Genomic DNA, 109,435 nt, shown 5'->3' with positions numbered 1-109,435 from the left:
GGAAGTTTTTTAGCGCTATATGCCCAAATCATCCTTTTCATCTAAACATCAATGATTGTTTTATAAAAAGAAAGCATGTGTACAGAAAAAAGATGCTCGCGTCATGTCGAAAAAGATGTACAAGACATGAATAATAGAATAAATTCTAGATTTCATGCCAAACGATTCTATTCAAGGCATGAAATTATGAGGAAAATCTGACACAGCATGTCGAATTACTAAGCAAAGACATGGTATCTGAGTCAAAATCACTAACAACATGTCTGAACCACTATACAAAGCATGTGATACTTGCAAAAAATCTCCAACTCATGTCAGAAGCCTTTGCACAAGGCATGAAAATCGAGAAAAATCTCTCGCATCATGCTATAGCCAGGTAAATCTTTATGCTTTCATTATCCCAAGTCTCCAGCTGATTCAATTTCAGCCACCCCTACTGTTCTCGGAGTCAGAACCCGAGGCATTAAAACCCAGCCACACCGAAGGTGCCTGCCATTGACGGGTTCTGAGGAAAACGCTACAATGCTGAATCCGACGGTGAGATAAAACTTACTGTTCCCATCATCCTCACCGTCGGCGAGGTATAGACGACGTTTTTCTCAGACTCAGTCAATGGTGGCGTACTCAGCCGCAATCTAAAACTTTTCTCATGATGAAAGTATTGTTTCCAATACATATGTTTATCATCATGTGATCTGGTCTATAAAGGATGATCTGATAACTGAAGAATGCTTGCTCCATTGGAGAAAGCATTCGTGACATAGATCAATTTATTTGAACCGTCACTATGTATCCCAACTTACTTACGCATATACAAAGAAAAAGATTCTCGCGCAAGCATTTAGCTTGCGCAAGAATCCTCTTTATAATCTATATCTCTATAAATTGTTGTGCTTAAATATACAGAGTTAATTAAGCCTCTTCTTCTGTCTTTTTCTTTCTTGTTGTCTTCTTAGGCTTCTCTTCTGCGTCGTCATCCTTCTTAGCAGCTTTCTTTGTAGCTGTCTTCTTAGGCTTTTCCTCAGCATCGTCTGCTTTCTTTGTTGTCTTCTTTGCAGCTGTCTTCTTTGCTGGCTTTTCTTCAGCATCGTCAGCCTTCTTTGTAGCTTTCTTCTTAGCTACTTCTTTAACGTTCTCTACAAGGAAATCAGCAGCTTTCTGAACAGCAAGGTCACTTCTCATTGTCTTCTGCTCAGACTCTGACATAAGCTCTTTGAGCTTATCGAGTTCCATCTTATACTGCTCAGCCATCTTCTTGAGTTCTTCCTCGAAGTCCTCATCGCTAACTGTGATGTTCTCAGCCTTAGCAACTTCCTCAAGAACAAGTCTAGCCTGGATTCTTTCGATAGCCTGTGGCTTAACCTGCTCGATCATCTTGTCTACAGTGTTGCCTGTATACTGAAGGTACTGATCCATGCTCATGCCCTGCATCTGAAGTCTCTGAGCAAAATCATTAACGATCTGTCTAGCCTGAGTCTCAACCATAGCTTCTGGAAGTTCCATCTCAGAATCTTCGATAACAGCCTTAACTACAGCGTCCTCTCTCTTAGCCTTCTCTTCGTTTGTCTTTCTCTCTACGAGTTTCTTCTTAACATCTTCCTTGTACTCAGCAAGTGTATCGAAATCAGATACATCGCTAGCGAACTCATCATTGAGCTCAGGAAGCTCTTTAGCCTTGATAGCCTTAACTGTGCACTTGAATGTTGCAGCCTTACCAGCAAGGTTGTCAGCCTGGTAATCCTCAGGGAATGTTACGTTAACATCGCCTTCCTTACCAATTTCAAATCCAACAAGCTGCTCTTCAAATCCAGGAATGAAAGCACCTGAACCGATTGTAAGAGGATAATCTGTTCCCTTACCACCTTCGAATGCAACTCCATCAACAAATCCTTCAAAATCAAGAGTAACGATATCGCCATCTTTAACAGCTCTGTCTGTTACTTCTACTGTTCTTGCGTTTGTATTTCTCTGCTTGTCGATCTCAGCATCAACATCGCTGTCAGATACTTCGAGATCCATCTTCTCAGCCTCTACGCCCTTATATTTACCAAGCTTAACTGGAGGCTTAAGAGCTACTTCTGCTGTAAAGATGAAATCCTTACCAGCCTCAAGCTGCTCAACATCAATCTTAGGTGAAGAAACAACTTCTTCTCCACACTCCTCTACAGCCTTAGGATACTCTTCCTCGATAAGCTCGTTAGCAGCATCCTCATAGAATACTCCCTTGCCATACATCTGCTCGATCATCTTACGAGGAGCCTTGCCCTTACGGAATCCTGGGATCTGAATCTTGTTTTTGTTCTTGTCATAGGCCTTCTGGATAGCCTTTTCAAGCTGCTCTGCAGATACTTCGATCTTAAGCTTAGCCATGCTCTTCTCAAGCTTCTCTACTGTTACGCTCATTTTTGCTAAATTCTCCTTCTAAAAATTGTTTATATAAAGGGTTTTTAAACCCTTCTGGCCTTTTAGGCACAATCGCTTGTAGATTATAACATAGCTGAATATTTTTTTCCACAACAATTTATCTTAAAAAAGTCAATTCTCATCAAATCACAATTTTACTGAGCTCATGTGAGAGTTGCTGTATTTCACATCACCGGTAACATCCTCAAAGAACCACTTTGCCGGCTTATACGCTCTTGCTGCCTCTTCACTCGGAAATTCAACTTCCGCAAGAATAGTCCCTTCAAAAGGCGCATCAAAAATATCCAGTTCTATCTTAATCTTTCCCTCTTCTACAGCCTTTTTTATACCCGGCTCACCGGCAAAAAAAGTTTCATCAAATCCATCGCTGTTTAATGGAATAAGGTATCTCTTTTTCCTTATCATATTGCCATCAGCCTTGAGAACAAGGTGATCATAAGATTCTTTATCAAGGGGCATGTTATATTCTACTTTACCTATTGGCCTGCTCTGGCCATCCTGCGATGGATCTTCATTTTCCATGGAAGATCCCTTATATGTCATGTAATAGGTGTCATCTTCCCTGCGCACCCTGACTGCCGGGTGAACATTAAGATACCCCTGCTCAATAACATGGTAGGGGTATCGGTCTAAGTCCTTGGGAAGCTCTTTTACTGTGAATTTGCGTTCAATTTCTATTCCCATATGTTTTTCCTCAATAGACAGGAATGCCTTCTTAAACATTCCCTGGAGCTTACTGTTTATATACTATTTTTGCAGCCATATCCTCTGCAGCCTTTGGGCCCTGGAATTTCTCGATAATGGCAAGACCAAATGGAATTGCGGTTCCCATTCCGCGGCTGGTTATAAAGTTATCATCAAAGGTAACTTCTGATGTCTGCACATTGGCACCATTAAGATCCACTTCACATCCCGGGTAACAGCAGGCTTTTTTGCCATCAAGAAGACCCATCCTGCCATAGACTGTAGGTGCCGCACATATTGCAGAAAGAAGCTTTCCTGCGTTATTAAACTCTGTAATCTTTGCTTTTAATGGCTCACAGTTAAACAGATTGTTTGTTCCAGGCATTCCACCCGGAAGAATTATCATGTCGATTTCATCAAAGTTCACATCACCAAATAACTTATCAGCTTTTACTGTAATGTTATGTGATCCTGTAACCTCGAGAGAATCGCTGATTGAAACTGTACTGATCTCTATCTGAGCTCTTCTTAAAAGATCAACAACTGTAAGTGCCTCAATTTCTTCAAACCCATTTGCTAAAAAAATCGCTGTTCTGTTCATGATCTCCTCCTTGTTGATTCACCCTCGATCAGTTCCCCGGGGAATGTAATGTGGCGATGGCCACTTTCTCCGTCGATGATGTCAAATAATAACTTCATTGTTGCCTTTGATATTTCCTCAAGTGGCTGCCTGACAGTTGTGAGTCTTGGCACGCAGAACCTTGAAATATCCTGCCCGTCAAAACCTGCCACGCTCACATCCTCAGGAACTCTTATACCTGCATCAGCAAAAGCTCTTAAAGCGCCAACAGCAAGTACGTCTGAAATACAGTAAAGAGCTGAGAACTCTTCACCTGACTCAATAAGTGCTTTAGTAGTCTGGTAGCCGTTTTCCATGGAATAAATTCTCTTATCAACCAAACGGATAAGATTCTCATTTATCTCTAGGCCATTTTCCTTAAGTGCCTCCAGATAACCTTCAAGACGAAGCTTTACTATGGAAGGCTTATCACTTCCTTCAGATAAAATTGCGATTTTTTTATGTCCAAGTCCGATCAGATACTCAGTCATCTTGCGGCTTTCAAGCAAGTCATCCACAGATACTGTCGAGTACTCTTTTTTACTTAATTTCTCTGATACTTCCGAACCAATAGTAGCAAAAACAACAGGGACATTAAGCTGCTTTATCTTGGAAGAAGAATGTCTTGAGCTTCCTCCCATAAATATAATGCCGCGAAGTCTCTTTTCTTTTTCAAGCTCAAGAGCCACATCCAGCTCATCCTCATAAGCCTCAACATGTCTGAGGACCAGCGCATACTTGCGATTTTCTGCCTCCTGCTCTGCTATCTGTATCATCGGGGTAAAAAATGGATTGGTAATTCCCTTTACCAGAACAGCAATGCATTTGGCATCTGTTCGCTTCAAATTCCTTGCGCTGTTATTGGGAACATAGCCAGTTTCCTTTATTACCTCAAGAATCCTTTTTTTGGTTTCAGGATTGATATCAGAGTGGTCATTAATTGCTCTTGATACGGTACTGACCCCTACACCGCATCTTTTCGCAATCTCAACTATTGTAATATCCGCCATAACATCCACCTATCTCTATGAAACTACAAGTCCGATGCCGCATGGATTTCTGTCCACACGCCATCGGATCCGTTTTTTCTTTTTATCTCAATCTTCCATAGATTCTAGCATAGTCATACATTCCCTTGCAAAGAGAATCTGAAAGAGCATCTTTTCTCATACGCCATACCCAGTTGCCACCGAGTGTTGAAGGAGTATTGATCCTTGCCTCTGCACCAAGTTCCAGATAATCCTGCATTGGAATGATCGCTGTGTCAGATACGCTGGCAAAAGCCGCTCTGATCATAGCTTTGACTGCATCTTTTGAGTATGTGATACCCAGATATTCCTTGGCAAATCTCTTGTCGCTTCTTGGAAGTGCATCGAACCAGCCTCTGCAGGTTTCATTGTCGTGAGTTCCTGTATAAACAATGCAGTTCTTTGTATAGTTGTGAGGAAGATAGTCGCTCTCCTCCCTTGAATCAAAAGCAAATTCAAGGATCTTCATTCCCGGGAAGCCTGTCTTTTTAACAAGTTTTATTACAGAAGGAGTCAAAAAGCCAAGATCCTCTGCAATAACTCTCTGCTCGCCAAGTTCCTTTTTCATGACATCAAAAAGCTCGATACCCGGACCTTTTCTCCACTCTCCAATCTCAGCAGTAGGGTTGCCATATGGAATTGCATAGTACTCATCAAAGCCTCTGAAGTGGTCGATTCTTACGACATCATATAGCTTAAAGCAATGGGCAAGTCTCTTCATCCACCACTTGTAGCCTGTCTTCTTGTGATAATCCCATCTATACAAAGGATTGCCCCAAAGCTGACCTGTTGCACTGAATGCATCCGGCGGGCATCCTGCAACATCCGTAGGAACATTGTCCTTATCGAGCTGGAAGAGTTCAGGATTAGCCCATGTATCAGCACTGTCAAATGCCACATAGATCGGGATATCTCCCACAATATCAACGCCCTTCCCATTAGCATATGCCTTGAGCGCTTTCCACTGTTTTGAGAAAAGATACTGTAAAAAGCTGTAAAACTCTATTTCAACCTTATATTTTTCTACAGCAGCTTTAAGCGCATCCTTTTTTCTAAGTCTCACTCCCTCTTCCCATGTGTCCCAGGCCTTGCCGCCATTGACATTTTTAAGAGCCATGAAAAGGGAATAATCTGAAAGCCAGTCATTGTCAGGATCATTTTTGAAAGCTTCAAATTCTTTCTTTATCTCTGCTGACTTTGAAACCTTGTCCAGATTGTCAAAAGCCTTTTTGAGGAGCTTAAACCTTGATCTGTAAAGCTTCTCATAATCTATGTACTCATCGCTGACACCAAAATCGCACTTGTCTGCATCAGCTTTATCCAAAAATCCCTCTTCAATAAGTGCCTCGATATCTATAAAATATGGATTCCCTGCAAACGTTGAAAAAGACTGATATGGCGAATCACCATAGCTTGTAGGGCCAAGTGGAAGAATCTGCCAGTAGCTCTGTCCTGCCTTTTCCAAAAAATCAACAAATTCATACGCCTGTTTTGAAAATGTTCCGATTCCATATTCTGACGGAAGTGAAAAAATCGGAAGTAAAACCCCACATGCTCTTGTCTTCTTTTTACTTTTTTTAGCCATAACAAATCCTCTCAACACTAATAAAATCTATCACTGTAACAGTTCTTTCATCAAAAGAGCTACGGAAAAAATCACCGTTCCCGGTAACGTTTCCATAGCTCTACTTTATCAGTTTATAAAAACTATTTCAAGTAAAAAAAATCAAACACCATGCTCTTCAAAAGGAGTCTTTTTAATTCCCCAAATAAGGTTTCTCCACTGCTCAAGCTGGTCTACAGTCATAAATCCATTGGAAGTACCCATATACCCGATCTTGTAGGATGCAAATAAAAGAGCATTCTTTATTGCGTTTACACTGTCTCCCGTCTCCATGTAGAAATGAAGGAAACATGCAAACAGGGCATTACCGGCACCGATTGTATTGACAACTTCGTTGGTCTTAACTGTCTTGTAATGAGCCTTTATATCCTTGGTCTTGTCAAACAGGATAAGGCCTTCACTACCCTGTCCAAGAATAATTACCTCTGTTCCATAAGTTGATGCCATTCTGTCTATGAAATCATATGGATCCTCAGAGAGAGTATCATCGCTGAAATACAGTACCTTTGCAGGTTCAAGGAAATCCGTATTGTATTTTTCCTTTTCAGGATTATAGCTTCTTATATTGACTGCTATCGGCTTTCCAAGTTCTGCAGCAGTCTTGGCAAAAGGCCTGCAGAAATTAGCATTGGCAAGGACCATCATGTCACATGCACCGGCTATTGGTGTTACCACATTCATGTCGTATACATTTTCTCTAAGGTCCTTAATATCCTCAAATATCTGCTGCTTTCTCTGTTTGTCATACAGCACCACTTCAGTGGGAGTTTCCTGCATCTGAGGAATGATATAGTCAGTAGAAAGAGTTATCCTTCTGTCAGGCGGATTGATAAGACCAAAATCCTGATTTCTTCCAACAATGGACATGAATGTAACTTCATCTCCCAACCACTTTAGAGCCAGTGACTCATTGTAAGCATCGCCGCCCATGGCAGTGTAGATAGAATCCTGAACCCTGGTCAAAGGAGCATAATTTACGGGAATCTTATCCACTCTGACAATTGTTTCAATCTGCGTTACTCCAGCTACTAAAAACTTGCTCATGTTTGCCTCCTTTTATGAGAGAACCATTTTGCTTACCATATCAACATATTCAATAGCTTCTTCTAAAAACAGATCTGACCTGAAGGTGTCCTGCTTCAGCTCTTTTTCCATAACTCCATCAACAGTATGATCGAGCATATTCCAAACTTTGTTATAGTTAATTCCAGGAGAAAAAACTGTTATATCAGCTCTTTCTCTTAAAGCTTCCATTATTCTTTGATATTTTTCACGCCTTTCCATTATTTCGGAAAGAGCCTCTGCATAAGTCTCATCCTCAGCTCTTTTCAGGAAAAGATATATATATGGATACTGGCCCATAGAAGCCGCCTTGGCTGAAACGATCTGCTTGTACAGTTCAAAGTACTCTGTCTCGCCTTTATCCACATTCTGTGCAAGTTCAAGGGTTACAAAACGGGTAGCATAATCATACAGAAAGGAATAGAGCCCGATCTTGCTCCCGAAATAGTGAAAAAGAAGTCCCTTACTTATTCCGGCAACTTTAACAATTTCATCAGTGCTTGCATGATAATAGCCGTAACGGGAAAACACTAAAAGCGCAGCATTTATCATGCGGTCCTGTTTCTCTTTTTTTAGTTCAAAAAATTTTTCGTTCATCCTGCATCACCCACGAAGTCCATATTGACTACAACAGTCTAGTTTAAATATAGCATTTTACCAAGTCCAGTTCAAACGTTTTATCGTACTTTATCAATTTTTAATCATTAATATGGTATACTAGTAGTATCTATAAATATGGTCTTTCGGCGGGTATTTGTATGTACGATTTTTTGAGAACTTACCAACTTGATATCATGCTGTTTCTAAGTGGTGGTTGTGGAGTATTGACAATCCTTGCTTTGTCCACCAAAACTCTTACCAGGTCTCGAAAACACGCTCTTGTTTCCATGGAACTTTCTTCCATGTTTCTTCTTATTTTTGACAGGATTGCATATATTTACAGAGGTGATATATCAGAAAAAGGATACTGGATGGTAAGAATAAGTAATTTCCTCGTTTATTTGCTGTCCTTATATGTATCCCACGCTTTTAACGTATATCTGCTAGACATAATAAAAACGACAGTAAAGCCTAAAAAGCCACCGATACTTCTGGTTATCAGTGAATTTCTTTTCACTATCGGTGCACTTATGATAGTCGCCAACCTCTTTACCAAATTCTATTATTACTTTGACGAAACCAATCACTATGTGAGAAACCCGGGATTTCTTGTGTCATATTTATTCCCGCTTTCTATAACTTTGCTCCAGATCGTCACTATCATCAGGATCAGAAAATATTTGTACCGCAGTTCCACTATCTTTCTGCTTTTGTTTAGCATCCTTCCGTACGTGGCAACAGTAATACAGATCTTTTCCTATGGTCTTTCGCTTACAAACATGACCATAGTTGGAATGGTAGTGCTTGCCTATGTATTTGAGATCATTAATATGAATAAGCTTGAAGAGGCCAAAATGGCTGCCGAAAAGGCCAATAATGCAAAATCAAGATTCCTGGCAAATATGTCTCATGAGATCAGAACCCCTATCAACACCATCATGGGAATGGATGAAATGATCTTAAGAGAAGACGCCACCGGTGTTCCTAAGCCATATTTCATGTCCATAACAAACTACGCACTCGATATCAGATATGCCTCTGAATCTCTGCTTGGACTTATCAATGACATTCTTGATATCTCCAAGATCGAGTCAGGTAAGATGCACATTGTCGAGCAGGAATACGACGTTACTACGCTTCTTAGGGGAGTCATTACCATGATCCGCATAAGAAGTAATCAGAAAGACCTGTACTTTGAACTCGATATAGATAAAGAGCTGCCTGCAAAACTTTATGGCGATATGGGAAAAATAAAGCAGATAGTACTTAATCTCTTAACAAACGCCGTAAAATACACAGAAGTAGGCGGCTTTACTCTTACTGCAAAAGTTCTCTCAGTAGAAGGTGATAATTGTAATCTTCTTTTCTCTGTTAAGGATACCGGAATCGGCGTTAAAGAAGAAGATATCCCTAAGCTCTTTTCAGCTTTTGAAAGACTTGACGAAGAGAGAAACAACAGTATTCAGGGAACAGGACTTGGACTTGATATCTCCAGACAGTTCTCGGAGCTTTTAGGCGGAAGCCTCACCTGCGAAAGTGTCTACGGTGAAGGTTCCACTTTTATTTTCACTGTAAACCAGAAGATCATTGACGCCACTCCTATTGGGGAATTCAAAGAAACAGATGAAACAAAATCTGTCGGACTCCACGTTGCCGGATTTACAGCAGAAGATGCTAAAATTCTGGTTGTTGATGATAACTCCATGAACCTTGCAGTTGTAAAAGGGTTCCTTAAGCCCATCAAAGTTCAAATCGATACAGCTGAATCAGGCTTTGCCTGCCTGGATATGCTAAAAGAAAATAATTATGACCTTCTTCTTTTGGATCACATGATGCCAGGAATGGATGGAATTGAAACCCTTGAGAAGGTAAGAGAATTTAACAAAGAAATACCTGCCATTGCCCTGACCGCAAACTATATGGCAAACGGCGATGGATTCTATGGTTCAAAGGGCTTTATCGGATATATCAGTAAACCTATTGATTCAAATGTTTTAGAGAAAGCACTTCTCGACAATATTCCAAAGGAAAAGATCAAAGAGGCTGTTTCTCCAATAATTCCAGAAGAAAGTCCTGAACTTCCTCCTGATAAAAAGTGGCTTGAAAAGGTAGAAGGTATTAAAGCTGAAGATGGAATCAAAAACTCCGGTGGTGCCATAGGCTTTGTTTTCTCTGCACAGCTCTTTTACGACACCATAGATGAGAATGCAAAAGTAATTGAAAACGCCTACAAAGAAAACGACATAAAGCTCTACACAATTAAGGTTCATGCCTTAAAGAGCTCTGCCCGCATTATTGGAGCTAATGAGCTTTCAGAACTTGCAAAGTCTCTTGAGGACGCCGGAAACAAATCCGATTTGGGCTTTATTACCACCCACAACGATGAGCTTCTCGAAATGTACAGGAGCTTTAAAAATAAGCTTTCAAAACTTGACAGCAAAGAAACCTCTGACGACACAGGAAAAGAGCCCATTTCTTCTGATGACCTAAGCAGTGCATATGCCTCATTAAAAGAAATAGCTGAGCAGATGGACTATGATAGTGCTGAATTAGTCCTTGCCCAGCTAAATGATTACGTTCTTCCAAAAGAGGATAAAGCTGTATTTGACAATATTGCAACAGCCCTTAAGGCCTTTGATTGGGATAAGATCGATGAACTTTTATCATCTCACTGATCTATTTTAATAAATTTTCCATTTCATCCCAGTCGGCCTTTTTAAGAAGGTCCTGAAGTTTATTTATCTTCTCCTTTTCTTCAGACGGAAGATCATATTTATCAAGTTCATTAAGTACCATTTCTACCGCATCATAATCCATTGCAGGGACAAGCTCTTTAAGAGCGCCGTAGGCATCTTTCAGCATGTCCTCTGTAATGGTTTCTTTTTCGCCTTCGCTTTGATGCCTTTTAGCAAAGTAGTTGTGCAGTTTTCCCTTGTAACTTCTGTAGAGGGACAAAAGAGTTTTTGTCTTTTCTTTTATAAGGTCAATATTTCCACTCTTTCCCGCTTCTTCAAGGCTAAGTGCCAGCTCCGAAAGCTCTTTTGCACCTATTATCCTTGCAGTGCTCTTCAATGCGTGTACCTTAATGGTATAAAAGCTATAATCCTCTGAAGTAAAAGCATCCTCGATCTCTTTTGCCTTTTCATCGATGGTCCCGTAGAAAGTATCAAGGAATTTCTCAAGTGAATCAGTACTTCCGCAGAAGTTGATACCGTCATCAAGATTTATTCCCTCAATACCAATCAATTTTTTAAGGCTTTCAGAAAGATGCGGCTTTTCTTTTTCAACTTCATTTGGATCAACGTCATGAATAAGATTGTCAGGCAGGTACTTTCTGATAGTTTCTTCAAGCAGATCTCCATCAACCGGTTTAGCAAGGTAATCAATAAATCCCTTGCTTCTATAGTAATCCCTTCCATCGTGAGCTGCATTGGCTGTGAGCGCGATTACCGGAATCTCAACCGTGATCTGATGTATCTCCTGAAGAGTCTCAATACCATCCATACCAGGCATCATGTGGTCCAGCAAAATAAGGTTATAGCTGTCATCCAATTTATCAAGACATTCTCTACCACTCATGGCTGTAACGATATTTATCTTAGACCTCTTTAAGAGACCAAGTACAACCTGAAGGTTCATCTCATTGTCGTCAACAACCATAATCTTGGCGTCAGGTGCAACAAATTTAGGAATATATTTTCCGACATGCTGCTCATCATGTTTCTCAACAAATTCGCCTATAGGGTCATTGTTTATCACCTTTTGACTTATTGTGAAGAAAAACGTCGAACCTTCGCCGTACTCACTTTCACACTTAAGTTCTCCGCCCATGAGCTTAACGAATTGTCTTGAGATATTAAGACCAAGACCAGTTCCCTGAACAGCTTCGTTTTTCACTTCATCCACTCTCTCAAATGGGGCAAAAATTTTATCTATATCCCCGGATTTAATACCTATTCCGGTGTCATTAACGCCCAAATACAGATCACACCTGTCGCCGTCTGAGCGAAGCATTGCCAGTTTTAAAGTAAAACCGCCCTCATTTGTATATTTTATAGCATTTGTGAGAAGATTTAAGACAACCTGCTTAAGTTTTCCTACATCACCATAAAGGACTTTCGGTATATCTTTATCTATTTCAACTTTGAAATCCAATCCCTTTTCATTGCTCTTAACACGTATCATAGATACTATACTTCTAAGAGCTTCCGCTGTATCATAGTTCTGCTCTACCAAATTCATCTTCCCTGATTCTATCTTGGACAGATCAAGGATATCATTTATCAATCCCAGAAGAATCTCGGATGCTTTCTTTATAGATGCGGCATACCCCTGAATATTCTCCACATAGTCTCTTGAAACACCTTCTGTGTCCTGACGAAGTATCATCTCATCCATGCCCATGATGGTATTAATAGGCGTTCTGATCTCATGAGACATATTTGCAAGAAATCTTGTCTTTGCCCTGTTGGCACTGTCGGCTTCCTCTTTTGCCTCACGAAGCATGTCATACTGTCTGTCCAAAATTGTATGATATTTAGCTGCCAGCCATACTCCCAGAGAAATGCTAAGTACAAGGAAGCTCACGGCAACCAGTAAAACTCTTATAGTAAAATCATGTCTATAACTTAGTATATTCTTCATGGACATATCCGCGCCAACATAAGCCACGCACTCTCCCGCACTGTTATACACAGGCTGAAGTCCTGTTATATACCAGCCGCTGTCGTCATTAATCTCCACCGGGTCAATCTTTTCACCTGCCACAAGCTGCGGCACATAAGGTAAAAAGCCCTCTATATGCGGATGATACTCACCAATAGAACCACCCACCTTAAATCCCGGATCAGAATCAAATATTATGTAATATCCATTTTCTTTTATCTGATAAACATATGCTCTGTCTACCCCGGGAGAATTAACACAGGTCGCAACCAGAAGTCCCTCCAGGTCTAGGTATCTTTGGTTGGAAAATCCTTCCTCCAAAAAAACAGGCATCATATCGCCATCAAAGGCTCCTGAAATAAGTCTTGTCACGCCCTTAACCTGCTCAATTCTATCGCGTACAGCATTTTCATTGTAGAGCGAAATACTCACATACGAAATAACTGCTGAAAGGAATGTAGCTTCCAAAGCAATTATGGAAAGAAGTCTTATTCTTATCTTTCGACGATTCATGTCATTATATTCGCCGTTATAGAACTGCTCCTTTGCTACTTCAGCATAGTTTAGCTCCCTGTTCCATATTCCATCCCTTACTCCACCGGGGATCAGCCAGACCAGAATAAGTGCTATGACCACAGCTACTGTTTTATCAATGAAATTGACTGCCACATCGCCAATAACATAGGAAAGCATGTATGGAAGATCTGCCTTATCCAATACAAGCGCAGTAAATCCGGCAACCAGTTCATTTTCAGGTACTCCAATAATAGACCACTCGATAAATGCTGAGAGGGTACCTGATATTATAGATATCACAGAAATAAAAGAAATAAGTCCAGACTTTCTCTTAAGATAATTCTTATAAAAGAATCTTGCAGAACAAAGCGCAACAACCATATTTACAATGGCAAAATACAAGGATACGCCATCAAAATAATTGCCTGCCACATTTGTCATAAGCGCAACAAAAAGGCCTGCAAACAAGCCACATTCAGCAGAGGCGAATATTGTTCCTACAGTATCAAGAAAAAGCGGCAGCCCAAAAAAGCCGGCGATCCATTTCCCGGCAAGGTTCAAAAGGATTCCCGCCAGGATCAACGTCACCTTGTATATATATATTTCTTTTGATGAATAATCTTTAAAAGTTCTTTTTCTCATCAGATATCATTCACCTTGACATAAAAAACTTACGAATTGTGTTTACAAGTTCCTCTTTGCCGCTGGTCTTTAATATATAGCCTTCGGGCTTTAGTGAAAGAACTGCCATAACGCTTTCTTTGTCGTCCTTTCCGGTAAGGAACATAACCGGAATATCCTTGGTTTCCTGATCGCTCCGCAGCATCTCGAGAACCTGCGGCCCGTCAGTAACCGGCATCTCATAATCAAGCAGTATAAGGTCTGCACTATTTGAGCTAAGCCACTTTATTGCTCTCATTCCTGAATTGGCCATAGAAACTTTATAGGTATCTTTTAGCCACTCTCTAACAAGTCCCATATAGTTAGGATCATCATCCACGATCAGGACACTTCGTTTAGTTTCGCCATCAGCCACCATATTGAAATAAGCAAGCGTTGCGCTGACAAAGTTCTCATAATTAAGTGGCCTCTCAAAAACTTTTCCAATAAGATGCGGTGGCATTGAATCTATCACGCTTTTGGTATCAACAGCATCACCAATGACAAAGAGCTGTTTATTGCACTCCAACAGCTTATCCTTCAAAAAGGTGGATATTTCAGGCGAAATCCTGTTTCCTGCTTCCAGATAGTACACAATAAGACCATCCTCCGGCCATGCCTCATTTATTGCATTTAAATTTTCTGAAGCAAAAGATGTCTGCAATCTTGCATCATTTAGTTTTCCAAGTAAGACCTTTATTATAAAAGTCTCTTTTTCACCTATTACCAGCACCTTACCTGAGCCAAAAAACATAAATTATCCTCCGTAAGTATCATGTTTTCAGTTCATCTTCAACTTTGTCCCAGTCAAATTGTTTTAAAGCATGTTCTATATTATCAAATTTCTTTTTGTCTTTTTCCGGCAGTTTGTACTTCTTAACCTGCTCCACTACCATTATAGCGCCATCATACTCCATTTGGGTAACGAATTCACTCAAAGCATCATAAGCTTCCTTAAGTTCAGCCTCCGGAATGGGTTCTTTGGCTGAATTATCCTCTTCTTTTTCAACAAGCCCTTTGAGCTTATCCTTGAAATTTCTGTATTTTTCCAGAAGTAGTTTTGTTTTTTCATTAATAAATTCAATGTCATTGTTATTGCCTGCTGCCTCAAGTTTTTTTGCAAGTTCCGAAAGTTCCATTGCTCCGACGAGCCTTGCAGCGCTCTTTAGGGCATGAACCTTAATTGTGAAAGCCTTGATATCCTTCTCGGTAAAAGCTTTTTCAATAACATCCGAATTATCTGATACCGTGTTTGCAAAAAGAGTAAGTGCACTTACATAAGAGTCTTTGCCTCCACAGTTTAGTATTCCTTCATCCACAGAGATATCATCGATGTCTTTTACCCAGGATAGTTCGCCCATGTCTGTCTCCGCATTATCCTGCTTTCCTATGAGTTCCTCCGGTATTTCTTCCTTCAAAAGATCTTTTGGAATATACTTTTTGATTGCCTTTTCAAGATCAGCACCATTTAAAGGTTTTGGGAGATATCCATTAAAACCATGGCTTAAATAAAACTCATTCCCGCTGTTAGCTGCATTTGCAGTCAGCATGAGTACAGGCAGATCCGGGTAGTCCTTTCTTATCTCTTTTATTGTCTCCATTCCGTCCATAACAGGCATCATATGATCCAAAAGGACTAAGTGGAAAGAGTTCTCTTTTAGCTTTTCCAGACACTCTTTTCCATTGGTAGCAGTTGTGAGTTTAAGGCCTGTTTTGCTCAAAAGTCCTGAAATAACCTGCCTGTTCATGGCATCATCGTCCACCACAAGAACCTTTGCTTCAGGTGCGTAAACTTCAGGTACATATGGACCAATATGTATGTCACCGCTGCTTTCAGTGAACTTACCAATGGCACTTCCATCAACTATTTTTTGCTCGACCTCAAAGGTGAAGGTTGAACCTTTTCCATACTCACTTTCGCACCTTAAATCGCCTTTCATAAGCTCCGCAAACTGTTTTGAAATGTGAAGTCCAAGTCCTGTCCCCTGAATAGAGCGGTTTCTGTTTTCTTCAAATCTCTCAAAGGCGGAAAAGAGCTTTTCAATATTCTCTTCTTTAACTCCAATTCCTGTGTCTTTTACCACAAACTTAAGTCCGCAGTCTTTGGCATCAGCCCAAACCTTTTCGACCTTTAAGGTAAATTCGCCTTCTTCGGTATACTTCACTGCGTTTGTAAGAAGGTTTAGTACCACCTGTTTTATCTTGCCGTCATCACCATATAATTTCTGGGGGAGATTTTCATCTACTTCCACCTTGAAATCAAGATTCTTTAAATTGCTTCTTACCCTGATCATAGGTATGATTGCTCTTAAAAGTTCAACAAGATCATACTCTTCTTCCACAAGATGAACTTTTCCTGACTCAATCTTGGACAGGTCGAGAACGTCATTTATAAGTCCCAAAAGAGACTCCGATGCTCTTTTTATGTCACTGGCATAACTCATTATGCTCTGATAATACTCCTTTGGAACCCCTTCAGAGTCCTGCCTCATTATCATCTCATCCATACCCATGATGGTGTTGATAGGTGTTCTGATCTCATGGGACATATTGGCAAGGAATCTCGACTTTGCGCTGTTTGCTCTCTCAGCGTCATCTTTAGCTATGCGGATCTGCTCATATTGCCTTCTTATAATGGTTCCGCTTAGGATCTGCCACACAACCACCGCAATAAGAATAGCTCCCAGGATGCCAATGGCTACCTTTACGGCAACTATCTCTGTGGGCCTTGCCTCCTTTTTTATGTTAAATACTTCATCCTGATATACTTTTCCATTGGCCTGACTCTGAAGCTGGACATGAAGCTTGTAATTTCCGTAAGGAAGACTCGTATATGTCAAGGCTGACATACTATTCTGAAACATAGTCACGCCTTCATCTTTTGATTCCTCAAGGTAAATCCTTACCAGTGGATTTATAAGTGTGTAGTTCAGTATAGATGCATTTATCTGAATTCTGCCTTTGGAAGCAGGAATAACATATGTCCCATCATCTCTCTGTTTTACCTCCCTGTCATCACAGGTTATGGATTTGATATAGATCTTTACATGCGCTTCGCGATCCTGATAGTCATCTATATTTACACTGCTGACTCCGCTTCGCCCGCATATGAAAAGATTTCCCTCATTGTCTATATCGCTGTATGAATTGCCTGTCGGAACACTTGGAAGACCACTTGAAGCGTCAAAGAACTGATATTTAAACTCTTTTCCACTCATTATGTCTTCTATGTTTGCCACATATATACCATTTGAGGCCAGAACCCAGGCATCTCCTGATTTAGAAAAGAAAATGTCATAGTTATTGGAATATGGGAATTTGGTGAGATTGTAGATCTTCTCATCTTTCATATAACACAGTGCATTAGATGTTATTACCCAGTAGATCTGTCTTTCTTCGTCATATTTAATGCGCATGATAACATCACTGGTAAGGCCCTCATCTCTTCCCAGTCTTTTGACATTATGATCCTTATCAACAATATAGATACCATCTCCATCAGAGCCTATATAAATATCGCCGTTTGGTCCTTCACAGGAAGTAAGTAGCAATGTATTGCTGATGGTCTCTTTGCCGATCGTATCAACGACTACTTTATCTTTTATTACTGCCAGTCCTCTGTTAGTTGCAACTAAAATAGATCCGTCTTCTCTTAGGCTGATACTTCTTATCTCATTGCATATAAAGCCGGATTTCTCATCAAACTTAAGGATGTCACCTCTTTTGGAATAGCATATAAGCCCTTTATCTTTCGTAAAAGTCCCAATCCACAGATTACTGTCGTAATCCTCAATAATGCACCGTATCCTTACGTCTTTTAGTTCTTCTGTCAGTTCATTCTCAATTCTGTGATTTCCTGACGTGACAATCTCAAGGCCTTTTTCCGTTCCAATGTATAATAATCCTCCAAAAGTGCAGGTAGCATTGACAACTTCATTGCTTGCATTGGCCTGGTCGGAGACATTCACAAAGCTGTTGGCAACAAGTTTCATAACTCCCTGTCTTGTTGATGTAAACCACAAATTCCCCTCATAATCCTCTATCATGGAACCAATAAGGCTTGTAAGAGGAAGGTTGTCCAATGTGATATATCTGTTATTCTTATCAAGGTATCCTACCACACTGCCTGACAAGACCCATATTCTGTCTGCAGCTTTGCCTATCCAGGAAATATCTGATGCAGGACTTACAGATACCCTCTTAAGTCCCATACCCTTGCTGCCATATCTGCCGTAATATACAAGGTCATTGGTGGTCCCATAATAAAGATATCCCTTTGAATCAGGGTCCACAAAGATTGTTGTAACTGTATCTATTCCAAGATCCTCGCTGGAATAGCAGGATATGATCTCTCCGTTTTCTATGCAGAACACTTCTCCCAGCCTGTTACATCCGTACACTCTACCATCAGAATCTGCTATTAACCTGATGATATATGTATCAGACAAAAGAGAATCATCAACCAGGTGAAGTCTCATATATTCGTCAACATATGAGATACCGTTAGTAGATCCGGCATAAACATTTCCATCTATACTCTCTGCAAGAGACCTCATTGTGGAAGATTTAAGACCATCAAGGTAGCTGTATCTGATAGTATTGCCATTATCAAGGACCACTATTCCATTGTCATTAGTTCCCACCCACAGCCTGTGCTTATGGTCTTCTAAAAGTGTATTGGCATTGGTGAGACCATTAGTCGAATCCTGGCGCTCGAAGGTAATGCCGTCATACTTCATAAGTCCGGCATATCCGCCAACCCATATATACCCATCGCTGCCTGATAAAATACAATTTGCATCAGAAGTGGGAAGTCCGTTTGATGAATTATAGAGCTTTGTAGCATATCCAAGACCTTTTACCTGACCCGTAGCCGCCATGGCACCGCCGACATTTTCTTCAGTGTTTTCTTCCTCGGCATTTACAGATAAAGGCATCAGAAAGAAGACTAATAAAAACAGATATATAATTCCTATCTTTCTAAGATTTATTGAAAGCATCAACCAATCTCCCAAAAGGCGCAGTTATCGCAATTATGTTTTACTTTATTGCATTATATCATCAATGCTATCTCTTAATTATTTCTTAATTCTTATAAAAGCATTAGATTTCCTTAAACTTTTTTTGTTCATCAATGAATTAACGCTTTTATTTGTAATTAAATTGTATTAAAATTAAACTATCGTTCGATAGGAGGATTATTAAAATGTCCAAAAACAGTGGATTTGGTAAGTTTATATTATTCTGTACAGCAGTAGGCGCTGCAGCTGCAGGTGCTTATTACTATCTTTCCAAGAGAGAAGCTGAGATAGCTGACAGCTTCGACGATGATTTTGATGAATATGATGATTTCGAGGATGATCTCGATGAGGAAAAAGATATAAAGACAACTTCCAGAAAGTATGTTGATATCAAGACTTCTGAATCTGATACAAAAGATGAGGAAGAAAACGAAGCTGATAAGGAGCCATCCTCATCAGAAGAATTCTTTGACGACGAAGACGAGAAATAATGAGTATTAAAAAAGAGGTGCTTAGCACCTCTTTTTTTATTGTTCTCCAGTTTTTTCTGTGAGCATATCCTTTAAAACTCTGGCCTTATCCTTGATCCTGCTGTTTGCAACTCTTGATGTAAGAATCTCAGAGATCATCTTGCTTGCAACATCAAACTGATCTGTCTCCATAGCAAGAGCTGCTATCAGATAGTCAAGAGTTGTTGAATCCATTCCTGCAATAGGGAATTCCTCAGACTGTCTTGCCATTACAAATCCGTTAAGGGCATTTGTAAGGAGCTCTTTCTCCTGCTCATCATTTTCTTTTTTCTTGGTCTCGTAATCAGGATCAGACTCATCAAGACGCTGTGTCTCACCTCTTACGACCCAGGCGGTTTTCATACAGATGTATGCCTTTTCACTGTTTTTTGCTTTCTTTACAACTGCATTGGCAAGTGCAAGCTGATAAAGACTCTTGGCATGTTCATAGCTGTATGTAGGTTCTTTATAGACTATTTTCCTATAGTTCATGCAGATCTTTATTCTGATATCTTCGATCTGATACTTATTAAGTGTTGTAAAGTATCTTCCAAGAGCTGCATATCCACACTCTGGACAGCCTATAACATCATATTTATTCTGATCGACTTCGCTGTAATCAGGTCTGAGGTCGATATCTACAGCCTTCATTCTGACCTTACCTGTTCTTACAGTTTTAGCTTCAAATTCTGATTCGCAAACCGGACATTTATATTTCTTGTCAAAAAGGTAATCTTCCTCATTAACAAGCGCAAGCTTTTTCTTGGGTTCTTCCTTTTTAACTACAGTTTCTTTTTTCTTTGGATCCTCAAAAAGGTCTCCGCCACCGATGTTTCCCAGTCCAAGTTTCTCAAGTCCAGAAAAAATACCAGCCATGCCTATACCTCTTTTCTTAAATTAGTTTTTAGGTAATACAAATGAGCTCTTTAATGACACTATTCTGTTAAATACAGGTGCTCCTTCCTTGGAATCCTTTGAATCAACACAGAAAAATCCATTTCTTACAAACTGGAATTTGTCATAAGCTACTGCATTTTTAAGCTCAGGTTCAAGTTTTGCATTCTTGATCACAGTGATGGAGTTAGGGTTAAGGTTAAGTGATCCATCCTCATTATAAACACCCTTTTCTTCATCAATGATATTCTCATACAAACGTACTTCTGCATTAAGTGCTTCCTTAGCAGAAACCCAATGAATTGTACCTTTAACTTTTCTCTCGTTAAATCCGCTTCCTGACTTTGTTGCAGGATCATATGTGCAATGAACAGCAATAACATTGCCATTCTCATCCTTATCACATCCTGTACATGTTACAAAGTAAGCATTCATAAGTCTTACTTCATTTCCAGGGAAAAGACGGAAATACTTCTTAGGAGGATTCTCATAGAAGTCCTCTCTCTCAATATAGAGCTCTTTTCCGAAAGGAATCTTTCTTGTTCCCATTTCAGGAACTTCCTTGTTATTCTCAATCTCAAGATACTCTGTTTCACCTTCAGGATAATTGTCGATAATAAGCTTTACAGGATCAAGGATAGCAAGCATTCTCTTAGCCTTGAGCTTAAGATCTTCTCTTATGCAATACTCAAGCATAGCATACTCAGCTGTAGAGTTTGCCTTACTGATACCACACATATCAACAAACATCTTTATAGATTCAGGAGTAAATCCTCTTCTTCTAAGTGAAGCAATAGTAACAAGTCTTGGATCATCCCATCCGTCAACTATGCCATCTTCTACAAGACGCTTGATATATCTTTTACCTGTAACAACATTGTTGAGATAGAGCTTTGCAAACTCGATCTGTCTTGGTGGGTTCTTATATTCACATTCTGTCTTAACCCAGTCATACAAAGGTCTGTGATCCTCAAACTCAAGAGTGCAGAGAGAATGTGTGATGCCCTCAATAGCATCCTCAATAGGATGAGCAAAGTCGTACATAGGATAGATGCACCACTTGTCACCTGTTCTTGCATGTGTCATATGAGCAACCCTGTAGATAATAGGATCTCTCATGTTAATATTAGGTGAAGCCATATCGATCTTGGCACGAAGTGTCATAGCGCCATCTTCAACCTTGCCGCTCTTCATCTCTTCAAAGAGTCTTAAGTTCTCTTCTACACTTCTGTCCCTGTTAGGATCATTCTTACCGGGTTCTGTAAGAGTTCCTCTGTACTCACGCATTTCATCAGCAGTAAGCTCTGAAACATAAGCCTTACCTTTTTTGATGAGCTTTACAGCGTCTTCATACATCTCGTCAAAATAATCAGATGCATGGAATAAACGATCCTCATAATCTGCACCAAGCCACTTAACATCCTCGATGATAGAGTCCATGAACTCTGCCTTTTCCTTTGTAGGGTTGGTGTCGTCAAATCTCATATTAAACTTGCCGCCGTACTCTTTTGCCATTCCATAGTTTAAAAGAATACTCTTAGCATGTCCTATATGTAAAAAGCCGTTTGGTTCAGGCGGAAAACGAGTATGTACGTGGTCGTACACTCCATCCTGAAGATCCTTATCAATTGCTGCTTCAATAAAATGCCTTGAAGGAGTATTGCCTTCTTCAGCATTGTCATTTGTTTTTGTTACTACTTCTTCTGCCATTTTGTTCTTATAACCAACTTTCTAAAAATTATAATCGTACAACATAGTATATCATAGTACGCAACATTTAACTATAGACGTATTTTTCCTCAAATGCAGCCCTTCGTAAAGGCTTGTCATAATAGTAGCCCTGAACGTATTTTACTCCCAGTCCCTTTAAGGCACTTAGCTGCTGCTTAGTCTCTATACCTTCCACGCATACCTCTGCACCTATAGTCTTGCCAAGCTGACTTATGGTCTTTATGAAAGCTTTGGAATAATCATCTGTTTCTATTCCCTTGGAGAAATTCTGATCAACCTTGATAATATCAAAGGGCAGCGCTCTCAAACTGCTAAGTGCTGAATATCCCGTTCCGAAATCATCAAGGGCAAGCCTTACTCCAAGTGCTTTTATATCAAGAAGTGTCTGCTTGGTCCTTGCAAGATCATTTATAGCAAGTCTCTCAGTGAGCTCAAGGATGAGATTCTGAGGTTTTAAGTGGTTTTCTTCAATACATTCTTTAATTACATCCACAATATCAGTCTGCATGATCTGAACTACAGAAAGATTTACGCTGATCGCAAACTCGCCTGTTCCCGATTCATTCCATTGTCTGCAACATTCACAGGCCTTTTTCAGGACATAATTGCCAATAGGATTTATAAGTCCCAAATACTCCGCCAGAGGAACGAATTCATCAGGACTAAGGAATCCCAGTTTTTCACTGTTCCATCTGACAAGTGCCTCCGCTCCTACATGCTTGAACTGACCGTTGCCGCTCTTAAGGTCAGAAGGCTGCATGATAATGGGCTGGAAGAATACTTCAAACTCATCACAGCTCTTTCCAATGGCATCATACATGCTCTTTTCAAGGTCAAGTCTGTGGATTGAAGAAGAATCTATATTATCTGAATACTCTGCCACACGGTTTTTGCCGGATTTCTTGGCTTCATACATGGCAACATCAGATTTTCTGATAAGCTCAGAAACACTGTCCCCGTGATCAGGAAACTTTACAATACCCATACTCATAGTGCAGTAATAATCACTGTCTTTAAGGTACCATGGCGTAGCAAAGGCGTCCTTGATCTCTTCCATTATCTTATCAAGTCTTCCAAAGCTATCAGGTGGAACGATGATAACAAATTCATCTCCGCCCATTCTGTAGCAGGAATTGCCGATACCCTCAATCCTGCTGATCGACTTGGAAATATCCTGCAAAAGAATATCGCCGTACTGATGACCCAAACTGTCATTTATATGTTTGAAGTCATCAAGATCAAGGTACATTAGTGCACCGTGAGTATTATTCTGTCTTGCCTCATCCACATATCTGGCAAGGTCTTTTTCACAGCACATTCTGTTGTAAAGGCCTGTCAGGAAATCTGTATAAGCCTGAAGCTCAATCCTGCGCTGATAAAGCTTCTTCTCAGTTATGTCATACAAGGCGCAAAGAGATACAGGTCTTCCGTCAACCCACTTTATTCTTGTGTAGTAAACGTCATACCATTTACCTCTAGCCCTGTGATTTACTTCATAGTTACCACTTCGGCTCCTTGATGGAATATTGGATTCAAAAAGGTCCACAAGAGAGTTCTCACTTATTTCCCTGCTGAAGTTCTTTTTAAAGCTTCTGTTTGCAAACAAAAGAACTCCGGTCTCAATATCTCTTACATAAATGGAACTTCCCACATTATCAAGAACTGACTCAAGTGAAGCAAAAGAGCTTGCAAGAGAGTTCTTTTGCAGTCTCTTGGTAATAATACTCTGGAGCACTCTTATAGCATCATTTATGTATTTGATGTCATCAATGGACCATATCCTTATTTCTCTGGTCTCTGTAAAGCACGCATAGAACAGGATAGCGCCGTTGACAATTATAGGCATGGCTACAAGCGCCTTAATTGACAGATTATCAAGCTGTTCCCTTTCGCCTGCATTCATCTGACTGTCGCTTGATACAACAACCGCTTTTTCAGAGCCAAGGAACCAGCATTTCTCCTGGTCTGTTGTATCAGGAAACATCTTGGATACGCCCGCTGCCGTCCACTGCACTACAACATCCATCAGATGACCATGATGTATCCTGCAGGTGTATGCATTACTTACCTGTAGGTAATCGCAGAGTTTAGATAGCATATCCACCATTATTTCCTCAATTGAATCATCACTATCCAAAAGAGATACTATCTCTGTCATAGTCTCAGCTCTTCTAAAAGAACTGGTCATTTCAAGCTCCTGCTTTTTGCTGACCTTGCTACTGGCCTCAGCCATTGTTCTGGATGTTTCAATACCCAAGACCACACTAAGTGACTCTCTGAGAAGATCTAAAGTCTTATATAGTTTTCTTTCTGATATCTGGTAAGTAAAAGATTCTAATGGCTGAACATGATAAAACTCTTTTTCATATTCTGCATCAGTAAGTACACCGCATACGATCCACACAGCGGCAGTAGAATTATCGTTTTTGACAGCAACAGCAGCGAGCTTTAAATTTGGAACTTCTGTGATCTCCACAGCCTGATCCTCAAGCTCGCTCTCGGATACACGCTTAAATATGTTGTGTATCCTTACATCTGTCACGTATTTTTGAATTAGTTTTATTTCTCTGGGATTACCTGAAAATTGACTTACAGGTACTTCATTAGTATCAAGGCAAAAAGCATATATACCAGCCATCTCACAGAATCTGTCCTGCCATGACTGGATCGAAGCGGCATTTTTTTGCGCAAAATCACCAAGGGCTCCGCTAAAATCCTTTAGAGAACCCATTTCACCAGTGTTTTTTGCTTCTGCTTCGTTAATAAACTCTTGCAAGTTTTCACTCCCGGAGAATATTTTTATCTATCAGATGCGCTGTAGTTAGGCGCCTCTTTTGTAATCTGAATATCATGAGGATGTGACTCACGAAGTGCTGCTGAAGTAATCTTGATAAATCTGCCGTTTTCCTTAAGCTCCTCAATTGTCTGGCATCCACAATATCCCATTCCTGAACGAAGTCCACCAATAAGCTGGAATACAGTATCTTCAACTGTTCCCTTGTAAGCTACACGACCTTCAACGCCTTCAGGAACAAGTTTCTTGGCATCTTCCTGGAAATAACGATCCTTTGAACCGTTCTCCATAGCTGAAATAGAGCCCATTCCACGGTAAACTTTGTACTTTCTTCCCTGGAAAAGCTCAAACTCACCAGGTGCTTCGTCACAACCAGCAAACATTGAACCCATCATAACGATGTTTCCACCGGCTGCGATAGCCTTTGTAATATCTCCTGAGTACTTGATACCACCATCAGCGATGATCGGGATACCATACTCCTTAGCAACTGCATAGCAGTCCATGATAGCTGAGATCTGAGGAACACCAATACCTGCAACCACACGTGTTGTGCAGATAGAACCAGGTCCGATACCAACCTTGACAGCATCAGCACCAGCCTCGATGAGGTCCTTTGTTGCAGCGCCTGTTGCACAGTTTCCTGCGATAACCTGAAGATCAGGGAACTTCTCTTTGATCATTCTAAGGCACTTAAGAACGTTCTCTGAATGTCCATGTGCTGAATCAAGAACAACAACGTCAACCTTAGCATCCACAAGAGCTGCTACACGATCAAGACAGTTTGCAGAGATACCAACACCGGCTCCGCATAAGAGTCTTCCCTGGTCATCCTTTGCAGCAAGAGGATACTTGATTGTCTTTTCAATATCTTTAATAGTGATAAGTCCTACAAGATTGTAGTCATCATCAACGATTGGGAGCTTTTCTTTTTTGGACTTGGCGAGGATACTCTTTGCTTCTTCAAGAGTGATACCCTCTTTTGCAGTAATGAGGTTTTCGCTTGTCATTACTTCCTTGATCTTCTTGGAGTAGTCTTTTTCAAACTTAAGATCTCTGTTAGTAATGATACCAACAAGCTTTCTGCCCTCTGTGATAGGTACACCTGAAATACGGAATTTAGCCATGAGTGAATCTGCATCTGCAAGTGTATGGTCTGGTGAAAGAGAAAATGGATCTGTGATTACGCCATTCTCTGATCTTTTAACCTTATCAACCTCTTCAGCCTGAGCTTCAATTGACATATTTTTGTGGATGATTCCGATACCACCCTGTCTGGCCATCGCAATAGCCATTCTGTGCTCTGTAACTGTGTCCATTCCTGCACTCATCATAGGAATGTTAAGTCTGATCTTTTTTGTAAGCCATGTTCCAACATCTACCTGATTAGGTATAACCTGTGAATAAGCAGGTACTAAAAGCACATCGTCAAAAGTAATTCCTTCACCAATTATCTGTCCCATTATAATCTCCCATTATCTATAAAATCTCATTACATTAAAATGCAATTATCAACTTAATCTGTAAAAACTTTTCTAGGTGCTACAGCCTTAACTGCCGCAACGAACTCTTCTGTTGGTTCAAATATTATCTTGTCTTTTCCATCGTAATAGATTGTGTATGTAGGATCCGGCTGAGCGTCCTTATTTTTTGATGAAAAATCTGATGTCTTGTATGTCTTATTCTTGAATTCGTCTAAATGATATGATCTGGATGGAGCCATTGCCTCAATGTGCTCAACTGAATAAGTACCCACATGCTTACGGGAACTTTTATTAAGAACTTTGTCTACTGAAATCTCTTTGTCACAATACTGATACTCGTACTCAATGTTTGCATTAAGTGCTGCAAAATGATAACCAAAACCTGCTGCCACGCAAAGTATAAGACCAATTATTCCAAAACCAAGCATGAAAGCTGCAATGAAGAAAACAACTGCAAAGAAAATGCTCAAATACTTGAGAAAAGTAATAACCGGCGATGCCTTACTTTCAACGAGGCATTCTACATAACTATTGTCGTTAACCATCTGTAAAACTACTCCTCCTGTTAGTCGCCATTTTTATCAAGTATCTTATATTCAAATTAATGCCATGTCAAGGGCAACCACGATTATTCTTATTGACATTGAAGGACATAAATTTGTATCATATGTGACAAGTGCTCTAAAACAATTCATTTTGTTCCTGCACACAGTCATCAATTCTATTATATACATTTTTACGAACAAAAAATATTATATTTCTGTTAATATTTTTTGATGCTCCGGAGGTTTTAAAATGTCAGTACATGAAGAGATCAGAGAACAGCAAAAGAAATTAAAAGGTCAGGGTGTAAAGGCTCATCTGCAGTATTTTTGGGACTACTACAAAATACATACGATCGTCGCCTTAGCCGCCATCATATTTATAGTAGTTTTGGTAAAAGATGTTACAAACAATAAGCCTTACGCTTTTTACGCACTAATGCTCAACAGTTATTCATCAAATGCAGAAGAAGTCCTTGAGAGTGAATTCACAGAATATGCCGGCATTGACACTACTACAAGCAGTTGCTTTATAGACACTTCAGTTACATATAATACAGAAATAATTGATGAAGTAACAATTGCAACCAGCCAGAAGATCATGGCAAACCTCTCAGCTGCAGAGCTTGATTCCATGGCAGCTGACCAGAACACCTTTGCCTATTACGCACATCAGGATATATTCACGGACCTCAGAACTATATATGATGAAAGCTTTCTTAACAAATATGCCGATAAGCTTTTCTATGTAGACAGAGGTCTTGTGGATTACATCGCATCCGATGCCTACCAGGATTTTCTTATGAACGGTTCCTACGATAAAGACAACAAGTACGCAGTCATGGCTGCTGATATCTATGCAACAGGCCAGTATCCTGATACTCCTGTAAATGAAATGGATAACCCTGTTCCTGTCGGAATCATTATTGATGATTCAAAAGTAATAACAGACAACAATCTCTATCAGGGATCAACACCTGTAGTCGGTATAATCGCCAACACAACCCGCCTTGATAACGCAAAACTCTTCATTGAATATCTTCTGAATAAATAAGTGTACTTTGTCGCTGACCATTAATCGGGCCAGCGACTTTTTATTTCCCTTTTATCGTCATATGGTATATTTTGTAATATAATTATATTAACAGTCTTCAAATACCGCGGTCCGAAGGCAGGATAACGCATGTCAAAAGAAAAAACAAAAAACAAAAAATCATTGAAAAGACAGGCTTTACAACTGATTTTTGTCAGTGTTCTTTTGCTGCAATTTATAACCGTACTGGTATGTTCTCGTTTTTTCCTGAAATCCACAGTAAGAAATCATAAAATATTTTATGAAAAGCTTGCCGCATACGTACAGTCTGAACTGGATATGGAGTATGTGGAAAAAATATTCCGTGAAACAAAAGAGATATATGAAAAAATCCCTGAAGAAAATCGTAAGGATCCATTTGCCGATGATTATAAGGAATATTTTATTCCTCTTTTGGATGACGACTTTTTTACAGCAAGGAAAGTTCTGACTAACTGCAGGGAAGCTACTGAAATTATTAATATAAGTCTCACATTCTATGACAAAGAAAATGTAAGGCTTGTTCTTGTTGTAGACGGCGACAAATCCGGATATGCCTACCTCCCCGGGCAATATATCTCTAATGATAACGGTGTAGTAGAAAGCTGGGATGAGATTCAAAAAACTATAAATTCAGATTCTTATATGCCTCTAAGCCATACTTCACTGCTTGGCTACTCAGCAACTGACTATGAGCCGCTGTATGGTCCGGACGGAACTATGATCGGATTCACAACCCTTGATATAAGTCTCAACGTTCTTTCCGATAATCTATTTCTTTTCCTTACAATGTTTGTACCTACTATCCTTGCGCTATTCCTTATTCTTTCAATTATCCTATCAAGAAGTATAGATATAAGGATAATCTCACCTATTCACTTGCTTGTAAAAGCTGCCAGGAGTTATACCGAAAGAGATAAGGTCTCCGAAGAAGAAGAAAGCTCTGTCTTTTTTGAAAATGTGGATATTCACACCTCTGATGAATTGGCCGAGCTTCGCGATACCATGGCTGATATGGAACAGAATATTAACAGATCCATGAAAGAGATCAGACTTGTAAGTGCGGAAAAAGAGCGAATCGCAGCTGAGCTTGATATCGCTGCCCAGATTCAGCAGTCAGCTCTTCCAACTGATTTCTCCGTAAGTGAAAAGGTGGATCTGTGCGCCTCTATGACTCCGGCAAAAGAAGTCGCAGGAGATTTCTATGACTTCTTTATGATCGATGAGGATCATCTTGCTATGATCATAGCTGATGTATCCGGAAAAGGCGTACCTGCTGCCCTCTTTATGATGAAAGGAAAAGAGCTTCTTAGAATCAGAGCCGAGAAAGGTGGAAAACCATCAGAAATACTTGGATATGTCAACAATGCTCTCGCAAAAGGCAACGACAATGCAATGTTCATAACTGTCTGGCTTGGAATACTTGAAATAAGTACAGGTATAATAACTGCTTCTAACGCCGGGCACGAATACCCATTTATTGCCGATGAAAATCAGGTCTTTAGCATATATAAAGACCCTCACGGCGCTTTTTGCGGTGCCTTTGAGGGCCTTGAATACGAAGACTATGAGATTAAAATCACGAAAGGCGGAGGCATATTCCTCTACACCGATGGTGTCGCTGAAGCAAAAAGAGCTGATGATAAGATGTTTGAGACTGATCGCATTGAAAGCTGCCTAAACGCTCATAAAGGCTCATCTTCTCAGGAGCTACTGACCGCTATCACCGAAGCTATCAACGACTTCACCTCAGGCGAAGAGCAATACGATGACATTACTATGCTGTGCCTTTTATTAAGATAATGATGTTTATGATAAGCCAACACCAGCATTAAGCCAATCCATTGTCACAATTATCCCCAGGATGCTCCTTCCCTGCTGCAAAATAGTCGTCATTCTTACCGGGGTTACTCTTCGGCCCCATTGGTTTTGGAGCATTTTTACTACGATCCATCATTTTTTTATATTCCTCAGGATCGAAACCGCCTGACACAAATTCAAGGTCATTATCACATATCAAATTTTTATTCATATCGATATTAGCCATAACCACATTCTCCATTATTATTATCCACTTACGCCAGTCCTGTGCCTTCATTCTCACCCTCTTTATTCTTAAGGGCACCAAAACAGTCATTGCCGCCAGGACTATTCTTTGGTGCCAGTTTATCCGGTATTCTCTTCATCTGTGCATTGTTATTAAGGATAGTCCCCATACCGACTCCGCCGGTAACATATTCAAGATTACTATCAGAAATAACTTTCTTATCTATATTATTCATGATCTTTACCTCCATCATATCTTTGTTTCTGTTACCATTATATACGAGCCATTTTCCCACATGGCAAAAAAGAATCATAAAAAAGTATTACCATTTTATAAACAAAAACTTCCCTTGCAGCCGGGGGGGCTGCAAGGGAAGGCTATTTTAGCAAAATGTCTCAGACCTGCGTTGTTACGAAGATGTCGTAGATGGCACTGATGGCTTTTTCAAAGTCGCGGGTTTCTACGCCGATGATGATGTTAAGCTCTGATGAGCCCTGGTCGATCATACGGACGTTTACGCTGGCATGTGCAAGTGCTGAGAAGATTCTTCCGGCTGTGCCTCGTGTTGATTTCATGCCGCGGCCTACTACTGCGATGAGTGCAAGGTCTGATTCGATCTCAAGCATGTCAGGTCTGGCGAGTCTGTGAATCTCTGATACTACTGCCTGCTCTTTTTCAATGAACTCATCCTGCTGAACAAATACTGTCATAGTATCAATTCCTGATGGAACATGCTCAATTGAAATATTCTGATCTTCAAATGCCTGAAGTACTTTCCTTACAAAGCCAACCTCAGAGTTCATCTGATCCTTTAAGATATTTACGCAGCAAAAACCTTTTTTGCCGGCAATACCGGTGATAACATATTTGGACTTTTTAGCTGTTGACTCTACAATCCATGTTCCTGGATCCTCAGGCTTATTGGTATTTCTGATATTGATCGGGATTCCTTCTTTTCTGACAGGGAAGATTGCATCTTCGTGAAGAACTGAAGCACCCATGTATGCAAGCTCTCGAAGCTCTGTGTAAGTTATTGTCTCGATGTGTGGTGGCTTCTCAATGATCCTTGGATCAGCAACCAAAAACCCTGATACATCTGTCCAGTTCTCATAGACGTCAGCCTTGATGGCTCTTGCTACGATAGAACCTGTAATATCTGAGCCTCCTCTTGAGAAGGTCTTGATGCTTCCATCAGGGAAAGCACCGTAAAATCCAGGGATTACAGCCTTTGGAGTCTTCTCAAGTTTTTTTGCCATCTGTTTGTTGGTCTTTTCTCCATCAAACTCTCCGTTCTTATCAAAAGATACTACTGTTGCAGCATCTATAAATTCATAACCAAGGTATGCAGCCATAATAATGCCGTTTAAGTACTCGCCGCGGCTTGCAGCGTAATCCTTTCCTGCTGCTGCCTTAAAGTTCTTTTCTATGGTCTTAAACTCATTTGAAAGGTTGAGCTTGAGTCCAAGTCCTTTTATGATCTCATCATATCTTGCTTTGATGTCTGATAGCTGTTTTGAAAAGTCTTTTCCTGCCTCTGCAAGAGCATATGTCTTGTAAAGCATGTCAGTAACCTTAGTATCCTTGGAATTTCTTTTTCCAGGTGCTGAAGGAACTACATAAACTCTGTCAGGATCTGACTTTATGATATTTCCTACTTTTTCAAACTGTTCGCTGCTGGCAAGTGAACTTCCGCCAAATTTAACTACTTTTTTCATAATATTCTCCTAAAAAATAATAGCTATTTTTAATACATTCTTATATAACCTTTAACACTATCAAGCTTCCAAAGCTTCTCTTCAAAATCCTTTTCAGAAATAAGATCTGTAATAAAAGCAAATTCACCGGAAACGCTGTTTCTTTTTACAATGTCGATATCTGATCCAAAGAGCTCAATTGCCTGATCCTTAAGGGATTCAGAAACTCTCACAAAGAACCTTCTGACAGCGTTGTCCTTTGAAGTAAGCTTAGCTTTCTCAGAATTCATATTAACTTCGATATGTTTGCCTTTATGCTTGACCATATCGATAACATCAGCAACTACAGCGCTTGCTGTGGCATTTTTACCTGCGCCCTTTCCATAGAACATTACGTCGCCAAGCATGTTTCCATGAATATTTATCGCATTAAATACGCCGTTTACATTGGCAAGCGGGTGCTCATAAGGAATAAGGAATGGTGCAACAATAGTAAAGAAACCATTCTCATTTCTTTTACACATAGCAAGGAGCTTGATGGCCATATTAAGTGCACGCGCATACTCAAAATCTTCAATTGAGATGTGTGTGATGCCCTCAGTGTAGATATCTTCATAATCCACATGTTTGCCACTCATAAGGCTTGAGAGAATGGCAATCTTACGGCATGCATCATATCCTTCTACATCAGCTTCAGGATTTCTTTCTGCATATCCCTTTTCCTGAGCCTTTTTAAGGACTGTTGCAAAGCCAACTCCCTCTTTATCCATCTTGGTAAGAATATAGTTTGTAGTGCCGTTTAAGATACCTGTAATTGAGTCAATCTTCTCATGCTTAAGGGAATCATTTATTGAACGAAGAACCGGTATTCCACCGCCTACACTTGCTTCAAAGAGATAGCTTACTCCATTTTCCTTTGCAAGTTCCACAAGTTCCGGTCCGTGAGCTGCAACAAGTTCCTTATTGGAGGTACATACACATTTGCCTTTTGAAAGAGCCTGCTTCTCAAAAGTAAATGCCGGTTCGATACCACCCATGGTCTCGCAGATAACGTCTACTTCAGGATCATCCAAAATAATATTGATGTCGTGAACTACCTGTGACTCATGCTTATCTCCAGGGAAATCGCGCAAATCAAGAATATACTTAAGTTCTATCTTTTCACCGGCGCTTTTTGCAACTTCATTTGCATTAGTATCCAATACTTCAACTACGCCGCTACCAACTGTGCCATATCCTAATACTGCTACTTTTGCCATGTCTTCCTCCAAAATTGTATCTATTATGTAAAAGTTGCACTTCGTCCCGTAATGTGTACCTTGTGGACTCCGTCAGCTTTTTCCATCTTATTTATCATATCCATGATGTCTCTTGTGGTAGGAAGAACCTGAATAGTTATAGAAATGGATGCCACACCATTAAGTGGGATTGATTGATGAATCGTAAGTATATTGGCTCCAAACTCAGCGATGAGTCCAAGCACATAAGATAACAGCCCCACCTCATCATTCATCTGGAAAGTGAGTGTCAGGGTAGTTCCCTGCAGGCTATCGTGGAATTCATAGATATCTTCTTTATATTTGTAAAAAGAACTTCTGCTGATCCCGACTCTGTCAGCAGCTTCATTTACAGTTTTTACTTTACCGGATTCCAGAAGCTTTTTGGCATCTACAACCTTTAAAAGCACCTCTGGCACCGCTTGCTTTTTAATTACATAAAAACCGGTATCCTGCTCCATTTTCCTTCTCGCTTACATTTTTTAATATTTGTTTTTCTACCACGGACATTTGTATGTACTGGAAAGAATTTTAGCACATTAAAGTTTTAAAGACAAGTATAAAAATTAAAAAAATCTAAAAATAATCTCACTTCAAAGCATCAAGCTTTTCTTTATTTATCTTTCCTTCAGCTATTGTGCCATTAACCCAGAGCTTGAGTGCCTCAACTGTAGCATCAATATGTTCAAGCTGCTTCTGGATATTTGCAAAATCTTCAAGCTCGTCATCAGATATCTGTCCATCGGCTGTTATCTCTATGAGTCTGTCTTTCTGACGTTCAAGCGAATTGAGAGATGAAAGCATTCCAAGTACTATTTCTGAAAGTGATGATATTTTTACCTCAGGCACAGATGTCTTTCCAATAGCACATTCATGAGTGCAGTAATAATTACAAAGATCAGGTCTCTTATAGGCTTTGGCCATAAGAACAACGTCCTCAGGATATATATTTGTTTTGCCTGTTTCCATCTTCTCAAGACTGCTCTCTGAAATGCCTTCCATAAGTTCACTGGCCTGAGCTCTTGACAATCCAAGATTATCCCTGCATTCAAAGTAAATGTTTTTATTTTCCTTAATAGATCTTTTTCCCATATAAACCTCCAACTAACACACTGCTTGAATCCATTTCTACTAATTCTACAATACATCTTAGCCCATGTCACCACTTACAGACGCAATCCCACTTATTTCATATCTTTTTTCACATATTAATGCAGAAAGCCATGACACGGGGAATGTCATGGCTTCCTAAACGCTTATAAAAGGAAAGAGTAAAATATGAAGATAAACTTATAAAAATAAGTCACCTCATCAAATTAAAACAACGAATTGTTGTACAAAAAATCAACCTTTTACTGCTCCAGCTGAAACTCCTCCTACAATATACTTAGAAAGGATAAGGTATATTACGATAACAGGGAAAATAGATGCTGCAATCATAATGTATATCTGACCCATATCAAATCTAAGCCAGTCAGCTCCTCGAAGCTGAGCGATCATAACAGGCAAAGTCTTCTTTGTGTCTGTATGTAAGATAAGAGCTGGTGTGAAGTAGTTATTCCAGCTACCTACAAAGCTGAATATCATCTGAACGCTGATAGCAGGCTTTATAAGTGGAATAATAATTGTGTTAAATGTTCTGAACTCACCTGAGCCGTCAATTCTTGCTGCCTCAACCAGTGATAATGGAAGATTACTTTCCATGTACTGTTTCAGATAGAAATAAGTAATAGGTGAAGCAATTGCCGGTAAGATAAGTGGAATAATTGAGTCATCCAGTTTCATTCTGTTAATGAGCTGTAAGAAACCAAGTGCTGTAACCTGTCCCGGAATCATCATGATTGCCAGGATGAATGCAGCAATCGCATCTCTTCCTTTAAATCTGTATGTATTGATCGCATATGCTGTCATAGCTGAGAAGTATACGCAAAGAATACTGGTGCAGACTGAAACTGTAATACTGTTTGCAAAACCTCTTGCAATAGGAATAGTTCCTGTTATAAGGCTATTCCAGTTATCCAAAAGATGTGTACTTGGAAGAATTGTAAATCCAAGTGTCATCTCTGAATGTGATCTTGTTGAATTAATAAGCAATATATAAAACCAAATGAGACATAAGAATGAGAAGAAAACAAGCACGATATATGCGATAGTTCTTCTTGCTCCTATAGGAAGTCCATGGGTTTTAGCTGCTGCCTGATTTTCCATAATCCCTTTTCCTCCTTAATCTTTGTCCTTTGAGCTGTTAATTCTAAATACAACCAAACTCAAAATACCAGTTACGACAAATAAGAATACTGACAAAGCACCACCACGGCCAACGTCCTTACTTGTAAGGTATCTGTTGAGCAACATGATAACTGTAGTAAGAGAATCTGTAGGATTACCTCTACCATTTGTCAGGATCTGAGGAACATCAAACATCTGCAGACCACCGATAAGAGATGTTATAAGTACATATGTGAAAATAGGCTTAAGGATAGGCATTGTGATTTTAAAGAATACCTGTGAAGCTGTTGCCCCATCCACCTGTGCTGCCTCATAAAGTGAAGAATCAATACCAAGCATTCCAGCCATCAAAAGAATTGTTGTATTACCGAACCACATAAGGAAGTTCATAAGCATTACAAGAGCTCTTGATGCAATAACATACTGGAAGAACTTAAATGGCTCTTTTATAAAGCCAAGGCTCAAAAGAATCTGGTTTACTGGGCCTGAATCTGAAAACAAAGCAAAGAACAACATAGAGAATGCTGATGCCATGATAAGGTTAGGCATGTAAATTACTGTCTTGAAGAATCTCTGTCCCTTAAGACGAAGAGATGGATCAGAGAACCAGTAAGCAAGTAAAAGAGCTATAGTGATCTGTGGAATAAAACCACCAACCCACATGATCAGTGTATTTATCAAATATTTCCAAATTTCCGGTGAGCTAAGAAGATTAATATAGTTGTTGATTCCAACAAAGTTAGGTCCTATCTGCTTAAGACCGGAACGATAATTTTCAAAGAAACTGTTATAAATTGTTGAACATAGTGGAATTAAACTAAAAATTACATATGTTACAAAGAATGGTATAAGAAAGATGTATCCCCATCTGTTAAACTTAACCACGTTAGAATTGGACTTCTTTTTGTCCATACTCCCGTACCTCCACGATATTTTACTCTTTAAACCCAAAGCGTTTTAAAGAATTGCCTGCCGGCGAACCGGCAGGCAGTTTATTAGGCAATAATCTTAAGAATGATTATCTTGTAAGTTCAGGATATCTCTGAAGTGCTAATGTGTAGAACTGCTCAAGAGCTTCATCATATGTAGCGAAGTTGCCGTTGATGTAGTCGCCCATAGCTGTCTGGAAGTCACCAAGAAGACCCTGATCATAAGCTGTAAGGTTAGCCATATCGATGTTATCAGCACCAGCGCAGAACATCTTAAGAGGGTTCTGTCCGCCAAGAACTGCATTTGAGTATGATGTATCAGCTGCAAGACCTTCCATAACTGGTCTGTTGTTTACGAAATCATTGTCCTTAAGAACGATGTCCTTCATAACTTCTGGATCGCATGTCATCTTTCTCATGATATCTGCTACAAGGTTAGCATTATCTGTTCCAGCTGCTGCGCAGATCCATGTACCGCCCCAATAGAAGCCCTGAGGTCCTTCTGTAGCAGCCCAGCCGCCATCATGTGCAACAGAACCTTCTACATCAGCTGCCATACAGAAATCGATAAGCCAAGCTGGTCCAAAGTAAGCAAATACCTTTCCTTCAGGATAGAAGCCCTTGTTCCAGTCTTCGCCCCACTGTCCCCAAGTGTTGCAGTAGCCAGCATCAGCAAGTTTCTTAGAATCTTCAACCCATTTCTTAAGGTTGTCATCAACCTGGATCTTTGTTCCATCTACCCAAGGAAGCTTAGCGTTGTTCTGATATACACGGAATGTATCAGCTGTTGAAGAAATTACATCGTAGCCAGCCTTATCAAGTTCGCCTGCTGCTTCAAAGAACTTATCCCAATCTGAGAATTTAGCCTGGATATCTGCAGGTTCGTCTGTTCCGAATACTTCTTTTGCAATTGCTCGGTTGTAGATCATAACGCCAGGGCAGCCCTGCCATGATGTTCCCTTAAGAACTCCGTTAGAATCTGTAACAACTGCCTGTGTGTATGCATACTGATCTTTGAGATCTTCATCTGTGATTCCAAGATCCTTTACAGGAAGTGTGTAATCTGTATCTGTGTACTTAACAGCGTAGTCAGCTTCTACAAGGAAAAGGTCAACCTTATCATCTGCTGCTGCACTATCCTGTGCAAGAAGAAGCTCATCAAGTCTGTTCTGGTAAGCGTTCTCTTCGTTAGGAGTAATGAGCCAGTTAACTGTTACATCACCGATCTTACCTGTTGTTCCATCAACTACCTCATATCCTGGATAGTGATCTGTAAGACGAGACTTAAACTCTTCGTTCCATGCTGAAATGTTAAGAACTTTTCCCTCATCTGCTGGTAACTCAGCAGCTGCTTCTGTTGTTGCCTCAGCTGCAGGTGTCTCTGCTGCTGGAGCTTCTGTCTGTGTCTCAGCTGCAGGTGTCTCTGCTGCTGGAGTCTCTGTTGTAGTAGCTGTGCTACCGCATGCTGAAAGCATACCTGCTACCATAGTTGTTGAAAGTAACAATCCAAGTACTTTCTTCTTCATAACTAATGTACCTCCCTTTTATATGAGTGTTTTGTTAGTATTATCTAAAACGGCTTTGCCGTCTTAAACCTTATTTAACTGTTTCAATACGCCCTACGGACTCACCCTTCTCAAGAGTCCCTTCTATAACTATCTGCTCGATCAGTGTTCCTTTCGGATTATTTATCAGATCAATCAGCTTGGCTGCTGCTGTCCTTCCAATTTTATCTGTATTCTGAACTATTGTTGTCATCAAAGGGCTTATTCGCCTTGCGAGCTCAATTCCATCGTAACCGGCAATGGAAATATCTTCCGGGATGCGCAAGTTCCTCTCTCTGACTGCATTGAATCCGCCAAACGCCGCAAAGTCATCGGGATAAAGAATACATGTAGGTGGATCAGGAAGATCAAGAAGCTTTTTGGTAGCTTCATAAGCCTTCTCAGTATCTCTGTAAGGACTTCCCACGATATATTCATCCGGAACGTTTATCCCAAGTTCCTGCAAAGTATTGTAGAAACTTGCCAATCTGCTCTGTGTAACGGCGGTATTTTCATAACCGTGTACATAAGCTATCTTCCTATGTCCCATTTCATATATATAAGTAACTAAATCCTTAATGCCTTTTATGTTGTCAGACATGATCGATATTCTATTGAAGAAAGAGTGGTCGATAGTGACAACAGGAATGTTGCTCTTAATAAGCTCATCCACTTGCGGATCTGAAAAATCAACACAGGCAATTACCACACCGTCAAATCCTCTGTAGATTGCGTGAGATAAATAGCTCATATTGTTGCGGGTCTTATCACCATTAATAAAGGTGATATCGAAACCTTCCTGCTCCGCTTTCTTTTTGAAACTGTCAAGAACATGTGAAAAGTAATCATGAGTAAGGCCGCTGTTTGCCTCATCAACAAACAGGACTCCTATGTTATTGGTTCTGTTTGTCTTGAGCGCCTGGGCTGCAGCATTGGGATGATAGCCAAGCTGCTCAGCAATCTCTCTGACACGTTCTTTCGTTTCTTTACTTATATCACTATGATCATTAAGGGCCTTGGAAACGGTCGCAACCGACACTCCACAAGCCTTAGATATGTCTTTGAGTGAAACCATTCTCTTTGTCATTTGTACCTTTTCACATACACTTAATCGTTTTCGTGATTTCAATATACATCATTTTGACTTTCAAATCAAGTATCATTATTATTTTTTTGTGCACATTATATAATTTTGTTTGTTTTTTACAAATTCGTTATCGCTTTTTCATACATTATTCTGAACTTGTACATAGTTTGTTCATTTTTGATTTAAACGTTTTCGATATGATGCAGATTCTGCGCCTATTCCACGGAAACGATTTGTTCATTTTCATTACCCTTAGGTTTTGTGCGGCATTCAGGTGAATCTTTTTTCGATTTTTTCTATTGCATTCCATCAACTTGACATATATAATGTCACTAGGAAATTATCTTAAACGTTTAAGTATTAGGAGGTCGATATGAAATACGGTTACTTTGACGACGCAGCTCGTGAATACGTCATCACTACCCCAAAGACTCCCCTTCCCTGGATCAACTACCTCGGGAATAAAGAGTTCTTTTCACTGATATCAAACACTTGTGGCGGTTATACATTCTATAAGGATGCCAAGCTTTTAAGACTCACAAGATATCGCTATAACAACGTGCCTTATGACAACAATGGTAAATACTTCTATATTAAAGATGTAACAGATGCCGCTAACACTGTTGTATGGAATCCGGGTTGGCAGCCTGTCAAGACAAAGCTTGACAGCTACGAATGTCGTCACGGCCTTGGATATAGCAAGTTCACATCATCCAAAAATGATGTTGAAGCAAAACTTTTAACATTCGTTCCTATGAATGACAACTGTGAGATTTCAAAGGTCACTATCACAAATAACAAGAGCACAGCAGCTAAATTGTCACTCTTTTCTTATGTAGAATGGTGCCTTTGGAATGCTGACGATGATATGAAGAACTTCCAGAGAAACCTTAGCACAGGTGAAGTTGAAGTTGTTGACGGCGGATCTGTTATCTTCCACAAGACAGAGTACAGAGAGCGTCGTAACCACTATGCTATCTACGGTGTAAATGCCAAGGTTGATGGGTTTGATACAAGCAGAGATGCTTTCCTTGGTGCATACAACGGCCCTGACAGCCCTGATGTAGTTGCAGAAGGAAAGGCAACAAACTCAGTTGCAAGCGGATGGTCTCCTATTGCATCTCAGCAGATCAACCTTGAGCTTGCTCCTGGCGAGTCCAAGACTTTCATCTTTACACTCGGTTATATCGAGAATCCTGAAGATGATAAATGGGAAGCTCCTTCTGTTGTTAATAAAAAACCTGCATTCAAGATGCTTGACAGCTACAAGACAGAGGAAGCCGTAGACAAGGCTCTTAAAGAGCTATGTGATTACTGGGATAACCTCCTTGGAATCTACCATATTTCTTCTAAGAATGAGAAAGTTGACAGAATGGTCAACATTTGGAACCAGTATCAGTGCATGGTTACATTCAACATGTCACGTTCTGCTTCCTATTATGAGTCAGGAATTGGCCGTGGAATGGGCTTTAGGGATTCATGTCAGGATCTTCTGGGCTTTGTTCACCTCATTCCGGACAGAGCAAGACAGCGTATAATTGATATTGCTTCTACTCAATTCCAGGATGGTAGCGCATATCATCAGTATCAGCCACTTACCAAAAAGGGTAACTCCGATATCGGATCTGGCTTCAATGATGATCCACTCTGGCTCATTGCAGGAACAAGCGCATATGTAAGAGAGACAGGTGATCTTTCTATATTAAAAGAGATCGTACCTTTTGATAACGATATGAGTGTTGCAAAGACACTTATGGAACACTTAAAGTGCTCACTTAACTTCACTATCACTCACAAAGGACCTCACGGCCTTCCTCTTATAGGAAGAGCTGACTGGAACGACTGCCTGAACCTCAACTGCTTCTCAGAGCACCCCGGTGAATCTTTCCAGACATTTGGACCTTCTGAAGGACCTGTTGCAGAATCTGTTTTCATTGCCGGAATGTTCGTTAAGTACGGTGAGGAGTACGCTCAGCTTGCTGAACTCTTAGGCGATGATGCTGAAGCAAAGAGAGCAAGAGACGAAGTTAAAAAAGTTTATGACGCTGTACTCGATGCAGGTTGGGACGGCGAATGGTTTGTTAGAGCATATGATGCTTACAGCAACAAAGTTGGTTCTAAGGAATGTGAAGAAGGTCAGATCTATATCGAGCCTCAGGGCTTCTGCGTTCTCGCAGGAATCGGTGTTAAGGAAGGCCTTGCAGCTAAGGCTCTTAAGAGCGTTGAAGAAAGACTTGATACCAAATACGGCGTAATGATCCTTCAGCCTGCTTACACAAAATATCACCTTGAACTTGGTGAAGTAAGCTCATATCCACCGGGATACAAGGAAAACGCAGGTATCTTCTGTCACAACAATCCTTGGGTTTCTATTGCTGAGACAGTTCTTGGCCACGGAAACAGAGCTTTTGAGATTTACAAAAAGACATGTCCTGCTTATATTGAAGACATCAGCGATGTTCACTGCACTGAGCCTTATGTATACTCTCAGATGGTTGCAGGAAAAGATGCTAAGTTCTTCGGACAGGGCAAGAACAGCTGGCTTACAGGTACTGCTGCCTGGACATTTGTTAATATCTCACAGTACATCCTTGGTGTATATCCTACTCACAATGGTCTTTCAATAAACCCTTGTGTACCTGAGGACTTTGGTGACTTTACACTCACAAGAAAGTACAGAGATGCCGTTTATACAATCGATGTTAAGACAAATGGTTCACAGAGCGGAGTTAAGAAGCTCACTGTAAATGGCAAAGTGATCGAAGGAACTGTAATACCTTACGAAGCAGGCGTTAAAGAATACAAAGTTGAAGTTATCATGTAATCTTATTTCATAAAATCTATCGACCACAAAGCTTATTTTTCATAAAAAAATTATACTTTTTTATACCTCTTTTAAGAAGTACCTAAAAGTCGCATAAATTCTGCATTCAAGCAGATTTATGCGACTTTTTGCATATCGACTTTATCTACTGATTTTTGATAAAATTACTTCGCCGAATAGTAATCAGGAGGGGTAAAATGGTTACACATGACGATTCTTCCGTAAGCGGATTTAAGATCTATAATGGCTTAACTTCTTTTGATGATGACTCTTTTGAAAAAGAGCTTACTAAGTGTGAATCTTTAGGACTGAAATCGGAGGTCCTTCGCAAATACAATTTCAACGCCCTTCAGCTTGCAGAGATCAGAAAAGGTCTGGAAGCTGATATTGATGTAAAAAAATATCTGAACCCCAAATTATCCTGGCTCGAAATGGAGGAAATGCGTCTTGAAGCTATTCAGGGAATAGACATGACCTCCTATCGTGAGCAGAACTTTAGCAGTAGTCAGATATACCAGATAAGGCGCGGCATTTATGAAAATGTCGATGTATCTCTTTATGCAAAAAAAGAATTTCTTGCTGAACAGATGAAGCAAATAAGAAAAGGTCTTGTATTCTCTAAAGATTTTCCGGTGATCTTCTATCTCGATCCTGAATTTGATTTTCTTCAGATGAGAGAAATAAGAAAAGGCCTTGAGGCGCAGATCGACGTTGCAGATTACGCACACGTTGATATTCCTTACCTCAAAATGCGTGTTGTCCGTGAAAGCGCTGAAGATGGTTTTTTCCTAACTGAAGAACAGATCAAGAATTATTCATATGGAATCCTGGACCAGCTCCATAAGGCTTTCCTCGATGGCGTTGATCTTTCGGATTATATTGCCCAGAAATATGACGCAGACCAGCTTGAGGAGATCCGTTCTGCACTTGTGGAAAACCTTCCAATTGATGATTATATTTCACCGGATATCAGAAGCGATGCCATTCATGAGATCCGCCTTGGAATAGAAAATGGCGTCATCGTTGATCAGTATGCCGACGTTGCATATAACTGGCAGCAAATGCGCGAAATGCGCCTTGGTCTTGAACACGGTATTGATATTACGCCTTTATGCCAGCCACTTTACTGGGCAGACCAGATGCACGAGCTAAGGCTCGGCCTTGAGGAAGGCATTGATATATCCAAGTATTCATCAATGATGTACACAGCAAAAGACATGCGCCGTGTCCGTCAGCAGCTGATACTTGGCACTTTTATCGACAAATCTGCTCCCGAAGCGGATGAAACCGCGAAAAAGAGCAGCAAAGAAGAAATCCTTCTTTATATGCTTGAGCACAAGAATGACTATATTTCTTTTACCCATGAGCGAATGCTGTGCTGGTTCAAGCCCGTAGACATTCCACAGATAAAAGAATATTCAGAAGATATCGTCATGAGTTTTCTTACAAAATGCGGCATCAACTATGGGATAGACAGAAAAGAAATTAAAAAACTCGTCAAGGACGGCAAATCTGACAAGGAATACCTGATCGCGTCAGGAACAGATGCTGTCAACGGAAACGACGGATTCTACGAGTACTTTTTTGACCTTCCAAAAGAATGTGTGCTATCTGAAAACGAAGATGGAACTGCAGATTTTTCAAATCTTGACTCGCTGATAAAGATAAATGTCGGCGATGTAATTGCCAAGTACCACCGCTCCACCTTAGGTACTGACGGCTGCGATGTATTCGGCAAAAAAATAGTCGCAAAAAAAGGCCGTGAGATCCCTATGCTAAAAGGAACAGGCTTCATGGTACTAAACGACAAGATCACTTACGTTTCCAGATATACCGGCGCCCTCTCCATGCATGATGGCCATATATTTATAGAAAGAATCCTTGTAATGAGTGAGGTTAAGATCACCGACAAGGTAATCAGATATGACGGAACTGTCTTCATTACAGGTGACGTAAACTCAGGTTCAGAGATAAGGGCTTCAGGTGATATCGTTATCAGTGGCCACATGGAAAGCTCTCTATTGGTTAGCGGTGGCAATGTATCCATAAAAGGCGGCGCCACATGTCCTCTCCGCGGCGGAATTGACGCAAAAGGCAATGTATCTGCCAAGTTCCTTGAGGGCGTAAAAATAAATGCCATGAATGTCTATGCCAATTCTTTTGTAAACTGCACTATCCTGGCAAAAGGTGTGGTAAAAACCTTTGGAAAAGATGGCTCCATATACGGCGGAACCACCCAGAGCTTTTTAGGCATTGAAACAGCGAATCTCGGAAGTAAAGGAGGCGCTAAGACGATCATAAGTCTTGGCGTTGTCGATAACATTTATTCTGACTATCTGCAGAGACAAAAAGAGCTTGAAAGAGATAATGAAGAATTACAAACTTTGGAAACTGAAAAGATACGTCTAAATGAACTCGGAGTCAAGAGCAGGGAAATGCTCCAATGGAAGATCAGGATAAATGCTGCTGTTGATGTAAAGAAAAAAATGATAAATGAACGTATTAATGAAATAAAGGCCATTGAAGAAACAATCAGTAAGAGTAATAAAGCTACTGCTTCTATCTCCAATCACATACATGCAGGTGTAATTTTTGTCATTGGCGGAGTTGTCCACAAAATTGATCAGGACAAACCCCTCTACTCCACAACCACTGTAAGAGTCGATGGGAAACATGAGAATATAATAATTGTTTGATTTTTCTTTTTTCATTTTAAGTTAATTTTAGGTTTAAGTTTCATAATTCACATATAAACTAAAAAAACAAGTTTATTAGGAGATAACTTAAATGAAAAAGAACTATGTAAAAAAACTGATCTCTACTGCTGCAATAACAGTGATGTGCGCATCTCTGGCAGCTTGTGGTCAGGAAAGTACAACTTCAACTCAGGATGCACAGGCTGAAAGCAGTATCATAGCGCCGGAAGCCCCTGATGAAAAAGACATGGCACAGGGTGAAGCTCCTGTAGATAATAAGGAAGGTGAAAAGCCTGAAGGCGAAACACCTGATGGAGAAAAACCTCAGGGCGAAGCTCCAGATGGAGCACCTGGCGGCGGTCCCGGAGGAGAAGGCGGTGGCGGCTTTGGTGGCGGAAGCAGCAGCGCTGATATCGATTATTCAGGTGCAGTTGAAATCACATCAGCCGACTCTCAGGATTCAAAGACATATTCAACAAGTACAGTTGATCAGAGTGCTCTTTTGATCGCAACTTCTGAAGACGTAACAATAACTAATCCAACTGTAGAAAAGGCAGGAGATTCAGACGGTGGCGACAACTGTAACTTCTATGGACTTAACGCTGCTGTACTTGTAAAAGACGGATCAACAACTACTATTACAGGTGGAACTATCACTTCTGACGCAGACGGCGCAAACGGCGTATTCTCTTACGGCGGTAACGGCGGACAGAACGGTGCTTCAGGAGATGGCACAACAGTTATCATTTCAGATACATCCATTACAACAACTGGTGACGGTTCAGGCGGCATCATGACAACAGGTGGCGGTATAACAAAAGCTTCCAACCTCACTGTTGAAACCTCAGGCCAGTCTTCTGCTGCTATCAGAACTGACAGAGGTGGCGGAACAGTTACTGTAGATGGCGGAACTTATACAACAAACGGACTTGGATCACCTGCAATCTACTCAACTGCAGATATCACCGTTTCAAACGCAACACTCACTTCAAATCTTTCAGAGGGTGTATGCATAGAGGGTATAAACTCCATTACACTTAACGATTGTGACATGACTGCAAATAACACTGACACTAATGGTAATGCTACATTCTACGACACAATCATGATCTACCAGTCAATGTCAGGTGATGCAGATAGCGGAACATCTACATTTACAATGAACGGTGGTTCACTTACAAGTAAAAACGGTCACGTATTTCACGTTACAAATACAAACGCAGTTATCAATCTTTCAAGCGTAAGCATCAACAACAAAGATTCAGATAACATCCTTCTTTCTGTATGTGCAGACGGATGGACCGGCGACAATAATATAGCTACACTTAATGCAGATGACCAGATTCTCTCCGGAACAATTCTCGTTGGCGATGATTCCGAGTTCACGCTAAACCTCACAAACGGATCAACCTTTGAAGGAGCTATCGACGGCAACATAACAAACGCAGACGGCGAAACAGTATCAACAAAAGTCGGCACTGTATCAGTAAGCATCGACTCAAGCAGCACCTGGACACTTACTGCCGATACCTACATCACTTCCTTCGACGGCGACGCTTCAAGCATCATCAGTAATGGCTACACTCTTTATGTAAATGGCACCGCATTAACAGGTACAAAATAAATCTAATACTCCCTACGCCTTAGAGCTCTAAGGTGCAGGGAGTATTTTTGTGAGACAGAGTACCGTGTTAAGCGAAGGCACTGGGCAGAATTTGCCATTTTACCGGCATATATGATAAAATATTTAGTCAGTCGGAGGTGAATATGAGCGCAGATAAAAAGCCCAGAAAGCACAGGCATAAGAGACATTATACTTTTATGATCATTTCAGGAGATTCTGATGGAAGTACCAAACGTCTCCATCTCAATCATTTTAAGACTCAGGTGCTTGCCTACTGTTCTTTTGCAATAGTTCTTGCACTGGTCTGCTACATTATCTACTCAGCAATGACCATAAATACTCTCAGGTCCATACAGGCTGAGCAGAAAAAACAGATTGAAGATCTCAAAGTAGAAAACAGTACTTTGGAAGCATCGAATGAGACTCTTGTAACTGAGGAACAACAGCTTAGAGCAGCTCTTAATCTGAGATTGGAAAACGAGCAGCAGTCAGCTGAAGAAGCTGAGACTCTCGCTGTTCCAACAGGTTTTCCACTTACAGCAGGAGCTTCAGCACCTATTGCAGCTGTTGACGATACGAACTCTACTACTGTTACCAAGCTTACAGATGAAAATAAAGATACCGCTACCGGCAATCCTATTGTTTTATTTGAAGCTGCAGCGGGCAGCAATGTAATTGCAACAGGTACAGGCACAGTTTTATCAGTAACTACTGATGCCAAGTTTGGCAATATGGTCACCATTGACCATGGCAATGGATATATCACTTTCTATAGAAACTCAGGTGATCCGCTTGTTTCAGAAGGTGATGCCATAGACAGAGGTGACATAATCTTTGTGGTAAGCGATAATACCACCCTTGGATATCAGATTCAGCAGGATGATAAATTTATCGATCCTGAAGAACTAATAGAGATTAATGGTTAAATCGGAGGATAATCATGTTCGGAAACAAAAAAGACTCAGCCGAAGACAACGCATTACTGGAACAGGTTGGAACAATCATTGGCCCCGGCGCTGTAATTGAAGGCCCACTGACAACTAAAGATTCAACCAGAATTGACGGTATCATTAAAGGAAACGTAACCATCTCTGGTGCACTTATCGTTGGACAGGAAGGCAAGATTACCGGTACTGTATCAGCACTTAACGTATATGTTGCCGGTGAGGTTACAGGTAATATCACTGCTCCACAGGGCAAAATTGAAATAAGTGATACCGGTAAAGTTTACGGCGACATTTCCTGCAAGGGAATAATCATTGATGAAAACGCTGTTTTCCAGGGCAAATGTGAGATGACCGGTCTGGATAAGTCTTCTGCTTCTATAGCAAAAGAAAGAGCTGTTGCCGATAAGGAATCAAAAGAAGAAACGGCTGAAGAAAATAAGACAGAAGCCAACTGAAAATAGAATAAAAAAACGCTTGCCTATGGATATCATCCAAGGCAAGCGAATTTTTTTGTTTTATTTCATTCTCTCGAAAACTAACTCGTAACCATCATCACCATAGTTAAGTGAGCGGTTAACTCTGCTTATGGTTGCGGTAGACGCACCGGTCTTCTCCGCTATCTCCAGATAAGTCTTATGTTCTCTCAGCATAGAAGCAACTTCAAATCTCTGTGAAAGAGAAAGAAGCTCATTAACAGTACACAGATCCTCAAAGAAGCTATAACACTCCTCTTTATTCTGAAGGCAAAGAATTGCATCAAACAGGTGATCTACTGCATCTGTTCTTATTTTTTTGTTCATATGCCATGTCCTCCAATTCAATATTTTTTCTGTCGCCACAACTTATCAATATTTCGTATAAAATACTTTCGTGCTTAAACATTTTATCACTCTAAATTTGTAAAGTAAAGAGGTAATTTTAATATCGGAAAAGCACTAAAAATTGTAATGATTATACGCAAAATACAAAATATGCGCTTTACTTTTGTTTTTTACTGTGCTATTGTAAATATGTTGTCATAGACTAGACAACAGAACGAATATTTTTTTATTTTTAGTGGAGGTATTACAATGAACAAAGGTACTGTTAAGTGGTTCAACAACCAGAAGGGTTACGGCTTCATCTCAGACGAGGCTGGAAATGATGTATTCGTACATTATTCAGGACTCAACATGGAAGGTTTCAAGTCTCTCGAAGAGGGCGCTTCTGTAGAGTATGATGTAATCCAGGGCGAAAAGGGACCTCAGGCCGTAAACGTAAACAAGCTTTAATTCTGAATTAGAGCAATTAATCAGACTACAAAGTGCCTTATTCTAATATATATATATTGAATTTGCAAGATTGTAACAATGATTAATAGAAAAAGCCATCTGACACTAGTCAGATGGCCTTTTTTAGCCTTGAATCACTCACATGCTGTGATCACATCTTCCATCTTCAGCTTCCCACCAAATATATCAAGCGCAGATCCAACAGTAACATCTATCTTTTCTTTTCCAAGCTTTTTCAAAGTTTTAATATCAGATATACTGCCAACACCGCCGGCATATGTGATAGGTCTTTTCCACCAATCAGCCAGGAGCTTAACTACATTCTCTTCTATTCCGTTTTGTTTACCCTCAACGTCTGCTGCATGGACCAGAAACTCATCGCAGTACTCTGAAAGCTCATCAAGTGTTTCGCTGCAAAGCTTCACATCAGTCATTTTCTGCCATCTGTCAGTGACAATATAGTAAGATTCAGGCTCATCCTTGCATTCATCGCCTGCTTTACAGGAAAGATCAAGAACTATCCTCTCTTTCCCTACAGCCTTAACCAGCTTCTTCAGGTTCGTAAAGCTAACTTTCCCATTTTTAAACACATAAGAGGTTACTATAACATGAGAAGCACCTGCATCAATAAATTCCTGTGCATTGTCAGCAGTTATCCCGCCGCCAACCTGCAAAAGTCCAGGATTAGCCAAAAGAGCTCCAAAAGCCTGTTTTTTGGTCATTTCATAGTAAGGACTGTCAACAGAATTAAGAAGGATCACATGGCCGCCCGTAAGTCCCAGTTCTCTATACATATTGGAATAAAATGCCGCTTCCCTTGTGGACACATAGTTCTCACTGGCCACATCTCCGGCATCTCTAAGACTGCTACCCACAATCTGTTTAACTTTTCCGTTATGAATATCAATACATGGTCTAAGCTTCATGATCATTCCTTTCATAAATAATGGCTGAAGTTCTGCTGCACATACATCCCAAAAGAGTGTGTAGTATAACTTCAGCCATATCATCAGGCAAGTACGTCACTCATGTCATACATTCCGGCAGGCTTTCCAGCAAGGTACTTGGCTGCCTCTATAGCTCCTTTTCCAAATATAGCTCTGGAATAAGCCCTGTGAGAAAGAGTTACAACTTCGTCGTGTCCCGCAAAGATAACATCGTGATCTCCCACGATCGTACCACCACGAACCGCTGAAATTCCTATCTCTTTTTCAGGTCTCTTTTCTCTTCTTGTGCTTCTGTCATATACATACTCGTATTCATTGCCAAGAGAATCGTTGATGCTGTCAGCAAGGGCAATTGCTGTTCCACTTGGTGCATCAAGTTTCTGATTGTGGTGCTTTTCTACTATCTCAATGTCAAATCCTGCTGCCGCAAAAAGTGGAGAAACCTCTTTTAAAACCTTCATAAGAGCGTTAACACCAACAGACATATTGGCAGACTTTAAAACTGCAACTTTCTTAGATGTCTCTTTTACCTTAAGAAGCTGATCTTCTGAAAGGCCTGTTGAGCAAAGAACAACAGGAGTTGATGTCTTTTCACAGTAAGCTAAAAGACCTTCTGCCGCAGAAGCATTTGAAAAATCAACAATGACATCTGCTGCCATATTGCACTCCTCAAGGCTTTTAAAAACAGGAAAATCGTAGGAGCTCTCTCCATATGCATCTACTCCTGCGACAACTTCTATATCCTTATCTTCCTTAACAAGGTCGATAATCACATGTCCCATGCGGCCATTGCAGCCGTGCATTATCATTTTTGTCATATTTACTCCTCTGAAATCGTATGTTTAAACTGATTTATACACCGATAAATTGTGGATATCTTATTTTTTTAGCACATTTTTGTTGATAAACGCGATCAGATAAGTCCGAACTTCTTCATCTCTGCGCGGAGCTTTTCCTGATTCTCAGGTTCCATCTCTGTAAGAGGAAGGCGAAGAGGGCCTGCCGCAAAGCCTACCATTTTAAGGGCACTCTTAACAGGGATAGGATTAACCTCAGAGAAAAGAGCTTTCACGAGAGGAAAAGCTTTGAACTGAAGCTCTCTTGCAGCTGCATAATCCCCCTCAAGACACTTCTGACAAATCTCATGTGTCTGTCGTGGAGCGATATTTGAAAGAACTGAGATGACACCAAGACCACCAATTGACATGATAGGTACAATCTGATCATCATCACCTGAGTAAAGATCGATGCATCCTTCTGCAAGCTGCATCATCTTGGTTGTCTGTGAAATATTACCTGTAGCATCCTTGATACCAACAATATTTTTGTATTCACGCGCAAGCTTAACAGCTGTCTCAGGAAGGATATTGCAGCCTGTTCTGCTTGGTACATTGTAGAGAATGATCGGTATATTTACCTCTTTTGCTACTGCTGAGAAATGTGCGATGAGACCGCCCTGTGTAGCCTTGTTGTAATAAGGAGTAACAAGCAGTAATCCGTCAGCGCCATACTCCTCGGCAAGCTTTGAAAGCTTGACAGCTGTCTCTGTGCAATTAGAACCTGTTCCTGCGATAACAGGAATTCTTTTTGCTACCTTGTCTATACAAAACTTTACAACGTCCATGTGCTCTTCTTCACTCATGGTCGCTGCCTCTCCGGTGGTTCCGCATACGATGATGGCATCTGTTCCGTTCTCGATCTGGAACTCGATAAGACGCTCGAATTCTTCGTAATTAACCTCTCCGTTTTCCTTAAATGGTGTTGCAATTGCAACTCCTGCTCCCTTAAAAATAGCCATTTTGCCCTCCTTTTGGCTTTTGGTGCGCTAATGCTGTTTTTTCAAAGAAAAAGGCTCAACAGAAAATCTGATGAGCCTATAACAATCCTGGTTAAAGCATTTGTATTGTTGATAGCGCCCCATCTTTCGATGACAGTCATACAGCTGTTTACTGCATGCCCAAGTATCCAATCTTCAGGTAATTGAACCTTTCGGCGTATTTACCTTTTTTTCTGATTCATCTGTGCCTGACACATCCACAGAAATACTCATTAAATACGCAACCTCTATCTAAACCGTCTTTAGTTGTTTTAAATACTACAACACGAAAAAAAGCGTGTCAAGAGCGTCGCACGTTTTCCAATAAAGTAGCCACTATAAACATTTTATTATTACTTTATTAAGGAAATGAAAATGGGGTTGAACTAGAAAAAAACGCGTGCTATACTACTAAAGTTTTGAGAAATAATTGTTAATTGTATTAATTATAAGAAAGGTTTATTTATGAAGCAGACTAGAAATGATGTAAGAAACGTTGCTATTATCGCTCACGTTGACCATGGTAAAACAACTCTGGTTGACGGACTTTTAAGACAGAGTGGTGTATTCCGTGCCGGTCAGGAAGTTGTAGAACGTGTTATGGACTCCGGGGATATCGAAAAAGAGCGTGGTATTACCATCATGTCTAAAAACACAGCTATCACATATAAAGATATCAAGATCAACATCATTGATACTCCAGGTCACGCAGACTTTGGTGGTGAGGTTGAGCGAGTTCTTAAGATGGTTAACGGCGTAATCCTTGTCGTTGACGCTTTTGAAGGTCCTATGCCACAGACCAAGTTCGTTCTTGGTAAGGCAATGGATCTTGGTCTTCCTGTTATTGTATGTATCAACAAGATTGACCGTCCTGAAGCAAGACCAAACGATGTTATCGATGAAGTACTTGAGCTCCTTATGGATCTTGGTGCCGATGATAATCAGCTTGACTGCCCATTCGTATTTGCATCAGCTAAGGCTGGAACATCATCACTTTCACTTGATGAACCTGGCACAGATATGAAGCCACTTCTTGATACAATCGTTAATTATATTCCAGCTCCTGTTGGTGATCCTGACGCCAGCACACAGGTGCTTATCAGCACAATCGATTACAACGAGTACGTTGGACGTATCGGTGTAGGTAAGGTTGATAACGGTGTCGTTAAGGTTAACCAGGAAGTTGTAGTTGTTAACCACCACGAGCCAGACAGACGTATCAAGACCAAGATCAGCAAGCTCTATGAGTATGATGGACTTGGAAGAGTTGAAGTTCAGGAAGCAAAGATTGGTTCAATCGTTGCCATTTCAGGTATCGAAGATCTTAAGATCGGTGATACACTTTGCTCAGTTGATAATCAGGTTGCTATTCCATTCCAGAAGATTTCAGAGCCTACTATTTCAATGAACTTCATTGTTAATGACTCTCCACTTGCTGGTCAGGAAGGTAAATATGTAACCAGCCGTCACCTTCGTGACAGACTTTATAAAGAGCTTAACACTGACGTTTCTCTTCGTGTAGAAGATACAGATACAACAGAGACATTCAAGGTTTCAGGACGTGGTGAGCTTCACCTTTCAGTTCTTATTGAGACAATGCGTCGTGAAGGCTTTGAGTTCGCTGTAAGTAAGGCAGAGGTTATCTACCACACAGATGAACAGGGTCACAAACTTGAGCCTATGGAGAAATGTTACATCGATGTTCCTGATGAATTCTCAGGAAGCGTTATCCAGAAGCTCGGTGAGAGAAAAGGTGAGCTTGTAAACATGGGTGCCGGAAACGGTGGTTACACTCGTCTTGAGTTCAACATTCCTTCACGTGGACTTATCGGATACAGAGGTGAGTTCATGACTGATACAAAGGGTAATGGTATCATCAACACAATCTTCGATGGATATGCTCCTTACAAGGGCGATATGAACTACCGTAAGACAGGTTCAGTCATCGCTTTCGAGACAGGTGAAGCTACAGCATACGGTCTTTTCAATGCTCAGGATCGTGGACAGCTCTTCATCAAGACAGGTGATAAGGTTTACTCAGGAATGGTTATCGGAACAAGTGGTAAATCCGAAGACGTTGAGGTTAACGTCTGCAAGACAAAGCACCTTACAAATACAAGAACATCATCTTCTGATGAAGCTCTTCGTCTTGTTCCACCTAGGATCATGTCTCTTGAGCAGTGCATCGAATTCATTGATAACGATGAGCTTTTGGAGGTAACACCTACAAGCCTTCGTATCAGAAAGAGAATCCTTGATCCTACTCTTCGTAAGAGAGCCGGATTCAAGAAATAATACTTTCTGCGAATTGAATAAAATCCAGAAGTGTCCATAACTATGGATAGATCTCGGAGTATTCGCAAAGACACAGTAAATATAAAATAATACGCCTTGTTTTCTTTCATGATTATTCAGAACAGAAAACAAGGCTTTTATTTTATCTTAACTGTCTCTATTGCTCATACTAAATCGCTCTATCCATAGTTATGGGCACTTCTTGATTTATGATTTACTGCCGAAAATAGTCCTTATCCCCTTCTATAATGCTTATCTGGCCTTCACATTTTTGGGTAAGGCCGTCAGTTATGCGTTTTACATCTGCTTCTTTTACGCAGATATCGAACTGAACGTTAGCTTCATAGCGGGAGTCAGCAATGGCGATATTGTTCTGCCCAAGGTAATACTGAACATTATTTACCATGTTATAGGCAACTTCCAAGGTGAGTTTCTGTGAATATACCATTTCACCGATCCGGGCATCTGCGATTCCTGCCTGCGCAGCCTGGGTATAAGCCCTTACAAGACCGCCTGTTCCAAGTAAAACTCCGCCAAAATATCTGGTTACTATAACAAGGGTATTGGTAAGGCCTGCCCCTTTTATCACCTCAAGGATCGGCTTTCCCGCTGTTCCTGAAGGCTCACCATTATCACTACATCTTGTATTCTCGCTATTTTTCCCAATAACAAAAGCATAGCAGTTATGTCTGGCATCCCAATACTTTTTGGATATCTCTGCTATTTTTTCTTCCGCCTGCTGCTGGTTTTCCACAGGAAAAACATTTGCGATAAAGCGGGATTTTTTCTCGACAATCTCTCCGCATCCATTTGAAATTACTACTTTATAAGAATCTCTTTCACTCATGTGCTAAATTATATCAGAAATGTGGCATAATTGTTACAATTCTTAATTTTCACCCCATTTCTTTATTATCCCTTGGATTCATGTTATACTTTATTGGTTAAAATGGACTAAGTATAGGAAGGTTAATGTATGAATTACGGAAAAAGAGGTATCGTAAATCAAGCAAAAGAGCTTAACTCCGGTACCGATAAATGGGGAAAGAAATTTAGTCTCTTCGGATTCTATATTTTGCTTTCTCTTATAATAGGCTTCTTTATTATTGGAGCAAGCGCCGGAATAGGTGTTTTCAACGGCATTATTGCAACAGCGCCTGATATCACCAACATTGATGTCACTCCATCCGGTTTCTCAACTTTTGTATATGACACAGAAGGAAACCAGACTGCCAAGCTTGTCTCTACAGATTCTAACCGTATTCCTGTAACTATGGATATGGTTCCTGAGAATTTGGCACACGCTTTTGTAGCCATTGAGGACGAAAGATTTTATGACCACAATGGTATTGATATCCAGGGTATCATCCGTGCTGCAGTAAGAGGTATCACAACCGGTAATTTCTCTGAAGGTGCCAGTACCATAACGCAGCAGCTTCTTAAGAACAACGTTTTCTCAGGTTGGACAAATGAAACAAAGCTTCAGAGTGTCAAGCGTAAGATTCAGGAACAGTATCTTGCAATACAGCTTGAAAAGAAAATGAGCAAGGATGATATTTTGATCAACTACATGAACACTATCAACCTCGGTTCTAACACTCTTGGTGTTCAGGCTGCATCACTTCGCTACTTTAATAAATCTGTCAGTGAGCTTACTCTTTCAGAGTGTGCAGTTATTGCAGGAATCACACAGAACCCCAGCAGATTTAACCCCATTACTCACCCTGAAAACAACTCAGAGCGCCGTAACAAGGTTCTCAGAAAAATGCTTGAGCAGGGTTATATTTCACAGGTTGAATATGATTCAGCCATGACAGATGATGTATATGCAAGGATCCAGAATGTAAATCAGGAGACTGGCGGCGATTCTACTGTTAACTCCTACTTTGTAGATGCACTTACAAATGAAGTCTTAGAAGACCTTATTGAGGCCGGATACAATGAGACTCAGGCTTATACACTTCTTTACAGCGGCGGTCTTAAGATCTATTCAACACAGGATCCAAAGATCCAGGCAATCTGTGATGAAGTTTACACAGACGAAAGTAACTACCCTGAAGGAACTAAGTATCTTCTTGCTTATGAGCTCTCTGTCAAGTCTGCTGATGGCACAGTTACAAACTACAGCAGTGAGATGTTTACAAGCTACTTCAAGGAGCAAAAGAGCAGTTTCAATATGCTCTTTAATTCCTCAGAAGAAGCAGACGCTGCTATAGAAGAATACAAGGCAGCTGTCATGTCAGATGGCGATACAGTTCTTGGTGAAAAGATTAATCTCACACCTCAGCCTCAGGTATCACTTACTATTGAGGAACAGAGCACAGGTTATATAGTTGCAATGGTTGGAGGCCGTGGTACCAAGACAGCCAGCAGAACCCTTAACAGAGCTACTGATTCCTACAGACAGCCCGGTTCAACATTTAAGGTTATATCAACTTATGCTCCTGGTATCGACAGTGCAGGTCTCACACTTGCCACAGTATTTAATGATGCTCCGTTTGCTTACTCAAATGGAACTCTTGTAAGAAACTGGTGGGGTTCTGAATACAGAGGACTCAACAACGTAAGAGCTGCGATCAGAGATTCAATGAACGTTATCGCAGTTGAAGCAATTACACTTATCACTCCTCAGCTTGCATTTGATTATCTTAAGAACTTTGGATTCACAACTATCGTTGAAAAAGAAGTGATCAACGGCAAAACATATTCAGATATTCAGCAGTCAACTGCTCTTGGTGGTCTTACAAAGGGTGTTAAGAACTTTGAACTTAATGCAGCATACGCTGCTATCGCAAATGGCGGTGTCTATATTGAGCCTAAGTTATACACTAAGGTTGTTGATCACGATGGAAATGTTATCCTCGATAATACACAGGCTAACTCAAAGAGAATTTTAAAAGAAACAACAGCATTCCTTCTCACAAGCGCAATGCAGGACGTTGTTACAAGTGGTACCGGTGGTTCAGTTAACTTTGGTACAACAGCAATAGCAGGTAAGACCGGTACAACTTCAGACTATGTAGATGTATGGTTTGCTGGATTTACTAACTACTACACTGCAACAACCTGGACCGGTTATGACAACAACGAAAAGATGACCAATTCAGCTGAAAAGAACCTCTCCAAGACCATGTGGAGAAAGGTAATGGAAAAGATCCACGCTGATCTTCCATACTCCTCCTTCAGCATACCTGATGGAATTGTTTCAGCAACGGTTTGCTCAAGATCAGGCAAACAGCCGATTGCAGGCCTATGTGACGGAACTCTTTATACTGAGTATTTTGAAGAAGGCACAGTACCTACAGAAAGCTGTGATGTACACTATGCAGGAACAATGTGTGCAATAGATGGTTGTCCATCCACTGAAAGCTGTCCATTTAAGACTGCCGGAGTATTTGAGCTTACTCCTGAAGTACCTGCAGCTCTTCAGTCAGGATTTGTGGATTATACACCTACCAATTCTGCATATACGACCATTACAGACGAAAATGGTAATACTACTACTGTTCTCAACACATGTCACCATACAGCCGAGTTTATGGCTCAGGAAGGCATAGACGAGATAATTGCTGCAGAACAGGCTGCAGCACAGGCCGCTGCCGCAGCAGCAAACCCAGAAGCCGCTGCAGAAACTGCACCGGAAACTGTAGTCGACACAGTACCGGAAAACGTAGCTGCCGGCAACTAACTACATAAAACTTTTCAAAAATTAAGACCACCGGTTAATCCGGTGGTCTTCTTAGTTTTTTAAAGTCTGTGTTTTTTGGTGTAATAAATATAATAAATTGTGAATAAGATTGTGGTTGTTATCCAGGTTAGTGGATAACTAAATTCTATCGTTTCGATTGTTTTATTTAGAGGGAATGCGATAAGTATCCAGGCAACTCGAAGGACACATATTCCGCTCAAAGTAATGAGCATTGGAACCACAGCTGTTCCCATCCCTCGCAGCACTCCGGAAAATACTTCCACACCTATGTAGGTGAAGTAAAACGGAGCAAGATATTTTATCATTTGAATTCCTACCTCAATTACTTCTCTATCAGCTACGAATATTTCAAGGAAGATATCACCATAATAATACAATAGCGTACTTAAAGGAATTGTAATTATAAATGCGATGACAAAAGCATACCTTGTGCTTTTATGGACTCTGTCAATTTTGCCGGCACCAAAATTCTGCCCTGCAAAAGTTGTTACCGCTGTTCCTAAAGAGCTTATAGTCATCCAGAAAAGTACATCAATCTTTCCATATGCCGCCCATGCTGCTGTAGCATTTTTTCCGACCTCATTTATAGCAGTCTGTATAAGCATATTTGAGATAGTATACATGGTAGTCTGAATACCCGCAGGAAGCCCGATACTGATAATTCGGCTAAGCATATCAGGGTCAATCCTTACATCTTTAAGATATAGTTTGTAAGAACCAACACTTCGCATCAGCATGAAAAGAACTATCGCAGCACTTAATACCTGACACATGACTGTTGCTATACCAACGCCGATAACGCCCATCGTTACGCTCATGCTGCCCATTTTAAAGCCTATAACAAACAAAAGATCAAGAAATATATTTACAAAGCAGCTGATAATAAGAACATAAAGAGGTCTTTTGGAGTCTCCCACTGCTCTTAGTATTCCGGCGCCCATATTGTAAACAAGATTGGCAACCATACCAAGGAAATATATCCTTAAATAAGCCGTAGAGGCATCTATAATCTCCTCTGGAGTCTTCATAATACAAATGACCCATGAGGCAGATAAAAGCCCTATAATGGTGATTATAATGCCTCCAATGATAGCCATGGCAATTGAAGTATGTACAGCTCTTTTGACCTCATCATCCCTCGAGGCGCCATAGAACTGGGCAATTACTACGGAAGCTCCTGTTGAAAGTCCTTGGAAAAAGCCAACAAAAAGACTCACGATCATAGCTGCCGATCCGCCAACTGCCGCAAGACCGTCTGCGCCTACTACGCGCCCTACTATGATAGCGTCAACAGTGTTATAAAACTGTTGGAAAAAGGCTCCAAGCAGGAGGGCAGCAAAAAAAGAAAGCATCCCGGAAACTATCGGTCCTTCAGTTATTTTATTCATTGATTTATCACTAGTTCTCATAAGGATGTATTTTATCACAGTTTGACCATTTTGACATTGTTGAAGTAAGATTAATCATAGTGAGGTTGTAAAAATGTACATTAGTATAAAAAAGCACATTCTCTCAAGGGCAATACTTTCAGTTGCCATAATAAAAATAATTGCCGCTCTGATTGAAGGTGCCATAAGGATATTTTTAAGCAGCAATTCATCTGACTCTCCAAGCATGCTTGATTCAATGCTTTGGACCTGTCAGATAATAAGCTCCATGCTGCAGATTCTTTTAATTTTTATAATTTTTTATTTATCCTGGAAAAAGCTTTGGCATTACATGAATCTTGTTCCGAAGGATGATCAGAATGAGATAGGTCTTTTACAGCAGGAGTACCTTGGAAAAAATCTTGCCACATTATCTGCAAACTCTGTAAGCAGGCTTTTGCAGCTCTGGGCAGTAATTTTCATTTGTGCGGAACTGATCTATGATTTTACTTCAATCATGTACAGGAGATTTATCGCTATACTGATGAGCCTTTTTGATCAGGCCAGTGACTTAACAGACAGCACATTTATTCTCCTATATAACATGACTCATGGATTTAAATATATCGAGATCCTCGTGGCGATTCTTTTAGGAATTGTTATGACAGGTATTTTTCTTAACGACAAGTACCTGAAGATTGCATCCCTTATCATACTGATATTATTTTTACTGTCTTTTTCCATATTACAAATGCAGACAGTGTATCTTATGGGTCATGAAATCGGAATAGTATGGACATCCATAATTTATCATTTCACAGAAACCCTTGGACTGATACTTCTGTCTGCATATTTGGCAAAAAGATATAAAGGTTTATAACCATATTTTTATATTATACGGAAAGAATAAGCCTGTTGTTCTTTGCTTTTCTTTCCTCTTTCATATACTTGTGAACATCAATCATCATGGAGATAACAAATATTGTGTTCATATAAAGATCTGCCATAAAATTTGTCATAAAGTTGTTCATATCAATTACCCCCTTTAAAAAAATTGTGGATAATTATTTATACGAACAGAAATAAAAAATGGCAAAAGAAAAGACTAATCATGAAAGATCATGAATAGTCTTTTTTAATGCGGATGACAGGACTTAATCCATCACTTAGCATAAACACTAGCTTTCCAAGCTCCTGACATCATTTATGACATCATTTTATAAGATTATCACTTTTTAGGACAATAAAAGAGCGATAACTTTGTGTTACCGCCCCATTGTATTAGAGTGCAATATTTAATTGGTTCATAGCCTGTTCTTTAGTATCATCAAGAACGTGACCATATAAATTCATTGTTATCCCAAAATCTGCATGCCCTAACAGTTCTTGAATAGTTTTAACAGGAATTCCCTGTTCAATGCATCTTGTAGCAAAAGTATCCCTAAATCCATGACATGTAAAATGCTTAATCCCTGTTCTCTTACAAATCCTCTTTATTTCCCTGTCAACAGGCGTTGCCATTAACAAACCACGCTCAGGAGCTTTAAATATTAGATCATTGATACTGCTAACATTCCCATCTAACATGCGGTTTATTTTTCGTTGATTCTCAATAATTTCTGCTATAGTTTCATTCATTGGAATTGTACGTTTTCCATGCCATGTTTTTGTTTCAGTTCCTAAATAATAACTTCCATCCTCAGAACGAGTAATAGTCCTCTGAACGTGGATAGCTCCATCATATATATCAGAGTTCTTTAATGCTCCAATCTCACCTATTCTCATTCCTGTTTGAATCGCCATTTTAAAAATGTTGTAGTAATAACTATTCTTGGCATTATCAAAAAAAGTCTTTGTTTCATCAATCGTTAACGCTCTATGTATTGTTTCTCTTGCAGCAACTTCCGTCACCTTAATTGGCTTAACAGGCATACAAGGATTAAAATCTATATATCTTTCTATCAAAGCATCATGAAAAATGTGACTAATAAATGAAACCTTATCATTAACAGTTCGAGTTTTATTGCCAGAATCCAAAAGAGCTTTTTGGATAACTCTTATATCATCTGCTTTAACCTCAGCAAGCCTATAATCTTTAAAAGCCTTATCATTTATCACAATCTTTGAAATTGTATTAAAGTGACATTGCTGACCTCGTAATGTTGCAGATGATATACTTCCTCGCCTGTTTTCCATCCATCTATCAAAAAATGTTTCAATCGTTGGATTTTCATGTTGCTCTTTATTTTCCTTAAGCTCTAGTTTTTTCTCGTAAACCTTTTGCTCTATTTCACTTTTATCATGCCCATACACATAATAGCGTTTTCCGTTATATGTAAAAGACTTTTGCAATCTTCCATCAGCACGCTGATTCTTTTTCTTTTTTGCCATAATATCGCCTTTCATGTTAAATTCTTGGAATATTACATGATAACCGATATAATAACAGTGAGCGGTTATCATGCATGGTTGTGTGGTTAATCATTCATCTTGGACGTAGGTGGTGCGAACACTTACGTCCTTTCTTTTCTCCTTTCAATGATAGTTTAATATATTTACATCATTATATCCATTGTTAGATTGCATATAATTACATCAATATACATGTGCAAATTATATATTTACACCAATATACATAAACTGTTATACTCTTTGTAAAAGTAAAACTATTGGAGATAAAAGTAATGACAGTTAGCAAATCACAACAGAAAGCAACAAATAAATACATCAAAAAGCAATATGACAGAATAAATGTTACCGTGCCAAAAGGGACTAAAGATATTATTAAAGAGTGTGCTAATCAAGCAAACGAAAGCGTAAACTCTTATATTTGCAAAGCCATAAACATGCGTATGCAATCAGAACAGAATCAAAAATAATAGTGATATTGTCCTTTTAGCACTACACAGGAGATTTTTTTCTCAAATTCAGCTTTTCATATTAGTATTGGTGTTTTACCCATTCATTGGGTAAAATTTCAAATTTGAGTAAAAATCTCCCTATAGTACCGAAGCAGAAACGCCTTATTAAGATTTTATCCTCTGTAGAATTTCAGCTCGTCTTTTTTTCTCTGCATCACTTAACTGTGGTGGTCGATTGATTCTCAAATAATCAACAGGAATATGCGCTATTATGCTCCCATCTTTGTTAACACGCTTAATAGTAACTTCTTTAGGATACTTATCTGCATACTCTTTGACCTTATTTACCCAGCGCTTACGGCTTAATGAAACTGTCATGAGCTTTTTGCTATTAGTAGAATAGTCAATAATATCCTTGTCAGTATCAGACTCAAAGACATTTTCATCATTGGACTTTCCTGTTCTTTCGTCTATCTCTGAAATAGCTTTTTCAAATTCATTCATATAACAATGCACCTCACTATCAAAGTAATAATTATAATAAATTCTACAATTGCTACTCTGCGCCAAAATTCAGCTCTACCAAATTCTAATGACCATTCATAATCAGCTTGAAATCCTGTGACAACAGGAAGTCTTTCTCCATCATGTATGACAGTCAAATTCGGAATAAAATACTTACCTACTGCTTTTTTCATTTCTTTTGCTCTTTTTTTGTAGTTATAGTAAAACATTCTGCACCTCATAAATCTTTAGTATCCGATTCTATCACTTCTGAACTATTAAACATTGGCAGATCATTATAGTTACGTCCATATCTTCTTTCTTGTAGTGTTGGTGTGGTATCTTCAAAAGATATCGCATCTTTATAATTAGCAATATTCTTTAGGGCAAATATCGCAATTGGTGGCGATAAATGACCACTATTAGCTGCTGCCTCGGTAAACGCAATAATACTTTGCCTTGCAACCTTGCAGATATCACTCCATTCACTTGATACATGTATATCTTGATTGCACCAACGCCAATAAGTAACTCTGTCTACTCCTAATGCTAAAGCCAATGACTCAATCCCTGGTCGAAAAGACTTTTCAGCACAGAATTTAAAATACTGCCTTATGCGCTCTTTTAATTCTTCTTCATTTTTCGGTTTACCTAAATTAGTTAATTCAGATATGCAACTGACAGTATTACTTATAAATCCATCTGCCTGTTCAATGCTCCTGTTCATCTGAGCTGTTGGGTAATTACTTTGTTTATTGCTCATAAGTCAAACTCCTTTTTTAGCGTTGCATATGCTCACAGGACTTAGTAAATAAACCTCTGATAATCATGAAATCTTTTGTAGCAATGCACCTTGTTACATGTGGTTCAGTTCCGTAGGGTTTACCATTATAAAATCCGCAGAGCGCACGATAAATAGTTGATGTACTAATATGCAACCAAATAGCTAATCCCTTACGTGTTGGATGATTTCCACAGTTAGACAAATAATCATCAATCATTAGATTTAAAGTATCTGTATCATACATAGGCTTATTTCCTTTGGTCAGCAAATTCCTGACGTAGCCTTTTAACAAACTTCACATACAAATCATGATTATCGGCTACTAACCTAGCTAATGCGGCAGCATAAGATTTATCGCCCATTCCATTAGCATATTGTTTTTCTTCATCAGCACGACGTAAACATAGCTTAAATCGACTAAATCCATCCTCAGAATCATCAATAACAATATAAGGTTTGGGTTTTGTATCAGTTAGAACTGTTTTAGTATATTCAATAAGGACTTTTTCTCCCTCTGCATTATGTGTATATATCTTTTCCATTACTCATCTTGCTCCTTTACTTGACTGTAATAGTTGTGGAAGATACCAAAATATAGAAATATTCCACTCTGAATGTACTATGCCCAAAATTCAGAATCCCATATCTATGCGGTTTCTTAAATTTTCAAAGTGCTAAAAATCCTTATAGTACACTCAGAATGTACTAATAGTTCATTACCAATGTACTGAAAAATTATCTTTTCCATTTATCAACAAATTGATATACTGTTGGTGTTCGGTCAAAGTCATGAGTGTAGCTCCCATCTTCACCTTGCTTATAATGACCTTTGTCAAAGCAGTAAACATCTATAAAACCTTTTTTTATCAAGGCTTTAAGATTGTTGCTGCTAAGTTGTTTTGAATATCCATATTCCTTTGCATGTTTCTCAGGAAAAACAAAATACTTGCTCCCAAAATTCTTTAATCTCTGATAAGTTCCTATTTCAACAGATAAATCAAAATCGCTCACTTCTTTTCCTGTTCGCTTGTGATACTCCTTTAATGTTTGAAATAGACATGTTAACTGTTCCTCAGAAAAAGAATGTACAACTAATACTATGTAGAATTCTTGTAAACCTTTTGGTAGTTTTTTAAATGGCTCTGCTTTTAGCAAATCATTACTGATTCTTGCGTAATTTGAAAGTGGATTTTGATAATACAAATAGCTCTGTAGACCTTTGCTTTCCTTCTTCTTTCTGCTCATTCATTCTTAATTCCCCCTTTTCTTGGCGTAAGTGTTCTGCTGCCTTGATAATAGAATTATTAAGCATCATTTTTCTCCTGACCTTTATTTCCTAACTCATCAATTGCTTTATTTAGCTTTGTCAGATCAAATAACACTCTTCTACCTATCCTTACTTCTGCGCCACTACTTTTTGCAAACTCAACTGCTTTGTTCTTTCCTAAGCCTGTATAAGCTCTTAATTCTGTAACGTTTACTAATCTTTTATATATGGTGTTTTCCATGATTTATTATTTCCTTTCATTTATAGTTCACCTTTAAGGCCCTAAGTGATATCTTTATACTAACAAGGTACTCTATGTGAAACCACAAACTGCCAAAGACTTATTTTGTTAACTTTTTAGGGGAATGATTATGAAACAAGAAGAAAACAATTCAAAACTTGACAAAGAAAAAGGAAAACGGTTAAGACTATGCCGAGAACGTAATAACCTGACTCAAGAACAGTTTGCCGAAAAAATCGATGTGACCGATAAATATGTAAGTATGTTGGAAACAGGAAAGCGAAAAATATCGCAAGAAAAAGCTAAAGAATACGCAGAGTTATTAGATGTAAACCCAGATTACATAATGCTTAAAAGTGACATTATAGAACCAAACAAGGCATTTTTTTTCGAAGCGTTAGAGGATGAGTGTTATGAACTATCTGACCAACTTTTAATCCTTTATATGCTTTCCGTAGGCTACAATATCAAATTTCATGTTATCAAAATATACAATTCAGACATCAAGCCCAAAGCCTTTAAATTAACATCTGTTGGCGGCTCATGTATTAGCTATGCTTCTATAACTCAAACAGTCAATTTCTCAGATTTAAAAGGTGTTAATTTTAACAATAATCATTGCAAGTTAAGAGAAAATAGCGAAATTTCAGAAGTCATAATTACAAATGTCACTATCAATGATACAAAAATGTCTTTTGGAGAGTTCTGTTTTTATATAGATCAGATAACTAACAATATAGACTCTTTATTAAATAATATTCCAAAAACGCATGAATCCTTAAATAACATTGGTCTTATAGATAATCATACTAAGTCCGAGCTAATAGAAGAGAAAGACCTATACAATTTTTATCCCCCTGATAGACTTGGATATATTCCAAAAATCAAAATCCAAAAAAGAAAGAAAAATGATAATTAACAAATACATAGTTTTTTATAATAAATAAACACTATTAGCTTAGTTCTCCAAAATTCAGAAATTGTCTTTTTTATTTTTTCGGTGTTCACAGAGCTAACCTCGGCATCATTAACATACTGCTATAACCCCTCATGTGGGGCTTAAATACTCATTTTTTACTGACACATAGCTGACATCATTTTTGACACCATCTGAAATGGTATTGAATAATCTTACCTAGAATTTAAATAAACCTCAATAAAACAAAGATAGGATAAGAAATACAGATAAACTCTAAAGAAAAAGGCTTTATATGTAATCAAATGTAGACTACATAAAAAGCCTTAAATAATACTGCGGATGACAGGACTTGAACCTGCACGTCGGAGACACTAGAACCTAAATCTAGCGCGTCTGCCAGTTCCGCCACATCCGCATATCCGCCTTACACGAACAAAATTGATTATACAAAGTTTATAAACTAATTTCAAGTATTATTCTCAAAAACCTTAGTGAGCCAGTTGCCTTTGAAATAGTAGATTATAAAGATTATTGCACTGACAGACCAGGTAAGTGGATAAGCCCAGAAAATAACATTAACCACTGGAATTATCCTGACTATTATAGTGATATAAGTGATTCTCAGAAGACACCAGCTAGAGAGCATAACAACCATGGGAACTGTTGTCTTTCCTGCTCCTCTGTATATTCCTGCCAGACAGTGATTTAAGGCCAAAAGGCAGTAGAATAAGCTCTCTGTCCTTGCCTGAGTTGCACCTATCAAAAGAACCTCCGGCTCAGATGAAAACATTCTAAGAAATATCGGTGCAAATAAAAATACCATAAGACCTATAAATTCAGCACAGCTTACGCTGATAACACTTCCGATAACAGCGCCTTTCTTTACCCTCGCAAGTTCTTTTGCTCCTACATTCTGACTTACGAAAGTGGTCAAAGCCATGGACATACATGTTATAGGCAAAAATACAAAACCTTCAAGCTTAAAGTAGCTTCCGCATCCCGCCATTGCAGCTGAGCCAAATGCGTTGATATTGGACTGAACCACAACATTTCCGATGGCAATAACACTATTCTGTATTCCTGTAGGAAAACCTATCATAAGCTCTTTTTTAATAGTCTCAGGATCCATTTTAAGTTTCCTTATATCGATCCTGTGAGGTCCATGAACCTGTGTGAGTTTAATAAATGCAAGCAGTGCACTGACAAACTGAGCAATAACTGTAGCAAGAGCTGCTCCCGCGATTCCAAATCCCAGATCTCTTACAAATAAAAGATCAAGTACCGTATTCAGTACTGTGCTGACCATCAGATAGTACAAAGGCCTCTTGGAATCACCCATGGCCTGAAATACGCCGCAGCAAGCACTATACAGTACATTTCCAAGTCCGCCAAGGAAATATATCTTAAAATACATGATTGAATTCGGCATTACATCTTCAGGAGTTCCCATCCATCCAAGCAGCACCGGTGTAAAGAAATAACCAAATACTGTAAGTACCAGCCCCATAAGGATTGAGAATGTTATTCCTGTATGAGCAGCAATTGATACTCCCTTTTCATCGCCAGCTCCGAACCTTTTGCCGATGATAACGCTGCTTCCCATAAAAAGACCATTTATAAAGCCAACCATCAAAAAAATAAGGCTACCTGTGGTACTAACAGCAGCCAGAGCTTCTTTACCAAGAACATTACCAACTACAACAGAATCGACTACATTATACAGCTGCTGTAAGAGCTGGCCTAAAAAAAGTGGAATTGCAAATAAAATCAGATTTTTGGAAATAGAACCTTTTGTCATAACACACCTAAAAAAATTAAGAACAATTAAATCATGCACATGCATGTGGCAAAACAAAAACCTTGCAAACATACCGTTTACAAGGCTTCTTAAATGAGACACGGGGGAATCGAACCCCCGACAACTTGATTAAAAGTCAAGTGCTCTACCGACTGAGCTAGTATCCCATGTATTACTATGAACAAATTTCGACGCAAAATCACATCCTGTTACGCCTAACTGGGCTAGCCGGATTCGAACCGTCGTATGCAGCAGTCAAAGTGCTGTGCCTTACCGCTTGGCGATAGCCCAACGCACTTTCGTGCAGGGTGGCTAGAGGGACTCGAACCCTCGGTCTCCAGAACCACAATCTGGCGCGTTAACCAACTACGCTATAGCCACCATATTGCGGTGCTACACTAACGATGGAACTGTCAGTGTCCACCAATGGCTCGCACTAGCCATAAAACCGGCAAGTACTCTGCTCATAAAAAAGATGTGCCCGAAGGGATTCGAACCCCCGACCCACGGCTTAGAAGGCCGTTGCTCTATCCAGCTGAGCTACGGACACATGAAGCGGGTGATGGGAATCGAACCCACGTATCTAGCTTGGAAGGCTAGTGTTCTACCATTGAACTACACCCGCAAAACATTTCATAATGAAATTGTCTTGCTTTTACGTTTTCGGCAAAGCTGACGTTTCAAGTTGAAAACTTGAGTCGGGGTGACAGGATTCGAACCTGCGACCCCCTGCTCCCAAAGCAGGTGCTCTAGCCAAACTGAGCCACACCCCGTCTTGCTTTATTGCCTTTCGCCGTAACGCGAGATTTATTATATAATGATTCGGACCGAAATGTCAACAAGTTTTTTGCAATTTTTTTAACGTTTTTATAAGTACTTTATTTCATAGTTTATTATACCACTGTCATCTGTTGTAAGTATGATGTAGCTTGGCCTTCTGCCCTCCTGCCTGGGGTATGATAAGCTGCCAGGATTGAACAGGTAAACTCCTCCCATGGTCTTGGCAACAGGTTTATGAGTGTGACCAAAAAATACAACTTCGGCTCCTCTGGCGATTCCTTCACTGCGAATATAATCAAGATCCATAGATACCATATAGTTATGTCCATGGGTCAAAAAGGCTTTATGACCATCAAATGTAAATTCTAATTCTCTATTCAGGTCGGAGAAAAAATCATTATTTCCGGCAACGAAATATACAGGGCAGTTTGCAGCTATGGCAAATTTACCCTCGGAGCCTTCAAAATCCCCACAGTGAATAATCCCATCCAGAGGTTCTTCAAGGTCTAAAACATCGTAAAAATTATTATCTCTGCCATGAGTATCACTCACAACTAAATACTTATGCATAAATCAAATTCCTTCCCCAAGTAACTTTGCCATTTCTCTGAGAGCTTTTCCCCTGTGGCTGATAGAGTTCTTTTCCTCCGGACTAATCTCTGCGGATGTCTTTCCAAATTCAGGCAAAAAGAAAATAGGATCATATCCAAAGCCGTTCTCTCCGGCAATCTCATAGCCTATTCTGCCCTCCATGGTTCCCTGGCAGGAATAGGTCTTTCCATCGGGAAGTACCGCTGAAATAGCACATACAAAGCGCGCTGTTCTATCTTCATCAGGCACTCCTTCAAGTCTTTCAATGATCTTATTATTCTTTATAGTATAGGATGTATCCTCTCCCATGTATCTTGCAGAGTAGATTCCGGGTTCCCCGTTTAAATAATCAACCTCAAGCCCCGAATCATCGGCAAGAACAATTGTCTCCCCCGCTTCTTCCGAGCTTTTTTCCCTTATCATTTCATAGACAGCTTTGGCCTTTATCATGGAGTTTTCTGCAAAAGATGTTCCATTCTCCACAATATCTCCATCTACGCCTGCTTCTTTCATAGAGAGAATTTCCATACCAAGTCCGCCAAGTATCTCGCGGATCTCTCTCATCTTATTCTTATTACCTGTCGCAAATACTATCCTCATACCAGATATCTCCCAATTATTTATTTACAGCTGCTTCTGCTTTTAATATAGCCTCATAAAGCCCCTCAGCTGCCTTTTTTTCATCCCCGTTGGACTCATATTCAATGTATAGCCTTGCAGATGGTATAGTAGCTGTATTCAGCAGCATATCGTTTTCTTTGGCCTCATAGATTCCTTCAGCCACTGCCCCAAGCTTTTCTGCCGTGCTTCTTTCAAGCATATCAGCAAATTCCGCGTTATTTAGGCTTCGTAAAAAGAACTGACTATTATAGTAGGCAGATATGTTTACACCGTTCATATCTTCCTTTTTAGTAGCATTTAAAGCTATTAAAAGATCAGCCTGAGCTTCATTTACAAACTCCGCTGTCCGCTCCTGTGTAACAGTATCTCCCGAAAGATCTGTAAAGTATATCTTTAAGTTGTTTTCTTCATCTTTTGCAGATATTTCTTTTAACTCACGGGCAATCTCTATTGCACCACCCATACCGTATATATCGCTGGCACATGGATCTACAACAACTACGCCGTCATATATATCTGAAGGTTTGTTAAACTCAACCTCGATAGTACTTGCTTCCGTAAGAGAGATTGAACTGGCATACAGCCCGTCTAGTACAAAATCAAGGCAAACACTTCCGCTGTCATTTTCAGCAACGCACACCGCGCTTCTTAAAATATCAATATCCGTAACCACCGCATTGTCGAGATAGAATCCCTCTTCTCTGCTGTCTATATAAATCCTCAGTTCATGATCTATATATCTGTCCTCAAGTACGATATCATCAGAGCTTACAGTCTTGGATAAAGGTATTATAAGCTTGCCAGACTGTCCTTTTGGGACATTCCGGTCAATCAGAATATTATATGAATCCACAGTAGTTGCCCTGTCTATATGCGTTCCTGCGGCATCCGTGATCAGAATATGCTTGGTGGCAGCCCTTTGAAGCATGACCACAAGGGAAATTGCTCCAAAAATCCCAGCTTTTATAGCCACCCTTTTCATCTGCTCGTTATTCATAGATCTTTTTCCCCATCATAAGTGGCCTCCAAAAAGCTTAGCTGTTCTTTCTCGGAGGCTTTGGCCCCATAAACTGATAAAAATATGTTTTGATCATACCGTTATAGATCTTCCTGTTTTTATCAGCTTTTTTGCCAATATATTTCTCGGCCTGTTCAAATCCTGTAATAAGGTACATTGACCAGGCATCAAGCGCTTTGTACCTGTCACCAATCGTTTTATAAAGAGAAGGCAGCTCTTTCTGATCACCGATTCTCTCACCATAAGGAGGATTGGTGATGATAAAACCATATTTTTTCCTGTGGCTAAGATCAGCGATATCCCTTGCCTGGAAGTGTATCAGATGATCAACACCTGCCTTCCTGGCATTTATTCTGGCTATTTCAACCATTTCAGGGTCAAGGTCATAGCCCTGGATATCAGTTTCAATGTCAGGCAGGATCTCTTCTTTTGCCTCTTCACGAACATCCTCCCAGTTCTTGGGATCAATCAGATTGGTCCACTTCTCAGCCGTGAAATGCCTGTTTATTCCGGGCGCGATATGAGCTGCGATCATGGCTGCTTCAATAGGAATAGTTCCACTTCCGCAGAAAGGATCCACCAAAATCCTGTCTCCGTGCCATGGAGTGAGCATTATAAGTGCAGCCGCAAGGTTCTCTGCAATAGGAGCCTTGGACTCAAGTTTTCTGTAACCTCTTTTGTGAAGAGAATCACCTGTAGTATCAAGAGCTACCGTAACCTCATCCTTCATTAAAAAGACTCTGATGGGATATTCCTCAGCGTCCTCTTTGAACCAGTCAGTATTGTAGCTCTGCTTCATTCTTTCAACGATAGCTTTTTTCACAATGGACTGAATGTCAGAAGGGCTAAAGAGCTTACTCTTAACGCTTGATGCTTTTTTTACCCAGAATTTGCCTCTCTCGGGAATAAACTCTTCCCAGGCAAGCGCCTTAACTCCCTGATAGAGATCCTCAAAGGTCTCAGCGTGAAAGCTTCCGACTTTAATAAGGACTCTTTCTGCAGTTCTCAGGCAGATATTGGCGCGACATACAGCATCAGCATCTCCGGCAAAAGAAATTCTTCCGTCTGAGACTTCTGTAATATCATAGCCAAGGTCTATTATTTCTTTTTTTAAAACGGATTCCAAACCAAAATGGCATGGACAAATTAAATCATATTTTTTCATCATAACTCCGATTATAACAAACAAAAGAGCACAAAAAAAGATGCATCTAATGTTAAACTAGATGCATCTTCCAGTGTGCGTGACAGGATTCGAACCCACGACCTTCTGGTCCGTAGCCAGACGCTCTATCCAGCTGAGCTACACGCACATGTGCCATATCGACAACAAAATATATTATATGCATGGCACAGTTCTTTGTCAACAATATTTTTAATTATTTGCCAACAGGTTTTCCATATGGGGAATAGCCGCCCTTTTCAGCTGCTTCTTCAGCCTTCGTCTCAGCAATGAGTTTTTCCATATCAGGTCTTGCAAATTCAAAGCAGGCCATAAGGCTTGGAGAAAATACTCCGCATTCACCATTTTTGATCATATCATAGGCTTTATCCACAGGGTAAGCTGCCTTATACACTCTGTCACTTACAAGAGCATCATATACATCCGCAAGTGCTGTAAGCTGGGCTGCAATGGAATTTTCTTTTCCCTTAAGTCCGTCAGGATAGCCTCTTCCATCATATCTTTCATGATGATGCCTGCAGATATCAAGGCACATCTCATAATACTCTTTATCTTGGATATCTTTGAGCATCTCTACAATCTCACACCCTCTTGTGGTATGGGACTTCATGACTTCAAATTCCTCTGTGGTCAGTCTTCCAGGCTTTAAAAGAATAGAGTCGGGAACAGATATTTTTCCTATATCATGCATGGCTGACGCCTGAGTTATAACCTCCACCATATGGGGAGTAAGACCAAGCTCAGGATAATTATTCATAGCAACAAGAGCCAGTATACGTACGATGCCCTTTATTCGCTTTAAGTGGTAAACTGACTCCATGCTCCTAAATTCTACTATTGTTGCTATGGTATCAATAACTCTTTCATTACTGTTTTTAAGTTTCTCCTCCTGCTTTTTCAGGTATAGAAACTGCTTTTTCAAAACTCTGGACTGATCATCGACCTTCTCTTCGAGGTTATTCTTGTGATCATAGAGCTCTATGGTTCTGGAAACCCTTCTGTCAACGATAACAGGGTCAAAGGGCTTATGTATAACGTCCGCTGCACCTTTCTGGTAACTTGTTCTCTCAGCTTCGGTAGATGTATCTGCCGTGATCATAAGAACAGGAATACTTTCATTTAAATTGTCCTTATTGGTCATGGCTTCAAGTACTGCATAACCATCCATCTCAGGCATGACAATATCAAGCAGAATTGCCGCAAGTTTATCCTCATTCTGCTCCATGATCTTCATAGCCTCAACGCCGTCTCCAGCCTCAAGAATATTGTACTTGTCCTTAAATATTTCTCCCAAGATGCCTCTGTTTATCTCATTGTCATCTACAACAAGTATTGAGCGATCCGCCATATGCCCTCCGATTTAAATGCTTTTCAAAAAACTTATCTTTCAACTATAGCTGCGCATCCCATTCCGCCACCGACACAAAGTGTAGCAAGACCTCTGTGAACGTCTCTTCTCTGCATTTCATACAAAAGAGATACAAGGATTCTGTTGCCTGAGCATCCAACAGGGTGTCCAAGTGCGATAGCGCCACCATTTACATTGAGGATGTCACTGCTAAATCCAAGGTCGTGCTGAACTGCAACAGACTGCGCTGCGAAAGCTTCATTTGCTTCAATAAGATCAAAGTCGCCAATTGAAAGGCCTGTCTTTTTCATAACCTTCTGTGTTGCAGCAACAGGTCCGATGCCCATGATGCTTGGCTCAACACCTGCAAGTTCTCCTGCAATCCATGTTCCAAGAGGCTTAACACCAAGTTCTTTTGCCTTCTCCTCGCTCATAACGATTATTGCAGATGCAGCATCGTTGATTCCTGAAGAGTTAGCAGCTGTAACAACACCGCCATCCTTCTTGAATGCAGGCTTAAGATGTGAAATGCCTTCAACTGTAACGCCTTTTCTTGGTCCTTCATCTGTATCAAAAATGATTGTCTCTTTCTTTTTCTTAATTTCTACAGGAACAATCTCTTCCTTGAATTTTCCTTCTGCAATTGCCTTCTCAGCCTTGTTTTGTGACCAGGCTGCAAACTCATCAAGCTGCTCCCTTGTAAGATGCCACTGCTCTGCTATATTCTCAGCTGTGATACCCATGTGATATCCGCCAAATGCATCAGTAAGCGCATCCTTGATCATTGCATCCTGGAGTTCTCCGGATCCCATTCTGTATCCGTAACGGCCCTGCTGCATAAGGTATGGTGCCATTGACATGTTCTCCATACCACCTGCCACGATAATATCAGCATCGCCCATTCCAATAAGCTTTGCTGCAAGGTTTACGCAGTGAAGTCCTGATCCGCAAAGTACATTTATTGTTGTTGCAGGAACTTCAACAGGGATTCCTGCGTTTATTGCTGACTGTCTTGCAGGGTTCTGTCCAAGGCCTGCCTGGATTACGCAACCCATATATACTTCATCAACCTGCTCCGGCTTAACTCCCGCTCTTTTTAAAGCTTCCTTTATAACTATTGCTCCAAGTGCAGGTGCCGGTGTTGTTGATAATGTTCCACCCATTGTTCCTATTGCTGTTCTGCATGCTCCCGCCAAAACTACTTTTCTTGCCATAACTTTTCCTCCATTTTTTTATAAATAAAAAGAAGTAGTGTACACCACTTCTATTTTATCATTATAATCACACGTACTCAACGTAATATAATATATTTTTTCCCTTTTTAACATCCACCAAACCTAAGTGGCAGCTCAAGACCATGGTATTCCAAAAGTTCTTTATCCCTTAATATCTCATCTGTTTTTCCATCCGCAATGATCTTTCCATCGTCAATAAGAATAGTTCTCTCACAAGTATCCATGACAAAGTCAAGATCATGGGAAGTAATGAGTTTTAAAGCATCGATTTCATTCAAAATACCAATGAGGTTTTTCCTGTTTCTTGGATCAAGCGCAACTGAGGGTTCATCCATAATTATAATATCAGGCTCCATAGCCAGGATTGTTGCTATGGCCGCAAGCTTTTTCTCACCGCCTGAAAGCTTATAGGTCTGCTTTTTCCTCAAAGCTTCAATATGAACCCTCTGAAGAGCACTAGTCACTCTCTTTTCAACATCTTCAGCGGAAAGCCCATAGTTCTGTGGTCCAAAGGCCACATCGTCCTCAACTGTGGACAAAAAGAGCTGACTGTCAGAGTCCTGGAACACATAGCCAACATGCTCTCTGATGTGATTTAAGTTCTTTTTATCCATGGTATGACCTGCAACTTCAAGCCTGCCCTCGTAATTAAGGTACAGTCCCACCAGCAGCTTCATAAGCGTCGATTTTCCTATTCCGTTTGAGCCGATAATACCAATGCTCTCCTTGTCATGAGCTTCAAAGCTGATATCAGTCAGAACCTTCTCACCCTTTTCATATCCAAAGCTCAAATGCTCTATTTTCAGTATTTCTCCACATACTCCTGTGTGCATATCTTTTCCTCAAAAATGTCTGATTATAATAAAAACAATGATCCAAAAAAGAGGGTACAAAACATCTATCTTCTTAACCTCTTTTCTCCTCATTTTAAAATCACCGTTAAATCCCCTAAGAAGCATGCTCTCATACACCATTTCCGCCCTGTCCATGCTTCTCAAAAGCCACTGGCCTACCAGAGTTCCCCAGGCCTTATAATGAATACCCTTCTGAGACGGCGCCCTTAGGGTATAAGCTGTCATTATCCTGTCCGCCTCTTTTGCCATAACATCAAAGTACCTGTAAATAAGCATGATAACAAGCACTACCGTTTTAGGTACATGAACGCACCGCAGAGCATAGCAAATGTCTTCTATGGAAGTTGTAGCTATGAGGATATACGAAGACAGTACCGCATAAAATCCTTTTAGCATCAAGGTCAGCATAGACACCATGCCACCCGTAACAGCAAATGTCCCCAGGTAAAAAAGAACTCTTTTGTCAAAAAAAGGATTCAGGATCCCCACAAAGATCACGAGGGGAAGAACAAGTCTTACCCTGTAAATTCCTTCTCTGAATGAAAGCTCGCCTATGATAAAACCAAATATAAGATAAACTGACATCAGTATCAGGGGCGTCACCTTATATTTGTCAAAAGAAACCACGGTAAAAATGTATAAAACGCTAAGAAGCAGCTTTCCCAAAGGATGAAGTCTATTCATCCAATGAGAACGCTGCTGCAGATTTTCTATTCTATTTAGTTCAAGTAAATTTTTTTCAATCGAATTCATGTATCAAGTATATTCCAACGAAAGCTTATGGTCAAAGCATTTATCAGGCAATACTCTCTTTTTTCTTAAAAAACTTAAATGCGTAGCAGGCACCAACAGTAACTCCAACTACAACAAGCGCTCCAACGATTCCGGAAAAGCTTGTTCCAACAGCTGATTCGCTGTCCTTGAAAGCGTAATCAGGAAAAAGTGATGTAGTATCCTGAATTGCTGATGCAGTCTCATATGCTCCGCCATCAGCCTCAAGCTCTGTAGTTCCTGCTACCTGTTCCATAGACCACTCAAGGCCATCCGGGAATGCAGATGCAAAAAGAGAAACTACACCGCCACAAATAGCTGCTGCAACTGCAATGGCAATAATAGTGTTCTTAAATGAAAGCTTTCCTTCATTTGAGGATTTCTCGCCAACTCCCCACAAAAGTTCAGGTCTTGCTTCATTTACAAATATAAGAACTGCTGAAGTGATAAGTCCCTCAACGAAGCCGATTGCAAGATGGATTGGCTGCATTGTTGCTAAGAATACTGAAAATGGAAGTTCTGTAATTCCTGACAAAAGGGTCTCAATTGTCACAGAGAATGCTCCCATCTGAAGTGTCAAAACACATCCGATTATTGATGCTGCGATTATTTTAGCTCTTGATGCGCCTTTTTTCATGAAAGGACGCCATATTAACAGTGCTCCCACAAAGCACCCGTAAAAGGCCATATTCCATATATTACATCCTAGTGCCAACAGTCCACCATCAGCAAAAAGAAGACACTGAACAAGTAACACTCCTATCATTGTAAGGAAGCCTGCGTAAGGTCCAAGCATTGCTGAAAGCATCATGCCTCCGCAAAGATGTCCCGAAGAACCTGTGCCCGGAATTGTAAAATTAAGCATCTGTGTTGCAAATACAAAAGCTCCCATTACCCCCATAACAGGAATCTTTTTTGGATCATTTTCTTCCCTCACATTTTTTACAGAAACACCTGCTGCTCCTGTTGATAATACATACATTGTTCCAGCTACTGCCGGTGCCACAAGGGCGTCTGCCATATGCATACTCTTCTCCTCCAATTGGAATTCTTTTAAGGGGAAGGCAAGCACAAAAGTCGGAAGAACTCCGCACCTTTACGCTTGCCTTATCCTTGGCTATAGGTTTTATTATAGTAGAGCGGAAAACCGGCTCACAAGCCCCCTGGGGGGTTATATTTTAAACAATTTAATCAAAAAATCATTAAAAAAAGACCAGCACCAAATTGGCACCGGCCTTTAATGATCAATTTATCAGTTCTTTGCTGCAAGAGCTTCTTTGATCTTCTTTGTAAGAGCAGGAACGATCTTGTTAAGATCTCCAACTACACCATAATCAGCTACATCAAAGATAGGAGCATTCTCATCTTTGTTGATAGCAATGATGATATCAGACTCTTCCATACCTGCAACGTGCTGGATAGCTCCGGAAATACCGATTGCAAAGTAGAGCTGAGGTCTAACTGTCTTACCTGTCTGTCCAACCTGAAGATCCTTTGGCTTCCAGCCTGAATCTACAACTGCACGTGAGCAGGAAACTGTTCCGCCCAGAGCTTCTGCAAGATCATCAAGGATCTTGAAGTTCTCAGCACTGCCAACTCCACGACCGCCTGATACAAGGATCTTAGCTGCCTGGATATCAGCAACTGAAGAAGCCTCTTTAACGATCTTAAGGATTTCTGTGTAGCAGTCGTTCTCTTCGAATCCAGGATTGAATTCAACAACTTCTGCCTTAGCACCCTTGATAGGATCAATCTTCTGCATAACACCAGGACGAACTGTAGCCATCTGAGGACGGAAATCAGGGCAAGCGATTGTTGCGATTGTATTTCCACCAAATGCAGGTCTTGTCATAAGGAGCTGTTTGTGCTTTGTCTCTCTAACTGGTGAAGGCTCAAGAGGGAAATCACCAATATCAAGACTTGTACAGTCAGCTGTAAGACCTGTATGTACTCTTGATGATACTCTAGGACCAAGATCTCTTCCGATAGCTGTAGCGCCAACAAGAAGGATCTCAGGCTTAAACTCATCGATTACAGATGCAAGAGCATGTGTATAAGGTTCTGTTCTGTAATCCTTAAGAGCAGGATCATCAACAACGATTACTCTATCTGCACCATACTCAGCAAGCTTGTCTACAAGCCCCTTAACATCACTACCAAGAAGTACGGCTGTAACTTTTTTCTCATCAAGGTCTTCTGCAAGACTCTTTGCTTTGCCCAGAAGTTCAAGTGCGATACTTGAAAGTTCATTGTCTACCTGCTGAGCAAATATAAATACACCTTTATATTCTTCTAAAGACATGACTTTTCTCCTTTTCAATTAAAAATATTAGATGACGTGCTTTTCTGTAAGCTTACCTACGATATAATCTACTGCTTCTTCAGCTGAATCAGGAGCAACTTTTTCTCCCTGACCCTTCTTAACCTTATCAGAAGCTTTAGCGATCTGTGTAGGTGATCCCTTAAGACCAAGGTTTGAATCGTCAACGTCCTTAAGATCTGCTCTTCCCCAAACAGTAACTTCCTTTTCGAAAGCATCGAAAATTCCGCCAGGAGTCATATATCTGGGCTCATTGAGCTCAGAAAGAGCTGTAACAAGGCAAGGCATCTTAGCCTTTACGATGTGATATCTGTCTTCAAACTGTCTCTTTACTTCTACAGTACGAGCCTTCTCATCAACTTTGATCTCTTCTGCATATGAGATTACAGGAAGGTGAAGGTGCTCAGAAATCTGAGGACCAACCTGAGCTGTATCTCCATCGATAGCCTGACGGCCAGTGATGATAAGATCATACTCAAGATTTCTAAGTGCTCCAGCAATAGTAGAAGATGTTGCCCATGTATCTGCGCCGCCGAGTACTCTATCTGTGACAAGGATTGCCTTGTCTGCGCCCATAGCAAAAGCTTCTCTAAGAACAGCATCAGCCTTAGGAAGTCCCATTGTAAGAACTGTAACCTCTGCTCCATACTGATCTTTTAATCTAAGTGCTGCCTCAAGTCCTGCTTTGTCATCAGGATTCATGATAGCGAGCATTGCACCTCTATCCAATGTTCCATCGGGTTTGAACTTAACGCCGCCCTTTGTATCAGGGACCTGCTTAATGCAAACAACTACTTTCATTGTATTTTCTCCTTATATTTTTCTTCGCTAACTGATTACTTAAGTAATGCTCCGGAAATAACCATTCTCTGAACTTCAGATGTACCTTCGTAGATCTCTGTGATCTTAGCATCACGCATCATACGCTCTACTTCGTACTCTCTGATGTATCCGTAACCACCGTGAAGCTGTACAGCCTTTGTAGTTACATCCATAGCAGCTTCTGCAGCAAAGAGTTTTGCCTTTGCAGCTTCAACGCCATAGTAGTCTTTATTCTTCTTTGCATCAGCAGCCTGGTAAACAAGGAGTTTAGCAGCTTCGCACTGTGTAGCCATGTTTGCAAGCTGGAACTGTGTATTCTGGAATGCTCCGATAGATCTTCCGAACTGCTTTCTCTCTTTTACATACTCAACTGTTCTGTCGAGTGCGCCCTCAGCAATACCAAGAGCCTGAGCAGCGATACCAATACGTCCGCCATCAAGAGTGTGCATAGCGATAGGGAATCCCTTTCCTCTTGCACCAAGAAGGTTCTCTGCTGGGATATGGCAATCCTGGAAAATAAGTTCATATGTTGATGAACCGCGGATACCCATCTTGTTTTCTTTTGTTCCGAAAGTGAATCCAGGAGTATCTTTCTCAACGATGAATGCTGAGAACTTCTTCTGTTTTCTGCCCTTCTTATCTTCTACGATATCTGTGTAAGCGATGATGATATAAATATCAGCTTCCTTACCGTTTGTGATAAAGCACTTTGAACCGTTAAGGATCCACTCTTTACCATCTTCTGAAAGAACAGCCTTTGTCTGAACGCCCTGAGCATCTGTACCAGCCATAGGCTCAGTAAGACCGAAAGCACCAAGCTTCTCACCCTTAGCAAGAGGTACAAGGTATTTCTGCTTCTGTTCTTCTGTACCATAAGTCATGATAGGATCGCAGCAAAGTGATGTGTGAGCAGATACGATAACTGCTGTTGTACCACAAACCTTTGCAAGCTCCTCTACACACATAACGTATGTAAGAGGATCACAACCCTGTCCACCGTACTCCTTTGGAATCGGAATACCCATGAATCCATATTTCTGCATTTTTGCAACTGTTTCCCTAGGGAAAACTTCTGTCTCGTCAACGTCTATTGCATGTGGCTTTACTTCTTTTTCTGCAAACTCTTTGAAAAGAGCTCTAGCCATTTCATGTTGCTGATCAAGCTGAAAATCCATTATTTTTTCCTCCGAATCATATTAATCATTTAAATCTATAATGTAGTTAGGCGCGGTCTGTAGGAACCTTGTTTCCATCTGCATAATTGTAGAAACCAATTCCTGTCTTAACGCCAAGCTTCTTACCACGAACCATCTTACGAAGAAGTGGGCATGCGCGATATTTTGAATCGCCTGTTTCTGAATAAAGAACGTCCATGATAGCAAGAACGATATCAAGTCCGATATAATCGCCGAGCTCTAATGGTCCCATTGGGTGGTTACATCCAAGCTTCATAGCTGTATCGATACCCTGGATATCTGAAACGCCTTCTGAATATACGAAGATACCTTCGTTGATCATAGGAACAAGAATTCTGTTTACAACGAATCCTGCTGCTTCATTAACCTGTACAGGTGTCTTACCAAGGTCTTCTGAGATCTTCTTGATCTTCTCTACCATGTCATCAGGAGTGTTAGCACCCTGGATAACCTCAACGAGCTTCATAACAGGAGCTGGATTGAAGAAGTGCATACCGATGATAGGCTTTGCAAGACCTGAACCGATCTCTGTAATTGAAAGAGATGATGTATTTGATGCAAAGATGCAATCAGGATTCTTTACGATGTTGTCCTGAAGCTCCTTGAAAAGGTTCTTCTTGATATCCATAACTTCAAGAGCAGCCTCAACTACAAGATCAGCATCAGCACAGATGTCATTAAGACCTGTCTGGATCTTGCCGATGATCTTATCAGCTTCTTCCTGAGTTTTCTTTCCCTTAGCAACCTGCTTATCAAGACCCTTTTTGATCTTTGCAAATCCGCCCTCAGCAAACTCAGTCTTGATATCGCAAAGATAAACCTTCTCTACAGACTCAGCCTGAGCAAATGTCTGAGCAATTCCTGAACCCATTGTACCTGCGCCAATAACAGCTACCTTCATTTTAAAATCCTCCTAAAAATAATTTTTTATGTGTATAAGGAAGTTCCGCTCTCACTTTCGTTCGCCGGAACACGTTCGAACCAGACTCAAAAATACTTCGCCAGGTTCTCTCAGCCATTTTTAAAAGCAACAACTTTAACTTTTGCTGGATCATCTTTCTTTCTAAGGAAGTTAGCCATTCCCTCTTTCTGATCCTCTGTCTCAAAGCATGAGCCAAAGAGCTTTTCTTCGATAACGATTGCTTCATCTATATCTGTCTGAAGTCCATCATTGATTGCTTTCTTGCATGCACGAACAGCGATAGGAGCATTAGCTGCGATCTGAGAAGCCATCTTCTCTGCTGCTGCCATGAGCTCTTTCTGTGGATAAACTGCATTAACAAGACCAATTCTAAGAGCTTCATCAGCCTTAATATTGCGAGCTGTGTAAATAAGCTGCTTAGCCATTCCTGCACCTATAAGACGAGCAAGTCTCTGTGTTCCACCAAATCCAGGTGTGATTCCAAGACCAACCTCAGGCTGACCAAACATAGCGTTCTCTGAGCAGATACGAATATCGCAGCTCATTGAGATCTCGCATCCACCGCCAAGAGCAAATCCGTTTACTGCAGCAATTACAGGAACAGGGAACTGCTCGATCTTGCGGAAGATATCATTTCCTTTTTTACCGAAAGCTTCGCCTTCAGCCTTTGTAAGTGTGCTCATCTCTCCGATATCAGCACCGGCAACAAAAGATTTCTCTCCTGCGCCTGTAAGAACAACTGCTCTTACTACATTTGTATCGATTGCATCGAATGTAGCAGCAAGGTCATCAAGAACCTGTGAATTAAGAGCGTTGAGTGCTTCAGGACGATTGATTGTAACGATTGCTACGTTGTCTTTTAACTCACAATTAACAAATCCCATTTTTCATTCTCCTTTATATTTATTAGTGATATACGCATGACTTCATAAGGTAGTTCCAGCTCTCACATTTGTTCGCTGGAACACGCGCACACTAGGCTCAAAAAAACTTCGCCAAGTGTTTACAGCCCTCATGTATGTTCGGTCTTCAAGCTAAATCAGTCTGTATCGTGCAAGCACGACAGACTGATTCAGTTTGAATCCCTTTATCACTCATATTTCTCTACTATAGTAGCGCAGCCCATTCCGCCGCCGATGCAAAGTGTTGCAAGACCCTTCTTAGCATCTTCTCTCTTCTGCATCTCATGAAGAAGAGTTACAAGGATACGGCATCCTGATGCTCCAACAGGGTGTCCAAGTGCAATAGCGCCACCGTTAACGTTAACCTTATTCATATCAAATCCAAGGTCCTTAGCAACTGCAACTGACTGAGCTGCGAATGCTTCGTTAGCCTCGATAAGATCGATATCATCAAGTGAAAGCTCTGTCTTCTTAAGAACTTTCTTTGTAGCTGCAACAGGTCCGATACCCATAACTTCTGGCTCAACACCTGCAAGAGCTCCGCCTACCCATGTAGCCATAGGCTTGATTCCAAGTTCTTTTGCCTTCTCTTCGCTCATAACAACTACTGCAGCAGCACCATCATTGATACCTGAAGCATTACCAGCTGTTACAAGTCCGCCCTCTTTACCAGAGCAGCATTTAAGCTTTGAAAGTGTCTCTACTGTTGTGCCGGCACGAGGACCCTCATCAACCTTGAACTCAACCATTTCCTTTTTAACCTTTACAGGAACAGGAACGATCTCGTCGTTGAATCTGCCGGATGCCTGCGCCTTCTCACATTTCTGCTGTGAGTTTGCTGAGAACTCATCAAGTTCCTGTCTTGTAAGTCCCCATCTATCGCAGATATTCTCTGCTGTGATCATCATGTGATAATGATTGAAAGCATCTGTAAGAGCATCGTTTACCATTGTATCTACAACTGTTCCGTTGTTCATACGATATCCGAAACGTGCATTAGGAAGTGCATAAGGAGCCATAGACATGTTCTCCATACCACCAGCAACAACTATATCAGCCTCGCCAGCCTTGATAAGATCAGCTGCCATGTTGACACAGTTAAGACCAGAACCACAAACTACGTTGATAGTAACTGCAGGAGTCTCAATTGGAAGACCAGCCTTGATTGAAGCCTGTCTTGCTACGTTCTGTCCAAGTCCAGCCTGGATAACGCATCCCATCAGTACCTCGTCAACCATCTCAGGCTTAACACCTGCACGGTTAAGTGCCTCCTTGATTACGATTGAACCAAGTTCTGCTGCAGGAGTGTTGCTGAGGGCTCCACCCATTTTGCCGATAGCTGTTCTCACTGCACCCGCTAAAACTACTTTCTGTGCCATAAAGTATTACCTCCGTTTTTTGGGACATGTCTATGTCCATATTTTATTTAGTTTTGACTTTAGAATCGCTTGATAAATTTTTATCAGAACAGAATAATTTTAGCACACCATATAGTCAAATGCAATAAAAAATAGCTCCCCTCAGGGAGCTATTTTATAAAATCTCAATAAATTGATATTAAATTAACGAATTGTTATTTAATTAACAAGTTCATACTTCAGGTTCAATTATTCCGTATGTGTTTCCTTTTCTCTTATAAACTACGCTTACCTGATCAGTTTCAGCGTTAACAAATACGAAGAAATTGTGTCCTAAAAGTTCCATCTGTACACAGGCATCTTCCGGATACATTGGCTTTGGATCAAATTTTTTCATACGTTCGATCCTGATCTCATCCTCATCCACGTATTCACTCTCAATGTATTCTTTTTTGAAGTTGCTGGCTTCTGCCTGCTGCTTATCAACAAGCTTGCTCTTGTATTTTTTAAGCTGTCTTTCAATAACCTCTTCAACAAGATCGATTGAAACATACATATCGTTACTGATCTGCTCAGCACGAATGATCTTGCCTTTTACAGGAATGGTCACCTCAATCTTATGTCGCTCCTTATCGACGTTTAGTGTGACGTTGGCATTAGTATCAGGAGTAAAATATTTTTCAAGCTTACCTATTTTCTCCTCGACCGCTGCACGTAGCCCTGGTGTAACATCAATGTTCTTTCCTACGATTGTAAATTTCATGCAATCATCCCCTTTGCTACTAAAATGTATAACATATTATAGCATTTATCTGACAATTTATCCAACACATAACACACTTTGAATCCTAATCTTTTTATAAACAACTTCATTTTAGCAATAATGCACAAAAAAATATCTGTTGCTTTCTATTGTGTAAAATTCACTTGCAAAACACCCTTTATGTGGACAATGTGGATAAGTTCGTGTATAAGTCGAAAAATAGCCATTCTTAAAAAGCACCCTGTGGATAACTTTTTATAAACAAACTATAAAATATTTATTAATATTTGTTGACTTTTAGCTTTATGTGCACATTGGAGAAATTAGGAAAGTTTTATCCTAAGCGAGACAAGGCTGCAGGGAGGAAGGGCAACTTTAAGCTTATTTCCGCTATTTCCAAAGCCTTCAAAGTTCTTTTCCAAAACTTTTTCAGGCTCATCAAAGCTATTATAGTCATCCATTTTTCCGGACAGAATTGTTCCTGTAACTTCACCTATCGAAGAAGTTCTAAAATCGATATCCACAATGTTTTCTTTTTCCACATCGATATTGTTCAAAGTGACTGTCACAATTCCATCTTTGTCCACAGAAACAGATTCATTTACATTTTCAACGATATCCTCACCTTCTCCTACCTTCTCTGCTCCCTCAATATAGCTATCCAGAAGATCTGCATCCTGATGATGGCGGAACATATGAAATACATGATAGGTCGGTGTAAGAACCATCTTGTCATCCTCTGTAAGGATTACCGATTGAAGTACATTTACTATCTGGGCAAGACATCCCATCTTTACTCTGTCTGAATGCTTATTAAATATGTTAAGGGTAGCACCTGCCACCTGTGCATCGCGCATGGAATTCTGCTGATACAAAAATCCCGGATTTGTTCCTTCTTCCACATCGTGCCAGCATCCCCATTCGTCTACCAGCATCGCAATTTTCTTTTCATGATCGTACTCAGACATGATATGGTCATTTCTTGTAATGATTTCATCCATGTACACAGCCTTTCTCATGGCCCTGTAATATTCTTCTTTCGAGAACTCTTTTGCACTTCCCTTGTGCTCCCAGTTGTTGACAACAACATAGTAGTGAACAGAAAGCCCATCCATAAAGCCATGGGCAGCCGTTGGCGCAGGGTGTCTGAAGCACACTTCCATAACTTCACTTGTCCACTTATAGTCATCGGCATTTGGGCCGCAGCAGATCTTCTTTATGGGTTTGTTTCCATTGTAGCAACGCACATAGGTCTGATAATTCCTATACTTATTGCCATAATAGTCTGCGGTCATATTACCCCCGCATCCCCAGTTTTCATTGCCAACGCCAAAGTAATCCACAGTCCATGGTTTTTCATGGCCATTTTCTTTTCTGAGCTCTGCCATAGGTGAAACGCCGTCAAACGTCATGTACTCCACCCATTCGCTCATTTCTCTTACTGTTCCGCTTCCAACGTTGCCATTTACGTAAGTTTTGCACCCAAGCTGTTTGCAAAGTTCAAAGTACTCATGTGTGCCAAAGCTGTTATCCTCAATTACTCCGCCCCAATGAGTGTTGATCATTTTCTTTCTTTTTTCTTTTGGGCCGATACCATCCATCCAGTGGTACTCATCAGCAAAGTTTCCTCCAGGCCACCTGAGCACCGGCACCTTTATCTCTTTTAGTGCATCCACAACGTCCTTTCTCATGCCGTTCTCGTTCTTTATCTGAGAATTCTCACCGACATAGAGGCCTCCATATATGCATCTTCCAAGATGCTCGCTGAAATGCCCGTAAACCTCAGGCTCAATATGACTTAATTTTCTGTTCTCGTTAATATGTAATTTCATCGTTCCCCTTTTAACCCTTAACTCCACCAAGAGTTATACCTTTCACAAAATTCCCCTGAATAAACGGGTAAGATACAAGTATAGGCAATACGCCAACTGTGGCCATGGCCATGCGGACCGAAACTGATGGGATGGACGCAAGGCCAACTCCCGCATCCTGCACTCTTGCGCTGTTCTGTGACAGATACTGGATGTTCTGCATCATTCTGTTAAGAAGATTCTGAACAGAATACAGGTCCGTCCTCTTTGTAAGATAGATGTATCCGTTCATCCAGTCATTCCAGTAAGCGATTCCTGCAAAAAGACCTATTGTAGCCACTATTGGTTTTGACAAAGGCAATACCACACTCGAAAATGTCCTGTATTCAGAAGCGCCGTCAATGTAAGCTGCATCCAGGATCTCAGTCGGTATACTGCTGCAGAAATATGATTTCATCAGCATTACGTTAAAGCCATTCATTAAAAGTCCCGGAACCAACAGTGCCCAAAAAGTATTTTTAATGTTCAGCATATTTGAATACACGATATAAGTTGGAACCAGTCCGCCATTAAACAAAAGTGTAAAGAATACCAGAAACAAAAGGACACTTCTAAATGGCAAATCAGGTTTCGAAAGAGCGTAGGCCAAAAGCGTTGTGATGGAAAGAGCCAGCGCTGTTCCCACCAAGGTAAGCACTATCGATATTCCATAGGCATGAACTACTGAATTTCCTGTTTTAAAAATATATTCATACGCATAGGTGCTCCATTTTGCCGGAGTAAAAGAATATCCGTTAGCAATAAGTACATCGTTGTCAGTAAACGAAGAAATAACCAGCAGCACAAACGGAACCACAGCAAGGAGCGATAATATGATCATCACAACATGCGCAAATATTTGAAAGTTTCTCTCTTCTCTTGTTCTCATTGTCACTCACCCCTTTAATGCTCAGAATAATGCATAATCCGGGTCTATCTTTTTCACGATCAGATTAGAACCAAGAACCAAAATAAATCCAACAAGCGACTGATAAAGACCTGCTGCCGAGGACATGGACATATCGCCAAGCTCCAAAAGGCCTCTGTAAACATAGGTATCAATTGTATTTGTCACGCTAAACAGTGCTCCCTGATTCTGAGGCACCTGATAAAAGAGCCCGAAATCCGAGTAGAATATTCTTCCAATTGCCAAAAGAGTAAGCATCACAATTGTCGGTTTCAAAAGAGGAATAGTGATCTTGAATATCTGCTGCCACTTGGATGCACCGTCTATTGAGGCAGATTCATAGATGCTTCTGTCTATCCCCAAAATGCTCGCCAGATAGATAACACAGTTATATCCAACGCCCTTCCATGCGCTTACGAACACAAGGATAAAGGGCCAGTATTTCTTTTCCATGTACCAGGAAACCGGGTCCAGTCCCATTGGCTTTAATATTGAATTGTTGATAAATCCGTTTTCCGTGGATAAAAAGCCAAATACAAGATAACTTACGATTACCATGGAGATCATATAGGGCAACAGGATAAATGACTGATAAGCCTTTTTTATCCTGGAAGTCATCTCTGCCAGAAGAATCGCTACAAAGATTGCCATAATGGTATTAACGATAATAAACACCAGATTATAAAGAATAGTATTTCTCGTAATTACAAAGGCATCCTTTGTGGCAAAAAGATATTTGAAATTCTTAAAGCCAACAAAGGGAGAACCATATATTCCTTTCTTGGCATTAAACTTTTTGAAAGCAAGAATAAGTCCGGGCAATGGCAGATAATTGTTTATAAAAAGATACAGCAATCCCGGAAAAGCCATGATATAAAGAGGAATATACCTCTTAAAGTTTTTCCTTTTATTTTTCATACGTTTTTCGCTCCCAAATGCTATAAAAGCCCCGGCTATCCTTCCCCGATAGCCGGAGCTCTTTAAAAGATCTTAGTTAATTCCGTTCTCAGCTGCCCAAGCATCAAGAGCTGCCTGTTTTCCAGCCATATAGTCGTCAAGTCCTGCTGCCTTAAGAGCCTGCTCAAGTTCTGCAATTCCTGCTTCCGGTTCAACAAAGCCATAGACCACCTTAGGTCCAAATTCGTCATATGCATTCTTAAGAGCTGTGTACTCAGATGCATAATCTGTGTTATCCCATGTAAAGCCAAGAGCCTTTGACTTACATGTGCAATTGTCATTGAAATCTGCGATCTGCTGTCCAAGATCAAGCGGATCACCTTCCCATACATATGTTACATATGGGTTTGGCATAAGCCAGAGAACGTTTGGATAGTACTCAGAATTATTGGCATCTACGCCATCTGCGTAAGTGATTGTTCCGTCAGAATTAACCTTAAACTCTTTTCCTTCCTGTCCCCAACACATAAGAGTTTCAATTGTTGAATCTGTATAAAGAGCATTAAGAACCTGAAGTGTTGCTACAGGATCTTCTGTGTTCTGGTTAACACACCATGGGAATGATGATACTGATGAAGAACTCATAAAGCTCTCACCAACATCAAATACAACCATATCTCTTCCGCACTCACCTGAGATCTGAGTCTTGTAACCAGGCTTACTGCAAGCCATCATAGCCATGTAAGCTCCTGATTTAACCTTTGCAGAAGCACCTGTTGTATCTGTGAGAGCATCCTGTGAAATGAATCCTGCCTGGTTCCAGTCATAAGCTCTCTGCGCCCATTCCTTGAATGTATCAGATGCATATACATCTTCAATCTTGAGTGAGTTCTGAGGATCAAGGAGTGTTCCGAAATAGTCACCTGCAATGTTATCAACTGAGCTTCCCTGTGTAAGTTCATTATCCTGAATAGCCATTACATACTTGTCAGGGAACTGAGCATGGAGCTGTGTGAAAATATCATTGATATCATCCCATGTAGCCTTTGGATATCCAAGCTCACCTGTTGGCAGTGCAGTAACATCGTATCCGATAGCATCAAGATATTCCTGACCTACACATACAGCAGCTGTCTCAATAGCATAGTCCTTAATTGGAGGTGTTCCGTATAATACGCCGCCAACTCTGCAGGCATCAAGGTAATCAGCTCTTATCTTTTCCTTTATTCCGCTGCAGTAATCATCAAACATTCCATCTTCTTCAAGGTCGAGAACATATCCATTATTTATTGATGGGTTATATCCCAGGATACATGTTGAGAAAAGATCTACCTGCTCACCTGATGAAAGCATAAGCTTCATATCTTCTCCATATGCAGCTGAGTCTATGATCATAAGCTCTACATCAAGACCAAGGGTCTCTTCTGTATAAGCAGACAATGCTTCGTTGATCCTATCAAGACCCGCAGGTCTTCCTGTCCAGTCAAAAAATGCAATGACAACCTTCTCGTACTTGCCATCCTTCTCAGCCTTGGCTTTTCTGTCTGCTATAGCCTGAGCAGCCTTATCTGACGCAGCCTCGCTGCTTCCCTCGTCATCTTTCTGCTCTGCATTTGACTGCTCAGTAGCTTCCTGCTTTGTAGTCTGAGTATCACTCTGAGCAGGTGTCTGTGTTGCCGCGCTTCCACATCCGCTGAAGATCATAGCTGCAGTTGTTGCGCTTAGTAATAAAGAAGCAATTTTCTTTTTCATAGCATCCTCCATATGTGCAACTGATATTCACTATTCTGTTTTTTGTTAATCGATTAACTTGCTGATTAAAATATAAGACAACTCAATCTGAGTTGTCAACATATTTTCTGTATTTTAATGTGTATTTTGTTAATAAAGTACGATTTATCTCTTTTGATATTGTGCTTTATGCACAATGCTTAATCGTTTAACCATTATAAAATACTGCTTACTGAAGCCCTTTCAATCAAGCGACAAGGCATCTTGATCTCTCTTGATACTTCCTTGCCTTCCATCTTGTCAAAGAGCATCTCTATGGCTTTTTTGCCGATTCCAAGAAGATCGATCCTCATAGTGGTAAGTCCGGGAGTCATGAAATCCGAGATCATCTCATCGTCGAATCCTATTATAGAAATGTCTCTGCCTGCCTGTTTACCATGTTCAAAGAGGTATTTATAAATTCCACCGGCATTTCTGTCACTCATACTGAATATTGCAGTGATATCTTTTTGCAAAAGAGCTTCTGCTGCATTATAGCTAAGCTCCTTCCCCCAACCTGCATATGTCACAAGTTCAGGATTGTACAAAATACCTGCGTCATAAAGAGCTTTCTGATAGCCAAGGATTCTGAGCTTGGTGTGGATGTTTTCCTGTTCACCCGCCATAACGCCGATCTTGGTATGTCCTCTTTTGATAAGATAGTCAACAGCTACCCTTGCTGCCTCTTCATCATCTATTACTACAGATGGAACTTCCTCTTCCTGGGAATAGGCATATGCAAGAACTGAAGGTATCTGATTGTCATTAGGGAAGCGATGTATCTTACGGGCATGACCTGCAACATATACTATTCCGTCAACTCTGATGGAAGCCATTTCCTGCACTGCAGGGTTCATGACAGAATAATACATCTTGTCGTTGTCAAACCACAGGTCCTGCCATCTGGCATAGAGACGGAGGTTCTGAACTATTGTCCTGTAGCCTCTCTCCTCGCATACTTCCATGATACCCTCTATAATCTCAGGAGTTGTGAACTGGGCTATATCCTCTGCTATTACGCCAATAGTCTGGGTCTTTTGTTTCCTAAGTCCCTGGGCTACATAGTTGAGCTTATAGCCCCTGTCGTTAACCACCTTCAGGACTCTGTTCCTGGTCTCTTCACTTACTTTATTTTTGCCATTTAGTATATTGGATACAGTGGCTGTTGATACGCCACACTCTTTTGCGATATCTTTTAAGGTTATCATATTAACCTCCGTATATATTTTAATGCTATTTCCTCAATTTATGAGGGGTTAATCGTTTTATTTATTGTACAATATTTTGAAATTTGTGGCAAGTCTCGTTCCATTTCATTCGCCATATATAAATAAAAAGAAGTGACAATATATGAGCAAGCTCATATTGTCACTTCTTTATATTTATGCATTTCTCATCCTTAGAAGATTCTTCTTACAGCAAGTACTGTACGGTAATCTGCGCTTGAAATCTTGATACCGGTCTTAGCTGTTGAAGCGTGTACAATCTGTCCACCACCAATATAAATAGCTACATGACCTGAATAACAGATAATATCACCAGGCTGTGCATTGGCAAGTCCATCAACCGCTGAACCAACACTTCTATCGGCACCGGAAGAATGTGGAAGACTTACACCAAAGTTAGCATATACACTCATTACAAAGCCTGAGCAGTCAGCACCGTTTGTAAGAGATGTGCCACCATATACATAAGGATTACCAACGAACTGCTGAGCAAACTGAGCAACTGCAGATCCGATTGAACTTGTAGCAGTTGTATATGAGCTTGCTGCATTGTAGCTTGATGAACCTGATGACTTGGATGTACCTGTCTTAGCTGCTGCATTAGCTGCTTCTCTTGCTGCCTTCTCCTTGGCAAGACGAGCTTCCTCTTCTGCCTTGGACTCAGCCTCTACGAACTCGGTTGAAAGTGTTACGTAGTCAAGTGATACATAACCATCACCTTCCTCGATACTAACCTTAACCCAACCGTCAAGTTCTTCCTCTACAACAAGTTCGTCCTCGATAGGCACAAGACCAAGTACTTCCTGGTCAAGTCCTGGGCCGCTTCTTACTTTAAGAGTTGTAGTAGTAACTGTTGCGATTCTGGTTCCTACTTCCTTGGCAAGCTCTACTGCATCATCACCTGTAACACAGTATTCAGCCTTTACATATCCTTCTACGGATCCTGACTTGATCTTATACCAGCCATTCTCCTCTTCGATAAAATAACCAACTGACTTATCGTACAGCTTACCGATTATCTCGCCATCTTCCTCACTTGGAAGATCACGAACATTGACATAATCATTGACTTTAGCAATAACAAGGGACTTAAAACTCTCTTCCTCAGAAACCTCTTCGGATTCCTCTCCTTCACTGCCTTCCTTATTACTGATAACTGCGCCTGTGGCGTTCTGAATATCCTTAAGAATATTATCAGTAATTGTAGAAGCACTAGGTGTCTCATTAGTTACAGCTGAAGAAGCTTCAATATCCTTTTCAGCTGTGCTGCTTACAGACTCTACTGAAGATTCCTCTTTGGACTCTGCATCAGAAGTTTCCTCACTTGCAGACTGCTGAAGATTTGAAAGGGATACCTGATTATTACCAAGAGCATATGTTATTCCTGCCTGTGGCAGAACACTTGTCACCTTGTTGGAAGATGCATAAGCATCTATACTCAAACTTGAAAAGGTTATCGCAGCTACAACACTAAAAGCCATTAGCTGCTTGCTAGCTTTTTTCAAAATGGGCCTCCAATTGTTACAGAAATTGTTACAAAAAAATTCACATCTTTTAACAATATACGCCCTTTATCCATTTTTGTCAAATTTTATCAATTTTTAATCATTAAACGCTTGCTTTTTGTGGACTTTTTGGAACACCCACATCAGTACTTATTTTTCCTTTCCGACAAGGAAATCCTGTACGCTGGTTACTGCATTTGCGCCATCTGCAACGGCTGTAACTATCTGGCGAAGCCTCTTTTTCCTGGAGTCACCTGCTACAAATATGCCGGGTGCTGAAGTTCTGCCATCCTCACCTGCGATAATGTAGCCGCCTTCGTCACATTCAACAATATCAGCGAAAAGATCTGTTGAAGGATGTATACCTATGGCAATGAAAATACCATCAACATCTACATCTTTCATCTCTTTTGACTTAACATTCTCAACCTTTAAGTGAGTAACCTTGTCCTCACCCTTGATCTCTTTTACAACGCTGTCCCAGATAACTTCTACATTATCGAGACCAAAGAGCTCATCCTGAAGGATCTTAGTTGCTCTGAGCTCATCTCTTCTGTGGATGAGATATACTTTTTTACTAAATCTTGCAAGGAAAATAGCATCCTCTACAGCTACATCTCCGCCGCCGTTAACAGCTGTAACCTTGTCACGGTAAAATGCTCCGTCACATGTAGCGCAGTATGAAACGCCCTTTCCGATATACTCGTCTTCACCCGGAACACCAAGCTTTGAGTGATGTGCTCCTGATGCAATGATAACTGTGTGAGTCTCATACTCGCCGTTATCAGTCTTTACCTTGTAAATAGGAGCCTTATCATCTGAGCCCTTGTCAACGCATTCAATTCCTGTAACTGTTCCATCAACGAACTCAGCACCAAGCTTGTCAGCGTGCTCTCTGAACTTCATTCCAAGATCAAAACCATTCACCCCTGGAACACCAAGATAGTTATCAACTTCATATGTGTCTATGATCTGTCCTCCGCTCACCGGATTCTTTTCTATAATGATCATATTTAAACCTGCTCTTTTTGCATATACTGCAGCAGATAAACCAGCAGGGCCAGAACCAATAATTACTAAATCGTACATAGAATACCTCCTATTCATAAATACATTTGATTGTGTACAATTTAATTGTAACACCTTTTTCTTTTTTGTAAAGTACTTTTTTAAATCCATCCACCATCAATTGTTATTATCTGTCCTGTCATATAAGAAGGCGCCTCAGAAACCATTAAAACAAGCTCTGCAACTTCCCTGGCCTGTCCCATTCTACCCATGGGGATCTCATTTTCAAGTTCTTCCAGATCTTCACTAGTAAGATGCCTTCTGTTCATATCTGTATCGATCACGCCGCAGGATATGGCATTAACCTGAATATTACTGGGCGCAAGCTCTTTTGCAAGGGCTTTGGTAAAAGAATTCACTCCGCCCTTCGAAGCAGAATAAGCCACTTCGCATGAGGCACCGACACTTCCCCACACCGACGTGATATTGATGATCCTTCCACAATGTTTTTTAACCATAAGGGGCACAGCAAATTTGGAAGTATTAAACAACCCATCCAGATTGGTCTCCATAAGTCTCTTCCAATCCTCTTTTTCCATGTCTGTCAAAAGACCTATCCATGCAACCCCGGCGTTATTTACCACTATATCAATGTCCTTTATCTGTGAAAAGAGCTCTTTTACCTCTTCATAGCTTCCCACATCGCATTTAAATACGTGGCAGATGACGCCGTACTTCTCTGTGAGCTCATCCCCAAGGCTTTTAAGCTCATCTATGCTGTTTATGCAGGTCAGAAACAGCTCATCTTTTTTACTTGCAAAAGAAATAGCGATTTCTCTGCCAATTCCCCTTGAAGCACCTGTTATCAATACTTTTCTGTTCATAAGCAAAACCCTTTCAAAAACATGGTTACATTATATATTACATTCTCACATGAAAAAAGCATATAAAAACGCATTTCAGCGCTTTTATATGCTCTATAGACTCAAAGTATCAGCAGCGTTTAAGTGCATCCAAAACAGCTTCTTCAATAAAAGGTTTGGAAACAAACTCAACTGCGCCTATTTTCAGTGCTTCCATCATTTTTTCTTTTTGCCCCGCTGCAGTTATCATTACAACCTTCGCATCAGGATTATTTCTTTTGATAAGTTTAAGGGCATCAATGCCGTCCATAACAGGCATTGTTATATCCATTGTCACAATATCCGGGCGAAGCTTTACATACTGATCAAAGCCTTCCTGACCGTTAACAGCTTCTCCAACTATTTTGTATCCTGCTCTTTCAAGTATATCCGATAAAAATCTTCTGGAAGTTCTTGAGTCATCTACTATCAAAACACTTTTCATTTAATTCGCCTCCAAAGTCTATGCTTAAACTAAACGAACTATTAACTTTATCTCGCCACCGCTTATATAAACCGGCAGCACGATAATACCCTCATAATCTATTCCCTGAAAAGCCACGGAAAAATCCGGTGGACTCATTTCAAGCTGAATCTCCTTTTTGCTCTCCTCTGTAGCATACAGACCATTTATACAGTTGATCAGCTCACAGATCGCATCCAGCGCATCTTCCCTGGTTTCAATAAATTCTTCCTTGGTATAGGCAATTGCCATTTTCTTTATACTGTCATATTTTCCGGAGATAGCCACCACTCCACTAATGTCTCCCTTAAAATGCTGATAGCCTATCACTTCGTCTCTCACGGAATTGACAGTATAGCTTTTGCCCACATAAACATGGGTATCCACGAGTCTGTATAAAGCTTTAACAGCCATGCCAAAAATGTTTCTATAGTTTTCATTTCCTGTATGCAAAAAAAGCGGGATTATATTGTCGATATTCCCCGTCTTAAGCTCAACCATATCTATGGCAGTAGCGCCGACGTATGTTTCATATTCTTTTTCAATTTCAGATATTTTCTCCATTGGGAGAATTCCAAGGTCAACCACAGCCTGAACAAATGCCATGTAACTATTTCCCTGAAGCTTTAGAAGACGCTCAACCTGTGCATCAGTAAGATATCCCTTTTCTACGGCAATATCTCCGAAACGCATATCCATAGAAGCCTGAAGTGCATTGACCTGCTCAGCCTGAGCAATTGTCATCAGCTTTTCAGATACCGCTACCACACCAAGTTTAGCTCTATTAGATTCCTGCGCCTTAATGACCTGATCGAGCTGATTCTTTGTCATCAACCCTCTCTCAACCATGAAAGCACCCATAAGTCTGTCTAACATCACACCACTCCTTATAAAAAAGGAAACGGACAATAGCCTACTATACTACTATTGTAGACTATTATCCGTTTATTAACAAGCTTATTATTGTTCTTCAGACTCTTTAAAATCTTCTGTATTTCTTTTTTCGTTCATCTTGGCCATTGCCTGGTTAAGTGCTGCCTGAACTGCTGCATCTTCGCTCATTGAAGCCGCAGGCCCCGACTGCTGAGGCTTAACACCGGCCTTGCCTCTCATAATGGCTGCCTGCTGAGCCGCGATCTCGATGGCCATCATTCTGTCTTTTGGAAGGACAATGCCCTGTCCGTTTGGATTGATCCTTATTCCTTCCTTGTCCTGTACAAACTTAAGGATATCCTGATATTTGAACACTGCCGCATTCCATTCTGTGCCAGTGAGCTTTTTGCTAAACTCAATGGCATCAGTATAAACAGGAAGGAACTGCTTATCATCCTTGGTCTTCATAACAAGGAATTTGAGCTTAGTGTCCTTGCCCATCCTGATCCTGCCATCTTCCATGACTTCTGCAGGGCCTTCATGCTGCATAGGAATGATGTAATTAGCATTTCTGATGAGTGAAAGCATTCTCACTTCTTTTGCCTTTAATACGTCAGCTCTTTTCTCGTATTGTACAGGCCAGCGAAGTTCCTCAAGGAAGTCGATCATAGCAAAATTGAGCTCTGGATTAACAGGTGAAGCGTCCTTTTTCTCGCTGTTCCAGTCCATAGGAGAAACAACTATCTCATTTCTCTTAAATCTTGCTCTGTAAGCACCATTATCCACAATAAGATTCTCAATACCAATGTAGTAGAGATAATCAAAGAATCCGCGTCTTACACTTGCAGGCGCTTCTTCATTTTCTACCTTTACTTTTCTGACAACAAGCTTTCTGTACTGGCCTTCAAACATGCTTCTTGCTTTTTCAGCAAGTTCTTCCTCAAAATAAACATTTGCAAATCCGTGGTCAATGAAAGGATAACCTGTAGATGTATCATAAAGAACATACAGCTCTTTTGAATCACGAAGTCTTCCCAGAATCTCGTTGTAAACCTTTCTATGATTCTTTTCAAAATCAGGTAAAGGTGCTGTCTTATTAAAGACTTCCATAGCTGTCAAAAGAAATAACAATTCCTGCCCTGAAAGATCAACCAGAGCATCAATTGAGATATCGGGCTCATAAATGAGCTGTCCAACCTCGCTCTTTCTCTCAGGAGACACTGTTTCCTCCATCTCATGAGTCTCAGCATCCTTTATATTCACAGGGTTGAGCCTTGGAATAGTAGGCCATGTCAGCTCAGCATGAGCTTTTCTGGCTGCCTCTATTTCTTTTTCCTTACTGGATAAAAGCTCCTGTTCCTTGGAAGCTTCATCATCAGCCCCGTTCTTTTTCCCACCAAATAAATCAAATAATCCCATTAAAACCTATCTCCTCTACGCTTTATCATAATGAATAAAATTCTTTTGATGCCTTTGCAAGGTACTCAGGATCCTTGGCACCTGCTGACTCATAAGGTGAGTGCATAGCAAGCTGTGCAAGTCCGATATCTACTGTATCTACTGCAACCTGAGTTGTAGAAATATTACCCAGTGTTGAGCCTCCAACTGTATCAGAACGATTAGTAAATGTCTGATAAGGAACCTTTGCTTTTTCGCAGACATTCTTGAAGAATGCAGCAGAGAAAGCATCTGTAGTATATTTCTGGTTAGCATTATATTTGATAACAATACCCTTGTTCATTACAGGTCTGTTCACAGGATCAGCCTTCTCAATATGATTAGGATGAACTGCATGTGCGTTATCAGCAGAGACCATAAAGCTGTTTGCAAGTGCTGTGTAGTACTGCTCTGTAGTTCTTCCAAGGCACTCATTGATCCTTACAAGTGTAGCCTTTAAGAATGTTGAAGCTGCGCCCTGCTTGGTCCCGCTTCCAACTTCCTCGTTGTCAAATACGCAGTGAACCGGCACATTCTCTTTTTCTTTTCCCTTAAGGAATCCGTCAAAAGAGCTGTAAACACATTCCTGGTCATCAAGTCTTGAGCATGAAATGTACTCGTTGTTTGCTCCCCAGGTTGTCCATTTAACTCTGTTGTACAGGAAAAGATCATGGCTTAAGATGTCGTCTTTCTTTACTCCTGCGCTCTTTGCAATAACATCAAAAAAGTTGTCCTTTGATGCTTCATCTCCAAAGATTGGAAGCATATCTGTCTGCGCATTGTACTTGTAACCATCATTAGCCTCACGGTTCATGTGGATAGCAAGTGAAGGAAGCATAACAAGGTCTCTGTCAACATTAACGAGCCTGCTCTCAATTCCTTTTTTACCCTTTACAAACACTCTTCCTGCAACAGAAAGTGGTCTGTCAAACCATGGTGCACAGAGCATTCCACCGTATCTTTCAACGTTGAGCTTAACGTATGCTCCTGCTGCTTCCATCTCAGGATTCTCTTTGATCTTAAAGGAAGGAGAATCACTGTGGCTTGCGACCATATAAAAGCCCTTGAAATCCTTCTTAGGAATTCTGAATGAAATAATAGAAGAATCATTTCTTGTAACAAAGTATTTTCCCTTTGCCTTAAGCTTCCACTCTTCCTTCTCAGAAAGCTCTACATAACCGTTTTTTACAAGCTCTTTTTTCAGGTTATCAACAACATGAAAACAAGTCGGTGAAGCGTCTATAAAATCAAGCATTTTATTTGTAATATCTGCCATTTCAAATACCTCTCAATTCATAATAATTTCATCAGAACAGTATACCACACAATTATAAATTTGATATAGAAAAAAGAATGTCACAAGTGACATCCTTCCGTTTAGAAATTCCAGATCATACTAAAAAAACAGCACACCCATAAGGGTGTGCCGCATATAAACAAATTGATGTATTAGATTAGTTCAAACGAAGCAGCTCTGTGTATGCAAGAATGAGTGGTGCCACACCTTTTGCTTCATTTTCAACAACAGGCTCTGAGAAATAATACTCAAGTGAGCCATCTCTGTGCTGTGCTCCGCCAAGTCCTGCTACAAGACAGATTCCGCCAAGTCTTGGTGAACCATCTTCGTTACGAGAAAGATACTTGTTAACAATTCCATCAAAAGCCTTGATAGCAACATCTTTGAAACGTTCAGGCAAATATCCAAGTCTCACGCCCTTCAAAAGTCCATAGGCAATAAGTGCTGTTCCTGAAGTCTCAAGATAATTTCTCTCATCGTCTACCTTATCTACAACCTGATAGAACATTCCGCTTTCATCCTGGAAAGGAACAAGGCTGTCAGCCAGGTTCTTGAGCATTGTCTGAAGGTAACGCTTCTCGTAGTACATAGACTCATCTATTGCTTCTGCTGTATCAACTAAAGCTACCGTGAACCATCCAAGAGCACGAAGCCAGAAGTTAGGACTGCATCCTGTTTCCTTATCAGCCCAGTACATTTCTCTACTCTCATCATATCCATGATAATAGAGTCCTGTCTTTTCATCCTTCATAAGTGCTTCAACATTTTTAAACTGCTTGAAAGAATCAAGGCAGCCCTGCATTTTGTTAAAACGTTTCTCATACTCCATGTAGAAAGGCTGTGCCATATACATTCCATCAAGCCATACCTGATAAGGATAGATATTTTTGTGCCAGAAGTTTCCTGCTTTGGTCCTTGGCATTGTATCAAGCTGCGCTCTTACAGTATCCATGGCTTTTCTATATTTTTCCTTGCCTGTAAGCTCGTATAGTTTAAAGAGATTCTTGGATGGGTTGATATTATCAAGATTATACTCTTCTGTGCTGTAAGTCTTGATCTGACCATCTTCCTGCACGAACCAGCCAACAAATTTATCAGCAAAATCAAGGTATTTCTTGTTTGAAGTCTGCTCGTAAAGTGATAAAACAGCTGTGATCATACATCCATCAATGTAGTTCCACTTATTTGGCTTTCCACTAAGGACATTTTCAATGTTCCAATATGGGTGCTCAGCATCGGATTTCTCAAGAAGATAATCCACATATTCATTGAGCATCTTAAAGGTTTCTTCTCTTGTCATAAGAATCTCCATTTCTTTATAAACTCAATATGTAAGTGCTTACATTATAAATGATAACACATGCAAAACACAAGACAATTACTTGCTAACATATTGATTATATTGTCATAAAAAAGCCTTGTTTTCTCTCATAAATAATCATGAAAGAAAACAAGGCGTATTATTTCTGTGTCTTTATTGTTTATGCGTATACGATCCAGATGAACAGATATCCGACAACTACTGCTGTAAGTGTGAATGGTACACCGATTCTCATGAAGTCACCAAAAGAAACTTCATAGCCCTCTTTACGGAGCATACCAACACCTGCGATATTTGCAGAAGCACCGATTGGAGTAAGGTTTCCGCCGAGTGTAGCACCGATAAGAAGTCCAAAGTATAAAAGAAGCGGGTTAACTGCCATTACTCCGGCAAGGCTAGCAAGTACCGGAAGCATTGTTGCTACATATGGGATGTTATCAATAAATGCAGATATCGCTACAGATCCAAATACTATAAGAGTATACAAAAGGAATACGTTATCCTTTCCTGCACCGGCAATGATGTGAGCCAGATCATCGATAAGGCCTACATTTGTAATACCAGCGATTACACAGAAAAGACCTGCAAGAAGAAGCATTGTGTCATAGTCGATAGCCTTAAGAGAATGCCACATACTGTCTGTTCCCTTTGAAACAATGATCTCCCAAACAATGTTGATGATTCCCCATACCATACAAATGATACCGTTTGTAAGCTCAGGCTTGTTAGGGAAGAATGAAGCAATAACAAGGAAAATAACGTGGCCAAGCATTGTAATTGTTGGGATATAATCTGTTACTACTGTGTGCTCGTCTGAATGAACAGGCTCTTTATCCTTGCGGAAAAGAATCATCATGATAGGTACAGTTGCAAGAGCGCCAAGCTCAACTGCAAAGAAAATACCAGGTTTTCCCTGCATCCAGAAGAAGTCATTGAAGTCCATCTTAGCAGCGCCTGCAAGCATGATAGATGTTGTATCACCTACAAGTGTTGCAGCTCCCTGAAGGTTTGATGAAACCGCAATACAGATGATCATTGAAACCGGTGAAATCTTAAGTTTCTTACAAATAGCAAGTCCAACAGGAGCAACCATCAGAAGTGTTGCCACATTGTCGATAAATGCAGATATGATACCGGAAAACAGAGACATCAGGATTGTTACCCACATTACATTAGGGGCAAGATCAAGAAGTTTATCTGCAATAAGATTAGGCATTTTGGACTCTATGAAATAATCAACGATTACCATAGTACCAAATAGCATAAGAAGAATGTTCCAGTCAATCGCAGCAAATACCTGAGTATAAGGAAGAATTCCTGTTACTACAAAGATAATTGCAGTTGCAATTGCAATCTTCGCACGATGCTTTTTAAATATTATTAAAAGAACATACATGAGAATAAAAAGAATAATAGCTAGTGTTTTCATAATAATCTCCCTTCATTGATAAGTAAAAACAGCTGTAAAGGCCTTGTCAGCAGACATAAAAATAGACCTTTACCATAGCAAGCAGCTATGATAAAAGTCTTGCTGTCAGTTCAAATCGCTACGCGAAAATGTAACCTTATGCCAGATTCGGATGCTCTCGCATCGTCCTGACGGATCTGGCTGCCAACAAAACATCGGCCAGCTACTCCCTCTTACCAATTAACTGTATTTAGTTTACGAGACTTAGCGTGCAAAGTCAAACAAAAAACTCCTCACAGAGGTAATTCTGTTTACTTTATATATTATCCGCATATAACAGGTATTTAATCTCAGGCATTTTTAAGGATATATGCGTATTCTTACCCATTCGTTTTCTTTGGTCACATTCCTGCAAAGCTTTTCAAAGCTACTGAAATATTTCTCCATACCAAGCTTAAGGTCTGTAGAATTGTAAAAAATAATGTTCCATTCATCGGAAACATCTGTCAGCACATCATACAATGCATCAAGATTTCCTCCATAATAATCAGGAAGAGGCAGCTCTCTTTCTAACACCTTATGGAATTCTTCTTTGCTTTCTATTCCGGATAAATCAATATAGAAGACCTTTTCCATGACAAAACCTCATAATTTATTAGCAGAATTTTTTCTCAACATTCAATTAAAAGATGCTGCACATATCCTCATGTCATTCAGTTCATAAAGCTACCAAATAAATAGATTTCATGGTTCATACAAAAGTTCAAACGTCTCGTAGTGATCTTCTGTGTAATAAATATATCCGTCATCAGAATAAACTATGCGTTTAGCCCCACGACTCTTTTTCCCAAGAGTATCTATATCACACTCATGATATTCTGCATCTTCTGGAAGATTTCCTTCATAGTTTCCAAAGTAGTCTCCACCAATGCACTTCCCCGGAGCATAGCTTTCTAAAGAGCCACCGCTCCAACCAAGCTTTTTGGCCTCTTTCTTGGTAATGTAATTGGATGGAAGTTTATCGTAAGTCACAATATAAAGAGCTACTTCATCCTTGCTGTCATAGATTCCGTATTCATCAATTAAAGCCTTCGATGAATCTTCATCTGCAGAAACTATATATTTTTCTAGTACAGCTTCTGATTTTTCCGCAACAGAAGCTGCACTGGAAATAGCGTTTTCACTTATCTCAGACTTTCCACATCCAAAAAGTGTGAGCATAACAAATAATAATGCAGTTACAATTATTTGCCCATTGATCCGATTCATTTAATGCTCCAAATAAATGATTGGTTCTTACCAACAGATTATTTCAGTGATCACTCATACTTCACATTATCAAGGTCACTGTTCTCAACGCCGTAAAACTCAGGCTCTTTGTCAACGCTTCCGCTGATAGCAACATTTTTTAATACCAGTGACTTAACATTCTTGGCATAAACGCTTCTGCCGCTCATCTCGTCAAAGTTGTCCATCATTACAGGGCGCTCAGGAACACGCTCTGATTCAGGAAGGAATGAAGCTGTAATGTTCTCAAATCTAAGCTCACCAATAGGTCTCTCAGGAAGTCCCACTGCACAAAGTACACATGCTGAAACGCCTTCACACTTAATATTTCTTCCGGTGATAGAACCGATCACAGGTGTCATCTCGTCGACAGGTGCCGGATTCTGATTCTGAACATAATCACTGTGTCCATCAGGATCGCAGAAATAGAACATGTTTACAGTAAATGGCATATGTACGCCGTTCATATCAATATTTTCAAAAAGAATGTCATCAAGAACTGATCTCTCACCGCGGCCACGTCTTGTCTTGATACGAAGTCCTCTGTCTGTTCCGTCAAAAATACACTGTGAAACGCGAACATTCTTAACACCGCCTGCTGCCTCGGAGCCCACTGTCACACTGCCATGGCCTCTTTCAAACTTGCAGTTTCTGATAATACAATTATCTGTCTCTTTATGATGCTCAAGGCTCATGTAATACTTACCGCTCTTGATTGCCATGCAGTCATCACCAACAGAGATAACAGTTCCAAGAACAAGTGTGTTGTTGCAGCTTTCTGGGTCAAGGCCGTCAGTATTAGGTGAATCTGATGGATTATGGATATAGAGATTAAGGAATGAAATATCCTCGCAATAATATGGATGAACTGTCCATGAAGGTGAATTCTGAACTGTAATATTCTGAACCCTCACATTCTTGCATCTGCAAAGATAAAGAGTGTTTGGTCTCCATGCACCTCTTTTTACCTTAGGATTAACCCACCAGTCTGAATTCTGGGCATTTCCATCAAGGACGCCGGGACCGATGATATCAAGATTCTCCGCGTCAATTGCTGTAATAAGGGATGCAAAACTAGTAAGCGGATTGCCCTCCCAGCTTGAAAGATTGTACTCATCTTTTTCATCTGTAGTAAATGTCATACCAGGGAGAATAGGATAATGATCTCTTTCAGTATCTCCCAGAAGAACAGCGCCTTCGCCAAGCCAGAAGGTCATGTTGCTCTTGAGGAAAAGAGCTGTTGTCAAATATGTACCCTTTGGAAGATAAACAGTTCCATCTACAGGACATGAGCAAATAGCTGCCTGAAGTGCCGCTGTATCTACAGTCTTTCCATCTCCCTTTGCGCCAAACTTTGTGACATCAAGTAATACTGCCTCATGCTTTGTTGTAAAGCTCTTTTCAACCTTCTCGCCATCAAATACAACAGCGATCTTATATTCTCTGTCAGGTAAAAGACCTGAAACTGAAACCACATTTCTGTCAGATTCAAGCACCTTCTCACCATCTATGAGTACTTCAAAGCTCTTTTCCTGCTTAAAAATAGCATCGGAAACAAGCTCAATAGTCACGCTTCTGTTAAATACTTCTACAATTGTAAAATCCATACTCTTCTCCTAATATATTCTTATTTTCAGTCATCTATCCAAGCAGCTATCATATCCGCTGTTTCAGCAATCTGCTCTGTATTGGATATCGCGGGAGTTCCGTCCCCGTTCTGAATCCCATAGCATCCAAAATATGAATGGATTCCACCAGCAATGATATATTCCTCAGAATCTTTCGGCCAATATGCCTTACTGTTCTCGTAGGCATCAGCCTTTATAACTCCGTCATTTTCCCCGTAAATGGACAAAAGTCTTATATCTTTATCTGAAAAATCCGCATTAGGATATGACGCACAAAGGATAATACCTGCATACTCATCTATCTTATCTTCAAGATACAAAGATGCTGCAACTCCGCCTAAGGAGTGCCCTGCAATATACCAGTCAAGATTTTTGACCGATTCCACATCTGCCGTGTATTTGGAAGTAATCTTTTCAGCAGCATTTATTCTCAAAAAGGCAAGGTTCTCTGGCATTCTCGGCAAAATACAAATATATCCACGGCTTGCAATCTCATACATAAGGCCGCTATATGCCTTGTATTCCACTTTGCCTCCGGGATAAAAAACTATGACTGCCTTGGGCACGGATGTCTCCGGAAGAAATACAGTTCCGTTCTCATCCGAGTACGAATTCACGCTTGCTTCAAGCCTTGTCTCAATAGCAGTTATGGTTTCCATATCAGCTTTATAATAACCCTGGGTATAAATCTTGAAGCCTATCGCTGCGACAATTATCACAGCAATAATAGCTAATACGACCCATTTCGCAATTTTCTTAAATCTTTTTTTCATTCCTAACCCTTCAATTACTACTCATAGACCTATCTATAATTTCAACAAGTCCCATTGCACTGGTAAAATCAAACTTCTTGTTGGACTCTTCATGGATCACGGTTCCCTGCCATGTAGCATTCTGTCTGAATTTAACCTGAACAAAAAATGTCCCCAGGCTTCCCTTCTTATTCTGGACATTCTTAACTCCTGACGCAGCCTGAACCTTATCGATCACAAGGTTGTCAGGATCACCATTCATCTCTTCATGGTCCCTTGTCTTATTGAATTCTCTTTTTTCAAGGCTCCTCTGTGGAAAATCCCACTCATCATAAAGATCATCCATGAGCATAAGCATATCGCTAACTCCGTTGAACTCAATGGGCTCATCAGAATATTGGTGCCACAATAAACCAATATAATCTCCGCTTTCTTTTTTTTCAATGCAAATACATATCACATTTCTTGCAAATAGCATCTGTTTTGCTTCACTCATAGAATAAAAACCCCCTAAAATAAATAAACTACCTCAATTTAACTCTATAAGCTTTTTTGTCCCAAGTCAAATAAACTATCATTATTGTATAAATAAAACAAAAAAAATGCTTTGAGGAACACTGCCCTCAAAGCATTTTCAAAGTCATTTCTTAATTAGTTTATTGAATCGTAAATCTCTCAAGGTTTCCATTGATCGTATCAACTGCTTCAGAAACTGATGATGCTGCACTAGCAACAAGCTCTGAAGATGTAGCTACTCCCTTGGCAGCCTCTGTTACTTTTTCAACATTCTCAGCGATTTCCTGAGTAGATGCTGACTGCTCCTCAGATACGGAAGCCATATTGGTCGCAACATCGTTAACCTTCTCCATATGCTCTGCCATAGCAGAAAGTGTAACATTGGCATCCGACAACTGCTGAGTGATTTCCTTAAATGTAGTTGCAGCTGTATTTACTGATTCTGCACTGTTATTGATAAGCTGTGTATTGGTCTCTGATTTCTCAGAAAGCTGCTGAACTCTTCCAGACATATCTTTAATAATATCCGCGATCTGCTTGGTAGCATCTGCAGAGTTCTGTGCAAGCTGGCCTATCTCCTGAGCAACAACTGCAAAGCCTTTTCCTGCCTCTCCTGCTCTTGCAGCCTCAATGCTGGCATTAAGTGACAGAAGGTTCGTCTGTGAAGAAATAGAATTGATAAGATCCACGATCTGATTGATCTTATCAGCTGCTTCATCTACGCTTGAAACCGCATCAGCCATGTCTTTCATGGACTCAACTATATCATTCATTCCATTGGCAACGCTTGCCATCTCATGCTGACCGGAATCTGCCTTTGAAACAAGTTCATTCATAGTCTCTTCAATCTGCTGCTCCTGCTCAGTTACATTTGCAACTGTCTGTGCAAGAACGGTAGCATTCTCAGCAACTTCATTTACTGCCTTTGCCATATTGTCGATATTCTCACGAACCTGTGACATACTAGAAGATTGCTCATTAGCTGCATCTTCAAGGTCTTCAGCAGTGCTCTTTGAAGTCTGGGCATCTCCCATAAGCCTTCCGGATACATCCATGATCTCGCTAAGAGACGATCTCATACCATTTACAAAGTCACCCATCGCATTGTTCATATATGCGATCTCATCATTACCATCTGATGATATGCTGACTGTAAAGTCACCGCCCGAAATTTTCTCAATATTATCAGTAAGACTTGTAACAGGATTCTTAATAAGTTTCCTGAGCACAATGTTCATTATAACGATTACTGCTACAACTGCTATTATTGCAACAAGTATCAGGATTATAACAAGTTTGAACAGTGTTGCCAAAACTTCACTTTGCTTAGCATAAAGAATTACATACCAGTCAGTACCACTTACATCGGCACTTATAAGATAATATTTTTCTCCGCCTATCTTGGTACTTACAACTTCATGAGCTTCTTTTCCTGATTCCTCAGCTACATATTTTCCAATCGCAGTCAGGAACTTATTATCAGCATTATCGGCGATAAGAGTTCCACAAACTTCAGGATTATCCCTATATGTAAGGATCAATCCCTGGCTGGTGACCATCATGGCTCCGCCCGTATCATAGACCTTGACGTTATTGAGTGATTCCTGGGCAAAAGACAAGAACAGATCAGCCGCAAAAGCTCCTTCGCGCCCATCCTTAAGATGAACATGCCTTATTACAGATGCGCAAAGTGCACCGGTAACCTTGTCAAAGTAAGGTACATCATAATAGTAAAACCAGCTGTTAGTATACTGCATAGCCGCCTTATACATAACATTATCCGTACAATCTTCAATAGAATAGGTAGGATCTGCCGCATAAAGAAATGTCTTGTCATTAAGCATTACGTATGCTCCTGTCGGAATCAGATCATATCTTCCAACTGTTCCTGTAAGATACTGCATAAGATCCTCATTTGTAGCAAATTCGTTCTGCTCAATAGAATCGGCAACGCCATTTAAATAGTAGAATGTCGAATTAAGCTCTCTATTAATGCTACTGGCATCTACCGAAACTTCATTTTGAAGTGAACTGTAAATAAGTTTTTTGATCATGGAATAGCCAAGAGAAAATGTAATGGCCTCCGACACAAGAATTGTAACAACAAGCATTGCCACAAACAGAACTGAAAGTTTAGTGCTTATAGCCTTTGGCGAAGATGTGGTCTTATTTTCTGATTTTGCACCCATGGATAACCTCCTGATAAATGTATTAAAATACGTTGTATCGTCATTCCATTTAAGCATAACCTATAATTATAAACATACTATTAAGTAAATATATATTCGTTATTAAATACGTTTTCTGACAAATCTTTACGTAAAAAGAGCTACCGACAAGCATTTTGGCCGATAGCTCTTTCACTTATTTAGTTATAAATATGCACTTCCTCAGTACCAATTTCTGTTATTCCTCTTCTTTGCGTCTCTTGGTAGCCATAAGTGTTATAGCCACTGCTGCCGCGATGATTATTGCAAAGAGCCTTGCTGCATCGTTTGTAGAATCTTCTGTCTTAGCTCTTCTTGCTCCGAGAACTGCTGCCTGATTGGCTGCTCTCTGTGCTCCAAGTACTGCAGGATCAGGTGTTCCTGTAAGTAATGGTGCCGGTGCAGGTGCTACTGGTGCAGGTGCTGGTGCTGTTGGAGTAGGTGTGTCATCAATAGGTGTAGGTGTTGGATCCGGTGTTGGATCTGGAGTTGGAGTTGGTGTAGGTGTTGGTGTAGGTGTCGGTGTAGGTGTCGGAGGAACTACAGCATCACTTACTGTAAGTTTTCCGTAAACCCTGGTTACTATGTAGTTCTTTTCAAGGTTTGTATTACCTGCTCCGATAACATCGAATGTATTATCGCTTTCGCCAACCTCTATCTGTCTTCCTGTAATATTGTATCCAACTGCGTCGCCTTCGCCCCATGGCCTGTCTGTTGTGATCTCACTGTTAGTAAGAGCTGTTCCATCATAAGTCTTGCTTGCGCTTCCTGATGTTACTGTGATAGGCATTGGAGTGATAGTAAGAGTTCCTTCCTTCTTAGTAGCTTCTGCAAACTGATCTGTTACATCATTTCCGGCTTCATCAAGAATTACCATGTCGCCGCTGATAGTAAGTGGATACTTGCCTGCATCTCTTTCTGCTACCTTTACAGAAAGTCCGGTTACCTTATAAGTTACTCCGTCGATCGTGATATCAGGATCTGAAGAAGTTCCATCTGCTGCTCCTGCTGATATTGGTGTAATAATTCCGCTTATGAAATCTACTACTCTGTTAAGAGCTGCTGCCGCTGCGTTTACACTCTTGCCGCCTTCTGCATGATATCCAAATCCGCTGTAAACCTGGCCTGTGTATGGTCTTTCTACATCATCGGTAATAAGTGTTACAAGGAATTTCTCGCCTTCACCTCTGCCTTTGATTGTCAGATAACCATCTACTATTTCAAAGGTTGCCTTGAAGTTTTCATCAGTATTTGTGAACTGCTCTGCCTTAAGTCCCATGTTGTATGTTCCAACAAGTGTTCCTTTAGCAAGTGCCTGGCCGGTCATGTTAACCTTTGAAAGCTGGTACAGTTCATTATTAGCCTTTGTTTCGTATCCTGTTACTTCCTTTTCTTTTCCGTCGTAAGTCTCTTCCTTAGTATTACCTGTTACTGTAATTACTACTTCCAAAGGAGTTATTGTAACGAATCCATCTTTTTCAATTACGAATGTAACGTCTGCGAAGTTAGCATCTGTGTTTTCGAATAATCCGGCATCCAGATTCATTGGAGTTGTACCAACGTCTGTGCGCTGAGCTATGGCATTTCCGCTATAGATCACACTATCTGCGCTGTAAAGCTCATTATCAGCTTTTGCTTCATATCCTTCTGCAGCCTGTTCACTTCCGTTATATACGTAAGTGTTGTTATTTCCTGTGATCGTTACTGTTACTGCTATTGGATTTATAGTAATGTATCCGTCTGTTACTACAAAGGTTACTTTCTCAAAGTTCTCACTTATGTTAGTGAAATCTTCTTCTGTAAGTCCCATGTATTCAGTTCCTGCATCAATCCTTGTCACACTGTCATTTCCTTCGAATGTGAAATCTTTTTCTGTGTAAAGAGGATCGCTTGATGTAAATGTATAACCGGATACTTCATGCTCGGTTCCGTCGTAGTCATAGGTGTTATGGTTACCTGTAACTGTTACTACAACCTCTCCAGCAGGAACAATCGTGATATAACCATCAGTTATAGCAAATTCTACTTCTTCAAAATTGTCATTCAGGTTAACGAACATATCCGGCTTAAGTTCCATGTCGGTTGTGCCAGCTTCAGTTCTTTTAGCAACTGCTGTTCCGTCAAATCTAAAGTCGCTTCTCTCGTAGAGTGGAGTGCTGTATGTGATACTCTCAAATCCGCTTACTTCATGCTCTTCTCCGTCGAAAGGCACTGCATCGTGATTACCAACTATCGTTACTGTCGCCTTGATAGGATTAATCTTAAGCCAGCCATCCGTTACTACAAATTCTACATTTGTAAAGTTATCACTTGTGTTGGAGAACTGCTCTTTTGCAAGTCCCATCTGGTATGTATCAGCATTCGTTCCTGCTGCCTTGGCAGTTCCTGTAAATTCTATGCTGTCTTCTGTATAAAGAGCATTATCACTTTCAAATGTATAGCCGGTTACTTCCCACTCACTTCCTTTATAATCCTCAGTTTTCGTATTACCTGTAATTGTAACCGTTACCTTTTCTGTTACAGGAGTGATCTCAATCTCACCATCAGTTACATTAAATGTTACAGCGAAGTTTGTATTTGTGTTAGTGAACTGATCTGCTTCAAGTCCCATACCTGTCGTTCCAACTTCAGTTCTGGTTGCTGTTGCATCTCCGCTAAATGTAAAGTCATTTGCTGTGTAAAGAGGATTGCTGATTGGCTTTACATCATATCCTGTTACTGTGTGTGCTTCGCCATCGTAAACCTCAGAACCCTTGTGGCCTTCAATTGTAACTGTTACGCTTATAGGATTGATTGTTATTGCACCATCAGTTACATTAAATGTTACATTCTCGAAGTTTGCATTTGTATTGGTGAACTGATCTATGGCAAGTCCCATGTCAGTTGTTCCG

At 40.3% G+C, this 109,435-nt stretch carries 92 protein-coding genes, 8 tRNA genes and 1 riboswitch; of the genes, 15 read left to right on the top strand and 85 right to left on the bottom strand.

Going from position 1 to position 109,435, the window contains the following annotated elements; all coding sequences use genetic code 11:
* Window positions 1–912 precede the first annotated feature (912 nt).
* The 7 genes from tig to G585_RS17450 all read right to left on the bottom strand — a co-directional run bounded on the left by tig (window position 913) and on the right by G585_RS17450 (window position 8,038).
* Window positions 913–2,403, bottom strand: a complete 1,491-nt coding sequence (gene tig, locus G585_RS17455) for a trigger factor (RefSeq protein ID WP_022773881.1) — start codon at window positions 2,401–2,403, stop codon at window positions 913–915.
* Between the two features lie 147 nt (window positions 2,404–2,550).
* Window positions 2,551–3,108 carry a CYTH domain-containing protein gene (locus tag G585_RS0106750; protein WP_022773879.1) on the bottom strand — a complete coding sequence of 186 codons (558 nt, stop codon included), beginning with the start codon at window positions 3,106–3,108 and terminating at the stop codon, window positions 2,551–2,553.
* Between the two features lie 49 nt (window positions 3,109–3,157).
* The gene (locus G585_RS0106745; RefSeq protein ID WP_022773878.1) at window positions 3,158–3,709 is read right to left on the bottom strand and encodes a DJ-1 family glyoxalase III; all 552 of its coding nucleotides are present in this window, start codon (window positions 3,707–3,709) and stop codon (window positions 3,158–3,160) included.
* The gene (locus tag G585_RS0106740; RefSeq protein ID WP_022773877.1) at window positions 3,706–4,737 is read right to left on the bottom strand and encodes a LacI family DNA-binding transcriptional regulator; all 1,032 of its coding nucleotides are present in this window, start codon (window positions 4,735–4,737) and stop codon (window positions 3,706–3,708) included. The genes G585_RS0106745 and G585_RS0106740 overlap by 4 nt, the downstream gene beginning before the upstream one ends.
* A gap of 82 nt (window positions 4,738–4,819) precedes the next feature.
* Window positions 4,820–6,340 carry a 4-alpha-glucanotransferase gene (malQ, locus tag G585_RS0106735; RefSeq protein WP_034481519.1) on the bottom strand — a complete coding sequence of 507 codons (1,521 nt, stop codon included), beginning with the start codon at window positions 6,338–6,340 and terminating at the stop codon, window positions 4,820–4,822.
* A 141-nt stretch (window positions 6,341–6,481) separates the two neighbouring features.
* Window positions 6,482–7,423, bottom strand: coding sequence for a carbohydrate kinase family protein (locus tag G585_RS0106730; protein WP_022773874.1), 942 nt, complete (start codon window positions 7,421–7,423; stop codon window positions 6,482–6,484).
* Between the two features lie 12 nt (window positions 7,424–7,435).
* Window positions 7,436–8,038 carry a TetR/AcrR family transcriptional regulator gene (locus tag G585_RS17450; protein WP_022773873.1) on the bottom strand — a complete coding sequence of 201 codons (603 nt, stop codon included), beginning with the start codon at window positions 8,036–8,038 and terminating at the stop codon, window positions 7,436–7,438.
* A gap of 161 nt (window positions 8,039–8,199) precedes the next feature.
* On the opposite strand from G585_RS17450, the gene G585_RS17445 reads away from it, so the two are divergent.
* Window positions 8,200–10,716 (top strand): ATP-binding protein, encoded by a 2,517-nt coding sequence (locus G585_RS17445; RefSeq protein WP_022773872.1) that lies wholly within the window; start codon window positions 8,200–8,202, stop codon window positions 10,714–10,716.
* 1 nt (window position 10,717) lies between these two features.
* On the opposite strand, the gene G585_RS18865 is transcribed toward G585_RS17445, so the two are convergent.
* Genes G585_RS18865 through G585_RS17430 form a run of 3 tightly spaced genes read right to left on the bottom strand, consistent with a single transcriptional unit; the run spans window position 10,718 to window position 18,882 of the window.
* A complete protein-coding gene (locus G585_RS18865; RefSeq protein WP_022773870.1) occupies window positions 10,718–13,864 on the bottom strand; it encodes an ATP-binding protein in 3,147 nt (1,048 codons plus the stop codon).
* Window positions 13,865–13,874: 10 nt separating this feature from the next.
* On the bottom strand, window positions 13,875–14,636 hold the full coding sequence (locus tag G585_RS17435) for a response regulator (RefSeq protein WP_022773869.1): 762 nt from the start codon (window positions 14,634–14,636) through the stop codon (window positions 13,875–13,877).
* A gap of 19 nt (window positions 14,637–14,655) precedes the next feature.
* On the bottom strand, window positions 14,656–18,882 hold the full coding sequence (locus G585_RS17430) for a hybrid sensor histidine kinase/response regulator (protein ID WP_022773868.1): 4,227 nt from the start codon (window positions 18,880–18,882) through the stop codon (window positions 14,656–14,658).
* A 206-nt stretch (window positions 18,883–19,088) separates the two neighbouring features.
* Between G585_RS17430 and G585_RS17425 the strand changes: the two genes are divergently transcribed.
* Complete coding sequence (locus G585_RS17425) at window positions 19,089–19,394, top strand: hypothetical protein (protein WP_022773866.1); 306 nt, start codon at window positions 19,089–19,091, stop codon at window positions 19,392–19,394.
* A gap of 36 nt (window positions 19,395–19,430) precedes the next feature.
* On the opposite strand, the gene G585_RS0106695 is transcribed toward G585_RS17425, so the two are convergent.
* From G585_RS0106695 to G585_RS0106675, 5 genes are all read right to left on the bottom strand, one after another.
* The gene (locus G585_RS0106695; protein WP_022773865.1) at window positions 19,431–20,288 is read right to left on the bottom strand and encodes a DUF2225 domain-containing protein; all 858 of its coding nucleotides are present in this window, start codon (window positions 20,286–20,288) and stop codon (window positions 19,431–19,433) included.
* A gap of 21 nt (window positions 20,289–20,309) precedes the next feature.
* Window positions 20,310–22,016: a glutamine--tRNA ligase/YqeY domain fusion protein gene (locus G585_RS0106690; protein WP_022773864.1), complete on the bottom strand. Its 1,707-nt coding sequence runs from the start codon at window positions 22,014–22,016 to the stop codon at window positions 20,310–20,312.
* 67 nt (window positions 22,017–22,083) lie between these two features.
* Window positions 22,084–24,813: a putative bifunctional diguanylate cyclase/phosphodiesterase gene (locus G585_RS0106685; RefSeq protein ID WP_022773862.1), complete on the bottom strand. Its 2,730-nt coding sequence runs from the start codon at window positions 24,811–24,813 to the stop codon at window positions 22,084–22,086.
* A 23-nt stretch (window positions 24,814–24,836) separates the two neighbouring features.
* Window positions 24,837–26,294, bottom strand: coding sequence for an IMP dehydrogenase (guaB, locus tag G585_RS0106680; protein ID WP_022773861.1), 1,458 nt, complete (start codon window positions 26,292–26,294; stop codon window positions 24,837–24,839).
* Window positions 26,295–26,347: 53 nt separating this feature from the next.
* Window positions 26,348–26,860 carry a DUF6106 family protein gene (locus G585_RS0106675; protein WP_022773860.1) on the bottom strand — a complete coding sequence of 171 codons (513 nt, stop codon included), beginning with the start codon at window positions 26,858–26,860 and terminating at the stop codon, window positions 26,348–26,350.
* A 250-nt stretch (window positions 26,861–27,110) separates the two neighbouring features.
* Between G585_RS0106675 and G585_RS0106670 the strand changes: the two genes are divergently transcribed.
* The gene (locus tag G585_RS0106670; protein ID WP_022773859.1) at window positions 27,111–27,911 is read left to right on the top strand and encodes a hypothetical protein; all 801 of its coding nucleotides are present in this window, start codon (window positions 27,111–27,113) and stop codon (window positions 27,909–27,911) included.
* 327 nt (window positions 27,912–28,238) lie between these two features.
* Window positions 28,239–29,732 carry a PP2C family protein-serine/threonine phosphatase gene (locus G585_RS18860; RefSeq protein ID WP_196802892.1) on the top strand — a complete coding sequence of 498 codons (1,494 nt, stop codon included), beginning with the start codon at window positions 28,239–28,241 and terminating at the stop codon, window positions 29,730–29,732.
* 28 nt (window positions 29,733–29,760) lie between these two features.
* On the opposite strand, the gene G585_RS0106660 is transcribed toward G585_RS18860, so the two are convergent.
* From G585_RS0106660 to G585_RS0106615, 10 genes are all read right to left on the bottom strand, one after another.
* Complete coding sequence (locus G585_RS0106660) at window positions 29,761–30,027, bottom strand: hypothetical protein (protein ID WP_022773856.1); 267 nt, start codon at window positions 30,025–30,027, stop codon at window positions 29,761–29,763.
* The gene (locus tag G585_RS0106655; RefSeq protein WP_155827760.1) at window positions 30,005–30,211 is read right to left on the bottom strand and encodes a hypothetical protein; all 207 of its coding nucleotides are present in this window, start codon (window positions 30,209–30,211) and stop codon (window positions 30,005–30,007) included. Before G585_RS0106655 ends, G585_RS0106660 begins: the two co-directional genes overlap by 23 nt.
* A gap of 160 nt (window positions 30,212–30,371) precedes the next feature.
* Window positions 30,372–31,691 carry an aspartate kinase gene (locus tag G585_RS0106650; RefSeq protein ID WP_022773853.1) on the bottom strand — a complete coding sequence of 440 codons (1,320 nt, stop codon included), beginning with the start codon at window positions 31,689–31,691 and terminating at the stop codon, window positions 30,372–30,374.
* A gap of 29 nt (window positions 31,692–31,720) precedes the next feature.
* Window positions 31,721–32,929 carry a homoserine dehydrogenase gene (locus G585_RS0106645; protein WP_034481511.1) on the bottom strand — a complete coding sequence of 403 codons (1,209 nt, stop codon included), beginning with the start codon at window positions 32,927–32,929 and terminating at the stop codon, window positions 31,721–31,723.
* A 23-nt stretch (window positions 32,930–32,952) separates the two neighbouring features.
* Window positions 32,953–33,408 (bottom strand): ACT domain-containing protein, encoded by a 456-nt coding sequence (locus G585_RS0106640; protein WP_022773851.1) that lies wholly within the window; start codon window positions 33,406–33,408, stop codon window positions 32,953–32,955.
* A 127-nt stretch (window positions 33,409–33,535) separates the two neighbouring features.
* Window positions 33,536–34,039, bottom strand: a complete 504-nt coding sequence (locus G585_RS0106635) for a helix-turn-helix domain-containing protein (protein ID WP_022773850.1) — start codon at window positions 34,037–34,039, stop codon at window positions 33,536–33,538.
* A 252-nt stretch (window positions 34,040–34,291) separates the two neighbouring features.
* Window positions 34,292–35,155: a carbohydrate ABC transporter permease gene (locus G585_RS0106630; RefSeq protein WP_022773848.1), complete on the bottom strand. Its 864-nt coding sequence runs from the start codon at window positions 35,153–35,155 to the stop codon at window positions 34,292–34,294.
* Between the two features lie 15 nt (window positions 35,156–35,170).
* Window positions 35,171–36,088: a carbohydrate ABC transporter permease gene (locus G585_RS0106625; RefSeq protein WP_022773847.1), complete on the bottom strand. Its 918-nt coding sequence runs from the start codon at window positions 36,086–36,088 to the stop codon at window positions 35,171–35,173.
* A gap of 106 nt (window positions 36,089–36,194) precedes the next feature.
* Window positions 36,195–37,631: an ABC transporter substrate-binding protein gene (locus G585_RS0106620; RefSeq protein ID WP_022773846.1), complete on the bottom strand. Its 1,437-nt coding sequence runs from the start codon at window positions 37,629–37,631 to the stop codon at window positions 36,195–36,197.
* 70 nt (window positions 37,632–37,701) lie between these two features.
* Window positions 37,702–38,724: a LacI family DNA-binding transcriptional regulator gene (locus G585_RS0106615; RefSeq protein WP_026663828.1), complete on the bottom strand. Its 1,023-nt coding sequence runs from the start codon at window positions 38,722–38,724 to the stop codon at window positions 37,702–37,704.
* A 385-nt stretch (window positions 38,725–39,109) separates the two neighbouring features.
* Between G585_RS0106615 and G585_RS0106610 the strand changes: the two genes are divergently transcribed.
* The 5 genes from G585_RS0106610 to G585_RS17405 all read left to right on the top strand — a co-directional run bounded on the left by G585_RS0106610 (window position 39,110) and on the right by G585_RS17405 (window position 47,282).
* The gene (locus tag G585_RS0106610; RefSeq protein WP_022773843.1) at window positions 39,110–41,560 is read left to right on the top strand and encodes a GH36-type glycosyl hydrolase domain-containing protein; all 2,451 of its coding nucleotides are present in this window, start codon (window positions 39,110–39,112) and stop codon (window positions 41,558–41,560) included.
* A gap of 197 nt (window positions 41,561–41,757) precedes the next feature.
* Complete coding sequence (locus G585_RS0106605) at window positions 41,758–44,256, top strand: DUF342 domain-containing protein (RefSeq protein WP_022773842.1); 2,499 nt, start codon at window positions 41,758–41,760, stop codon at window positions 44,254–44,256.
* Between the two features lie 91 nt (window positions 44,257–44,347).
* Complete coding sequence (locus G585_RS0106600) at window positions 44,348–45,880, top strand: hypothetical protein (protein WP_022773841.1); 1,533 nt, start codon at window positions 44,348–44,350, stop codon at window positions 45,878–45,880.
* A 143-nt stretch (window positions 45,881–46,023) separates the two neighbouring features.
* Window positions 46,024–46,806, top strand: a complete 783-nt coding sequence (locus tag G585_RS18855) for a murein hydrolase activator EnvC family protein (RefSeq protein ID WP_022773840.1) — start codon at window positions 46,024–46,026, stop codon at window positions 46,804–46,806.
* A 14-nt stretch (window positions 46,807–46,820) separates the two neighbouring features.
* Entirely contained in the window at window positions 46,821–47,282 is a 462-nt protein-coding gene (locus G585_RS17405; RefSeq protein ID WP_022773838.1) for a bactofilin family protein, read from the top strand.
* A gap of 60 nt (window positions 47,283–47,342) precedes the next feature.
* Here the strand turns inward: G585_RS17405 and G585_RS0106585 are convergent, their stop codons facing one another.
* Entirely contained in the window at window positions 47,343–47,627 is a 285-nt protein-coding gene (locus tag G585_RS0106585; protein ID WP_022773837.1) for a YerC/YecD family TrpR-related protein, read from the bottom strand.
* 270 nt (window positions 47,628–47,897) lie between these two features.
* On the opposite strand from G585_RS0106585, the gene G585_RS0106580 reads away from it, so the two are divergent.
* On the top strand, window positions 47,898–48,098 hold the full coding sequence (locus G585_RS0106580) for a cold-shock protein (RefSeq protein ID WP_013281837.1): 201 nt from the start codon (window positions 47,898–47,900) through the stop codon (window positions 48,096–48,098).
* A 134-nt stretch (window positions 48,099–48,232) separates the two neighbouring features.
* On the opposite strand, the gene hisA is transcribed toward G585_RS0106580, so the two are convergent.
* The 3 genes from hisA to dapA all read right to left on the bottom strand — a co-directional run bounded on the left by hisA (window position 48,233) and on the right by dapA (window position 50,843).
* Entirely contained in the window at window positions 48,233–49,024 is a 792-nt protein-coding gene (gene hisA / locus G585_RS0106575; RefSeq protein WP_026663827.1) for a phosphoribosylformimino-5-aminoimidazole carboxamide ribotide isomerase, read from the bottom strand.
* Window positions 49,025–49,107: 83 nt separating this feature from the next.
* On the bottom strand, window positions 49,108–49,863 hold the full coding sequence (gene dapB / locus G585_RS0106570; protein ID WP_022773835.1) for a 4-hydroxy-tetrahydrodipicolinate reductase: 756 nt from the start codon (window positions 49,861–49,863) through the stop codon (window positions 49,108–49,110).
* Window positions 49,864–49,958: 95 nt separating this feature from the next.
* Complete coding sequence (gene dapA, locus G585_RS0106565) at window positions 49,959–50,843, bottom strand: 4-hydroxy-tetrahydrodipicolinate synthase (RefSeq protein ID WP_022773833.1); 885 nt, start codon at window positions 50,841–50,843, stop codon at window positions 49,959–49,961.
* 104 nt (window positions 50,844–50,947) lie between these two features.
* Window positions 50,948–51,120, bottom strand: a riboswitch (Lysine riboswitch).
* Window positions 51,121–51,326: 206 nt separating this feature from the next.
* On the opposite strand from dapA, the gene typA reads away from it, so the two are divergent.
* Window positions 51,327–53,156, top strand: coding sequence for a translational GTPase TypA (typA, locus tag G585_RS0106560; RefSeq protein ID WP_022773832.1), 1,830 nt, complete (start codon window positions 51,327–51,329; stop codon window positions 53,154–53,156).
* A gap of 214 nt (window positions 53,157–53,370) precedes the next feature.
* Here the strand turns inward: typA and G585_RS0106555 are convergent, their stop codons facing one another.
* On the bottom strand, window positions 53,371–54,003 hold the full coding sequence (locus G585_RS0106555) for a YigZ family protein (protein ID WP_022773831.1): 633 nt from the start codon (window positions 54,001–54,003) through the stop codon (window positions 53,371–53,373).
* Between the two features lie 129 nt (window positions 54,004–54,132).
* Between G585_RS0106555 and G585_RS0106550 the strand changes: the two genes are divergently transcribed.
* Entirely contained in the window at window positions 54,133–56,844 is a 2,712-nt protein-coding gene (locus tag G585_RS0106550; protein ID WP_022773829.1) for a transglycosylase domain-containing protein, read from the top strand.
* Between the two features lie 59 nt (window positions 56,845–56,903).
* Here the strand turns inward: G585_RS0106550 and G585_RS0106545 are convergent, their stop codons facing one another.
* Window positions 56,904–58,253 carry an MATE family efflux transporter gene (locus tag G585_RS0106545; RefSeq protein WP_022773828.1) on the bottom strand — a complete coding sequence of 450 codons (1,350 nt, stop codon included), beginning with the start codon at window positions 58,251–58,253 and terminating at the stop codon, window positions 56,904–56,906.
* A 94-nt stretch (window positions 58,254–58,347) separates the two neighbouring features.
* Between G585_RS0106545 and G585_RS0106540 the strand changes: the two genes are divergently transcribed.
* Window positions 58,348–59,112, top strand: a complete 765-nt coding sequence (locus G585_RS0106540) for a hypothetical protein (protein WP_022773824.1) — start codon at window positions 58,348–58,350, stop codon at window positions 59,110–59,112.
* Between the two features lie 13 nt (window positions 59,113–59,125).
* On the opposite strand, the gene G585_RS19490 is transcribed toward G585_RS0106540, so the two are convergent.
* Window positions 59,126–59,263, bottom strand: coding sequence for a hypothetical protein (locus G585_RS19490; protein WP_022773823.1), 138 nt, complete (start codon window positions 59,261–59,263; stop codon window positions 59,126–59,128).
* A 250-nt stretch (window positions 59,264–59,513) separates the two neighbouring features.
* Entirely contained in the window at window positions 59,514–60,623 is a 1,110-nt protein-coding gene (locus G585_RS0106530) for a tyrosine-type recombinase/integrase (RefSeq protein ID WP_022773821.1), read from the bottom strand.
* Window positions 60,624–60,916: 293 nt separating this feature from the next.
* Between G585_RS0106530 and G585_RS0106525 the strand changes: the two genes are divergently transcribed.
* Window positions 60,917–61,111 carry a hypothetical protein gene (locus G585_RS0106525; protein WP_022773820.1) on the top strand — a complete coding sequence of 65 codons (195 nt, stop codon included), beginning with the start codon at window positions 60,917–60,919 and terminating at the stop codon, window positions 61,109–61,111.
* Between the two features lie 147 nt (window positions 61,112–61,258).
* Here the strand turns inward: G585_RS0106525 and G585_RS0106520 are convergent, their stop codons facing one another.
* The 6 genes from G585_RS0106520 to G585_RS0106495 form a co-directional block, all read right to left on the bottom strand.
* Window positions 61,259–61,597: a hypothetical protein gene (locus G585_RS0106520; RefSeq protein WP_022773819.1), complete on the bottom strand. Its 339-nt coding sequence runs from the start codon at window positions 61,595–61,597 to the stop codon at window positions 61,259–61,261.
* Window positions 61,594–61,827 carry a hypothetical protein gene (locus G585_RS0106515; RefSeq protein WP_022773817.1) on the bottom strand — a complete coding sequence of 78 codons (234 nt, stop codon included), beginning with the start codon at window positions 61,825–61,827 and terminating at the stop codon, window positions 61,594–61,596. Before G585_RS0106515 ends, G585_RS0106520 begins: the two co-directional genes overlap by 4 nt.
* Before the next feature lie 8 nt (window positions 61,828–61,835).
* Entirely contained in the window at window positions 61,836–62,360 is a 525-nt protein-coding gene (locus tag G585_RS0106510; protein ID WP_022773816.1) for a terminase small subunit, read from the bottom strand.
* 269 nt (window positions 62,361–62,629) lie between these two features.
* A complete protein-coding gene (locus tag G585_RS0106505; protein WP_022773815.1) occupies window positions 62,630–62,923 on the bottom strand; it encodes a hypothetical protein in 294 nt (97 codons plus the stop codon).
* 193 nt (window positions 62,924–63,116) lie between these two features.
* Complete coding sequence (locus tag G585_RS0106500) at window positions 63,117–63,626, bottom strand: hypothetical protein (RefSeq protein ID WP_022773813.1); 510 nt, start codon at window positions 63,624–63,626, stop codon at window positions 63,117–63,119.
* Window positions 63,627–63,685: 59 nt separating this feature from the next.
* On the bottom strand, window positions 63,686–63,889 hold the full coding sequence (locus G585_RS0106495; RefSeq protein WP_022773812.1) for a DUF6462 family protein: 204 nt from the start codon (window positions 63,887–63,889) through the stop codon (window positions 63,686–63,688).
* 130 nt (window positions 63,890–64,019) lie between these two features.
* Here G585_RS0106495 and G585_RS18850 point away from each other — a divergent pair, with 130 nt between their 5' ends.
* A complete protein-coding gene (locus G585_RS18850) occupies window positions 64,020–64,808 on the top strand; it encodes a helix-turn-helix domain-containing protein (RefSeq protein ID WP_022773811.1) in 789 nt (262 codons plus the stop codon).
* Window positions 64,809–65,142: 334 nt separating this feature from the next.
* Here the strand turns inward: G585_RS18850 and G585_RS0106485 are convergent.
* The 46 genes from G585_RS0106485 to G585_RS19680 all read right to left on the bottom strand — a co-directional run.
* Window positions 65,143–65,223 (bottom strand) — tRNA-Leu (locus G585_RS0106485).
* 51 nt (window positions 65,224–65,274) lie between these two features.
* Entirely contained in the window at window positions 65,275–66,606 is a 1,332-nt protein-coding gene (locus tag G585_RS0106480; RefSeq protein WP_026663825.1) for an MATE family efflux transporter, read from the bottom strand.
* A gap of 94 nt (window positions 66,607–66,700) precedes the next feature.
* Window positions 66,701–66,773, bottom strand: a tRNA-Lys gene (locus G585_RS0106475).
* A gap of 52 nt (window positions 66,774–66,825) precedes the next feature.
* Window positions 66,826–66,897: transfer RNA gene (locus tag G585_RS0106470), tRNA-Gln, on the bottom strand.
* Window positions 66,898–66,913: 16 nt separating this feature from the next.
* A tRNA-His gene (locus G585_RS0106465) sits at window positions 66,914–66,987 on the bottom strand.
* Window positions 66,988–67,082: 95 nt separating this feature from the next.
* Window positions 67,083–67,156 (bottom strand) — tRNA-Arg (locus G585_RS0106460).
* Between the two features lie 4 nt (window positions 67,157–67,160).
* Window positions 67,161–67,231, bottom strand: a tRNA-Gly gene (locus G585_RS0106455).
* Window positions 67,232–67,304: 73 nt separating this feature from the next.
* Window positions 67,305–67,379: transfer RNA gene (locus G585_RS0106450), tRNA-Pro, on the bottom strand.
* A gap of 94 nt (window positions 67,380–67,473) precedes the next feature.
* Window positions 67,474–67,956, bottom strand: coding sequence for a metallophosphoesterase (locus tag G585_RS0106445; protein ID WP_022773806.1), 483 nt, complete (start codon window positions 67,954–67,956; stop codon window positions 67,474–67,476).
* Window positions 67,957–67,959: 3 nt separating this feature from the next.
* Window positions 67,960–68,577, bottom strand: a complete 618-nt coding sequence (rdgB, locus tag G585_RS0106440; RefSeq protein ID WP_022773805.1) for an RdgB/HAM1 family non-canonical purine NTP pyrophosphatase — start codon at window positions 68,575–68,577, stop codon at window positions 67,960–67,962.
* Window positions 68,578–68,593: 16 nt separating this feature from the next.
* Entirely contained in the window at window positions 68,594–69,595 is a 1,002-nt protein-coding gene (locus tag G585_RS0106435) for an N-acetylmuramoyl-L-alanine amidase (protein ID WP_022773803.1), read from the bottom strand.
* Window positions 69,596–69,632: 37 nt separating this feature from the next.
* A complete protein-coding gene (locus tag G585_RS0106430; RefSeq protein ID WP_022773802.1) occupies window positions 69,633–70,781 on the bottom strand; it encodes a THUMP domain-containing class I SAM-dependent RNA methyltransferase in 1,149 nt (382 codons plus the stop codon).
* Window positions 70,782–70,855: 74 nt separating this feature from the next.
* Window positions 70,856–70,929 (bottom strand) — tRNA-Arg (locus G585_RS0106425).
* Between the two features lie 66 nt (window positions 70,930–70,995).
* Window positions 70,996–72,147: an HD domain-containing phosphohydrolase gene (locus G585_RS0106420; protein WP_022773801.1), complete on the bottom strand. Its 1,152-nt coding sequence runs from the start codon at window positions 72,145–72,147 to the stop codon at window positions 70,996–70,998.
* A gap of 32 nt (window positions 72,148–72,179) precedes the next feature.
* Window positions 72,180–73,361 (bottom strand): acetyl-CoA C-acetyltransferase, encoded by a 1,182-nt coding sequence (locus tag G585_RS0106415; RefSeq protein WP_022773799.1) that lies wholly within the window; start codon window positions 73,359–73,361, stop codon window positions 72,180–72,182.
* Between the two features lie 107 nt (window positions 73,362–73,468).
* Complete coding sequence (locus G585_RS0106410; RefSeq protein WP_022773798.1) at window positions 73,469–74,215, bottom strand: energy-coupling factor ABC transporter ATP-binding protein; 747 nt, start codon at window positions 74,213–74,215, stop codon at window positions 73,469–73,471.
* A gap of 9 nt (window positions 74,216–74,224) precedes the next feature.
* On the bottom strand, window positions 74,225–74,920 hold the full coding sequence (gene cbiQ / locus G585_RS0106405; protein ID WP_330361376.1) for a cobalt ECF transporter T component CbiQ: 696 nt from the start codon (window positions 74,918–74,920) through the stop codon (window positions 74,225–74,227).
* Window positions 74,921–75,032: 112 nt separating this feature from the next.
* On the bottom strand, window positions 75,033–76,034 hold the full coding sequence (locus G585_RS0106400) for an energy-coupling factor ABC transporter permease (protein ID WP_022773795.1): 1,002 nt from the start codon (window positions 76,032–76,034) through the stop codon (window positions 75,033–75,035).
* Window positions 76,035–76,259: 225 nt separating this feature from the next.
* The gene (locus G585_RS0106395; protein WP_022773794.1) at window positions 76,260–77,309 is read right to left on the bottom strand and encodes an electron transfer flavoprotein subunit alpha/FixB family protein; all 1,050 of its coding nucleotides are present in this window, start codon (window positions 77,307–77,309) and stop codon (window positions 76,260–76,262) included.
* A gap of 27 nt (window positions 77,310–77,336) precedes the next feature.
* Entirely contained in the window at window positions 77,337–78,128 is a 792-nt protein-coding gene (locus G585_RS0106390) for an electron transfer flavoprotein subunit beta/FixA family protein (protein WP_022773793.1), read from the bottom strand.
* 35 nt (window positions 78,129–78,163) lie between these two features.
* The gene (locus G585_RS0106385; protein WP_022773791.1) at window positions 78,164–79,324 is read right to left on the bottom strand and encodes an acyl-CoA dehydrogenase; all 1,161 of its coding nucleotides are present in this window, start codon (window positions 79,322–79,324) and stop codon (window positions 78,164–78,166) included.
* Window positions 79,325–79,370: 46 nt separating this feature from the next.
* On the bottom strand, window positions 79,371–80,246 hold the full coding sequence (locus G585_RS0106380) for a 3-hydroxyacyl-CoA dehydrogenase family protein (RefSeq protein WP_022773790.1): 876 nt from the start codon (window positions 80,244–80,246) through the stop codon (window positions 79,371–79,373).
* Window positions 80,247–80,356: 110 nt separating this feature from the next.
* On the bottom strand, window positions 80,357–81,151 hold the full coding sequence (locus G585_RS0106375; protein ID WP_022773789.1) for an enoyl-CoA hydratase-related protein: 795 nt from the start codon (window positions 81,149–81,151) through the stop codon (window positions 80,357–80,359).
* A gap of 206 nt (window positions 81,152–81,357) precedes the next feature.
* Window positions 81,358–82,548, bottom strand: a complete 1,191-nt coding sequence (locus G585_RS0106370; protein ID WP_022773787.1) for an acetyl-CoA C-acetyltransferase — start codon at window positions 82,546–82,548, stop codon at window positions 81,358–81,360.
* 211 nt (window positions 82,549–82,759) lie between these two features.
* Entirely contained in the window at window positions 82,760–83,290 is a 531-nt protein-coding gene (hpf, locus tag G585_RS0106365) for a ribosome hibernation-promoting factor, HPF/YfiA family (RefSeq protein WP_022773786.1), read from the bottom strand.
* A gap of 323 nt (window positions 83,291–83,613) precedes the next feature.
* Window positions 83,614–85,122 carry an alpha-N-arabinofuranosidase gene (locus G585_RS0106360; protein WP_022773785.1) on the bottom strand — a complete coding sequence of 503 codons (1,509 nt, stop codon included), beginning with the start codon at window positions 85,120–85,122 and terminating at the stop codon, window positions 83,614–83,616.
* 10 nt (window positions 85,123–85,132) lie between these two features.
* Window positions 85,133–86,029: a carbohydrate ABC transporter permease gene (locus G585_RS0106355; RefSeq protein ID WP_022773783.1), complete on the bottom strand. Its 897-nt coding sequence runs from the start codon at window positions 86,027–86,029 to the stop codon at window positions 85,133–85,135.
* A gap of 21 nt (window positions 86,030–86,050) precedes the next feature.
* The gene (locus tag G585_RS0106350; protein ID WP_022773782.1) at window positions 86,051–86,965 is read right to left on the bottom strand and encodes an ABC transporter permease; all 915 of its coding nucleotides are present in this window, start codon (window positions 86,963–86,965) and stop codon (window positions 86,051–86,053) included.
* A 72-nt stretch (window positions 86,966–87,037) separates the two neighbouring features.
* The gene (locus G585_RS0106345) at window positions 87,038–88,696 is read right to left on the bottom strand and encodes an ABC transporter substrate-binding protein (protein ID WP_022773780.1); all 1,659 of its coding nucleotides are present in this window, start codon (window positions 88,694–88,696) and stop codon (window positions 87,038–87,040) included.
* Between the two features lie 194 nt (window positions 88,697–88,890).
* Complete coding sequence (locus G585_RS0106340; protein WP_022773779.1) at window positions 88,891–89,922, bottom strand: LacI family DNA-binding transcriptional regulator; 1,032 nt, start codon at window positions 89,920–89,922, stop codon at window positions 88,891–88,893.
* Window positions 89,923–90,113: 191 nt separating this feature from the next.
* Complete coding sequence (locus G585_RS0106335; protein WP_022773778.1) at window positions 90,114–91,445, bottom strand: C40 family peptidase; 1,332 nt, start codon at window positions 91,443–91,445, stop codon at window positions 90,114–90,116.
* 150 nt (window positions 91,446–91,595) lie between these two features.
* Window positions 91,596–92,534 (bottom strand): thioredoxin-disulfide reductase, encoded by a 939-nt coding sequence (trxB, locus tag G585_RS0106330; RefSeq protein ID WP_022773776.1) that lies wholly within the window; start codon window positions 92,532–92,534, stop codon window positions 91,596–91,598.
* Window positions 92,535–92,614: 80 nt separating this feature from the next.
* Window positions 92,615–93,337 carry an elongation factor P 5-aminopentanone reductase gene (gene ymfI, locus G585_RS0106325; protein WP_022773775.1) on the bottom strand — a complete coding sequence of 241 codons (723 nt, stop codon included), beginning with the start codon at window positions 93,335–93,337 and terminating at the stop codon, window positions 92,615–92,617.
* A gap of 109 nt (window positions 93,338–93,446) precedes the next feature.
* Entirely contained in the window at window positions 93,447–93,800 is a 354-nt protein-coding gene (locus G585_RS0106320) for a response regulator (protein ID WP_022773774.1), read from the bottom strand.
* 24 nt (window positions 93,801–93,824) lie between these two features.
* Window positions 93,825–94,694 (bottom strand): chemotaxis protein CheX, encoded by an 870-nt coding sequence (locus G585_RS0106315; RefSeq protein WP_022773772.1) that lies wholly within the window; start codon window positions 94,692–94,694, stop codon window positions 93,825–93,827.
* 84 nt (window positions 94,695–94,778) lie between these two features.
* The gene (locus tag G585_RS0106310) at window positions 94,779–96,110 is read right to left on the bottom strand and encodes an SseB family protein (RefSeq protein WP_022773771.1); all 1,332 of its coding nucleotides are present in this window, start codon (window positions 96,108–96,110) and stop codon (window positions 94,779–94,781) included.
* Window positions 96,111–96,135: 25 nt separating this feature from the next.
* Complete coding sequence (locus G585_RS0106305) at window positions 96,136–97,404, bottom strand: M18 family aminopeptidase (protein WP_022773770.1); 1,269 nt, start codon at window positions 97,402–97,404, stop codon at window positions 96,136–96,138.
* A gap of 178 nt (window positions 97,405–97,582) precedes the next feature.
* A complete protein-coding gene (locus G585_RS0106300; RefSeq protein WP_022773768.1) occupies window positions 97,583–98,725 on the bottom strand; it encodes a glycoside hydrolase family 88/105 protein in 1,143 nt (380 codons plus the stop codon).
* 181 nt (window positions 98,726–98,906) lie between these two features.
* Window positions 98,907–100,175 carry an SLC13 family permease gene (locus G585_RS0106295; protein WP_022773767.1) on the bottom strand — a complete coding sequence of 423 codons (1,269 nt, stop codon included), beginning with the start codon at window positions 100,173–100,175 and terminating at the stop codon, window positions 98,907–98,909.
* 339 nt (window positions 100,176–100,514) lie between these two features.
* Window positions 100,515–100,790 (bottom strand): barstar family protein, encoded by a 276-nt coding sequence (locus G585_RS17395; RefSeq protein ID WP_022773766.1) that lies wholly within the window; start codon window positions 100,788–100,790, stop codon window positions 100,515–100,517.
* A 108-nt stretch (window positions 100,791–100,898) separates the two neighbouring features.
* Window positions 100,899–101,423 carry a ribonuclease domain-containing protein gene (locus G585_RS0106285; RefSeq protein ID WP_034481488.1) on the bottom strand — a complete coding sequence of 175 codons (525 nt, stop codon included), beginning with the start codon at window positions 101,421–101,423 and terminating at the stop codon, window positions 100,899–100,901.
* 50 nt (window positions 101,424–101,473) lie between these two features.
* The gene (locus G585_RS0106280; protein WP_022773764.1) at window positions 101,474–103,048 is read right to left on the bottom strand and encodes a glycoside hydrolase family 28 protein; all 1,575 of its coding nucleotides are present in this window, start codon (window positions 103,046–103,048) and stop codon (window positions 101,474–101,476) included.
* 26 nt (window positions 103,049–103,074) lie between these two features.
* A complete protein-coding gene (locus G585_RS0106275) occupies window positions 103,075–103,842 on the bottom strand; it encodes an alpha/beta hydrolase (protein ID WP_022773763.1) in 768 nt (255 codons plus the stop codon).
* 10 nt (window positions 103,843–103,852) lie between these two features.
* Entirely contained in the window at window positions 103,853–104,317 is a 465-nt protein-coding gene (locus G585_RS0106270) for a hypothetical protein (protein ID WP_022773762.1), read from the bottom strand.
* 160 nt (window positions 104,318–104,477) lie between these two features.
* Window positions 104,478–106,526, bottom strand: a complete 2,049-nt coding sequence (locus tag G585_RS0106265; protein ID WP_022773760.1) for a methyl-accepting chemotaxis protein — start codon at window positions 106,524–106,526, stop codon at window positions 104,478–104,480.
* 217 nt (window positions 106,527–106,743) lie between these two features.
* Window positions 106,744–109,435, bottom strand: a 2,692-nt coding sequence (locus G585_RS19680; protein WP_034481486.1) for a hypothetical protein, incomplete at its 5' end; no start/stop codon positions are given.

Source organism: Butyrivibrio sp. AE2015, from assembly GCF_000420825.1.
Lineage (GTDB): Bacteria > Bacillota > Clostridia > Lachnospirales > Lachnospiraceae > Butyrivibrio.
The sequence above is the reverse complement of the archived record's forward strand: the minus strand, read 5'-3'. Positions and strand labels throughout refer to the sequence as shown.

Excerpts from the sequence above, each read along its gene's own strand:
- tig (WP_022773881.1), bottom strand. The coding sequence starts at position 2,403 with ATGAGCGTAACAGTAGAGAAGCTTGAGAAGAGCATGGCTAAGCTTAAG.
- G585_RS0106750 (WP_022773879.1), bottom strand. The coding sequence starts at position 3,108 with ATGGGAATAGAAATTGAACGCAAATTCACAGTAAAAGAGCTTCCCAAG.
- G585_RS0106745 (WP_022773878.1), bottom strand. The coding sequence starts at position 3,709 with ATGAACAGAACAGCGATTTTTTTAGCAAATGGGTTTGAAGAAATTGAG.
- G585_RS0106740 (WP_022773877.1), bottom strand. The coding sequence starts at position 4,737 with ATGGCGGATATTACAATAGTTGAGATTGCGAAAAGATGCGGTGTAGGG.
- malQ (WP_034481519.1), bottom strand. The coding sequence starts at position 6,340 with ATGGCTAAAAAAAGTAAAAAGAAGACAAGAGCATGTGGGGTTTTACTT.
- G585_RS0106730 (WP_022773874.1), bottom strand. The coding sequence starts at position 7,423 with ATGAGCAAGTTTTTAGTAGCTGGAGTAACGCAGATTGAAACAATTGTC.
- G585_RS17450 (WP_022773873.1), bottom strand. The coding sequence starts at position 8,038 with ATGAACGAAAAATTTTTTGAACTAAAAAAAGAGAAACAGGACCGCATG.
- G585_RS17445 (WP_022773872.1), top strand. The coding sequence starts at position 8,200 with ATGTACGATTTTTTGAGAACTTACCAACTTGATATCATGCTGTTTCTA.
- G585_RS18865 (WP_022773870.1), bottom strand. The coding sequence starts at position 13,864 with ATGAGAAAAAGAACTTTTAAAGATTATTCATCAAAAGAAATATATATA.
- G585_RS17435 (WP_022773869.1), bottom strand. The coding sequence starts at position 14,636 with ATGTTTTTTGGCTCAGGTAAGGTGCTGGTAATAGGTGAAAAAGAGACT.
- G585_RS17430 (WP_022773868.1), bottom strand. The coding sequence starts at position 18,882 with ATGCTTTCAATAAATCTTAGAAAGATAGGAATTATATATCTGTTTTTA.
- G585_RS17425 (WP_022773866.1), top strand. The coding sequence starts at position 19,089 with ATGTCCAAAAACAGTGGATTTGGTAAGTTTATATTATTCTGTACAGCA.
- G585_RS0106695 (WP_022773865.1), bottom strand. The coding sequence starts at position 20,288 with ATGGCTGGTATTTTTTCTGGACTTGAGAAACTTGGACTGGGAAACATC.
- G585_RS0106690 (WP_022773864.1), bottom strand. The coding sequence starts at position 22,016 with ATGGCAGAAGAAGTAGTAACAAAAACAAATGACAATGCTGAAGAAGGC.
- guaB (WP_022773861.1), bottom strand. The coding sequence starts at position 26,294 with ATGGGACAGATAATTGGTGAAGGAATTACTTTTGACGATGTGCTTTTA.
- G585_RS0106675 (WP_022773860.1), bottom strand. The coding sequence starts at position 26,860 with ATGGTTAACGACAATAGTTATGTAGAATGCCTCGTTGAAAGTAAGGCA.
- G585_RS0106670 (WP_022773859.1), top strand. The coding sequence starts at position 27,111 with ATGTCAGTACATGAAGAGATCAGAGAACAGCAAAAGAAATTAAAAGGT.
- G585_RS0106660 (WP_022773856.1), bottom strand. The coding sequence starts at position 30,027 with ATGAAGGCACAGGACTGGCGTAAGTGGATAATAATAATGGAGAATGTG.
- G585_RS0106655 (WP_155827760.1), bottom strand. The coding sequence starts at position 30,211 with ATGAATAATATAGATAAGAAAGTTATTTCTGATAGTAATCTTGAATAT.
- G585_RS0106650 (WP_022773853.1), bottom strand. The coding sequence starts at position 31,691 with ATGAAAAAAGTAGTTAAATTTGGCGGAAGTTCACTTGCCAGCAGCGAA.
- G585_RS0106645 (WP_034481511.1), bottom strand. The coding sequence starts at position 32,929 with ATGGCAAAAGTAGCAGTATTAGGATATGGCACAGTTGGTAGCGGCGTA.
- G585_RS0106640 (WP_022773851.1), bottom strand. The coding sequence starts at position 33,408 with ATGGAGCAGGATACCGGTTTTTATGTAATTAAAAAGCAAGCGGTGCCA.
- G585_RS0106635 (WP_022773850.1), bottom strand. The coding sequence starts at position 34,039 with ATGGGAAAAAGATCTATTAAGGAAAATAAAAACATTTACTTTGAATGC.
- G585_RS0106630 (WP_022773848.1), bottom strand. The coding sequence starts at position 35,155 with ATGGAAAATCAGGCAGCAGCTAAAACCCATGGACTTCCTATAGGAGCA.
- G585_RS0106625 (WP_022773847.1), bottom strand. The coding sequence starts at position 36,088 with ATGGACAAAAAGAAGTCCAATTCTAACGTGGTTAAGTTTAACAGATGG.
- G585_RS0106620 (WP_022773846.1), bottom strand. The coding sequence starts at position 37,631 with ATGAAGAAGAAAGTACTTGGATTGTTACTTTCAACAACTATGGTAGCA.
- G585_RS0106615 (WP_026663828.1), bottom strand. The coding sequence starts at position 38,724 with ATGGTTTCACTCAAAGACATATCTAAGGCTTGTGGAGTGTCGGTTGCG.
- G585_RS0106610 (WP_022773843.1), top strand. The coding sequence starts at position 39,110 with ATGAAATACGGTTACTTTGACGACGCAGCTCGTGAATACGTCATCACT.
- G585_RS0106605 (WP_022773842.1), top strand. The coding sequence starts at position 41,758 with ATGGTTACACATGACGATTCTTCCGTAAGCGGATTTAAGATCTATAAT.
- G585_RS0106600 (WP_022773841.1), top strand. The coding sequence starts at position 44,348 with ATGAAAAAGAACTATGTAAAAAAACTGATCTCTACTGCTGCAATAACA.
- G585_RS18855 (WP_022773840.1), top strand. The coding sequence starts at position 46,024 with ATGAGCGCAGATAAAAAGCCCAGAAAGCACAGGCATAAGAGACATTAT.
- G585_RS17405 (WP_022773838.1), top strand. The coding sequence starts at position 46,821 with ATGTTCGGAAACAAAAAAGACTCAGCCGAAGACAACGCATTACTGGAA.
- G585_RS0106585 (WP_022773837.1), bottom strand. The coding sequence starts at position 47,627 with ATGAACAAAAAAATAAGAACAGATGCAGTAGATCACCTGTTTGATGCA.
- G585_RS0106580 (WP_013281837.1), top strand. The coding sequence starts at position 47,898 with ATGAACAAAGGTACTGTTAAGTGGTTCAACAACCAGAAGGGTTACGGC.
- hisA (WP_026663827.1), bottom strand. The coding sequence starts at position 49,024 with ATGAAGCTTAGACCATGTATTGATATTCATAACGGAAAAGTTAAACAG.
- dapB (WP_022773835.1), bottom strand. The coding sequence starts at position 49,863 with ATGACAAAAATGATAATGCACGGCTGCAATGGCCGCATGGGACATGTG.
- dapA (WP_022773833.1), bottom strand. The coding sequence starts at position 50,843 with ATGGCTATTTTTAAGGGAGCAGGAGTTGCAATTGCAACACCATTTAAG.
- typA (WP_022773832.1), top strand. The coding sequence starts at position 51,327 with ATGAAGCAGACTAGAAATGATGTAAGAAACGTTGCTATTATCGCTCAC.
- G585_RS0106555 (WP_022773831.1), bottom strand. The coding sequence starts at position 54,003 with ATGAGTGAAAGAGATTCTTATAAAGTAGTAATTTCAAATGGATGCGGA.
- G585_RS0106550 (WP_022773829.1), top strand. The coding sequence starts at position 54,133 with ATGAATTACGGAAAAAGAGGTATCGTAAATCAAGCAAAAGAGCTTAAC.
- G585_RS0106545 (WP_022773828.1), bottom strand. The coding sequence starts at position 58,253 with ATGAATAAAATAACTGAAGGACCGATAGTTTCCGGGATGCTTTCTTTT.
- G585_RS0106540 (WP_022773824.1), top strand. The coding sequence starts at position 58,348 with ATGTACATTAGTATAAAAAAGCACATTCTCTCAAGGGCAATACTTTCA.
- G585_RS19490 (WP_022773823.1), bottom strand. The coding sequence starts at position 59,263 with ATGAACAACTTTATGACAAATTTTATGGCAGATCTTTATATGAACACA.
- G585_RS0106530 (WP_022773821.1), bottom strand. The coding sequence starts at position 60,623 with ATGGCAAAAAAGAAAAAGAATCAGCGTGCTGATGGAAGATTGCAAAAG.
- G585_RS0106525 (WP_022773820.1), top strand. The coding sequence starts at position 60,917 with ATGACAGTTAGCAAATCACAACAGAAAGCAACAAATAAATACATCAAA.
- G585_RS0106520 (WP_022773819.1), bottom strand. The coding sequence starts at position 61,597 with ATGAATGAATTTGAAAAAGCTATTTCAGAGATAGACGAAAGAACAGGA.
- G585_RS0106515 (WP_022773817.1), bottom strand. The coding sequence starts at position 61,827 with ATGTTTTACTATAACTACAAAAAAAGAGCAAAAGAAATGAAAAAAGCA.
- G585_RS0106510 (WP_022773816.1), bottom strand. The coding sequence starts at position 62,360 with ATGAGCAATAAACAAAGTAATTACCCAACAGCTCAGATGAACAGGAGC.
- G585_RS0106505 (WP_022773815.1), bottom strand. The coding sequence starts at position 62,923 with ATGGAAAAGATATATACACATAATGCAGAGGGAGAAAAAGTCCTTATT.
- G585_RS0106500 (WP_022773813.1), bottom strand. The coding sequence starts at position 63,626 with ATGAGCAGAAAGAAGAAGGAAAGCAAAGGTCTACAGAGCTATTTGTAT.
- G585_RS0106495 (WP_022773812.1), bottom strand. The coding sequence starts at position 63,889 with ATGGAAAACACCATATATAAAAGATTAGTAAACGTTACAGAATTAAGA.
- G585_RS18850 (WP_022773811.1), top strand. The coding sequence starts at position 64,020 with ATGAAACAAGAAGAAAACAATTCAAAACTTGACAAAGAAAAAGGAAAA.
- G585_RS0106480 (WP_026663825.1), bottom strand. The coding sequence starts at position 66,606 with ATGACAAAAGGTTCTATTTCCAAAAATCTGATTTTATTTGCAATTCCA.
- G585_RS0106445 (WP_022773806.1), bottom strand. The coding sequence starts at position 67,956 with ATGCATAAGTATTTAGTTGTGAGTGATACTCATGGCAGAGATAATAAT.
- rdgB (WP_022773805.1), bottom strand. The coding sequence starts at position 68,577 with ATGAGGATAGTATTTGCGACAGGTAATAAGAATAAGATGAGAGAGATC.
- G585_RS0106435 (WP_022773803.1), bottom strand. The coding sequence starts at position 69,595 with ATGAATAACGAGCAGATGAAAAGGGTGGCTATAAAAGCTGGGATTTTT.
- G585_RS0106430 (WP_022773802.1), bottom strand. The coding sequence starts at position 70,781 with ATGAAAAAATATGATTTAATTTGTCCATGCCATTTTGGTTTGGAATCC.
- G585_RS0106420 (WP_022773801.1), bottom strand. The coding sequence starts at position 72,147 with ATGGCGGATCGCTCAATACTTGTTGTAGATGACAATGAGATAAACAGA.
- G585_RS0106415 (WP_022773799.1), bottom strand. The coding sequence starts at position 73,361 with ATGGCAAGAAAAGTAGTTTTGGCGGGAGCATGCAGAACAGCAATAGGA.
- G585_RS0106410 (WP_022773798.1), bottom strand. The coding sequence starts at position 74,215 with ATGCACACAGGAGTATGTGGAGAAATACTGAAAATAGAGCATTTGAGC.
- cbiQ (WP_330361376.1), bottom strand. The coding sequence starts at position 74,920 with ATGAATAGACTTCATCCTTTGGGAAAGCTGCTTCTTAGCGTTTTATAC.
- G585_RS0106400 (WP_022773795.1), bottom strand. The coding sequence starts at position 76,034 with ATGCATATGGCAGACGCCCTTGTGGCACCGGCAGTAGCTGGAACAATG.
- G585_RS0106395 (WP_022773794.1), bottom strand. The coding sequence starts at position 77,309 with ATGTCTTTAGAAGAATATAAAGGTGTATTTATATTTGCTCAGCAGGTA.
- G585_RS0106390 (WP_022773793.1), bottom strand. The coding sequence starts at position 78,128 with ATGAAAGTAGTTGTTTGCATTAAGCAGGTCCCTGATACAAAGGGCGGC.
- G585_RS0106385 (WP_022773791.1), bottom strand. The coding sequence starts at position 79,324 with ATGGATTTTCAGCTTGATCAGCAACATGAAATGGCTAGAGCTCTTTTC.
- G585_RS0106380 (WP_022773790.1), bottom strand. The coding sequence starts at position 80,246 with ATGAAGGTAGCTGTTATTGGCGCAGGTACAATGGGTTCAGGAATTGCT.
- G585_RS0106375 (WP_022773789.1), bottom strand. The coding sequence starts at position 81,151 with ATGGGATTTGTTAATTGTGAGTTAAAAGACAACGTAGCAATCGTTACA.
- G585_RS0106370 (WP_022773787.1), bottom strand. The coding sequence starts at position 82,548 with ATGGCACAGAAAGTAGTTTTAGCGGGTGCAGTGAGAACAGCTATCGGC.
- hpf (WP_022773786.1), bottom strand. The coding sequence starts at position 83,290 with ATGAAATTTACAATCGTAGGAAAGAACATTGATGTTACACCAGGGCTA.
- G585_RS0106360 (WP_022773785.1), bottom strand. The coding sequence starts at position 85,122 with ATGAAATTACATATTAACGAGAACAGAAAATTAAGTCATATTGAGCCT.
- G585_RS0106355 (WP_022773783.1), bottom strand. The coding sequence starts at position 86,029 with ATGAGAACAAGAGAAGAGAGAAACTTTCAAATATTTGCGCATGTTGTG.
- G585_RS0106350 (WP_022773782.1), bottom strand. The coding sequence starts at position 86,965 with ATGAAAAATAAAAGGAAAAACTTTAAGAGGTATATTCCTCTTTATATC.
- G585_RS0106345 (WP_022773780.1), bottom strand. The coding sequence starts at position 88,696 with ATGAAAAAGAAAATTGCTTCTTTATTACTAAGCGCAACAACTGCAGCT.
- G585_RS0106340 (WP_022773779.1), bottom strand. The coding sequence starts at position 89,922 with ATGATAACCTTAAAAGATATCGCAAAAGAGTGTGGCGTATCAACAGCC.
- trxB (WP_022773776.1), bottom strand. The coding sequence starts at position 92,534 with ATGTACGATTTAGTAATTATTGGTTCTGGCCCTGCTGGTTTATCTGCT.
- ymfI (WP_022773775.1), bottom strand. The coding sequence starts at position 93,337 with ATGAACAGAAAAGTATTGATAACAGGTGCTTCAAGGGGAATTGGCAGA.
- G585_RS0106320 (WP_022773774.1), bottom strand. The coding sequence starts at position 93,800 with ATGAAAAGTGTTTTGATAGTAGATGACTCAAGAACTTCCAGAAGATTT.
- G585_RS0106315 (WP_022773772.1), bottom strand. The coding sequence starts at position 94,694 with ATGTTAGACAGACTTATGGGTGCTTTCATGGTTGAGAGAGGGTTGATG.
- G585_RS0106310 (WP_022773771.1), bottom strand. The coding sequence starts at position 96,110 with ATGGGATTATTTGATTTATTTGGTGGGAAAAAGAACGGGGCTGATGAT.
- G585_RS0106305 (WP_022773770.1), bottom strand. The coding sequence starts at position 97,404 with ATGGCAGATATTACAAATAAAATGCTTGATTTTATAGACGCTTCACCG.
- G585_RS0106300 (WP_022773768.1), bottom strand. The coding sequence starts at position 98,725 with ATGACAAGAGAAGAAACCTTTAAGATGCTCAATGAATATGTGGATTAT.
- G585_RS0106295 (WP_022773767.1), bottom strand. The coding sequence starts at position 100,175 with ATGAAAACACTAGCTATTATTCTTTTTATTCTCATGTATGTTCTTTTA.
- G585_RS17395 (WP_022773766.1), bottom strand. The coding sequence starts at position 100,790 with ATGGAAAAGGTCTTCTATATTGATTTATCCGGAATAGAAAGCAAAGAA.
- G585_RS0106285 (WP_034481488.1), bottom strand. The coding sequence starts at position 101,423 with ATGAATCGGATCAATGGGCAAATAATTGTAACTGCATTATTATTTGTT.
- G585_RS0106280 (WP_022773764.1), bottom strand. The coding sequence starts at position 103,048 with ATGGATTTTACAATTGTAGAAGTATTTAACAGAAGCGTGACTATTGAG.
- G585_RS0106275 (WP_022773763.1), bottom strand. The coding sequence starts at position 103,842 with ATGAAAAAAAGATTTAAGAAAATTGCGAAATGGGTCGTATTAGCTATT.
- G585_RS0106270 (WP_022773762.1), bottom strand. The coding sequence starts at position 104,317 with ATGAGTGAAGCAAAACAGATGCTATTTGCAAGAAATGTGATATGTATT.
- G585_RS0106265 (WP_022773760.1), bottom strand. The coding sequence starts at position 106,526 with ATGGGTGCAAAATCAGAAAATAAGACCACATCTTCGCCAAAGGCTATA.